The sequence below is a fragment of the Pseudarthrobacter sp. lyk4-40-TYG-27 genome (genome assembly GCF_030209295.1).
Classification (GTDB): Bacteria; Actinomycetota; Actinomycetes; order Actinomycetales; family Micrococcaceae; genus Arthrobacter.
In genome coordinates this window covers 57,672-173,014 of record NZ_JARVSH010000007.1, presented here as the reverse complement: position 1 = coordinate 173,014, position 115,343 = coordinate 57,672, and the positions used below count along the sequence as shown (strand labels likewise).

Annotated in this window: 95 protein-coding genes, 1 tRNA gene and 1 pseudogene (2 of these 97 cut by a window edge); 50 read left to right on the top strand and 47 right to left on the bottom strand. The window is 67.2% G+C overall.

Annotated elements, in window-relative coordinates; all coding sequences use genetic code 11:
- From QRM96_RS14925 to QRM96_RS14900, 6 genes are all read left to right on the top strand, one after another.
- Positions 1-114: the 3' end of a branched-chain amino acid ABC transporter substrate-binding protein gene (locus QRM96_RS14925; RefSeq protein WP_018761905.1), read on the top strand. 1,119 nt of this gene lie to the left of the window's left edge; the window shows 114 of its 1,233 coding nt (coding positions 1,120-1,233); its start codon lies beyond the left edge, outside the window; the stop codon is at positions 112-114.
- 153 nt (positions 115-267) lie between these two features.
- The gene (locus QRM96_RS14920; protein WP_018761904.1) at positions 268-1,275 is read left to right on the top strand and encodes a branched-chain amino acid ABC transporter permease; all 1,008 of its coding nucleotides are present in this window, start codon (positions 268-270) and stop codon (positions 1,273-1,275) included.
- Positions 1,272-2,516 (top strand): branched-chain amino acid ABC transporter permease, encoded by a 1,245-nt coding sequence (locus tag QRM96_RS14915; protein ID WP_018761903.1) that lies wholly within the window; start codon positions 1,272-1,274, stop codon positions 2,514-2,516. The genes QRM96_RS14920 and QRM96_RS14915 overlap by 4 nt, the downstream gene beginning before the upstream one ends.
- Positions 2,513-3,460, top strand: a complete 948-nt coding sequence (locus tag QRM96_RS14910) for an ABC transporter ATP-binding protein (RefSeq protein WP_285320106.1) — start codon at positions 2,513-2,515, stop codon at positions 3,458-3,460. The genes QRM96_RS14915 and QRM96_RS14910 overlap by 4 nt, the downstream gene beginning before the upstream one ends.
- Positions 3,447-4,160, top strand: a complete 714-nt coding sequence (locus QRM96_RS14905) for an ABC transporter ATP-binding protein (RefSeq protein ID WP_018761901.1) — start codon at positions 3,447-3,449, stop codon at positions 4,158-4,160. Before QRM96_RS14910 ends, QRM96_RS14905 begins: the two co-directional genes overlap by 14 nt.
- A 148-nt stretch (positions 4,161-4,308) precedes the next feature.
- A complete protein-coding gene (locus QRM96_RS14900; RefSeq protein WP_285320105.1) occupies positions 4,309-5,208 on the top strand; it encodes a Bax inhibitor-1/YccA family protein in 900 nt (299 codons plus the stop codon).
- Positions 5,209-5,317: 109 nt separating this feature from the next.
- Here QRM96_RS14900 and galK read toward each other — a convergent pair whose 3' ends face one another.
- Positions 5,318-6,499, bottom strand: coding sequence for a galactokinase (galK, locus tag QRM96_RS14895; protein WP_285320104.1), 1,182 nt, complete (start codon positions 6,497-6,499; stop codon positions 5,318-5,320).
- Positions 6,496-7,650 carry a galactose-1-phosphate uridylyltransferase gene (gene galT / locus QRM96_RS14890; RefSeq protein ID WP_285320103.1) on the bottom strand — a complete coding sequence of 385 codons (1,155 nt, stop codon included), beginning with the start codon at positions 7,648-7,650 and terminating at the stop codon, positions 6,496-6,498. Before galT ends, galK begins: the two co-directional genes overlap by 4 nt.
- Before the next feature lie 100 nt (positions 7,651-7,750).
- Here galT and QRM96_RS14885 point away from each other — a divergent pair, with 100 nt between their 5' ends.
- Genes QRM96_RS14885 through QRM96_RS14870 form a run of 4 tightly spaced genes read left to right on the top strand, consistent with a single transcriptional unit; the run spans position 7,751 to position 11,932 of the window.
- Positions 7,751-8,725, top strand: coding sequence for an aldose 1-epimerase family protein (locus QRM96_RS14885; protein WP_285320102.1), 975 nt, complete (start codon positions 7,751-7,753; stop codon positions 8,723-8,725).
- Positions 8,726-8,750: 25 nt separating this feature from the next.
- Positions 8,751-10,067: an AI-2E family transporter gene (locus tag QRM96_RS14880; protein WP_285320101.1), complete on the top strand. Its 1,317-nt coding sequence runs from the start codon at positions 8,751-8,753 to the stop codon at positions 10,065-10,067.
- A 3-nt stretch (positions 10,068-10,070) separates the two neighbouring features.
- A complete protein-coding gene (gene ilvA, locus QRM96_RS14875) occupies positions 10,071-11,309 on the top strand; it encodes a threonine ammonia-lyase (protein WP_018761895.1) in 1,239 nt (412 codons plus the stop codon).
- Positions 11,310-11,317: 8 nt separating this feature from the next.
- A complete protein-coding gene (locus tag QRM96_RS14870) occupies positions 11,318-11,932 on the top strand; it encodes a rhomboid family intramembrane serine protease (protein ID WP_018761894.1) in 615 nt (204 codons plus the stop codon).
- Positions 11,933-12,037: 105 nt separating this feature from the next.
- Here the strand turns inward: QRM96_RS14870 and greA are convergent, their stop codons facing one another.
- Both greA and QRM96_RS14860 read right to left on the bottom strand, forming a co-directional pair.
- Entirely contained in the window at positions 12,038-12,532 is a 495-nt protein-coding gene (greA, locus tag QRM96_RS14865) for a transcription elongation factor GreA (protein WP_018761893.1), read from the bottom strand.
- Positions 12,533-12,674: 142 nt separating this feature from the next.
- On the bottom strand, positions 12,675-13,142 hold the full coding sequence (locus tag QRM96_RS14860) for a DUF4307 domain-containing protein (RefSeq protein ID WP_285320100.1): 468 nt from the start codon (positions 13,140-13,142) through the stop codon (positions 12,675-12,677).
- Between the two features lie 128 nt (positions 13,143-13,270).
- Here QRM96_RS14860 and mca point away from each other — a divergent pair, with 128 nt between their 5' ends.
- Both mca and QRM96_RS14850 read left to right on the top strand, forming a co-directional pair.
- A complete protein-coding gene (mca, locus tag QRM96_RS14855; RefSeq protein ID WP_018761891.1) occupies positions 13,271-14,176 on the top strand; it encodes a mycothiol conjugate amidase Mca in 906 nt (301 codons plus the stop codon).
- 98 nt (positions 14,177-14,274) lie between these two features.
- Complete coding sequence (locus QRM96_RS14850; protein ID WP_109863465.1) at positions 14,275-14,604, top strand: hypothetical protein; 330 nt, start codon at positions 14,275-14,277, stop codon at positions 14,602-14,604.
- Positions 14,605-14,611: 7 nt separating this feature from the next.
- On the opposite strand, the gene trhA is transcribed toward QRM96_RS14850, so the two are convergent.
- Positions 14,612-15,355, bottom strand: a complete 744-nt coding sequence (gene trhA / locus QRM96_RS14845) for a PAQR family membrane homeostasis protein TrhA (RefSeq protein WP_018761889.1) — start codon at positions 15,353-15,355, stop codon at positions 14,612-14,614.
- A gap of 149 nt (positions 15,356-15,504) precedes the next feature.
- Here trhA and QRM96_RS14840 point away from each other — a divergent pair, with 149 nt between their 5' ends.
- Together QRM96_RS14840 and phoH2 are read left to right on the top strand one after the other, a co-directional pair.
- Complete coding sequence (locus tag QRM96_RS14840; protein ID WP_018761888.1) at positions 15,505-16,266, top strand: isoprenyl transferase; 762 nt, start codon at positions 15,505-15,507, stop codon at positions 16,264-16,266.
- Between the two features lie 239 nt (positions 16,267-16,505).
- The gene (gene phoH2, locus QRM96_RS14835) at positions 16,506-17,924 is read left to right on the top strand and encodes an RNA 5'-3' helicase PhoH2 (RefSeq protein ID WP_109863464.1); all 1,419 of its coding nucleotides are present in this window, start codon (positions 16,506-16,508) and stop codon (positions 17,922-17,924) included.
- Between the two features lie 201 nt (positions 17,925-18,125).
- On the opposite strand, the gene QRM96_RS14830 is transcribed toward phoH2, so the two are convergent.
- Together QRM96_RS14830 and QRM96_RS14825 are read right to left on the bottom strand one after the other, a co-directional pair.
- The gene (locus tag QRM96_RS14830; protein ID WP_285320099.1) at positions 18,126-18,773 is read right to left on the bottom strand and encodes a GNAT family N-acetyltransferase; all 648 of its coding nucleotides are present in this window, start codon (positions 18,771-18,773) and stop codon (positions 18,126-18,128) included.
- Between the two features lie 42 nt (positions 18,774-18,815).
- Complete coding sequence (locus QRM96_RS14825) at positions 18,816-19,610, bottom strand: hypothetical protein (RefSeq protein WP_285320098.1); 795 nt, start codon at positions 19,608-19,610, stop codon at positions 18,816-18,818.
- Between the two features lie 60 nt (positions 19,611-19,670).
- Between QRM96_RS14825 and QRM96_RS14820 the strand changes: the two genes are divergently transcribed.
- Positions 19,671-20,216 carry a prepilin peptidase gene (locus QRM96_RS14820; RefSeq protein ID WP_109863461.1) on the top strand — a complete coding sequence of 182 codons (546 nt, stop codon included), beginning with the start codon at positions 19,671-19,673 and terminating at the stop codon, positions 20,214-20,216.
- 44 nt (positions 20,217-20,260) lie between these two features.
- On the top strand, positions 20,261-20,731 hold the full coding sequence (locus QRM96_RS14815; protein ID WP_109863460.1) for an NUDIX hydrolase: 471 nt from the start codon (positions 20,261-20,263) through the stop codon (positions 20,729-20,731).
- A 77-nt stretch (positions 20,732-20,808) separates the two neighbouring features.
- On the opposite strand, the gene QRM96_RS14810 is transcribed toward QRM96_RS14815, so the two are convergent.
- From QRM96_RS14810 to QRM96_RS14790, 5 genes are all read right to left on the bottom strand, one after another.
- On the bottom strand, positions 20,809-22,494 hold the full coding sequence (locus tag QRM96_RS14810) for an MDR family MFS transporter (protein ID WP_285320097.1): 1,686 nt from the start codon (positions 22,492-22,494) through the stop codon (positions 20,809-20,811).
- Positions 22,491-23,162, bottom strand: coding sequence for a TetR/AcrR family transcriptional regulator (locus QRM96_RS14805; RefSeq protein WP_043424020.1), 672 nt, complete (start codon positions 23,160-23,162; stop codon positions 22,491-22,493). The genes QRM96_RS14810 and QRM96_RS14805 overlap by 4 nt, the downstream gene beginning before the upstream one ends.
- A gap of 129 nt (positions 23,163-23,291) precedes the next feature.
- Positions 23,292-24,719, bottom strand: a complete 1,428-nt coding sequence (locus tag QRM96_RS14800; protein WP_018761880.1) for a class II fumarate hydratase — start codon at positions 24,717-24,719, stop codon at positions 23,292-23,294.
- Positions 24,720-24,806: 87 nt separating this feature from the next.
- Positions 24,807-25,421 (bottom strand): carbonic anhydrase, encoded by a 615-nt coding sequence (locus QRM96_RS14795; protein ID WP_018761879.1) that lies wholly within the window; start codon positions 25,419-25,421, stop codon positions 24,807-24,809.
- 9 nt (positions 25,422-25,430) lie between these two features.
- Entirely contained in the window at positions 25,431-26,198 is a 768-nt protein-coding gene (locus QRM96_RS14790; protein WP_240617805.1) for a DUF4245 domain-containing protein, read from the bottom strand.
- A gap of 138 nt (positions 26,199-26,336) precedes the next feature.
- On the opposite strand from QRM96_RS14790, the gene glpX reads away from it, so the two are divergent.
- Positions 26,337-27,359 carry a class II fructose-bisphosphatase gene (gene glpX / locus QRM96_RS14785; RefSeq protein ID WP_018761877.1) on the top strand — a complete coding sequence of 341 codons (1,023 nt, stop codon included), beginning with the start codon at positions 26,337-26,339 and terminating at the stop codon, positions 27,357-27,359.
- 89 nt (positions 27,360-27,448) lie between these two features.
- Entirely contained in the window at positions 27,449-28,492 is a 1,044-nt protein-coding gene (locus tag QRM96_RS14780; RefSeq protein ID WP_109863456.1) for a lipid II:glycine glycyltransferase FemX, read from the top strand.
- On the opposite strand, the gene manA is transcribed toward QRM96_RS14780, so the two are convergent.
- The 4 genes from manA to QRM96_RS14760 are packed head-to-tail and all read right to left on the bottom strand — an operon-like array spanning position 28,489 to position 33,198.
- Entirely contained in the window at positions 28,489-29,733 is a 1,245-nt protein-coding gene (gene manA / locus QRM96_RS14775) for a mannose-6-phosphate isomerase, class I (protein ID WP_285320096.1), read from the bottom strand. The genes QRM96_RS14780 and manA overlap by 4 nt on opposite strands.
- A 33-nt stretch (positions 29,734-29,766) precedes the next feature.
- Complete coding sequence (locus QRM96_RS14770) at positions 29,767-31,410, bottom strand: LCP family protein (RefSeq protein WP_285320095.1); 1,644 nt, start codon at positions 31,408-31,410, stop codon at positions 29,767-29,769.
- A gap of 10 nt (positions 31,411-31,420) precedes the next feature.
- The gene (gene purE, locus QRM96_RS14765; RefSeq protein WP_018762930.1) at positions 31,421-32,005 is read right to left on the bottom strand and encodes a 5-(carboxyamino)imidazole ribonucleotide mutase; all 585 of its coding nucleotides are present in this window, start codon (positions 32,003-32,005) and stop codon (positions 31,421-31,423) included.
- Positions 32,002-33,198: a 5-(carboxyamino)imidazole ribonucleotide synthase gene (locus QRM96_RS14760; RefSeq protein WP_285320094.1), complete on the bottom strand. Its 1,197-nt coding sequence runs from the start codon at positions 33,196-33,198 to the stop codon at positions 32,002-32,004. The genes purE and QRM96_RS14760 overlap by 4 nt, the downstream gene beginning before the upstream one ends.
- 171 nt (positions 33,199-33,369) lie before the next feature.
- Between QRM96_RS14760 and QRM96_RS14755 the strand changes: the two genes are divergently transcribed.
- Positions 33,370-33,927, top strand: a complete 558-nt coding sequence (locus tag QRM96_RS14755) for a GtrA family protein (protein WP_018762932.1) — start codon at positions 33,370-33,372, stop codon at positions 33,925-33,927.
- A 12-nt stretch (positions 33,928-33,939) separates the two neighbouring features.
- On the opposite strand, the gene QRM96_RS14750 is transcribed toward QRM96_RS14755, so the two are convergent.
- A complete protein-coding gene (locus tag QRM96_RS14750) occupies positions 33,940-34,641 on the bottom strand; it encodes a TIGR03089 family protein (protein WP_018762933.1) in 702 nt (233 codons plus the stop codon).
- 390 nt (positions 34,642-35,031) lie between these two features.
- Here QRM96_RS14750 and QRM96_RS14745 point away from each other — a divergent pair, with 390 nt between their 5' ends.
- Genes QRM96_RS14745 through QRM96_RS14735 form a run of 3 tightly spaced genes read left to right on the top strand, consistent with a single transcriptional unit; the run spans position 35,032 to position 40,635 of the window.
- A complete protein-coding gene (locus QRM96_RS14745; protein ID WP_018762934.1) occupies positions 35,032-35,562 on the top strand; it encodes a WhiB family transcriptional regulator in 531 nt (176 codons plus the stop codon).
- Between the two features lie 29 nt (positions 35,563-35,591).
- On the top strand, positions 35,592-38,948 hold the full coding sequence (locus tag QRM96_RS14740; protein ID WP_018762935.1) for a glycosyltransferase: 3,357 nt from the start codon (positions 35,592-35,594) through the stop codon (positions 38,946-38,948).
- Positions 38,941-40,635, top strand: a complete 1,695-nt coding sequence (locus QRM96_RS14735; protein WP_285320093.1) for a DUF5719 family protein — start codon at positions 38,941-38,943, stop codon at positions 40,633-40,635. Before QRM96_RS14740 ends, QRM96_RS14735 begins: the two co-directional genes overlap by 8 nt.
- Positions 40,636-40,703: 68 nt before the next feature.
- On the opposite strand, the gene QRM96_RS14730 is transcribed toward QRM96_RS14735, so the two are convergent.
- Entirely contained in the window at positions 40,704-41,216 is a 513-nt protein-coding gene (locus QRM96_RS14730; protein ID WP_285320092.1) for a metallopeptidase family protein, read from the bottom strand.
- Between the two features lie 118 nt (positions 41,217-41,334).
- Between QRM96_RS14730 and QRM96_RS14725 the strand changes: the two genes are divergently transcribed.
- From QRM96_RS14725 to QRM96_RS14710, 4 genes are all read left to right on the top strand, one after another.
- On the top strand, positions 41,335-41,721 hold the full coding sequence (locus QRM96_RS14725; RefSeq protein WP_026264922.1) for a DUF3499 domain-containing protein: 387 nt from the start codon (positions 41,335-41,337) through the stop codon (positions 41,719-41,721).
- 79 nt (positions 41,722-41,800) lie between these two features.
- Positions 41,801-42,028, top strand: coding sequence for a Trm112 family protein (locus QRM96_RS14720; protein ID WP_026264923.1), 228 nt, complete (start codon positions 41,801-41,803; stop codon positions 42,026-42,028).
- A gap of 75 nt (positions 42,029-42,103) precedes the next feature.
- Positions 42,104-43,570 (top strand): adenosylhomocysteinase, encoded by a 1,467-nt coding sequence (gene ahcY, locus QRM96_RS14715; RefSeq protein WP_285320091.1) that lies wholly within the window; start codon positions 42,104-42,106, stop codon positions 43,568-43,570.
- A gap of 64 nt (positions 43,571-43,634) precedes the next feature.
- Positions 43,635-44,873, top strand: coding sequence for a L,D-transpeptidase (locus QRM96_RS14710; protein WP_285320090.1), 1,239 nt, complete (start codon positions 43,635-43,637; stop codon positions 44,871-44,873).
- A gap of 1 nt (position 44,874) precedes the next feature.
- On the opposite strand, the gene QRM96_RS14705 is transcribed toward QRM96_RS14710, so the two are convergent.
- Complete coding sequence (locus QRM96_RS14705) at positions 44,875-45,675, bottom strand: RDD family protein (protein WP_018762941.1); 801 nt, start codon at positions 45,673-45,675, stop codon at positions 44,875-44,877.
- Between the two features lie 87 nt (positions 45,676-45,762).
- On the opposite strand from QRM96_RS14705, the gene QRM96_RS14700 reads away from it, so the two are divergent.
- Positions 45,763-46,755, top strand: coding sequence for a stage II sporulation protein M (locus tag QRM96_RS14700; RefSeq protein ID WP_206073945.1), 993 nt, complete (start codon positions 45,763-45,765; stop codon positions 46,753-46,755).
- A 124-nt stretch (positions 46,756-46,879) separates the two neighbouring features.
- Entirely contained in the window at positions 46,880-47,992 is a 1,113-nt protein-coding gene (locus QRM96_RS14695; protein ID WP_285320089.1) for a TIGR01906 family membrane protein, read from the top strand.
- Here the strand turns inward: QRM96_RS14695 and QRM96_RS14690 are convergent.
- Both QRM96_RS14690 and QRM96_RS14685 read right to left on the bottom strand, forming a co-directional pair.
- Complete coding sequence (locus tag QRM96_RS14690) at positions 47,983-49,812, bottom strand: AMP-dependent synthetase/ligase (RefSeq protein WP_285320088.1); 1,830 nt, start codon at positions 49,810-49,812, stop codon at positions 47,983-47,985. The two genes, QRM96_RS14695 and QRM96_RS14690, sit on opposite strands and share 10 nt — an antisense overlap.
- Before the next feature lie 67 nt (positions 49,813-49,879).
- Positions 49,880-51,604, bottom strand: a complete 1,725-nt coding sequence (locus QRM96_RS14685) for a dolichyl-phosphate-mannose--protein mannosyltransferase (protein ID WP_285320087.1) — start codon at positions 51,602-51,604, stop codon at positions 49,880-49,882.
- A 45-nt stretch (positions 51,605-51,649) separates the two neighbouring features.
- On the opposite strand from QRM96_RS14685, the gene rsmI reads away from it, so the two are divergent.
- Together rsmI and QRM96_RS14675 are read left to right on the top strand one after the other, a co-directional pair.
- Positions 51,650-52,525, top strand: coding sequence for a 16S rRNA (cytidine(1402)-2'-O)-methyltransferase (rsmI, locus tag QRM96_RS14680; protein ID WP_018762946.1), 876 nt, complete (start codon positions 51,650-51,652; stop codon positions 52,523-52,525).
- A gap of 183 nt (positions 52,526-52,708) precedes the next feature.
- A complete protein-coding gene (locus QRM96_RS14675; protein WP_109863442.1) occupies positions 52,709-54,208 on the top strand; it encodes an NAD-dependent succinate-semialdehyde dehydrogenase in 1,500 nt (499 codons plus the stop codon).
- Positions 54,209-54,269: 61 nt separating this feature from the next.
- Here the strand turns inward: QRM96_RS14675 and QRM96_RS14670 are convergent, their stop codons facing one another.
- Genes QRM96_RS14670 through QRM96_RS14660 form a run of 3 tightly spaced genes read right to left on the bottom strand, consistent with a single transcriptional unit; the run spans position 54,270 to position 59,384 of the window.
- Complete coding sequence (locus QRM96_RS14670) at positions 54,270-56,813, bottom strand: transglutaminase TgpA family protein (protein ID WP_285320086.1); 2,544 nt, start codon at positions 56,811-56,813, stop codon at positions 54,270-54,272.
- The gene (locus tag QRM96_RS14665; protein WP_285320085.1) at positions 56,810-58,273 is read right to left on the bottom strand and encodes a DUF58 domain-containing protein; all 1,464 of its coding nucleotides are present in this window, start codon (positions 58,271-58,273) and stop codon (positions 56,810-56,812) included. The genes QRM96_RS14670 and QRM96_RS14665 overlap by 4 nt, the downstream gene beginning before the upstream one ends.
- Positions 58,274-58,283: 10 nt before the next feature.
- Positions 58,284-59,384, bottom strand: coding sequence for an AAA family ATPase (locus tag QRM96_RS14660; protein WP_018762950.1), 1,101 nt, complete (start codon positions 59,382-59,384; stop codon positions 58,284-58,286).
- 163 nt (positions 59,385-59,547) lie between these two features.
- Here QRM96_RS14660 and QRM96_RS14655 point away from each other — a divergent pair, with 163 nt between their 5' ends.
- From QRM96_RS14655 to QRM96_RS14635, 5 genes are all read left to right on the top strand, one after another.
- Positions 59,548-60,450 carry a TatD family hydrolase gene (locus QRM96_RS14655; RefSeq protein WP_285320084.1) on the top strand — a complete coding sequence of 301 codons (903 nt, stop codon included), beginning with the start codon at positions 59,548-59,550 and terminating at the stop codon, positions 60,448-60,450.
- Positions 60,451-60,731: 281 nt separating this feature from the next.
- Positions 60,732-61,898, top strand: coding sequence for a resuscitation-promoting factor (locus QRM96_RS14650; protein WP_018762952.1), 1,167 nt, complete (start codon positions 60,732-60,734; stop codon positions 61,896-61,898).
- A 109-nt stretch (positions 61,899-62,007) separates the two neighbouring features.
- Positions 62,008-62,880, top strand: a complete 873-nt coding sequence (rsmA, locus tag QRM96_RS14645) for a 16S rRNA (adenine(1518)-N(6)/adenine(1519)-N(6))-dimethyltransferase RsmA (protein WP_285320083.1) — start codon at positions 62,008-62,010, stop codon at positions 62,878-62,880.
- Complete coding sequence (locus tag QRM96_RS14640; protein ID WP_018762954.1) at positions 62,877-63,839, top strand: 4-(cytidine 5'-diphospho)-2-C-methyl-D-erythritol kinase; 963 nt, start codon at positions 62,877-62,879, stop codon at positions 63,837-63,839. Before rsmA ends, QRM96_RS14640 begins: the two co-directional genes overlap by 4 nt.
- Positions 63,840-63,874: 35 nt before the next feature.
- Complete coding sequence (locus QRM96_RS14635) at positions 63,875-65,707, top strand: ABC-F family ATP-binding cassette domain-containing protein (protein ID WP_285320082.1); 1,833 nt, start codon at positions 63,875-63,877, stop codon at positions 65,705-65,707.
- 70 nt (positions 65,708-65,777) lie between these two features.
- Here QRM96_RS14635 and QRM96_RS14630 read toward each other — a convergent pair whose 3' ends face one another.
- Entirely contained in the window at positions 65,778-66,404 is a 627-nt protein-coding gene (locus QRM96_RS14630; RefSeq protein ID WP_109863436.1) for a TetR/AcrR family transcriptional regulator, read from the bottom strand.
- A 134-nt stretch (positions 66,405-66,538) separates the two neighbouring features.
- On the opposite strand from QRM96_RS14630, the gene QRM96_RS14625 reads away from it, so the two are divergent.
- From QRM96_RS14625 to sufU, 9 genes are all read left to right on the top strand, one after another.
- Positions 66,539-66,610, top strand: a tRNA-Gln gene (locus QRM96_RS14625).
- Positions 66,611-66,713: 103 nt separating this feature from the next.
- Positions 66,714-68,192 carry a bifunctional UDP-N-acetylglucosamine diphosphorylase/glucosamine-1-phosphate N-acetyltransferase GlmU gene (gene glmU / locus QRM96_RS14620; RefSeq protein ID WP_285320081.1) on the top strand — a complete coding sequence of 493 codons (1,479 nt, stop codon included), beginning with the start codon at positions 66,714-66,716 and terminating at the stop codon, positions 68,190-68,192.
- A gap of 2 nt (positions 68,193-68,194) precedes the next feature.
- On the top strand, positions 68,195-69,175 hold the full coding sequence (locus tag QRM96_RS14615; RefSeq protein WP_018762958.1) for a ribose-phosphate diphosphokinase: 981 nt from the start codon (positions 68,195-68,197) through the stop codon (positions 69,173-69,175).
- A gap of 268 nt (positions 69,176-69,443) precedes the next feature.
- Positions 69,444-70,067, top strand: a complete 624-nt coding sequence (locus tag QRM96_RS14610; protein ID WP_018762959.1) for a 50S ribosomal protein L25/general stress protein Ctc — start codon at positions 69,444-69,446, stop codon at positions 70,065-70,067.
- Positions 70,068-70,170: 103 nt separating this feature from the next.
- Complete coding sequence (gene pth, locus QRM96_RS14605; RefSeq protein ID WP_018762960.1) at positions 70,171-70,776, top strand: aminoacyl-tRNA hydrolase; 606 nt, start codon at positions 70,171-70,173, stop codon at positions 70,774-70,776.
- Between the two features lie 109 nt (positions 70,777-70,885).
- Entirely contained in the window at positions 70,886-73,621 is a 2,736-nt protein-coding gene (locus QRM96_RS14600) for a helix-turn-helix transcriptional regulator (RefSeq protein ID WP_285320080.1), read from the top strand.
- Positions 73,608-76,265: a helix-turn-helix transcriptional regulator gene (locus tag QRM96_RS14595; protein ID WP_502934896.1), complete on the top strand. Its 2,658-nt coding sequence runs from the start codon at positions 73,608-73,610 to the stop codon at positions 76,263-76,265. The genes QRM96_RS14600 and QRM96_RS14595 overlap by 14 nt, the downstream gene beginning before the upstream one ends.
- 535 nt (positions 76,266-76,800) lie before the next feature.
- Positions 76,801-78,126, top strand: a complete 1,326-nt coding sequence (locus tag QRM96_RS14590; RefSeq protein WP_285320079.1) for a SufS family cysteine desulfurase — start codon at positions 76,801-76,803, stop codon at positions 78,124-78,126.
- 23 nt (positions 78,127-78,149) lie between these two features.
- Complete coding sequence (sufU, locus tag QRM96_RS14585) at positions 78,150-78,599, top strand: Fe-S cluster assembly sulfur transfer protein SufU (protein ID WP_018762964.1); 450 nt, start codon at positions 78,150-78,152, stop codon at positions 78,597-78,599.
- Between the two features lie 89 nt (positions 78,600-78,688).
- Here the strand turns inward: sufU and QRM96_RS14580 are convergent, their stop codons facing one another.
- Genes QRM96_RS14580 through QRM96_RS14570 form a run of 3 tightly spaced genes read right to left on the bottom strand, consistent with a single transcriptional unit; the run spans position 78,689 to position 80,961 of the window.
- On the bottom strand, positions 78,689-78,910 hold the full coding sequence (locus QRM96_RS14580) for an SCO4848 family membrane protein (protein WP_018762965.1): 222 nt from the start codon (positions 78,908-78,910) through the stop codon (positions 78,689-78,691).
- A 3-nt stretch (positions 78,911-78,913) separates the two neighbouring features.
- Positions 78,914-79,411, bottom strand: a complete 498-nt coding sequence (locus tag QRM96_RS14575) for a DUF2505 domain-containing protein (RefSeq protein ID WP_018762966.1) — start codon at positions 79,409-79,411, stop codon at positions 78,914-78,916.
- A gap of 44 nt (positions 79,412-79,455) precedes the next feature.
- Positions 79,456-80,961 carry an SDR family oxidoreductase gene (locus QRM96_RS14570; RefSeq protein ID WP_133832160.1) on the bottom strand — a complete coding sequence of 502 codons (1,506 nt, stop codon included), beginning with the start codon at positions 80,959-80,961 and terminating at the stop codon, positions 79,456-79,458.
- A gap of 213 nt (positions 80,962-81,174) precedes the next feature.
- Here QRM96_RS14570 and mfd point away from each other — a divergent pair, with 213 nt between their 5' ends.
- Entirely contained in the window at positions 81,175-84,870 is a 3,696-nt protein-coding gene (gene mfd, locus QRM96_RS14565; RefSeq protein WP_243835492.1) for a transcription-repair coupling factor, read from the top strand.
- A 3-nt stretch (positions 84,871-84,873) separates the two neighbouring features.
- The gene (locus QRM96_RS14560; protein ID WP_208294411.1) at positions 84,874-85,689 is read left to right on the top strand and encodes a metal-dependent hydrolase; all 816 of its coding nucleotides are present in this window, start codon (positions 84,874-84,876) and stop codon (positions 85,687-85,689) included.
- A gap of 78 nt (positions 85,690-85,767) precedes the next feature.
- Here QRM96_RS14560 and QRM96_RS14555 read toward each other — a convergent pair whose 3' ends face one another.
- The 6 genes from QRM96_RS14555 to nirB form a co-directional block, all read right to left on the bottom strand.
- Positions 85,768-86,031, bottom strand: a complete 264-nt coding sequence (locus QRM96_RS14555) for a hypothetical protein (RefSeq protein ID WP_018762970.1) — start codon at positions 86,029-86,031, stop codon at positions 85,768-85,770.
- 53 nt (positions 86,032-86,084) lie between these two features.
- A complete protein-coding gene (gene deoC / locus QRM96_RS14550; protein ID WP_285320078.1) occupies positions 86,085-86,804 on the bottom strand; it encodes a deoxyribose-phosphate aldolase in 720 nt (239 codons plus the stop codon).
- A gap of 133 nt (positions 86,805-86,937) precedes the next feature.
- A complete protein-coding gene (locus tag QRM96_RS14545) occupies positions 86,938-87,831 on the bottom strand; it encodes an FAD-dependent oxidoreductase (protein ID WP_285320077.1) in 894 nt (297 codons plus the stop codon).
- Positions 87,832-88,032: 201 nt separating this feature from the next.
- Positions 88,033-89,181 (bottom strand): uroporphyrinogen-III synthase, encoded by a 1,149-nt coding sequence (locus QRM96_RS14540; RefSeq protein ID WP_018762973.1) that lies wholly within the window; start codon positions 89,179-89,181, stop codon positions 88,033-88,035.
- A gap of 14 nt (positions 89,182-89,195) precedes the next feature.
- Complete coding sequence (cobA, locus tag QRM96_RS14535; protein ID WP_285320076.1) at positions 89,196-90,227, bottom strand: uroporphyrinogen-III C-methyltransferase; 1,032 nt, start codon at positions 90,225-90,227, stop codon at positions 89,196-89,198.
- A gap of 2 nt (positions 90,228-90,229) precedes the next feature.
- Entirely contained in the window at positions 90,230-92,872 is a 2,643-nt protein-coding gene (gene nirB / locus QRM96_RS14530) for a nitrite reductase large subunit NirB (protein WP_285320075.1), read from the bottom strand.
- A gap of 258 nt (positions 92,873-93,130) precedes the next feature.
- Here nirB and nirD point away from each other — a divergent pair, with 258 nt between their 5' ends.
- Positions 93,131-93,511: a nitrite reductase small subunit NirD gene (nirD, locus tag QRM96_RS14525; protein ID WP_133832166.1), complete on the top strand. Its 381-nt coding sequence runs from the start codon at positions 93,131-93,133 to the stop codon at positions 93,509-93,511.
- Positions 93,512-93,560: 49 nt separating this feature from the next.
- Here nirD and QRM96_RS14520 read toward each other — a convergent pair.
- Both QRM96_RS14520 and QRM96_RS14515 read right to left on the bottom strand, forming a co-directional pair.
- Positions 93,561-95,302 (bottom strand): annotated as a pseudogene (locus tag QRM96_RS14520) (phospho-sugar mutase).
- 58 nt (positions 95,303-95,360) lie between these two features.
- Positions 95,361-96,179: a purine-nucleoside phosphorylase gene (locus QRM96_RS14515; RefSeq protein WP_018762978.1), complete on the bottom strand. Its 819-nt coding sequence runs from the start codon at positions 96,177-96,179 to the stop codon at positions 95,361-95,363.
- 104 nt (positions 96,180-96,283) lie between these two features.
- Between QRM96_RS14515 and QRM96_RS14510 the strand changes: the two genes are divergently transcribed.
- Positions 96,284-97,699 (top strand): NAD(P)H-quinone dehydrogenase, encoded by a 1,416-nt coding sequence (locus QRM96_RS14510; RefSeq protein WP_026264929.1) that lies wholly within the window; start codon positions 96,284-96,286, stop codon positions 97,697-97,699.
- Between the two features lie 33 nt (positions 97,700-97,732).
- Here QRM96_RS14510 and QRM96_RS14505 read toward each other — a convergent pair whose 3' ends face one another.
- From QRM96_RS14505 to QRM96_RS14495, 3 genes are read right to left on the bottom strand one after another with little or no spacing between them, the layout of a single operon-like run.
- Entirely contained in the window at positions 97,733-99,286 is a 1,554-nt protein-coding gene (locus QRM96_RS14505) for an FAD-dependent oxidoreductase (RefSeq protein WP_285320074.1), read from the bottom strand.
- The gene (locus QRM96_RS14500) at positions 99,283-101,490 is read right to left on the bottom strand and encodes a molybdopterin oxidoreductase family protein (protein WP_285320073.1); all 2,208 of its coding nucleotides are present in this window, start codon (positions 101,488-101,490) and stop codon (positions 99,283-99,285) included. The genes QRM96_RS14505 and QRM96_RS14500 overlap by 4 nt, the downstream gene beginning before the upstream one ends.
- 1 nt (position 101,491) lies before the next feature.
- On the bottom strand, positions 101,492-102,967 hold the full coding sequence (locus QRM96_RS14495) for an MFS transporter (protein WP_285320072.1): 1,476 nt from the start codon (positions 102,965-102,967) through the stop codon (positions 101,492-101,494).
- 279 nt (positions 102,968-103,246) lie between these two features.
- Between QRM96_RS14495 and QRM96_RS14490 the strand changes: the two genes are divergently transcribed.
- Positions 103,247-104,656, top strand: coding sequence for an MFS transporter (locus tag QRM96_RS14490; RefSeq protein ID WP_285320071.1), 1,410 nt, complete (start codon positions 103,247-103,249; stop codon positions 104,654-104,656).
- A 56-nt stretch (positions 104,657-104,712) separates the two neighbouring features.
- Here QRM96_RS14490 and QRM96_RS14485 read toward each other — a convergent pair whose 3' ends face one another.
- The 6 genes from QRM96_RS14485 to QRM96_RS14460 all read right to left on the bottom strand — a co-directional run bounded on the left by QRM96_RS14485 (position 104,713) and on the right by QRM96_RS14460 (position 111,781).
- Positions 104,713-105,444: a glutamine amidotransferase gene (locus QRM96_RS14485; protein WP_285320070.1), complete on the bottom strand. Its 732-nt coding sequence runs from the start codon at positions 105,442-105,444 to the stop codon at positions 104,713-104,715.
- Positions 105,445-105,520: 76 nt separating this feature from the next.
- Complete coding sequence (locus tag QRM96_RS14480) at positions 105,521-105,958, bottom strand: YybH family protein (protein ID WP_018762985.1); 438 nt, start codon at positions 105,956-105,958, stop codon at positions 105,521-105,523.
- A 17-nt stretch (positions 105,959-105,975) separates the two neighbouring features.
- Positions 105,976-107,787, bottom strand: a complete 1,812-nt coding sequence (locus QRM96_RS14475; protein ID WP_285320069.1) for an acetyl/propionyl/methylcrotonyl-CoA carboxylase subunit alpha — start codon at positions 107,785-107,787, stop codon at positions 105,976-105,978.
- 129 nt (positions 107,788-107,916) lie between these two features.
- On the bottom strand, positions 107,917-108,561 hold the full coding sequence (locus QRM96_RS14470; RefSeq protein ID WP_018762987.1) for a Maf family protein: 645 nt from the start codon (positions 108,559-108,561) through the stop codon (positions 107,917-107,919).
- A gap of 9 nt (positions 108,562-108,570) precedes the next feature.
- On the bottom strand, positions 108,571-111,093 hold the full coding sequence (locus tag QRM96_RS14465; protein ID WP_285320068.1) for an MMPL family transporter: 2,523 nt from the start codon (positions 111,091-111,093) through the stop codon (positions 108,571-108,573).
- A gap of 16 nt (positions 111,094-111,109) precedes the next feature.
- Positions 111,110-111,781 (bottom strand): TetR/AcrR family transcriptional regulator, encoded by a 672-nt coding sequence (locus QRM96_RS14460; protein WP_285320067.1) that lies wholly within the window; start codon positions 111,779-111,781, stop codon positions 111,110-111,112.
- Positions 111,782-111,956: 175 nt separating this feature from the next.
- Here QRM96_RS14460 and QRM96_RS14455 point away from each other — a divergent pair, with 175 nt between their 5' ends.
- Positions 111,957-112,511, top strand: a complete 555-nt coding sequence (locus QRM96_RS14455) for a hypothetical protein (protein WP_285320066.1) — start codon at positions 111,957-111,959, stop codon at positions 112,509-112,511.
- 145 nt (positions 112,512-112,656) lie between these two features.
- On the opposite strand, the gene QRM96_RS14450 is transcribed toward QRM96_RS14455, so the two are convergent.
- Positions 112,657-114,096, bottom strand: coding sequence for a dicarboxylate/amino acid:cation symporter (locus tag QRM96_RS14450; protein WP_285320065.1), 1,440 nt, complete (start codon positions 114,094-114,096; stop codon positions 112,657-112,659).
- A gap of 305 nt (positions 114,097-114,401) precedes the next feature.
- Positions 114,402-115,343: the 3' portion of a DUF885 domain-containing protein gene (locus tag QRM96_RS14445; protein WP_285320064.1), read on the bottom strand. It continues 744 nt past the right edge of the window; the window shows 942 of its 1,686 coding nt (coding positions 745-1,686); its start codon lies beyond the right edge, outside the window; its stop codon occupies positions 114,402-114,404.

The window sequence follows — 115,343 nt, the reverse complement described above, 5'->3', positions numbered from 1 at the left end:
GGCTTCAGCAAGCACTACAAGTGGGATGCCAAGGGCGAGCTCCAGGCTCCGACCGTCTACGGCTACAAGGTGGAAAACGGGAAGATCGTTCCGATCGGGCCCATCGGGGAGTAGCAAACCGGCGGGAATCGGCTGTGGGGGCCAGCACTGCAGGCCCCCACAGCCTTTTCTTCGCTTGGCAACAAACCCAGGACCAAGCTACGTCACTAGACATAAGTCCCTCGGCCGGGCCCACAAGGCCCCGTGCAACTGGATCAGGATGTTCCCATGCTTCCCTCTCTCGTCCCACTGCTCCCGACTGAAAATGACTGGATCACTTTCGATATACCGTCCCTGGCCCAGAATTTCTGGAGTGCCACCTTTGACGGCCTGACGTTCGGCGCCATCTACGCGCTGGTCGCCCTTGGCTACACCCTCGTGTACGGCGTCCTGAACCTGATTAACTTCGCACACTCTGAAGTGTTCATCGTTGGCTGCTACGCCGTCTTCTTCACCCTGAGCAGCCTGGGCTTCGGCCCGTCCGTTCCCCGCCTCGACATCTGGGCCATCATCCTGAACCTGCTGCTGGCCTTGGTCCTTGCCATGCTGGCCTCCGCAGTCACGGCCTTCCTGCTTGAGCGCATTGCCTATAAACCGCTCCGGCAACGCAACGCCCCGCGCCTGGTCTTCCTGATCACCGCCATTGGCGCCTCGTTCACCATCCAGTACCTCATCTACCTGTGGCGCGGTCCCAGCCCCGAACTTGCGCTGACAATGTTCCGGCCCACCCCCATCTTTGATGTCTTCGGCACCATCGTCGATTCCCAGCAGCTGGTGATCATCATCGCGGCCGTCATCATGATGGTCGGCATCGACCGTTTCATCAGCAAGTCCCGCACCGGCCGCGGCATCAGGGCAGTCGCCCAGGACCCGGATACCGCGACGTTGATGGGTGTCAACAAAGAGCGCATCATTATTACTACCTTCATCATCGGGGGCCTGCTCGCAGGAGCCGCAGCATTGTTCTACGTCATGAAAATCCCCTCCGGTGTCCAGTACAGCGGCGGATTCGTCCTCGGCATCAAGGCCTTCGCCGCAGCCGTGCTCGGGGGCATCGGCAACGTCCGCGGCGCCCTGCTGGGTGGACTGCTGCTCGGCTTGATCGGCAACTACGGCCAGATCCTGCTCGGAAACTCGCAGTGGACCGACGTCGTGGCCTTCGTGGTGCTGGTGCTCGTGCTGCTGCTGCGGCCCGAAGGCATCCTGGGCACGTCCCTTGGAAGGAGCAAAGCATGAGCATGACGGATGGACCCACGCCGCTGCAGACGGCGGCCGCCGCACAGGCTGCTGAGGACCGGGAAGCCTCTTCCAAGGCGGCCGGCAGGAGCGATCTGCGCCAGCGCGGGAAACGCAAGTCCGGGTACTTCTCCGACCGGTGGCACGCCCTGTCGCGCCAGCAGCAGTGGGCATTCCTGGTCATCGTCGTTGTCCTGGCCTACCTGCTCCCGCTGCTCAACCCGCCCATCATCACCACCGAGCCGGGCAACAATTTCGCCCTGGCATGCTTCGATATGGCACGGTTTGCCCTCATCGCGGTAGGCCTCAACGTGGTGGTGGGATACGCAGGCCTGCTGGACCTTGGGTATGTCGCCTTCTTCGCCGTTGGCTCATACTGCGCGGCGATGCTGACCAGCCCCGATTCACCCTTCCTGCACATCCCTTACCTGTGGACCATTCCGGTGGCCATGGCCGTGACAATGTTCTTCGGCGTGGTGCTGGGTGTCCCCACCCTCCGGCTTCGGGGCGACTACCTGGCCATTGTGACGCTTGGATTTGGTGAGATCGTCCGCATCCTGGCCACGATCATTCCCGCCATGAAGGGCCAGGTCGGTTTCCAGAACGTCGGCCATCCGCCCGGTACCGAAGCTGACGGTACGCCCATCTTCTCCAACTCGAACGGTGTGCCCTGGTACTGGCTGACCCTGACCATCATCATCATCGTCACCCTCCTGGTGGGCAACCTGGAGCGCAGCCGGGTTGGCCGCGCCTGGATCGCCATCCGCGAGGATGAGGACGCAGCTGAAATCATGGGTGTTCCCACCTTCAAGTACAAGGTGTGGGCATTTGCCATCGGCGCCGCGATCGGCGGCCTTTCCGGCGCGCTTTTTGCCGGGCAGGTGGGGTTCGTCAATAACCAGAAGTTCGACGTCACCACCTCAATCCTGTTCCTCGCTGCCGTCGTGCTCGGCGGGGCCGGCAACAAGGTCGGCGCCATCCTGGGTGGGGCCCTGGTCAGCTACATTCCGTTGAGGTTCACGGCCATCGCCGAGTACAAATACCTGATCTTTGGCATCGCCCTGGTCCTGATCATGATCTTCCGCTCGCAGGGGCTGCTCCCGGCACGGCAGCGCCTGCTCGCCTATGGCCGGACAGCTTTCAATAAGGTCGCGGCCCGGGACACGCAAACCAAAGACACGGACAATCCAACAGCCGGCCCCGGGACCCGCACGGCCGGAGAGAGGGGAGCGGAGGCATGAGTTCCGAGGAACGGCAGGCCGGCTCCGGCAGCGTCGGGGAGCAGCCGGACAAGGGCAGCCCGGCAGTTGCAGCACCCGAAATGGACATCGAAGCCCTGGCCGAAGCCGGGGTGGACCAGGAACTGGCCGAGAAAGTGGCACCGGACCGCGATATCGCGGTTGCGGTGGGCGACAACATCGTGGAGGTCCAGAACCTCACGATCAAGTTCGGCGGCCTCGTGGCATTGGACAACGTCAGCTTCAACATCAAGCGCGGCGAGATCCTGGGGCTTATCGGTCCCAACGGCGCCGGCAAGACGACCTGCTTCAACGCCATGACCGGGGTCTACAAGCCCACCAGCGGGAAGGTGGTGTTGGAGGGCCAGGTCCTGAACGGCATCAAGCAGCATAAGATCACCCGTCTGGGCTTGTCCCGCACTTTCCAGAACATCCGGCTCTTCGGCGAAATGACGGCGTTGGAAAACGTGGTGGTGGGCCTGGACGCGCGGCACCGGACCAGCGTTGGCGGGGCCCTGCTGCGACTGCCCACCCACATCAAGGAGGAAAAGTCCGCCATCGAGCGCGGCATGGCACTGCTTGATTTCGTGGGCATCAGCAGCCACGCCCACGTCCTGTCCCGCCAGCTGCCTTACGGTTTCCAGCGCCGGCTGGAGATCGCCCGGGCACTGGCTACCGATCCGAAGGTACTCTGCCTCGACGAGCCGGCCGCCGGCTTCAACCCGGCCGAGAAAGAGGAGCTGATGGCGCTCATCCGCACCATCAGGGACGAGGGTTACACCGTACTGCTGATCGAGCACGACATGAAGCTCGTGATGGGTGTCACCGACCGGATCGTGGTGCTGGAGTTCGGGAAGAAGATCGCGGACGGACTGCCGCGCGAGATCCGCGAAGACCCGAGGGTCATTGCCGCCTACCTAGGAGAGCCCGAAGATGACGTTGCTTGAACTTGAGGACGTTTCCGTCCACTACGGCCGCATCCAGGCGCTGCGGAACATCTCCTTCACGGTGGAAGAAGGCGAAGTGGTGGCGCTGATCGGCGCCAACGGCGCCGGCAAGACCACCACCATGCGCACCATCTCCGGCCTGTTGAACTGCTCCGAGGGAAAGATCACCTTCGCGGGCCAGGACATCACCAAGATGAAGGCGCACATCCGGGTGGTGCACGGGATTTCGCAGGCGCCCGAGGGCCGTGGGATCTTCCCGGGCATGACGGTGATGGAAAACCTCGACATGGGCACCTTCGGGCGCAAGGACAGAAGCGGCGTATCCAAGGACCTGGACCGCGTCTTCGACTTGTTCCCGCGGCTGAAGGAACGCGAGAAGCAGTTCGGCGGAACCATGTCCGGGGGCGAGCAGCAGATGCTCGCCATCGGACGGGCCCTGATGTCCAACCCGAAGCTGCTCCTGCTGGACGAGCCGTCCATGGGGCTGGCACCGCAGTTCATCCGGCAGATCTTCAAGATCATCAAGGAGATCAACAACCAAGGCACCACCGTCCTGATGGTGGAGCAGAACGCCAACCAGGCCCTGGCGGGAGCGCACCGGGCCTTCGTCCTGGAGACCGGCGAGATCACGCACAGTGGCACCGGCAAGCAATTGCTGGAAGATCCCTCCATCAAAGAGGCCTACCTGGGCGTGGGATAGCTGCCCTGCGGGGCCCGGTTGTCCGGGAGGCAACGGTCACGGTTCGGTTGCAACCGGGCCCCGCGGGAACTTTCACCACGGCCTCCACGTGGGACTTGGTAGCGTAACAATCAGCTCATCACCCACACCCACATGGAGGAATTCCGCAATGGCACTTGGCGGCAACCCGATCTTCAACGGAAAGAGTTTCCGTGGCGCCACCCAGGCACCTTCTGTCCCGCAGGCTCCGTACGGTGCTCCTTACGGCCAGGCGCCGTACGGTCAGCAGCCGTACGGCCAGCCGTCCTACGGCCAGCAGGGGTGGAGCACCCAATCCCAGGGCATGACGGACGAACAACTCCAGCAGATGTACAACCAGCCGTCTGCCGGCCCCGCCGACACCGGCAGGATGACGTTCGACGACGTCATCATGAAGACCGCGGCCTGCCTCGGCGCCGTGCTGGTAGGCGCAGCCATCACGCTGACCGTTGGCCTGGGGCTGGCCTCCCTGCTGATGATTGTCGGAGCCCTGGGCGGTTTCGTGCTGGCCCTGGTCAACACGTTCAAGAAGCAGCCCTCGCCCGCACTCATCCTCGCCTATGCCGCCCTGGAAGGACTCTTCCTTGGCGGCCTGACCCGGATCCTGGACACGCAGTACCCAGGTGTGGGCCTGCAGGCAGTCGTCGGCACGCTTTCGGTCTTCGCCGTAACCCTCCTGCTGTTCAAGAGTGGCAAGGTGCGTGCAACACCCAAGGCCATGCGCTTCTTCATGATCGCACTCGGCGGCTACGCCCTGTTCTCCATCGTCAACCTTGTCATGATGATGACCGGCCTGACGCAGGAGCCCTTCGGCCTGCGCAGCGGCATGATCGGCGTCGTCATCGGCCTGCTGGCGATTGGGCTTGCCGCCTTCTCGCTGGTCATGGACTTCACCAGCATCGAGGCCGGAGTCCGCAGAGGCGCTCCGCAGCGCTTCTCCTGGACGGCGGCCTTCGGCCTCACCGTCACGCTGGTCTGGCTGTACGTGGAAATCATCCGCCTGCTGGCCATCCTGCGCGGCGACGACTAGGCACCGGCGGCAATTGCCGCCGTCGTCAGCAAAGGCCGTGGGCCCCACCAAACGGTGGGGCCCACGGCCTTTTGCGTCCGCAGCCCGTCAGGGCTGAGCGGTAGCCCGCCTAGGCAATACGCATGGCGCCGGCGGCAGGGGACACCGTGAAGATGTCCGGTGCCGTGAAGCCGGCCTCGGAGAAGGCCTTCGCGACGGCTGTCCGCACCCTCTGCTCCGCATCCACGGGGGTCAGGGCGATCGCTGCCCCGCCGAACCCGCCTCCGGTCATGCGGGCACCGATGGCCCCGTTCGCCCGTGACGTGTCCACGGCCAGGTCCAGCTCCGGGCACGAAATTTCAAAATCATCCCGCATGGAGGCGTGGCTGGCATCCAGCAGGGGTCCGATGGCAACCGGGCCGGCACCGTCCAGGAGTTCGACGGTCTGGAGCACCCTGTCGTTTTCAGTCACCACGTGCCGCACCCGCCTGAACGTCACCTCATCGAGCAGCCCGGCAGCCTCTTCAAGGTCACCCACCTGGACGTCCCGCAGCGCCTTGACCCCGAGGACCTCCGCCCCGAGCTCGCAGGACGCGCGCCGGGAGGCGTAGCCGCCGTCGGCATGGGAATGGGACACCTTGGTGTCGATGACCAGCAGCACCAGGCCGGCGGGTTCTGTCTCGAACGGAACCAGGGCGGCTTTCTGGTCCCGGCAGTCGAGGAACACCGCATGGCCCTTGGCGCCGCGCAGCGACGCGGACTGATCCATGATCCCCGTGGGCGCGCCCACGAAGTCGTTCTCCGCACGCTGCGTTGCCAGCACCATCTCCTCGGCCGTAAGCCCGGCGCCGGTGAGGTCGTTGAGTGCGGAGATCACGGCGCATTCGATGGCGTGCGACGACGACAGGCCGGCGCCCAGCGGCACCGTGGAGTCAAGGAGCAGGTCCAGGCCGGGGACGTCGATGCCGCGCTCCCGGAGGGCCCACATGACACCCAGGGGGTACTTGGTCCAGCCCTTGGCTGTTCCGGGCTGCAGGGACTCCAGCGAGGTGGTAACGACGCCTTGGTCACCGTACGTGGACAGCAGCCGCACGGTCCGGTCCGGGCGGACCGCGACGGCCACCCGGGCGGTGCGGTCGATGGCGAACGGAAGCACGAACCCTTCGTTATAGTCGGTGTGCTCGCCGATGAGGTTGACCCGGCCCGGCGCCTGCCACACGCCGTCTGCAGTGCCACCGAAAGCTTCGGCGAAGGGGACGGCGAGATCGACGGCGGAAACCTGGGCTGTGCCGGCCTGGTCCTGGCTGCTCACGCGGAAGCTCCTTCTGGTGCGGCCGCCACGGCGGACGGCTTTGTGGACGCCGGGACAGAGACACTGCGCAGGCGCTCCGCCACGCTTTCCGGCGTGGTGTCGTTGATGAACGCGCCCATCGCTGCCTCCGAGCCGGCGAGGTATTTCAGCTTATCCGCTGCCCTGCGCGGGGAGGTCAGCTGCAGGTTGAGGTAGCCGGCCGGGCGGAGGACATCATCCAGGGGAGCCTGGTGCCACGCGGAGATGTAGGGCGTGGGCGTGGGGTAGAGGGCATCCACCCGCTTGAGCAGGTCGAGGTACACCTCCGCCAGCTCGTCCTTCTCCTCCCCGTCCAAGGCGGCAAGGTCGGGAACGTGGCGATGCGGCACCAAGTGGATCTCCAGGGGCCACCGGGCGGCGAAGGGCACATAGGCGCTGAAATGCGTCCCCTCCACCACCATCCGGCTGCCGTCTTCGCGTTCTGCACGCAACAGGGAGCCGGTCAGGGTTTCGCTCCCGTCCTTGGCGTCGTAGTACTTCCGGGCGGCAGCGCCCAGGACGCCGGCGCGGGGTGTGACGTAAGGGTAGGCGTAGATCTGTCCGTGTGGGTGATGCAGCGTCACGCCGATATCGGCGCCCCGGTTCTCAAATGGGAACACCTGCTTGATGCCGGCCATGGCGCTGAGCGCAGCGGTGCGCTGTGCCCACGCCTCGATCACCGTGCGGGACCGTTCCCGGGTCAGTCCGCTGAACGAACCGGTGTGTTCAGGGGTGAAGGAGACAACCTCGCAGCGGCCGTAGGCGGGACCTTTCGTTCCCCATCCCGGATCCGCCGGAACGGGCCCCAACGCAGGGCCGAGGGACGGGAAGCGGTTCTCGAATACCACCACGTCGTAGTCGGAAGCCGGAATCTCTGACGCGTTCGAGTCAGTGGTGGGGCAAATGGGGCATTGGTCCGCCGGAGGCAGGTGTGTCCGTGACTGCCGGTGGGCAGCCACAGCCACCCATTCCCCGGTGAGGGCGTCGAACCGGATCTCGCCCGGTTCGCCCCTGGGCGGCAGCCCGCGATGGTCCGTGGTGAGTTCCGCGGTCCGGGGCGTGGTGCTGCCCGCATCGTCGAAGTACATCAGTTCCCGACCGTCGGAGAGCGTGGTGGTGGTCATCCCTGTCATGGCAAAAGTTTCTCATAAACGCTCAATAAAGAATAGTTAACAACAAAAAGTAACAGTGACGCTCATGCGGGTGCGGCGCCGCCCGTTGTACGGTAGGCCCATGACTGCCTCTTCCGAACCCGAAAACCAAGGTGCCGCGTCCCTCCCGTCCTGCGCGACCGGCCGCCAATACGAGCTGCGCCGCGGCGATGCCGCGGCCGTGGTCACCGCGCTGGCGGCAGGCCTGCGCTCGTACCACCGGGGCGGTGTCCTGCTCACGGAAACCTACGGCGATGACCAGATCGCTCCCGGCGCCACCGGGATTACGCTGGCGCCCTGGGCCAATCGGGTGGAGGACGGGACCTGGTTCCTGGACGGGAAGAAGCAACAGCTGGACATCACGGAAGTGTCCCGCAACAACGCCAGCCACGGACTCCTCCGGAACACCGGCTACTCCCTCGTGGGGAGGTCGGAACATTCGGTGGAACTTGAAGCCACCATCTTTCCGCAGCATGGGTACCCGTTCCTGGCCCGGCACCGGGTGCACTACCAGCTCACCGACGACTTGGGACTGCACGTCAGGCAGACGCTCATCAACGATTCCACGGCTCCGGCTCCCTTCGTCCTGGGCGCACACCCCTACCTGCGGGTCGGCGACACGCCGGTCGAGGACCTGAAGCTGACAGTCGCCGCCGAAACCCGGCTGGTGGCCGATGACCGCCTGATCCCGCGCAGCACGGCGCCGGTGGACGGAGATACCGACTTCCGCTCCGGCAGCGCGATTGCCAATCTCGCAGTGGATGTCGCCTTGACCGGCCTGCGCTACGACGAGGGCAGGGCGCGGCACACCCTGGCCGCCGCCGACGGCGCCGCGGTGTCGCTCTGGCAGGACGAAGCCTGCCGCTATGTCCACGTTTTCGTCAGCACCGAATACCCCGGCCGGACCCGCGCCGTGGCCGTGGAACCGATGACCGGACCAGCGAACGCATTCAACTCCGGAGAAGGCCTTCGCTGGCTGGCGCCGGGCGAATCCTTCAGCATCGAATGGGGGATCGACTATGTCCCGGCCCCGGCCGGGGCGTTGGTTTCCCATTAGCGCAAGGCTGCGGAAGTATTGGGTTATGACGCCACATGAGGACGCCGTAACCCAGGCAAACCAACCTTCTGCCACCACCGCCCCGCTGAGGGTGCTGACGGATCGTGAACTCGACAAGGACATTCCCTACGGCGTCCGCATTGCGGCGTCCTGGTCGTGGCGGCTGGGACTGATCCTGCTGATGGCAGGAACCCTCGTGTGGCTGCTGAGCAAGATCACGCTCCTGATCATTCCGATCATGGTGGCCGCGCTCCTTGCGGGACTCCTGAGTCCGGTCACGCACTGGTTGAAACGCCGGCGCCTGCCCGCCGGCCTCGCCGTGGCCGTGACGGTCCTGGGCTTTATCGGGGTCATCGCGGGTGCGCTGGCCCTGGTGGGCCGCCAGCTTGCGGTCGGGTTCGGAGAGCTCTGGTCACAGGCCCTCGAAGGCATACGGCAGGTCCAGGACTGGCTGTCCACGGGCCCCCTGCACCTCACGGACGCCCAGGTGGACCAGTACGTCAAGGACGCCAGTGACGCGCTGCAGAACAACAGCAGCAGCATCCTCAGTGGTGCGCTCTCCTTCGGCAGCACCGCCGGACACTTTGCGGCCGGGATGCTCCTGTCACTGTTCATCCTTATCTTCTTCCTGCTGGAAGGAGACCGGATCTGGGCTTTCCTGGTCAGGCTGCTGCCCCGAAAGGCGCGGGCAGCGACGTTCGGTGCAGGCCGCAAGGGCTGGGCGTCGATGGTCAGCTATGCGCGCATCCAGATGTTCGTCGCTGCCGTCGACGCGATCGGTATCGGCGTAGGCGCGGCCATAATCGGTGTCCCGCTGGCGCTTCCGCTCGGCGTGCTGGTCTTCCTCGGCTCCTTCATCCCGGTGGTGGGCGCCCTGGTGACGGGCGCCGTCGCCATCCTGCTCGCCTTGGTGGCCAACGGCCCGGTCAACGCGCTGGTCATGCTGGCCATCGTCCTGCTGGTCCAGCAACTCGAGGGCCACATCCTGCAACCCCTGGTCATGGGCAAGGCCGTCTCGCTGCACCCTGTGGCGGTAATCCTCAGCGTTGCGGCGGGCTCGTACCTCGCCGGAATCCCCGGGGCGCTCTTTTCGGTACCCATCCTGGCCGTAGCAAACTCGGCCGTTCGCTACATTGCCGCAAGAACGTGGGAACATGAACAAGTGCCGGTCATCGCCGGAAAGCCCATCACAGCAGGAGCGGGCGGGGACAACACCATCGAGGACGTTGAACCGCAGGCTGCATCCGATGCGGGGCTGGAGGCGGCCGGCGCAACAGCCGAAAACCGCGATGCCCGCACCGCCTCCCGAGAGGGCACCGGAGCCGAATCCAGAGGAGAGTAGTCCGTGAAGATCCTTGAAACCCTTCCCGTCACACTGGACGATGTCCTTGAGGCGCAGAAGCTGCTTGACGGGATTATTGCGCGCACCCCCGTGGAATCGTCCCGCGCGCTGGGCGGCATGGTGGGCGGTGACGTCTACTTCAAATGCGAAAACCTGCAACGGGCCGGGTCATTCAAGGTGCGCGGTGCCTACGTCCGCATGGCGCGGCTCTCCGCGGACGAGAAGAAGCGCGGCGTGGTGGCAGCGTCCGCCGGCAACCACGCCCAGGGTGTAGCCGTTGCCGCCAAGAGCCTGGGCATCAAGGCCCGCATCTACATGCCCCTGGGAGTGGCTCTGCCCAAGCTCGCCGCGACCCGCAGCCATGGCGCCGAAGTGATCCTGCATGGCCATAACGTTGACGAGGCGCTGGCCGAAGCACAGCGCTACAGCAATGAGACCGGAATGGTCTTCGTCCACCCGTTCGACAACGTGGACGTCGTGGCAGGGCAGGGGACCGTTGGCCTCGAAATCCTGGAGCAGGTGCCCACCGTCGACACCATACTTATGGGCGTGGGTGGCGGAGGGCTCCTTGCGGGGGTCGCCGTCGCCATCAAGGCCCGGGCCAGGGAACTCGGCCGCGAGATCCGCATCATCGGCGTCCAGGCGGAGAATGCCGCCGCCTACCCGCCCTCGCTGGCCGCCGATGCCCTGGTGCCACTGAAAAAGGTTTCCACCATGGCTGACGGCATCGCCGTGGGCCGCCCGGGGCAGTTGCCTTTCAGCATCATCCGCGAACTGGTCGATGACGTGGTCACCGTCAGCGAGGACTCCCTGGCCCGTGCCCTGATCTTCCTGCTGGAACGGGCCAAAATGGTGGTGGAGCCCGCAGGTGCGGTGGGCGTCGCGGCCCTGATGGACGGCAAGATCGAGAACCCGGGAACCACTGTGGCCGTCCTCTCCGGCGGCAACATCGATCCCATGCTGATGCTCAAGGTCATCCAGCGCGGCCTGTCCGCCGCCGGCCGCTACATGACCGTGCGAATGATGCTGGACGACCGTCCCGGCTCCCTGGCAACCATTGCGCGCATCATCGCCGAAAACGATGCGAACGTCACCGGCCTGGACCACACCCGCGTGGGTGGTTCCATCAGCATGGGCGACGTATCCATCACGGTGAACCTAGAGACCAAGGGCCACCAGCACGGTGAGCAGGTCCTCAGCGCACTCCGCGCTGAAGGTTTCCAGCCGATCGTGGTCCATTAGGACAGGGCATGGCCGGACCTGCTGGTAACGGACGCCGCCCCGGGCGCCAAACCCTGGCGTCGCGCGCGAAGGGCGGCCTGGCGGTGCTGGGCGGCTTCCTTGCCCTGCTGTTCGCCCTGGAGGTGGCCAACTCGCTGATGATGGGCGCGCTGGTCAGGACATTCGGGCTGCGGCCCAGGAGCGCCGACGGGCTGCTGGACATCTTCACCTTCCCGCTGCTGCACGCCAACCTGAACCACCTGCTCTCCAACAGTTTTCCACTGGTTATCTTCGGGTTCCTGGTGTTCCTGTCCGGGCTGCGCGTCTTCCTGACCGCGCTTGCCTTCAGCTGGCTGGGCAGCGGCCTGACCGTGTGGCTCATTGGCGACGGCGTTACCGTGGGGGCATCCGGCCTGGTCTTCGGGTTGTTCTCGTTCCTCCTGGTGCGAGGCTTCTTCAACCGGAGCTGGCGGCAGATCCTGCTCGCCGTGGTCCTGTTCATGGGCTACGGGAGCATCCTGTTGGGCGCCCTGCCGTTCGTTGCCGGTTACGTGAGCTGGCAAGCGCACCTGGGCGGTGCTGCCGGCGGTGTCGTGGCTGCGCTCCTGCTCCGGCCCCGCGTCCCGGCAACCGTGGGGCCCTGAGCAAAGCACCTGTGTGCGGGCAGGGTCGGCTTTAAAACACTGCGGCGGCCGTCCCCTGGGGGGACGGCCGCCGCAGTGTGCCGGCGTCGGCCAGGCCGGCGAAGGCTAGGCTGCGTAGGGCTTGGCGGAGAGGATCTCCACCTTGATGTCTTTGCCGTTCGGAGCGACGTAGCTGAGGGTGTCCCCTTCCTTGTGGCCCACGATGGCGGCACCCAGCGGCGACTTTTCGCTGAAGACATCCAGATCCGAGTCGCCGGCGATTTCACGGGAGCCCAGCAGGAACGTCTCTTCGTCCCCGGCGATTTTGGCCACCACGATCATGCCCGGTTCCACGATGCCGTCATCGGCAGGTGCTTCGCCCACGTGGGCATCCCGAAGCAGCACGGTCAGCTGGCGGATGCGGGCTTCAATCTTGCCCTGCTCTTCCTTGGCTGCGTGGTAACCGCCGTTTTCCTTGAGGTCGCCCTCTTGCCGCGCTGCTTCAATCTTCTGGACGATCTCCGCCCGGCCTGCGCCGGAAAGGTGGTCCAGCTCTGCCTTCAGGCGGTCAAAAGCTTCCTGGGTGAGCCAGGCTGCAGAAGCGCTGTTGGTGGTAGACACGGACTTCTCCTCTGGTGGTCCTACATGCAAAAGACCCCGCCATGGTGGCCACTTGTGGAGCAGCAACCAGCTCAGCGGGGTAAAGGTATCTATCCAGTGTAGTCAATCACTTGGAGATAACCCAACCTGGACGAGTCGCCGGTCACATCCCTTGTTGCGCCTGGCTGGGAATCCAGCAGCTGTCCACCAGGCCCGACACGGACTCCGACTCAGTGAGCACGGTGACGCGCTGGGCGACCGTCCTGCCGCCGTCGGCCGTTCCATCCGCCGCCGACGGCGGGATGTCAACCACCTTCCAGCCCACGACGGCGAACTTGGAATCCAGTGCCTTGACGGCGCACTTCACGGCGTTTCCGGGCTCGCGGGTGACCTGGAAGTCGACCTCGGCAACGGTGGAATCGGTGGTGCTGTAGCCGATGTCCTTGTACGTCACCCCGGACAGGGAATTCGATGTCGAAACCCATGCCAGGAACCCGATTCCGGCCGCGAGGGCGATGCCGATGCCGGTGCGGGTGGCCTTGGGAGTGAACCGGCGCTTTTTAGCACCATACCGATTGGCTAGGCTAGTGTCTGCGGGCGCGGGTTGGGCCGGCTGGTCCGGGGAAGTCACCAGACCAGTTTAGTGCCCTTTCCGCCGGCTCTCTGCGGCGGCCGTGGCCGCCGGTGGGGCACGACGCCCGCTTCAACATCCTTCGGCTGCCACAAGCCGCGAAACAAGAATAAGGAGCCGTCCTTTCCATGACAGCGTCCAGCAACTCCCAGGTGCCGCTCCGGCTGCTCGCAGTCCATGCCCACCCGGACGACGAATCCAGCAAGGGCGCTGCGACCATGGCCATGTACGCAGCCACGGGCGTGGATGTCATGGTGGCAACCTGCACGGACGGGTCGCGCGGCGACATCCAGAACCCGGCAGTCGAAGGCGAACCACACCCGAAGCGGGACATGGCCGGTGCCCGCAGGCTGGAAATGGCCAACGCAGCCTCCATCCTTGGCATCAAGCAGGCGTGGCTTGGATTTGTCGACTCCGGACTTCCCGAAGGCGATCCCCTTCCGCCGCTTCCGGCCGGTTCGTTCGCCACCTTGCCCCTGGAACGGGCTGCGGCGCCGCTGGTGCGGCTGGTCCGTTCGTTCAAACCGCACGTCATCCTCAGCTACGACGAAAACGGCGGCTACCCCCACCCTGACCACATCATGGCCCACCGTGTGGCTGTGGAAGCTTTCGAAGCCGCCGGCGATCCGGGACGCTACCCGGACGCGGGGGAGGCGTGGGAGCCGAGCAAGCTCTACTACGACCGCGCCTTCAGCCCCGAACGGTTCCGGGCACTGCACTTTGCGCTGGAAGAGGCGGGCCTCCAGTCCCCGTATGCCGAGCGTTTGGCCGCGTGGCTCGAATCCGACGCCGAGGGCCACACCCCGCCGCCGGCGCCGCACCCCACCACCACACAGATCGACTGCGGCGACTACTTCGAAGTTCGTGACGACGCCCTGCGCGCCCACCGGACGCAGGTGGACCCGCTGGGGTTCTTCTTCGCCGTCTCACCCGACATGCAGCGCCGGACCTGGCCCTGGGAGGACTACTCCCTGATCCATTCGAGGGTGCCGTCCGAGCTCCCGGAGAAGGACCTGTTCGCCGGGCTAAGATAGTCAGAGCAGGCTTTTTCTATCAAGCGTAGAAGTCGGGTGCGTCCCAGGCCCGTGCTGTCCGCCTCCTGCTGCATCCGTTCCACCAAAAGGTATCAATCGTGCATTCACTGCTCCTCCGCCTCGCCACCACGCCGACCCCGTTGCCCACTCCAACGCTTCGGGACGGGATCTCCGAGGACCAGGTGACCCCCGGCCTGCTGGGGTTCGTCATGACGGCTTTCTTCGTGGTGGCCACGGCCTTGCTGATCGTCGATATGGTGCGCCGGATCCGCCGGGTGCGCTACCGCGCCCAGGTGGAGGAAGAACGCATGGCGGCCGCAACCGCGGCAGACGTGGAGGCGGCTGACGCGCAGGACGGGCTCGACGACGGCCCGCGCCCGGCAGCGCCGGAGTCCAACGGAAACGGGCTCCAGCGGCCGGGGGAGTAAACCGGCGTCAGGCCAGGACGGCCAGTGCGATGGCAACGAAGTGCGCTGCGAAAGCCAGCACCGTCAGTGCATGGAACAGTTCGTGGAAGCCGAAGTGGTGGTAGCTGAAGTTTGGCTTCTTCAGGGCGTAGAAGACGGCGCCGGTGATGTAGAGAACTCCGCCCACGCAGATCAGGACCGCTGAAGCCGGGCTCGCCTGGAAGAACTGCGGCAGGTAGAACAGGGCGCCACAGCCCAGCGCGATGTAGATGGGCACGTACAGCCAGCGGGGCGCATCGGTCCACAACAGCCGGAACAGCACGCCAAGGATGGCACCGGACCAGATGACCCACAGGAGGATCACCGCCTGCGGGCGTTCCAGGAGCGTCCATGCCAGCGGCGTGTAGGTGCCGGCGATGACGAGCATGATGTTGGTGTGGTCCAGCCGCTTGAGGACCAGCTTGACCCGTGGGGACCAATTTCCGCGATGGTAGACGGCACTAACACCGAACAGCAGCACGCCGGTGGCCGCAAAGACGGCAGAGGTGATCCGCCGGTCCGCGGTAGGGGCCAGCACAACCAGGACGATGCCCGCGGCAAGCGCCAGCGGGGCGGTGACGGTGTGGATCCAACCCCGCCATTTCGGTTTGATCATCAGCAGTTCCGCCAGGCGGACGGCAGCATCATCCACTGCGTTGGGCCCGGGCCCGTCGCCGGGGTTGCTGCCCTCCGGCCCGGACGGCCGGGAACTGTGCGGAGCGTCGCTGTTCATTGGTCCAGAATAACTTACGCATCGGTAAGTTACTCGTTGGTAACTTAGCGTCGCATCCGCCTCCCGGACCCCGGCGCGTCCCGGAGCGCTGCTGGCGGTAGCCTAGGATGTGGATGTACGTACGGCAGGAAAGTCAGGTGAGTGGACGCGTGGAGTTGCCCGGGTTCCTCTATGGCTACTACGAACGCCGGCTGCTGAAGGATCTCCCGCGCGACCGGATTCCCCGCCACATTGGCGTCATGGTGGACGGCAACCGGCGCTGGGCCAAGCAGTTCAACGCCCCCACCAGCCAGGGCCACCAGGCGGGCGCGGACAAGATCCATGAGTTCCTCGGCTGGTGCCAGGAACTCGGCGTCAAGGTGGTCACGCTGTACATGCTGTCCACTGACAACATGAACCGGTCCAGCGAGGAGTTGGACCTCCTGATGGGCATCATCGCCAACACGCTGGACCGGCTCGATGACGACGCCAATATTTCCGTCCACGCGATGGGTGCCCCTGAACTGCTTCCGGACTACTTGGCTGAGCGGCTCAACAAGCTGACTGCGCGGACTCCGGTGCGGGAAAAGATCCACGTCAACGTCGCCGTCGGGTACGGAGGAAGGCGGGAAATTGTCGACGCCGTCCGCGAACTCCTGCACGACGCCGTCGCCAAGGGCATGGACATTTCCAAGCTCGCCGACGACCTGTGCGTCGATGACATCTCGCGCTTCCTCTACACCCGCGGCCAGCCTGACCCGGACCTGGTGATCAGGACATCGGGGGAGCAGCGGCTCTCCGGCTTCCTCATGTGGCAGAGCGCCTACAGCGAGTTCTATTTCTGCGAGGCCCTGTGGCCTGCCTTCCGAAAAGTCGATTTCCTCCGCGCCCTGCGTGACTACGCCGGCCGGCAGCGGCGCTTCGGCGCCTGACACCCCCGGTTCAGCACGAGTTAATCGATGCGCAACGGGAATCGCCGCGTAATGGTTGCGGAAACTTGGCCGGGTGGATTTACGTTATATCCATCAGCAGGCAAAACCGCCGGCTGATCGGGGAGGCCAATACATGGAGCGAAACATCGCACCGGTTGTATGGGAGGCCGGACCCGGCCTCGTGGCCGAGCCGCCTCACCAATAACAATTCCGGGCTGGTGCCCGGGGCTGGAGTCGATGTGGCTACTTCTGAACGACTGCCCGAGGTCCTGGCTGGACAGGGCGGAAAAGCTACCTCTCGCGCCGAGCGCGCTACTTTTGAAACCGGCGCAGCAACTGATGCTGCGGCCGGTTTCGCTGTCTCCGGAAGGGAAGCCGACATCCACACCTTCGTCATCGACACGTCAGTCCTGCTCTCGGACCCCCGGGCACTCCTGCGGTTCGCCGAGCATGAAGTCGTGGTGCCAATCGTTGTGATCACCGAACTTGAGGCAAAACGGCACGACCCCGAACTGGGCTACTTCGCCCGGAAGGCCCTGCGGCTCCTGGACGACCTCCGGGTCAAGCACGGCGGACTGAACCAGGCCATTCCCATTGGTGACGACGGCGGCACCCTGGTGGTGGAGCTCAACCACATTTCGGCGGAGGTACTGCCACTGGGCTTCCGCAGCGGTGACAACGACAGCCGGATCCTTGCCGTCGCCAAGAACCTGGCCAACGAGGGCCGCAACGTCACTGTGGTCTCCAAGGACCTCCCCATGCGGGTCAAAGCGTCCGCCATGGGCCTTACCGCCGACGAATACCGCAATGAGCTCGTCAAGGACTCAGGCTGGACCGGTGTCGCCGAAATCGAAGCCGACGAACAGGAGATCTCTACCCTGTACGGGCACGAACCCGTGTTCATCCCCGCCGCGGCGGAACTGCCCGTCAACACCGGACTGGTCCTGCTTTCCAACCGCGGCTCGGCCCTGGGCCGGGTGGGGGCGGACAAGCAGGTGCGCCTGGTCAAGGGCGATCGAGATGTCTTCGGCCTCCACGGCCGGTCCGCCGAGCAGCGGCTCGCCATCGACATGTTGATGGATCCGGGCGTCGGCATCGTGTCCATTGGCGGACGCGCCGGCACCGGAAAATCGGCGCTCGCCCTTTGTGCGGGCCTCGAAGCCGTACTCGAACGCCGCGAACACCGGAAGGTGATTGTGTTCCGGCCGCTCTACGCCGTGGGTGGCCAGGAACTTGGCTACCTGCCCGGTTCGGAATCCGAAAAGATGAACCCCTGGGCCCAGGCCGTCTTCGACACGCTCGGGGCCTTGGTCAGCCAGGAAGTGGTGGAGGAAGTCATGGACCGCGGCATGCTCGAGGTCATGCCGCTCACGCACATCCGCGGCCGCTCCCTGCACGACGCCTTCGTGATCGTGGACGAGGCGCAGTCGCTGGAGAAGAACGTGCTGCTGACGGTGATGAGCCGAATGGGCCAGAACTCCAAGATCGTCCTCACCCACGACGTCGCCCAGCGGGACAACCTCCGCGTCGGGCGCCACGACGGAATCGCCGCCGTTGTCGAAACCCTGAAGGGACACCCGCTCTTCGGCCACGTCACCCTCACCCGCTCAGAGCGCTCGCCCATCGCAGCGCTGGTGACAGAGCTGCTCGAAGGCTAGTACCTGAGTTGGCAAGGGGCCGTGGCCGGGTTCGCCGGGCCACGGCCCTTCGTGCCTTTCGGTGGCTGGGTACGTCCGCCCCAAGCCCTTCGCCGTCGCTTAGACACCTCCCGGCGCGGTGCTTCGGTCGCTGGGCGACCTGCGCAACGCTCTGGTCGGCGATGCGCTCCTACGCGAAGGACTTGGGCCGGTCTCGTGCAGTCAAGTCACCTTAAGGAACCTTGCCGCTGCTTCGTGGCCCTCCACCTTCAGCTTCCATTCGGGGCGATTGAAGGTTTCGGGGGTGAGGCGGACGTGCTGGAGCGTTTCGACCTTGGTACCCCAGGCCTTGCGGGTGATCCCGTTCAGTTCGTAGCCAAGGGAGCGCGAGACGCCCAGGGAGGCGTCGTTCCAGGATGCGGCCTCGGATTCGGCCACGTCGGCGCCCAGCCAGTCAAAGGCCCAGAGCACGACGGCGGCACGCATCTCCGTGCCCAGTCCGCGCCCTTGGACGGACTGCTGAAGCCAGGAGCCGGTGCTGACGGTCTTGAGGCTTGCGAAGTCCTTGGCACCAATGTCCTGGCAGCCGACAAAACGTCCCTCCTGCCAGATGCCAAGCAGCAACGTCCAGTTTTCCGGGGAGCATTCGGCCCTGCACCGCCAGTACCAGCGGGCCATGTTCGGGCCCAGTTCGTCGTCCGGAAGTTCCGTCCAGGGCATACTGAACGGGTTGCGGCCGGCCTCGTGGATGCCGCTGCGGGCCGCTGCCACGGCGGCGGGCACGTCCTGATCGGTGATGGGCCGGAGCTCAAGCCGGGGTGTGGCCAGCCGAAGGTCGAACAGGGGCCAGATGGAGCTCAGGGAGGTCATCCGCGAAGCCTAGCTGATCGTCATCGCCGGTACCTGTCACGCTCAGGCGGGGAGGTCCCAGGCGATGTGCCGCCGGACGTCCGTGAGGTTCATGGACTGGGCCAGGAACAGGTCATCAAGCATGTATTCGTCCACGGCAATGATGCGGATCCAATGCCCGTAATCACCGGTCCCCGGTTCCAGTGACCGGGTGGCGACGCAGACCCCGGTGCCCACGTCCACGCGGAGGCGCGTGCGCCCGGGAAGGCACAGCGGAGCAGCGGCATCCCCCGGGTGGTAGGCGGCGTTAGGGACCACCACCGCTTCCAGGGCGGCCCTGCCTTCGTGCTCGACATGGTGGATGTCCTTGATGTCCAGTGCGTTGCTGCCCGGGAATTCGATGGGAACCGGAGCGTTGCCGGCGAGCTCAACGGGGTCCAGGGCGGCCGAGAAGCGTCCGTTGCCGAAACCTGGTTCGCCGTACGCTGCCTCAGGCCTGCGGCGGACCTGTCCGGCGTCGTCATAGACGGGGGTGACCAGATGGGGCGGCAGGAGCCAGGACTTGCGGGTGGAGCTGACGTAGAAGTCACCACGGGAATCGTTGATTCCGGTGGTGCTGTGCAGCACCAGGCCATCCGGACTCTCCAGCCGGAGCGCCCCGGGCCGCCGCAGCCATGCCCGGACGAACGGCGCCCCCGGTCCGGGAGCTGCATCGAATGGCTGGTCCCAGTACTCGAACCTCAGGGACTGCCACTTCCAGGGGGATGACCGGCACAGGTTCCGGAACGCGGCAGCCGGATCCGCGGGTGTGCCAGGAGGGTCCGGAACCGTCCGGCGCCGGGACTCCCAGGTCGACATATCCACAGTTTACGCGGCGGCGCTACGGCCGGTACGGCCGGATCCAGTAGCATCCGAGGGGTGATCGGACGACTGGGCGACCTGTGGCAGTACACCCCCGTGGCCTTCTGGCTGGTGCTGGCCGCCTGCCTCTACTTTGTGGTGATGGCTGTGCGGCTCACCGTTATCGATGTCCGGCACCATCTCCTGCCCAACCGAATCGTGTTTCCCTCCTATGCCGTGGCAGGATTCCTTCTCCTGGCCGCAGCGGCGACGGGCTGGGGCGGGGCGGTGACGGCCGCGGGGGATCCGAACGGCAACCCCATCATGCCTGTTGTCAGGGTGCTGGCGGGGGCCGCGATCCTCTGGCTTTTCTACTTCGTCCTTCGCCTTGCCTATCCGCCCGGGATGGGATTCGGCGATGTGAAGCTGGCGGGCGTGCTGGGCATGTACCTTGGCTACCTCAGTTGGGGACATCTCTTCGCCGGCACCTTCCTCGCGTTCCTGCTCGGCGGCCTTTGGTCGCTGGCGCTCCTGGCGGCCCGCAGGGGAACGCTGAAGTCCGCCATCCCGTTTGGCCCGTTCATGCTTGCCGGGGCCGCGGCCGCCATGCTGCTGCCGGCTTAGGTTTACGGCCTTGGGACGTCTTTGGCCTTGGGTAGGCTGGCATTATGCCTGCACCTGAATACGTCCTGAAACTGCGCAAGAAGATCGGCAACGACCCCCTCTGGGTTCCCGGCGTACGGGGCGTGGTGGTCGATGACGGGGGCAGGATCCTGCTGGCCCAGCGGGCGGACAACCGGCAGTGGGCCCTGATCAGCGGGATGCTGGACCCGGGGGAGCAGCCTGCCCGGGGCCTGGTCCGGGAGATCTTTGAGGAAACGGCCGTGGTGGCGGAAGCCGAACGCGTGGTATCCGTGGGGGCGGTAGGTCCGGTGACCTACCCGAACGGCGACGTCTGCGAATTCCTCGACGTCGTGTTCTTGTGCCGCTACGTGTCCGGCGACGCCAGGGTGAACGATGACGAGTCCCTGGCGGTTGGCTGGTTCGGACTGGACGAGCTTCCCGAGCTCATGCCGGGCCACCTGACCAGCATCCGTCAGGCGCTGACGCCGGCAGGAGCCGTCTACTTCGAGCCGTAGGAGTGCCAAACCCTGTTGGTCTCAGGCGGCCCTGCGGGCCCCGGCCCGCCAGGGCTTCCCCGGGCCGCCGACGACGGTCAGCGGCCCGGGGAGACCAGCTCGCCGTCGTCGTCCTTGGCATGCTCGTCCACACCGGCCTCCGCAGCGCGGGCCGCGGAGCTGGCGGGCAGCCCGGCAGCGAGCCGTTCTGCTTCCTCCCCGCCGACTGCCTCGCCGCGTGCCACCATACCGGCGGTATCCGACAACGGGATCTGCTTGAGCGTCAGGGCCAGCAGCAGTGCCACGGCAATGAACGGCAGCAGATACCAGAACACGGGTGCCAGCGAATCCGCGTAGGCGTTCACGATGGCGTCGCGCAACTGTGAGGGAAGCTGGCTCAACGCCTGCGGGTCCAGCGTCCGGGTGGACTGCCCGGCTTGCTCGGCGGAGGCTCCCGCCCCCGTGAAGGCAGCGGTCAAGGCCTCGGAGAGGCGCGTGGTGAAGATGGACCCGAAGACGGCGACGCCCATGGCGGCGCCAACCTCGCGGAAGTAGTTGTTGGTGCTGGTGGCGGTGCCGATCTGGTCCGCAGGGACGGAGTTTTGGACCACCAGGACCACTACCTGCATGATCAGGCCCAGCCCGGCGCCGAACACGAACAGCTGGAGGCAGATGACCCAGATGGGGGTGCTGGCGGCAAGGGTGGTCATCCACAGGATGGCGGCCATGGTGAAGGCGGCACCCAGGATGGGGAACATCTTGTATTTGCCGGTCTTGGAGATCCGGATGCCTGAGTAGATGGACGTGCCCATGAGGCCGGCCATCATGGGCAGCATCAGCAGCCCGGATTCGGCGGCCGACGTGCCCGAGGACATCTGCAGGAACGTCGGGACGAAGGCGATGGCGGAGAACATGCCAAGGCCAAGGGTGAAGCCGATGGCTGTGGCGTTGATGAAGATCCGGTTCCGGAACAGGCTCAGCGGGATGATCGGATCCTCGGCGCGCCGCTCCACCAGCACGAACGCGGCGGCGGAGACCAGCAGGCCGGCGCCGAATGCCCAGGTGAGGGGTGAATCCCAGCCTTCGTCCTTCTTGCCGCCGAAGTCGGTGAAGAAGATCAGGCAGGTGGTGGCCGCGGAGAGCAGGACCACGCCCAGGATGTCGATCCGCTTGTCGGCCTTCTTGTTGGGCAGCGTCAGGGCGAACCAGGCGATGGCGAACGCGGCAACGCCCACCGGAATGTTGATGTAGAAGGCCCACTCCCAGGTGAGGTGGTCAACGAAGAAGCCGCCCAGCAGCGGGCCGGCCACGGCCGACAGGCCGAAGATGGCGCCCAGCGGGCCCATGTACTTGCCGCGCTCCTTGGCGGGCACGATGTCGGCGATGATGGCCTGGGACAGGATCATCAGGCCGCCGCCGCCCAGGCCCTGGATGGCGCGGAAGATGACGAAGCCCCAGAAATCCGTGGCCAGTGCGCAGCCCACGGACGCGAGGGTGAAGAGTGCGATGGCCACCAAAAACAGGTTGCGGCGGCCCAGGATGTCCCCGAATTTGCCGTAGATGGGCATGACGATGGTGGTGGCCAGCAGGTAGGCCGTGGTGATCCAGGCCTGGTGTTCCACGCCGCCCAGCTTGCCCACGATGGTGGGCATGGCGGTGGAAACGATGGTTTGGTCCAGGCTGGACAACAGCATTCCGGCGATCAGCGCGGAAAAGATGATCCAGATGCGTTTTTGCGTCAGCAGGAGTGGGCCTGTCGGCGCCTTGGTGGTGGCGGTACTCATGATTGTCCTTCTGCGGCGGTGGGGTCCGGAATGTCGAATGGCTGGGAGAAGAGCAGGCTGGCAGCGGAGATGTTCTCCAGGAGCAGGTCCCGGTACGGGCGTGTGTTGCCGTCGGAGAAATAGGCCATGCTGCTCTTGCGGGCGATGGTGCTCAGGAGGACCACGGCCATCTGCACCACCGGGTGGTCCGGGGCCACGCCTTCGCGCCGTGCCACGTCCTTGGCGAACTGGGCTTCCCGCTGCTCGGTGACGCCGATGATGCGGAGGATGAGCTGCGGTTCCTTGCGGACCACGCCTATCAGTTGCCGGGTATCTTCCTCGGACTCCGTCATGTCCTCGGCCAGGCGCAGGGAGAGCCGGACAAGGTCCCGGAAGAGGGTGGGTGAGATGGCACCGGCGGGTGAATCCGAACCGCCGGCCACGAATTCGTCGATGACCGCCGACGGCACGTCATCGTCCGCGTGGCCGATGATGGCGTCTTCCTTGGTGGGAAAGTAGTTGAAAAAAGTCCGGCGGGAGATATCCGCAGCCTCGCAGACTTCCTCCACGGTGTAACCGTTGAGCCCGTGTTCGGCGGTCATGCTGCGGGCAGCGGCGGTGATGGCGCGCCGGGTGGCGGCCCGTTTGCGTTCGCGGAGTCCGGGATCCGAAGTTGCACTGTTACTCACAAAGTAAAGTTTTGCACTAAGTGAAAACAAGTGCAAGTTTTTCTGGGAGTCGGCAGGGGCTTAAACGGACGACGGCGGCCGGCACCTTTCCTGCGAAAGGTGCCGGCCGCCGTCGGACGCTGCGGCGGGTTATGCCTTGTGCGCCGGAGCCGTCATGGTGGTGACGTCCAGGGCCTTGTCCAGGTCTGCCTCTGACACCTTGCCGTCGCCGTCGCCGACGAAGCCAAGCTGCTCGGTGGCCTGGCGGATGGTCAGGCCCTCCTTGACGGCGGTCTTGGCGATCTTGGCGGCGTTCTCGTAGCCGATGTACTTGTTCAGCGGGGTGACGATGGACGGGGAAGCCTCTGCGAGGAAGCGGGCGCGCTCCACGTTGGCGGTGATGCCGTCAATCATCTTGTCCGCCATGACCCGGCTGGTGTTGGCCAGCAGCCGGATGGACTCAAGCAGGTTGGCGGCCATGACCGGGATGCCCACGTTGAGTTCAAACGCGCCGTTGGTACCGGACCAGGCGATGGCGGTGTCGTTGCCGATGACCTGGGCTGCCACCATGATGGACGCCTCGCAGATGACCGGGTTGACCTTGCCCGGCATGATGGAGGAGCCTGGCTGCAGGTCCGGGATGGCAATTTCGCCGAGGCCGGTATTGGGGCCCGAGCCCATCCAGCGGAGGTCGTTGTTGATCTTCATGAAGGAGATGGCGATGTTGCGCAGCTGGCTGGAGGCTTCGATCAGGCCGTCGCGGTTTGCCTGTGCTTCGAAGTGGTCGCGCGCCTCGGTCAGCGGCAGGCCGGTGTCCGTGGCGAGCAGTTCGATGACGCGCTCCGGGAAGCCTGCGGGGGTGTTGATGCCGGTCCCCACGGCGGTACCGCCCAGCGGCACCTCGGCGACGCGGGGGAGCGAGGCGTTGATCCGCTCGATGCCGTAGCGCACCTGCGCGGCGTAGCCGCCGAACTCCTGGCCCAGGGTGACCGGGGTGGCGTCCATGAGGTGGGTGCGGCCGGACTTGACCACGTCCTTGAACTCAACGGCCTTGCGCTCCAGCGACTCGGCCAGGTAGCCCAGTGCGGGGATCAGGTCGTTGATCAGCGCGGAGGTGGCGGCGACGTGGACCGAGGTGGGAAACACGTCGTTGGAGGACTGTGAAGCGTTGACGTGGTCGTTCGGGTGGACCACCTTGTCACTGCCGGCAGCCTTCAGGGCGCGGGTGGCCAGCTCTGCCAGGACCTCGTTGGTGTTCATGTTCGAGGAGGTGCCGGAGCCGGTCTGGAAAACGTCGATGGGGAAGTCGCCGTCGTACTTGCCGGCGGCCACCTCGTCGGCAGCGTCTGCAATCGCCTTGGCCAGCTCGCCGTCGAGCACGCCCAGTTCTGCGTTGGCCTGGGCGGCAGCCTTCTTGACCCGGGCCAGCGCCTCAATGTGGGTGCGTTCCAGGGTCTTGCCGGAAATGGGGAAGTTCTCCACTGCCCGCTGCGTCTGCGCGCGGTACAGTGCGTTCACGGGGACGCGGACTTCGCCCATCGTGTCATGTTCAATGCGGAACTCTTCAGTGGAAGTCATGGGGCTAGCTTATGGCGATCAGGGGCCCCATCGAAAACCGTTAAGGGGGCCGCACGGAGGTCCCGTGCAGCCCCCTTGGCGGTGTGGCTACAGCTCGCCGATTCCGTAAACCAGATCAGCGCGGCCTTCCGCCAAGCGGTAGGAAAGGCCGACGACGGCGGTGCGGCCGCCCTCGATTGCGTCGGAAATCACACGGGAGCTGTCCGCCAGGCGCTGCGAGGTCTGCTTGACGTGCTCCACCACCATGTCGTTGACCTCGTGCTGGTCGTTGCGCAGCGAGGTCAGGACAGAGGGCGTGATGCGCTCGACGAGGTCGCGGATGAAGCCTGCCGGCATCTCGCCGGTTTCCACGGCGTCCTTGGTGGCTGTCACGGCGCCGCAGCTGTCGTGGCCGAGGATGACAATCAGGGGCACGTTGAGCACACCCACGCTGTACTCCAAGGAGCCCAGGACGGCGTCGTCGATCACTTGGCCGGCGGTGCGGACCACGAAGACGTCGCCCAGGCCGACGTCGAAGATGATTTCCGCCGCGAGCCGGGAGTCGGAGCAGCCGAAGATCACCGCGAACGGATTCTGCGTCTCCACCAGCGATGAGCGGCGGGATGCGTTCTGGTTCGGATGGGAGGACTCGCCGTTTACGAAACGTTCGTTGCCTTCGCGCAGGCGGCGCCAGGCCAGTGCAGGGGTCAGGTTAGTCGTCACGGCCCCACCTTACGGCGTGGGGGCCGCCGAGGGTGAAACTGTGACGGCCGGGCTGCTGTCCAGGGAGGTCACGACGGCGGCCGCCAGCGTGGAGAATTCGTCCAGTTGGGCGGCGCCGGAGAGGATGACGGTGCTGCCCCGGTAGTTCAGGATCATCGACTTTTCGCCCTTGCCGGTGTCACGCAGCTCCCAGTCCTGGCCGCCGGCGTTCCGGGTACCCGTCACGGGGGCGTTCTTGGTCTGCTGGAGGAGCCAGGTGGGGTTGGAACTCTTGGTCTGTACGAGGGCGATGAATGAGGTCTTGGGCGTCAGGTAGCCGACTTCCCACGTGGGCACGCCGCTGCCCGTCCCGGCCTCCCACCGCGCGTAGTTGGCGCGGAAGGCGTTGCCGGTATCCGGTGCGACGGGTGTGAATCCGGCCACATCCGCGGCGTTCCGGGCCACCGACGCGACGTCGATGTCCGGCCGGTAGCCGTCACTTTTCGGTTGCGGGTTCATGAGGACCACGGGCAGGAACGCGGCAATGCTGAGGACCAGGGCAATGATCATTCCGATCACCGAGGCGTTGGCCCGTTTGGCGGCCGCCGCCGGAATGACGGGCTTTACGGGGGTTTCCGCACCGGCCTTTGCTGCCTCGGGCCGGCCTTCGGGCTGTGCCTGGCCGGAATTGGGGCTGGTGGCTTCCTGCATGTCATTCACTTCTCTATAGTCGCCCATCCCGGAGCCGTAGTTCCATTCGGGGGTCAGCAGGCCGCGGAGGCGGATGTCCGGGCACATTGCGCCGCAGCGTCATGGGCCGCCCGCCGAGCGGCGCCGCGACTATGATCGGTACCAGAGGAATCACCGCTCTGCTGCACCGGCAAGCGGGTTCAATGATCGCCACTCGAAGAAGAGGTTCACGTGTCACCAGCGTCCATGACCCAGAAGTACTCCACGATTTCACCGTCCCTTGCGGTGGGCCACGACGAGCCGGACCGCAACCTTGCCCTTGAACTCGTCCGCGTCACCGAGGCCGCGGCCATTGCCGGCGGCCACTGGGTTGGCTTCGGCGACAAGAACACCGCTGACGGTGCGGCCGTCGATGCCATGCGCTCCTTCCTGCAGACGGTCCACTTCAACGGCGTTGTGGTCATCGGCGAAGGTGAAAAAGACGAAGCCCCCATGCTGTTCAACGGCGAACGCGTCGGCGACGGCACCGGCCCCGAGGTGGACGTGGCCGTGGACCCCATTGATGGAACACGGCTGACCGCCCTGGGCATCAACAATGCGCTGGCCGTCCTGGCCGTCGCCGAGCGGGGCTCAATGTTCGACCCCTCCGCCGTGTTCTACATGGAAAAGCTCGTCACCGGTCCCGAAGCGGCGGACATGGTTGACCTGCGCCTGCCGGTCAAGCAGAACCTGCACCTGATCGCCAAGGCCAAGGGCGTGAAGGTGAACCAGCTCAACGTCATGATCCTGGACCGGGACCGGCACCGCCCGCTGGTGGAGGAAATCCGCGAAGCCGGCGCGCGCACCAAGTTCATCATGGACGGCGACGTCGCCGGGGCCATCGCGGCGGCCCGCTCCGGCACTGGCGTGGACGCCCTGATGGGCATCGGCGGTACCCCTGAGGGCATCGTGGCCGCCTGCGCCATCAAGTCCCTCGGCGGCGTCATCCAGGGCCGCCTCTGGCCCACCAGCGACGAAGAGAAGCAGAAGGCCATCGACGCCGGCCACGACCTGGAGCGCGTGCTTTCCACCAATGACCTCGTCTCCAGCGACAACTGCTACTTCGCCGCGACGGGCATCACCGACGGAGACCTGCTCAAGGGCGTCCGCTACTCCAAGGACAAGGTCCTGACCCAGTCCATCGTGATGCGTTCAAAGTCGGGAACCATCCGCTTCGTGGACGGCGAGCACCAGGCCAGCAAATGGGAGGGCTACGCCCGCAAGAGCTGATCCGCATCCGGAAACGGATACCAGGGCCCCGGGGCGCCATGCGCGCTGCCGGGGCTTTGGCGTTAACGCCTTGGTATAGGGTTTAAGCCATGATTCCTGCCGTTGTGCCCTGTATTGACCGCGCCCTCTGGGACGAATATGTCGACCGGTTCCAGGGCCACCCTCAGCAGCTGTGGGGCTGGGGAGAGACCAAGGCGATGCACGGCTGGTCCGTGGACCGGGTCCTCGTCAAGGCCGGTGACGAAACCATTGGCTGTGCCCAGCTCCTGGTCCGGAAGCTGCCTGCACCCTTCCGCGCCCTGGTCTACATCCCGCGCGGTCCGATGTGCACCGTGGAGAATGCGCAGGAGGTGCTCAACCGGCTGGCCGAGCACGCAGCCCTTCGGCACCGCGGCGTTGCCCTCAGCATCGAACCCGACTGGGACCGCGGCTCTGCCTTCGCCGGTGCCGTCGCCGCAGCCGGCTTCCGGGAATCGGCCAACACCGTCCTGATCCCCAGGACACTGATCCTGGACCTCACCCGGTCAGACGATGAACTGATGGCGGAGATGTCCAAGTCAACGCGGGCCAACATCCGCAAGGCGATGCGCAGCGACGTGGAATTCCGCAAGGTCAAGAACGACTCCGAGCTGGAGCAGGTGCTAGCGATCTACCACGACACGGCGGAACGTGCCGGGTTCGGCATCCACGAGGACCAGTACTATCGCGACATCTTCCGGAACCTGGGGGACGCCTCGCCCATCGTCGCAGCCTTCGACGGCGAACAGATGCTTGCGTTCACGTGGCTTTCCCGCAGCGGCACCACCGCGTTCGAACTTTATGGCGGCGTGTCCGCCGAGGGCCAGAAGCAGCGCGTGAACTACGGGGTCAAGTGGGCGGCATTGCAGTTGATGCGGGAAGACGGCTGCAGCCGGTATGACTTCAACGGCCTCCTCAACGACGGCATCTCCGACTTCAAGAAGCAGTTCGCCAAGCATGAGGACATGCTCCTGGGGACCTGGGAAAAGCCGTTGTCGCCGTTCTACCCCGCGTACTCCACAGCCATGCCGCTGGCCCGCAAAGGCCTCCAGGCGGCCCGCCGGCTGGTCAAGGGCGCGGCGGGCCGGGCGCAGGGGCTGATGAAGCGGCGCTAGAGTCCGGTAGTCACGGCGAAGGCCAGGGCGGGCTCGCTGCTGCCTGCTGCCCGGTGGACGTTGACCGGGGCCTCGGCAGCGGCCACGAACGCGCTGGAACCGCGGGACAGTTCCAGGTCGCCCTTGGGTGAGTCCAGGTAGACGGCACCGGCCACCACTATGACCACGGCGGCGCCGGACTGGGCCAACGGGACGGGGCCGGAGTCCGGGCCCAACTCGATGCGCTGAAGCTGGAACTCCCCGAACGGCGGCCGGTACACCTCCTGGTCCATCATGGTCCTCCCGGCGTGCAGCATCGGAACGGCCACCGGGTGGAAGTCGATGGTCTTCAGGAGCTCCGGCACATCGATGTGCTTTGGGGTCAGGCCGCCGCGCAGGACGTTGTCCGAGGACGCCATGACCTCCACGCCGAGGCCATGGAGGTACGCGTGGACGTTTCCTGCCGGCAGGTAGACGGCCTCGCCGGGCTGCAGGGAGATCCTGTTCAACAGCAGCGAGATCAGGACTCCGGGATCGCCGGGGTACTTCTCATTGAGGCTGATGACGGTTCCGAGCTCGGCCTCGTACGGCGCCAGGGGAGCTCCTGAAAGCAATGCTGCCACCACCATGGCCGTAGCCTCGGCCACGGCCTGCCCGCCGGTGATGAGCCGTTCGAAGGCATCGTGCAGGCCGGCGCCTTCATCTTCCGCGGAGAGGTCGGACAAGAGGTCCTGCACCAGGACAGGGCACTCATCCGGTGACGGGAAGGTCCCGGCAACGTGGTCCAGGATCTTCCGGGTCTCGGCCGCCGGGCGGAACCCGCACAACGCCTCGAACGGCGTGAGGGCGAAGATCATTTCCGGCTTGTGGTTGTCGTCCTTGTAGTTCCGGTTGGCGGCATGGGGGTCGAGCCCTGCATCCTTTTCCCGCGCGAACCCGGCCCTTGCCTGCTCCAGGCTCGGATGGACCTGGAGGGACAGCGGCTGGGCTGCGGCCAGGATCTTGGCCAGGAAAGGCAGCCGCGGGCCAAATGCGGCCACTGATTCCGCACCGAGGAAATGCTCAGGGTCGGTGGCGATCAGGTCGTCGAGCGGGCGTCGTCCGCCGTCCTCGGAAATGTGGGCCACCGACGGCGAATCAGGGTGCGCGCCGATCCACAGTTCGGCCTCGGGCCGCCCGGATTCGGGGCGGCCGAGCAGCGAGGCGATCGCCGTCGTCGAGCCCCATGCGTAATCCCGAAGGACGTTCTCGATCTCGTACAAGGATGTTCCGTTTCCCTAGGTGTGATGGGACGGCTACAGTGCGGCGCACTGGCCGTTGGTGGCCACGAGGTTGCGGATGGCCTGCTCGTTGCCCTGGCGCTTGAAATCGTCCAGCATCTGCTCCGTGATCGGCTCGCCGTCGGGGGTGGTGGTCACCGGTGTGAAGTCCGACGGCGCCGTGGACTCCTGCGGCAGTCCTCCGGTCATGGCCCGGGAAAGCCCGGCCGGTCCTGCCGCCTGGACGTGCCCGGCACCGGCTGCCGGTGCGTTGATCGTGTCGTCGGACGCCCCTGTTGCCTGGGCTCCTGACGCCGACGCCAGCAGCTGGTCCACACGGTCGTGGATCTGGTCGAAATCGGGGTTGGTGGAGAATGCGGGGTCGAAGTCCGGCGGCCCGATGGTGAGCCGCTTGACTTCCTTGCCCTTGGCCTTGATGGCCAGGTCCACAAAACTGCCCAGCTGGGTGGAGGAAATGTTGGACTCCACCACCTTGGTGCCGGCGTTGGCAATGTCCTCGAATTTGGACAGCAGGGTGGCCGGGTCCAGCTGCTTGAGCATGGCCTGCTGCACGCACTGTTGGCGGGCGATGCGGGCGTAGTCGTCCACGAACTCGCGTGACCGCCCGTACCAGAGGGCGTGGTAGCCGTCCAGGGTGTTGTCGCCGGCCGGTATCCAGCCCAAGGGCATGCCGTGGATGCCGTTGGCTTCATCGATGGTTTCACCGCTGATGGGCACCCAGCCGCCCGCCTTGATCCTGATGCCGCCCATGGCATCGATCAATTTGGAAAAGCCGTCCATGTCCACCAGGACGTAGGCCTGGATGTCCATGCCAAGCGTGCCGGATACGGCCTCCAGGGTGGCCTGCGCCCCAGGGTCCGCCACGCCCGGGTAGAGATTGGCGTGCTCGTTGGTGACCTCGGTGTTGATGGCGTTGATCAGGCATTCGTCCCCGCAGTCGTAGCCGTCGGGGTAGATGGCGCGCATGGGCGAGTTCGCGCTGAACTGGGCATTTTGGAAGTTCCGGGGGATGGAAATGATGGCTGTCTGGCCGGTCTTGGCGTCAACGCTCAGCACGGAAAGGCTGTCGGGGCGGCGACCGGTGCGGTCGTCTCCGGCGTCGCCGCCCATCATCAGGAAGTTGTACCTGCCGTCCACTGGCTCAATGGCGGGCCCGGACGAGAAAATGCTGCCGATCGCATTACGGCCCACGTTCAGAAGGTAGGCGGCATAGCCCAGGGACCCGCTGCCAAGGACCAAGGCCAGCACCAGGGCGATCCCGACAGCGGGGCGGGCCTGCGGTGCCAGCAGGACCGGGCGGATGATTCGCAGGGTGTTGACGAACAGCAGGGCCCAGCCAACAGCCAGGGCCGTCAGCAGGATCACCAGGACCAGTGACGTGACGGGGTTGGTGAACACGTTGATCACCAGCGTCCGGTCCAGCAGGAGGAGGACCACTGCCAGGGCCAGGAGCGCCCAGACACAGAGCGTGGTGCGCAGCGCGATCCTGCCCAGCTTCCGGTCGCCGGCCAGGAGCTGAGCGCTTCCCGGTACCAGCAGCGTCAGGAGGACCAACACGAAGGCCCGTTTGGTGCGGATTGCCGGGGAAGCGCCGGCCGGGTAACGGACCGGATCAGTCAAAATCGCCCCGGTGCCCGACTGCTGCGTGCTGCTGGCCATTCCCGCCGCCCTAACGGCTGCCCCGAAGTGAGCCGGACACGTCAGGGAAGACTTCGCTGACTTTCTGCCGCAGGTTGGCGCCCTTGCGCGAGGCGACGGCGTTGAGGTCGGCAGCGAAATCCAGGAGGTCGGCGCGCAGTGACGCAGCGAGTTCGTCCGTACCGGAGGCAAGCATCCGCACGGCCAGGAGGCCCGCATTGCGTGCACCGCCGATGGATACCGTTGCCACCGGCACACCCGCGGGCATCTGGACGATGGACAGCAGGGAGTCCATGCCGTCAAGGGTCTTGAGCGGGACGGGGACGCCGATGACCGGCAGGGGAGTAACGCTGGCCAGCATGCCCGGCAGGTGCGCGGCGCCGCCGGCCCCGGCGATGATGACGCGCAGCCCCCGCTCGTGAGCCGTCTGGCCGTAGCGGATCATCTCGGTCGGCATCCGGTGGGCGGAGACGACGTCAGCTTCGAACGGGATGCCGAATTCGGCGAGGGCCTCGGCCGCCGCCTCCATGACGGGCCAGTCCGAGTCGGAGCCCATGACCAGGCCCACCAGGGGGCTGGCACCGGGACCGGCGGCTGGGGTGGCTTCGGCGCTCATGCGTTCTCCTCGAAGATAGGGGATGGTTCCTCGGCGCCGGCACGTCCATCACGGATGATGGCCGCCACCGCCGTTGCCCGGCGCCTGACCGAGTCAACGTCCGTCGTCGAACTTCCCACCAGGTTGACATGGCCGATCTTACGTCCGGGCCGCACGGATTTGCCGTAGCAATGGACCTTGGCGGCCGGCTCGCTGGCCAGGGCCATCGGGTAGGCGGAGAAGAGGTCCTGGTTTTCCCCGCCCAGGAAATTCTTCATCACGGTGACGGGGGCCAATGCGTCGGTGGCGCCGAGTGGAAGGTTGAGGACGGCGCGCAGATGCTGTTCGAACTGGCTGGTGATGGAGCCATCCTGGGTCCAGTGGCCGGTGTTGTGTGGCCGCATGGCCAGTTCGTTGACCAGGAAGCCGGCGCCCGAGCCCGGCGTCTCGAAAAGTTCAACAGCAAGGACGCCGGTGACGTTGAGCTCCGCTGCGATACGCAATGCGGCGTCCTCGGCGGCTGCGGCCACCTCCAGCGGGATGTCCAGCGCGGGTGCGATCACCTCGTCACAGACACCATCCACCTGGATGGTGTGGACCACCGGCCAGGCCCGGGCTTCGCCATCAGGTGTCCGCGCCACCAGGGCGGACAGTTCGCGGGTGAACTCCACCTTCGCTTCGGCCAGCAAGGGGCTCATGGCGGCGAACCATTCGGCGGCGCCGGCAGCTTCCTCTGCGGAGGCAATAATCCGGACGCCCTTGCCGTCGTAGCCTCCGCGCGGCATTTTCAGCACCACGGGCCAGCCCGTTTCCTCGCCGAAGCTGACCAGGTCTGCGACATTGGCCACTGACGCCCAGGCGGGGTTGGGCAGTTCCAACCGGTCGATGGCTGCGCGCATGACCAGTTTGTCCTGTGCATGGACCAGGGCGTCCGGTCCGGGCTGGACATTGACCCCCGCTTCCTGGAGCGCCCTGAGGTGCGCCGTGGGAACGTGCTCGTGGTCAAACGTCATCACGTCCAGGCCCCGGGAAAATTCCAGGAGGGTCTGCAGGTCCGTGTAATCGCCCACCGGCGTGGCCGGTACGGCAGAGACCGCGGAAACGTCCTCGCCTTCGGCGAGGACACGGAGTTCGAAGCCGAGTGCTGTAGCGGCAGGGGCCATCATTCGCGCAAGCTGGCCGCCGCCAACTACACCTATTACTGGAAAAGTCACGTATGCCAGCCTACCGAAGACGCACCGTATCGCGCTTTTACGGCCCGGCGGGAGCGTGACATTTTCTGCTGCGGGCCGGCAGCGGGGGCAGTCCGGGGCCAGTCCAAAGCTTTGGGGGCTAAAATGGGTCCTTGGCCGAGTGGCCCACAGTTCGGACGGCCATGGAGGGTCATGTTTAGCGCACTTGCAGATCGTATCCGGGGGCTTGCCTCGCTCTTCTGGCGGGAAGTGGCCAAATTCGGGGCCGTGGGCGGTGTGGCATTCGTCATCGACAACGGGCTGACGTACTACCTGATGCACGGCCCGATGTCGGACAGCGAAGCGAAGGCGCGCTTCGTGGGCGCCACCGTGGCCACGGTCTTCTCGTGGATCGCAAACCGTTTCTGGACTTTCCGGCACCGGCGCCAGGCCAATGTTCTTCGCGAGTTCGTCATGTTCGTCATCATCAATGGCATCGGGATCGGGATCTCCACCGGATTCACCGCGCTGGCCAAGTACGGGATGGGTATCGACGACAAGAACCTGCTCTTCCTGGCAGGGGTCGCGGGCATCCTCGTCGCCACTGTTGTCCGGTTCTTCGCGTACCGCTTCCTGGTGTTCAACCAGGAGCTGGACCAAGAGCCGGAGTTCTCGCACGACCACGAACTCATCGAAGCGCACCCGCACCGGGAGTCCGCGCGCGCCGAACGTCCCGCTTCCGCCCCTGTCGACGGTGGCCCGAAGGCCTAGGACCCGCGCCTGCTAGCTGCCGTGGATGCGTTCGTCGGCCAGCAGTTTGTCCGTGAGTTCAACATCCGGGTGGGTCAGGACCACGGAGCCGCCGTGCTGCCAGGCGCCCAGCGCGTTGGACAGCGCTGACTCGAGGCCGTTGCCCGCTGGAATGTGGAGGCGGACGCCCTCCCCATGGGATGCACCAAAGTCCGTGAGCAGGTCCTTGTGCTCCACCGGGCGCCCGTCGCCCGTCACGAGCGCGCGGGCTGAGGGATCAGGATCCGTGTGCGGCATGAACACGTCCGCGTGGGACCGTACCTCTGCCGCGTAGTCGATGCAGCCACCCGGAAGTTCCCCTGGCCAGCGCATGGCGAGGGCGGGCAGCGCGACGGCGATCACGGCGCCGTGCCCGATTGTCGCCTCACCAGGGGCGGCTGTCACCGTAAAGTCCACCGGTCCGCCGTCGAACACTGCTTCCAGGCCAAGCTGCCAGCCGGCCAGCGCCCAGACCAAGGCCTTCCAGTGCGCCGGCAGCGCAAGTCCGAGGCGCATGCCCGGCTCCGCGTCGAGCTCGTCCTGAAGCAGGTTGCTGGTCTTGGCCACCCAGTTGTCCAGGACCCGGCCCGACAATTCAACCCGTTCCGAATCCGGCCCGTACCAGGTCAGGCGCGGTGCCGTGGAGTTGCCGGAACGGAGGTTGCCCATCAGGGTGATGGCGGGGATCGATGTCATGGCTTCATCCTGCCATCCTGGCATCCCCTGGTCACCAGCAGCTGGACGCTGCGTCCCCAGTCCGCCGGCAGGAGTGATGTTTATCACGTGGCCTACTAAGGGTGCTTGCTATTTTGGCACTTAGCGGGTATTTTCCCCGTCGTGGCGCTGTTTTTGCGGCTTTCACGGCCGGAATATGCTGCTTCCGGCCCGCGCCACGCCGAAGCCGGCAAAAAACCCGGGCGTGGCGTGCGCAAAGTTCTTAGGTTTCACTGTCTATTATCCCGGCTACGGCTTGACTCACCCTAGTTACACGCGTGTAATTAGGTATCTAAAGCAATTGCGTAAATACCGGCACACAACCGAGTGTCCACGTATCAAGGCAGTGGCTGCAACGTCAGGAGGGTCGCCGTGGGGCAAGCAGAGCGTATCCAGGAAGATGCCGTCGTAGCCGGCCAGGCAACGGCAAAGTACCGTGCGCGGGGGGTGCCAAGCGATTGGTACGTTGACCCCGCCGATCCTGATGCTGCGGAACGGTACAAAAGGAACTCCGGCAGTGTCCTCGAGGATCAGGCCACGGCGTTCCTCGCGGCGCACGAGGCCCTGCTGGACGGCGCGGAACCGGAGGACGACCTGGATCCGCCCATGGAGTTGGCCGCCGGCGGAAGCGTGCAACCGGTGTGGATCGGACTGCCGCTCCAACAGGACTTCGATGACGAAGGCGAACTGGGCTGGCAGACTGACGCTTTGTGCGCCCAGACTGACCCGGAGGCGTTCTTCCCGGAAAAGGGCGGTTCCACCCGCGACGCCAAGAAGGTGTGCGGCGCCTGCAACGTACGGTCGCAATGCCTGGAGTACGCGCTGGCCAACGACGAACGGTTCGGCATCTGGGGAGGCCTTTCCGAGCGTGAGCGCCGGCGGCTTAGGAAGCGAGCGATCTAATTCTTCAGGATGTCCATGTCACTGCCGTTGTGGTCGCCCACAACGGCAGTGCCTATCTGCCCACAACCCTGTCAGCCCTGGCTGGCCAGACCCGGCCTGTCGACCGTGCCATCGGCGTTGATGCCGGTTCTGCCGACGACTCCCACAGCCTGCTTCGGGAATCCCTGGGCGACGCCAGCGTCCTGGCCTACCCCCGGACCAAGGGCGGTATGGGTGCGGCCATCTCCGCAGGCCTCGCCGGTTTGGTTCCTAAAGCCGGGTCGGGCGGCGACAGGACGGAATGGATCTGGCTGCTGCACGACGACGCGGCCCCGGCCCCGGATGCCCTCGCTGAACTCCTCGGCGCCGTGGAGCGTGCGCCTTCCGTGACCGTGGCCGGCTGCAAGCAGCTCGACTGGCACTCGCCGCGCCGGCTGATCGACGTCGGGCTTTCCACCAGCCGGTGGGCTGAGCGGCTCACCCTGATCGACGCCGATGAGCTGGACCAAGGCCAGTACGACGGCCGCACCGACACTTTCGCCGTCAATTCCGCGGGCATGCTGGTCCGCCGGGACGTTTGGGAGCAACTGGGCGGTTTCGATCCCGCCCTGCCTGGCAGCGGCGACGACGTTGACTTCTGCTGGCGGAACCGGCTGGCCGGCCACCGCGTCGTGGTAGTCCCCGCGGCCCGCATGTTCCACGTCGCGCACCGGCCCCACGCGTTGGGCAACCCCGCAGCAGCCCGCAAGGCACAGGTACACCTGCGGCTCAAGCACAGCCCCCTCTGGATGGTGCCGGTCCACGGCCTTGGAGCGTTGCTGGGCAGCCTCTTCAAACTAGTCCTGAGCATCGTGGTCAAGGATCCCGGCCACGGCATTTCACAGCTCCTGGCCACCTGTGCGGCCCTGGGCCGTCCACGGTCGGTGGCAAAAGCCCGAAGGGCGGCCAAACGGACCCGGCGGATCCGACGCTCGGTGATCCGCAAGCTGCAAACACCACGCCGTGAAGTGTGGAGCCACCGCCGGTCCCTGATGGAGGCGCTGGGATCGGACGGATCCGGCGCTGACCACCTGGTGCAGGATCCGCTCGCCCACCAGCCCACCGGTGACGCCGCTGATGACTTCGCCGCCCTCGCCACCGCCAAGAGGGGATGGGTGGGCAACGGCGCCCTCGCTGCCGTCATCATTGCGTCAATCGCCTCGCTCCTCGCCCTCACCGGATTGTTCCGGGCCAATGCCATCACCGGCGGCGGCCTGATCCCGGTATCGGCGGGTTTGGGCGACATCTGGCACAACGCCTCCGGCTGGTGGATCAGCCTGGGAGCCGGACTTCCCGGCCATGGCGACCCCTTTGACTATGTGCTGTGGATTATCGGTGTCCTGGGTGGCGGCGATGCCAACCCGGCCATGGCGTGGCTCCTCCTCCTGGGCGCCCCGCTCTCCGGCCTTACCGCCTGGTTTGCGGCAGGCGGCCTGACGGCCCGGCGCCGGCTCCGGCTCGCAGCCGCCATTTTCTGGGCGGCTGCCCCGGCACTGCAGGTTGCCCTCAACCAAGGCCGCGCCGGCGCACTCATAGCGCACATGATGATTCCGCTGGTGGTCCTGGGCCTGCTGCGGGCTACTGGTTCAGCCGTGGGCCATGGCAGCTTCAGCCTGGAATCCCCCGCTGATGCACGTCCGGCCGACCAAGCGCCTGCCAAACCCGGCGTCAACGGCATGCCATCCTGGACTGCCTCCGCCGCAGCCGGCCTGGCGCTGGCCGTCACGACGGCCTCCGCCCCTTCCCTGCTTGTCCCGGCCGTTGTGCTCATAGTCCTCTGCGGCGTCCTGTTGGGCCGGCGGGGGAGGACCGTGTGGTGGGCCCTGCTGCCCAGTGCGGCCCTGTTCGTGCCGTTCGGCCTTTCCACCATCGACCGGCCGCGCGCACTCCTGGCCGACCCCGGACTCCCGCTTGGCTTCGATGCCGCGCCTCTGTGGCAGCAAATTATCGGACAGCCCCTGGCGTTTGACCCTGCGGGCGGGCTGCAGGGGCTTGGACTGTTCTCCGGCGGACCGGTGCCGTGGGCGCTGCTGATGGCACTCCTGATCTCGGTCCCGGTCGTGGCCCTGGCCATCGTTGGCCTCTTCGTCGCGGGACGCCCGGTCCGGGCCGTTCGCTGGTTCTGGATCGTGGCACTGGTGTCACTGGCCAGCGGATGGCTGACCAGCCACGTGGCCACGGGCATCAACGCCGAGTCCCTGGTAACCCCCTTCCCGGGACCGGCGGTTTCGGCTGCCTCCTTCGCCCTGCTGTCCGCGGCAATCCTGGGCGCCGGCCAGGTCATGTCTGCCGTTGACCGCAGATCCGCTGCCGGGTCCAAGGCCACCACTGCGGCACGCGCCGGGCTGGCAGTGGGCCTGGTGATGCTTCTGGCCGGACCTTTGGCCGGGATGGCTGCGTGGTCCGCCCAAAACCTCCTGCGTCCGGCCGCCGCCCCCGCGCCTGCAGCACCGGCCGGCACTCCCGGCCCATCCGGCTCCGGGACCGACCGAGCACTGGGCTCCGCCCGGCTGGTGGAGGCCGCGAACGCACGGTCCCTGCCTGCTACGGCGATCGACCGCGGTACCGGACCCGAACAGACCCGCACCCTGATCATCAGCACCAATGAGGACGGCACCTATAAGGCTTCCCTGATGCGGGGGGCCGGTACCACCCTGGACAACCTCTCGGCCATTGCCTCCGCCCGCACCATCATCGGCGCCCCGGGCGCGGAAGAGGTCCGCGACGACGACGACGTCACCGGCTCCGTCCGCCGTGTCGTCGCCACGCTGGTTGCCGGCCAGGGAGTGGATCCCCGTGCCGACCTCGAACAACTGGGCGTCGGCTTCGTGGTGCTGCGGGCCGCAGACACGGCAGCCCAACTGACGGCCAGCCGCATGGATGCCGTACCCGGCCTGGTGGCAGTGGGTCAGACGGACGTCGGCTGGCTCTGGCGCATCAGCCCATCGAACCAGGCGGTCCTGCAGGCCGCGGACGTCGCCCACCGCGTCCGTATCGTGGATCCGCGCGGTGCCACCACAACCTCCGTCCCCTCCAACAAGGACGGCGTTGACGCCGCCGTCCCAACCGGTCCGGAGGGCCGCCTGGTGGTGCTTGCCGAGCGGGCGGACCCGGGCTGGAGCGCCTGGCTCGACGGCCGCAAGCTGACCTCCACCACGTCCGGCTGGGCCCAGGCCTTCACCCTTCCGGCCTCGGCCGGCCAGCTCACGGTCCGCTACGACAACCCGTGGGCTTTCTGGGCCGCTGCAGGCCAAATCACGGTGATCGGCCTGACCGTCATCCTCGCTGTCCCGATGCCGACGCAACGGCCGCGGACCGGCCTCTCACGCGACGAGGGCTCCCTGCGTAAGGAACACCAAAATGCATGAGCACACCCCGCCGGCGGATTCCGGGGCTCCCGCGCCGGTCCAGGCACCGGCTCCAGTCCACAGCGAAAACGGTGGTAACGCCAAACGGACCGGCCGCGGTTCCACCCGGGTGCCTCGCGTCAGCGGGCGGGCAGCGGCGGTAGCCGGAGCAGCCGCAGGGGTGCTCATCCTCGCGGGTGGTGGAGCCGTAGTGGCTGCGGGGTCGCTGGTGCAGGGGCCGGCATCGAGCCGTGTCCTTCCGGTGGTGCGGGCAGCTGTTCCGGCAGGAGCCAGTGTTGGCGTGTGCCCGGGCCCGGCGAGGCTGCTGGAGGGTACGGGCACAGGCACCGACGCCCAGTTCCGGCCGGAGTCGGCCACCGCCGCAACCAAGGTCACCGCGGCCGTGCTGGGCGCCGGCGGCGTTCTGCCTGCGAGCCGCCTGACCCGCCTGGACGGGACGGCCGTCGTTGAGATCGCCAAGGACGCCGGGAAGCCTCCGGCGGCCGGCGCACCACAGGAGCTCCTCGCCGGAGTGGTGGCGGACCGGGCCGCAGACCAGGTCAACGTCCTCAGCGCCAACGCCGTGGCCAACCAGAACGCGTCCGCGGCCGGTGCCATGAAATACACCGCCACCGACGGCGACTTGCAGGGGAGTGCGGCAGCCACCTGCGGGCAACCTTCCAACGACCAGTGGCTGGGAGGTGCCAGCACCACAGTGGGCCGCACTTCCGTCCTGGCATTGACCAACGCTTCCAGCACCCCTGCCACGGTAAGCCTGGAACTGTACGGTGGCGCAGGGCAGATCCAGGCGCCGGGCAGCCGAGGCCTGCTGGTGGCTCCCGGCACCACCCGCAGCGTCGTCCTTGCCGGCCTGGCCCCCAACGTTCCCCAGCTCAGCGTGCGCGTACGCAGCGCCGGCGGACCCGTGGCCGCCTCGATCCAGCAAAGCGTCCTGCGCGGCCTGACCCCGGGCGGCGTGGACTTCATTGCGCCCGGGGCGGCACCGGCCGTCCGCCAGGTCGTGCCAGGAGTGGATATCCAGGATCCTGCCGGGCTTGCCGCGCTGACGTCCCGCAACGGTTACGGGGATGCCGCCCCGGCGCTCCAACTGACGGTTCCGGGCGCTTCGGACGCCGTGGTGGAGATCAAGCTGTATGGACGGGACGGCCAAACCGCGCTCCCAGCCGGCGGAGTGGTCACCGCAAAGGCCGGCAACGTCACGGAAGTGTCCCTGGCCGGGGTTCCGGCGGGCCAGTACACCATTGCCGCCTCATCGGACGTTTCCTTCGTGGCGGCCGCCCGAATGAGCCGCGGCCTTCAAGCCGGGCAACCCTCGGATGTGGCGTGGGCGGGATCCGCCGTGCGGCTGGGCAGCCAGCATGTTGTTCCCGTCCCCAAGGGCGGCTTGCGCCAGCTGGTGTTCGGGGCCCTGGACACGCGGGCCACCATTACCTACGCGCCAATCACCGCCGATGGCAAGGTCAGGCCGGCCGCCACCGCGGACATCGCCGGCGGAACCACCGCCACCATTACCGTTCCGGACCAGGCTGACGGTGCCGACGTCGTCGGGTATGTGGTGTCGGCGTCGGGGGATGCCGCCTACGGTTCCGTGCTGTTGGGCCAGGACGGTCGCAACGACGTCTCAACCCTGGCTTTCCTGCCGGCTGCCGCCGGACAGGAAACCGTCCCGGTTACCCTGGGCTACTAGGATTCCTGACAGCCGGCACGCCCGGTCAAGACCCGGGGTCTGCCGCGCGGCAGCCCCGGGTGGCGGGCTCAGTAGCGGCGGCGGTAGACCGGGTCCAGGGTCTCCGGGGCTACGCCGAGCATCTCCGCGGTGTGCTCCACCACGACGTCGTGGACCAGGTCCTGGAGCTCCTCCACGCTGGAGCAGGCGTTCTCAACAACGCGGCGGTACACCGTAATCATGGGCCCCTCGGCACCAGCGGCGGGCGTATAGGCCCCCATGGGGGCAGTGCTGCCCTTGGCGGCCAACTGTTCGAGGTCCGGCGGGATTTCGTCGACGCCGAACCGGACGCCGTCAAGGGTCTTGCCCCAAATGTCATGGAGCCGCTGCGCTGAGTCCAGGACCAGATCGTCGAAGCGGTCGCCGCGGGTCCGGTAGCCGGGGTGGGTGGGGAGCATTACTTCGCCGCGCAGGCCGCGTCCGTGGCGGTTCCGGCGCCGCCGCAGGAAGCTCCTGCCGGTGGTTTTCACGCCCGGCGCAGCCGAGGCGTCCGGGTCAGCCAACCGGACCGAAAAACCTGATTCATGGTTCGATGACTGCATATACCGACTCTAAACCCGGGGGCGGATTTACGCGATATATTCCCCGGGCGGCCCGTCCGCGTCGGGGACCGCAGCCAATGCACGGCTTTCGAGGGATATAAGGGTAGTCTGTGATGTCGTGGGAGCTATCCGTCAATGTTCAAGGTCCGCCTGCCGCCAGTCGGCGGTAGCCACCCTGACGTACGTCTATGCGGACTCCACGGCCGTCCTCGGTCCACTGGCCACCTACGCCGAGCCGCACTGCTACGACCTCTGTGAACAGCATGCGGGCTCGTTGACCGTTCCGCGCGGTTGGGAAGTTTTGCGGCTGGCTATGCCGTCCACCCCACAGCAGCCCGGCCCGGACGACCTCCTGGCACTCGCCAACGCCGTCCGTGATGCCGCGGCGCGCCCGTCGGAGCCACAGCCGCCCACCCAGCGAGGGCACCATTCCGCCCTCGAAGCGCCGGCCGGAACCGAAGGAACCCGGCGGGGGCACCTGCGCGTCCTTCGGGAACCTTCCTGACCTGGATCTGGCGGTAGGCTGGTTGCTGCACATCTTTTCCGCTACCGGCGCGAGCGCGCCCGCCAGGGAGCAAGAACACATGCCAAAGATCAGTCCCGAGCTGTTGTCCGTCCTGCGCTGCCCCGTGACCGGCTCGCCCTTGGTCCAGGAAGGCGAAGAACTGGTGGCCACCACGGCAGATGAAGCAGGCGTCAAGAACCGGTACGCCATCGAAGACGGTATTCCGTTGCTCCTTCCGCCGGAACTGCTGGCGGCAGCGGCAACGGCGGGCTCGGACCAGCACGATCCTGCCGCGGCAGGGCAATAAGATCCACCTGCACCAGCCCGCACCGAGAAACAGCAGAACGGGGACCAGGACCCCGCCTCAAGCAAAGGACCATTCATGACTTTTGAGTACAAAGTTGCCGATATCTCCCTGGCGGAAGCCGGGCGGCACCAGATCCGCCTGGCGGAGCACGAAATGCCCGGCCTGATGTCCCTGCGCGAAGAATTCGGGTCAACGCAGCCGCTCAGGGGCGCCCGGATCGCAGGCTCCCTGCACATGACGGTGCAGACCGCGGTGCTGATCGAAACCCTCACCGCGCTGGGCGCCGAGGTCCGCTGGGCCTCCTGCAACATCTTCTCCACCCAGGACGAGGCCGCAGCGGCAGTTGTCGTGGGCAAGGGAACCGTCGAGGATCCGCAGGGCGTGCCCGTTTTCGCCTGGAAGGGCGAGACCCTCGAAGAATACTGGTGGACAGCCGAACAGATCCTCACCTGGCCCGGTGCCGAGTCCAACCCCGAACTGGGTCCCAACATGATCCTGGATGACGGCGGCGACGCCACCATGCTGGTCCACAAGGGTGTCGAGTTCGAGGCCGCGGGCAACGTCCCCTCCGCCGACCCCGAAGATTCCGAGGAGTACGGTATCTTCCTCGAGGTGCTCCGCCGCTCCCTCGCCGCGGACCCGCAGAAGTGGACCCGCACGGCGGCCACCATCAAGGGTGTCAGCGAAGAGACCACCACCGGTGTCCACCGCCTGTACCAGCTCGCGGACCAGGGCAAGCTGCTGTTCCCGGCCATCAACGTCAATGACTCCGTCACCAAGAGCAAGTTCGATAACAAGTACGGCATCCGACACTCCCTGCCCGACGGCATCAACCGTGCCACCGACGTGCTCATGGGCGGCAAGGTCGCCGTCGTCTGCGGGTACGGCGACGTCGGCAAGGGTGCCGCAGAGGCCCTCCGCGGCCAAGGCTCACGGGTGATCGTCACCGAGATCGATCCCATCTGCGCGCTTCAGGCAGCCATGGACGGCTACCAGGTGGCCAAGCTGGAATCAGTCCTGGCACAGGGCGACATCTTCATCACCACCACGGGCAACAAGGATGTCATCATGGCCGAGCACATGGCGGGCATGAAGAACAAGGCCATCGTGGGCAACATCGGCCACTTCGACAACGAAATCGACATTGCCGGCCTTGCCCGCGTTCCCGGCGTGAAGAAGGTTGAGATCAAGCCGCAGGTCCATGAGTGGGTCTTCGACGCCGGCAGCGACGCCGAGCGCTCCATCATCGTGCTGTCCGAGGGCCGGCTCCTCAACCTGGGCAACGCCACGGGCCACCCGTCCTTCGTGATGAGCAACTCGTTCGCGAACCAGACCATCGCGCAGATCGAGCTGTGGACCAAGAAGGACCAGGACGAGTACGGAAACAAGGTGTACGTCCTGCCCAAGGTCCTGGACGAAAAGGTCGCCCGCCTGCACCTGGACGCTCTGGGCGTGGAGCTCACCGAGCTGACCAAGGACCAGGCTGAATACCTGGACATCGACGCGGCCGGCCCCTACAAGCCTGAGCACTATCGTTACTGACACGTGAGGGCCCGGGCGCAGCAACGCGCCCGGGCCGTTATTTTCTGCACGTAGGATCGACACTATGGAGCCTGAGGAAAAGCCCCGCCGCCGGGGGAGCGTAAAGAAGATTCTCGCCGTAGCAGCCGTCTGTGTCCTGGCTGCCGTGGGCGGGGTTTTCGCCGCCGTCGCACCGGGCCTTGCTGGGAGTCCGCTCGAATCTGAAGCCTCCTCAGCACTGCGGACGTCGCCCGGAATCGCTTCCCCCATCGTGCCCCCGGTGACCCTGGATGCATCGCCGGCCAACGGCGCAAAGCAGGTCAACCCAGCGGCGCCGGTTTCCCTGAAAGTGGCCAACGGGACCATCCAGCGCGTCACCCTTACCAGTACTGCCGGGAAAATCGTCGAAGGCAGCATCGACCCCAACGGGACGGCATGGTCCGCCTCCGGCCCCCTGGAGTTCAACACGGACTACAGCTACACGTACGTGGTCAAGGACTCGGCCGGACGCGAAACCAGCACCACCCAGGCCTTCAACACAGTGTCCAGCTCGCATGAGGCAGATGCCGCCATCTACCCGCTCAACGGCATGAAGGTGGGCGTCGGGCAGCCCTTGCAGATCATCTTCAGCGAGCCGGTAGTCAACCGCGACGCCGTCGAAAAGGCCATCAAGGTCACCACCACTGCAGGCCAGAGTGGTGCGTTCCACTGGTACAGCGACACCATGGTCCGGTACCGGCCGGAAAACTTCTGGGCAGCCAATTCCACCATCACCATGGACATGCAGCTCTTTGGTGTCGACCTGGGCAACGGCCAGATCGCGAACTTCAACAAGAAGGTCAACGTCTCGATCGGAGACAAGAAGGTGGCGGTCGCGGATGCCACCGCGCACACGTTCACGCTCAGCGTCAACGACCAGCCGGTCAAGACGCTGCCGGTCAGCATGGGGGACAAACGGTTCCCTTCGGCCAAGGGATACGCGGTGCTGATGGAGAAGAACAGGTTTGACCATTTCCGGGCCTCGACCATCGGGCTGAAACCCGGTGACCCCGCCTACTACGGTGAAGCCGACGTCGAATACACCATCCGCCTCACCCTGAGCGGCGCCTACATCCACCAGGCGCTCGAATCCGCCTACCCCTACATCGGGAACACCAACGTCTCCCACGGCTGCATCGGATTCCTGCCCGATGGCGCAGCCTGGGTGTTCGACAACATGGGAACCGGAGACGTGGTCCAGATCATCAACACCGAGGGCGACTACGCGGCCAACACTGACGGCTACGGCGACTGGAACATCCCGTGGAACGAGTACGCCAACTGAGTCAGCCGTTGAACGGCAGCCGCTGGAGCCGTTGACCCACCGAGGAATTTCGGCGGCGCGATTCAGAAAGCCTGGTGAACTCCCGGTTCCGGCGCTCGGCGACGACGGCGGCCAGGAAGTGGTCAGGGCCGGTCCCCGGGGGCGGTGCGGGGGATACGTGCGACGACAGTTCGGAGGCGATCGCCGCGGCCATCTGCGCCCTGGACTGCGGCGCCATCCGGCCGGCCTGGCGAATGAACTGCGCCGCCCTGCGGGCCGTGGCGTCCGGAATCCGGCCGATGTCCGCGGCCGCTGCCCAGGGCTGCAGGTGCGGCGGCACGAACACGCGGATTGCTGCGTCGGCAGGCACCCGGCTGCGGACCGCGTAGGTGCCGGCCAACATATCGCCCAGGCGGCGGGATTTGTCGTTGAAGAGCGCCACCGCGCATGCCAGGCCGCCGAACGTCAGGTAGATTTCGAGGAATCCCGTCAGTCCCCGGATCAGCGCGTGCCGGAACCTGATACTGCCGCCGTCCTCGCGGACAACCCGGAGGCCGGTGGCTAACTTGCCCAGCGACCTGCCCCGGCTCAGGGTCTCGACCCCCACCGGGACGACGACGAGGCAGAACACCGCGGCGGTCAGGGCCAGCGCACGCGCGGCGGCCTCATCCAGGTCCCTGCCGGCGGCGGCCAGGCCAAACATGAATCCCACCAGCAGGACCACATGGAAGACGACATCGATGACCAGGCCCAGAGCGCGGGCGGCGAAGGTGGCCGGCCGAAGTTCGAGGACGACTGCTTCGCCGGTGATGATTGGACTCACTGCGTCCCTGCCCTTCGCAGCTGGTGATGCGGACGACCGCATGGGTGCGGACGGTCAAAGTCTAATGCCGGGCGCTAGGCTGTAGCCGTGGATATGGACGCCTTCTCCGCCGTGAACGCGGACAAGTGGTCGCGGCTGAAGGAGCTCGCTGCCAAACGCAGGCTCACGGGTGCCGAGGCCGACGAACTGCTGGCCCTGTACCAATCCGTGTCCGGGCACCTGTCACTGGTTCGTTCCATTGCACCCGAGAGTGCATTGTCGGCCTCGCTCTCCGCCACGCTCGCCTCGGCCAGGACCCGCTTCACCGGTGCCCGGTCCAACGCGATGGCAGACCTTGCGAGGTTCTTCGTGGCGGCCCTGCCGGCTGCGCTGTATCGGCTGAGGTGGCTCACGATGGCCTGCGGGGCAGTCTTCGTCCTCGTCGCTGCCGCCTACGCGGCGTGGATCGGAACGTCCCCGGATGCCCTCCGTGCGGTGGCATCCGAATCCGCCGCCGCGCAGTATGTCGACCAGGACTTCATCAACTATTACTCGGAAAATCCGGCAGCATCCTTCGCCGGGGCCGTGTGGACCAACAACGCCTGGATCTGCGCCCAGGCGGTGGCCCTCGGAATTACCGGCGTCTGGGTGCCGATGATCCTGTTCAACAACGCACAGGGCGTGGGAATTGCGGCCGGGATCTTCGCATCTGCCGGCAAATCCGATGTTTTCTTCAGCTACATCCTGCCGCACGGCCTGATGGAGCTCACCGCCGTCTTTGTGGCATCCGCTGCCGGCCTGCGCATCTTTTGGGCAATGGTCTCACCGGGTCCGCGGACCAGGAGCCGCGCCGTGGCGGAAGAGGGCAGGTCGCTGGTTACGGTGGCCCTGGGGTTGGTCCTGGTGCTGTTCGTCTCGGGCCTCGTGGAAGGTTTCGTGACGCCCAGCCCGCTGCCGGCTTGGGCCAGGATTGGCATCGGCGCGGCGGTTCTTGCAGCGTACTGGCTTTATGTCCTGGTGTGGGGCCGTCGGGCCTACCTGGCAGGGGAACGCGGCGACCTTCGCAGCGAAGACGCGGGCTATACGGAAATCGCTGCCTGAATCGTTGTAATCCAGACGGGGTGGTTCCTCGCCCAGCCGAAGTTCCGGACGGTAGGCTCGAGGGCAGAATGAATCGCGCCGGCAGACTTGGACCGGTGCGGAACCTGACGGAAGTGACGCTGCTGTGAACGACGAAACACCGGCCCGCGCCAAAAGCGAAGCGCCGCAGCCGGAACCGATCCTGGACACCTCCGGGGATTCCGACGAGCCCGCGTTTTCCTGGCTGACACCTGCCGGTGGTAAGACTTCCGGCCGGGAAGACGCTGTACAGGAAACCAAAGCACCGCAGGCGGACAGCAGGGCGGGCCGCCGGGCGGCGGAATCCGCCGTCGGCTCCTCCGGCACGGGATCTTCGGCCGACGGGTCCTCGCAGGCGGCGGCCGGGACATCCGTTAAGGAGCCGCGCGGCTCAGCCGGCCCGGTCTTCAAGGAACCGCTTCCCACCTCCGCCCTGCACGTCCGGCCGCCCGAGGAAGAAGTGGAGCGCCGCAACGCCCAGCGCGAAAGCGCCGCGAACGCCAAGCCGGTTGCCCCCCGCGTCATGCAGGTCCTGCTGGCCGTCATCTACCCCTTCATCCTCCTCATCCTGGCCGTCCGGGCAGTGACCAGCCCGCTCTTCCTCTGGGTGGAATACAACCGTCCCGGTTTCCCCGGCGACGGATACGGCTTCAGCACTGACGACAGGATGACCTACGGCTCCTACGCCGTTGACTACCTGAGTAACTGGGCCGGCCCGCGGTACCTGGGAGACCTGGTGCAGCGCGGCGGCGAAAAGCTCTTCAAGGACGGCGAGGTCAGCCACATGGCTGACGTCAAGACGGTCATCCTCTCCACCTTCGGCGCCGGCACCGCGCTGCTCATCCTCGCCCTGATCGCCCTCGTGTACCTGCGCAGGCGCAGCACCGGCGGAATCCGGCGCGCCCTCTTCGCCGGTTCGATCATTACCCTCGTCCTGATCCTGGGCCTGGGCACGCTGGCAGCCTTGGGCTGGCAGCAGTTCTTCACCGAATTCCACCGGATCTTCTTTGCCGACGGGTCCTGGACCTTCAGCCTGGATGACACCCTGATCCGGCTGTTCCCGAGCCAGTTCTGGATCGACGCCGGCATCGGCATCGGCGGCATGGTGCTCCTGGCATCCATCATCACGCTGGTGCTCACCTGGCCCACGCGTCGCCGGCGCGGTATTGTCCGGGAGGACACGGACGCCGAGGAGCCGGTGCCGGCGGATCAGCCGTAAATCCTGGCGATCTCCGCCTCATACTGCTGGACCACGGCGGCCCGCTTGAGTTTCAGTGATGGCGTCAGGTGTCCTGACTCCACCGTGAACTCGGTGTTGAGAAGCGTAAAGGTGCGCACTGACTCGGCTTTGGACACCAGCTGGTTGGCCAGGTCCACCGCTTCCTGGACGGCGGCGAGGACCTGGGGATCGCTGGTTGCCTCGCTGAGGGGGAGCGGCGGGAGGCCACGCTCCTCCCGCCAGTTGGCCACGCCTTCCGGGTCAAGGGTAAGCAAAGCGGACACGAACGGCTTCCCGTCTCCCACCAGCACCGCATGCCCCACCAGCTGATGGGTCCGGATCTTCTCTTCCAGCGGCCCAGGCGCCACATTCTTGCCGCCCGCGGTGACCAGCAGGTCCTTCTTCCGGCCGGTGACGGTGAGGAAACCGTCCTTATCCAGCACACCAAGGTCCCCGGTCCGGAAGAAACCATCCACGAACGCCTCCGCGTTCGCGGCCGGGTTTGCGTGATAGCCACGGAACACGCCAATTCCCTTGACCAGGATCTCTCCGTCTTCGGCCACCCGGATGGTGGTACCCGGAACGGGGATCCCCACCGTTCCCACCTTGGTGCGGGTCGGCGTGTTGGCCGTGCACGGTGCCGTGGTTTCGGTCAGCCCGTAGCCTTCCAGGACGGGAATGCCCACGCCCCGGAAGAAGTGTGCGTCCTCCAAAGCCAGGGGACTGGCCCCCGACACCGTGTATCCCACCTCGCCGCCCAGCGCCTGCCGCAGCCGGGGATAGACCAGCCGGTCAAACAGTCCGTGCCGCACGCGGTTGAGCAGGCCAGGGCCCGGTCCCTCGCCCCGGTTCTGCCGGTCTTGCTCCTTTGAGTATTCGATTGCTGCCGCCGAGGCCGCGTCGAACAGCCGGCCCTTGCCCGCAACCGCGGCCTTATGGGCCGCCGTTGCCCGGACCTTCTCGAAGATCCGCGGCACCACCAGAAGGAACGTCGGCCGGAACGAACCCAAGTCCTCCAGCAGCTGCGCCGCGCCCGGGGTGTGCCCCAGGGTTGCCCCTGCGGTGAGGCACACCACCTGCACAGCCCGAGCCAGCACATGGGCCAACGGAAGGAACATCAGTGTGCGAGGCTGGCCTTGCTGCAGGATTTCCGGCAGGAAAGAGACGATGTTCTTGGCCACCAGCGCGAAGTTCCCATGCGTGATCTCACATCCTTTGGGCTTGCCGGTGGTGCCCGACGTGTACACCAGGGACGCGAGATCGGCCAGGCCGGCATGGCTGCGCTGCCTTTCCAGCTCGGTGTCGCTGACGCCGGCACCGGCCGCGGCAAGGCTGGCAAGGTCCGGGGCCTCGCCGTCGTAATCCATCCGCACCACGTTGACCAGGCGGTCCCTGAGGACGTCGGAACCTGCCAGGACTCCGGCCACGAGCTGCACCGTCGCACGGTCGCCGGCGAACACGCGGCGGACCCCTGCGTCCTGGATGATCCACTCCACCTGGCTGGCGGATGACGTTTCGTAGATCGGCACCGTAACGCCGCCGGCGAACCAGATGGCGAAGTCCACCAGGGTCCACTCGTAGGAGGTGCGGGCCATTACCGCCACCGTGTCGCCGGGTTCAAGGCCGCCGGCGATGAGCCCCTTGGCCAGCGCGCTGACGTCCTGGAGGAACTTCTGCGCGGAAACGTCCACCCAACCGTTTGGGCCCTTGCGCCGGTACAGCGCGTGGGCGGGGTTTGCGGCATGCTGCTCCAGCAGCAGGTCAGTCACGTTGCTGTTGGCATCAAGCTCAACCAGCAGTTCCGTGCTCGCTTCTCTCACAGCAGGTCTCCGTTTCCGCTGCCACGCCGCGGCGGCGGCTCCAACAGGTCTCTAGTGCCATCCTGCCCTAGATCCAGGACGGCATCCACATCCGGACTTTCCAGTCGACATAGGGGATGACCTCGGCGGTCCAGATCGGGTAGAAGAACGCCGACAGCAGGATTGCGGCGGCCAGGTAGAGCGCCACCAGGTACAGGCCCGAGCGCCGCCGCCAGGGCGGGTCCGTGGCGCGGCCCAGCACCAAGCCCAGGCAATACACCAGGGCAAGGATCAGGAACGGCTCAAAGGACACCGCGTAGAAGTAGAACATGGTGCGCTCGGGGTACATGAACCACGGCAGGTATCCGGCTGCCACGCCCGCCAGTACTGCGCCCGCGCGCCAGTCTCGGCGGCCCGCCCACCAGAACAGCAGGACCACCAGCGAGATGGCCGCCGCCCACCAGATCAGGGGGTTGCCCACAGACAGGATGGCCGAGGTGCATTTTTCCACAGCGCAGCCCGGGGTGCCCTGTGGCGGGGATTCATAGAAGAACGACGTCGGCCGTCCCATCACCAGCCAGCTCCAGGGACTCGCCTGGTACGGGTGCTCGGAGCTCAGGCCCTGATGGAACTTGTACGCTTCGAGGTGGTAGTGGATGAGGGACCTGACGGAGTCCGGGAGCCAGCCCCATTCGGTGGAAGGGTTGCTCTCGGCCCAATGGCGGAAGTAGGCGTTGTCCGAGAGGAACCAGCCCGTCCACGTGGCCGAGTAGACGATGCCGGCAACGGGTACCAACGCGCCGAAGGCCGGAATGCCGTCCCGGATGACACCGCCACTGATCCAGCCGCGGATGCCCGCGACCCGGCGTGCGTTCAGGTCCCACAGCACCGTGAGGATGCCGAACCCTGCGAGGAAGAAGAGGCCGGACCACTTGGTGCCCACTGCCAGGCCAAGGCAGATCCCGGCGGCGATCCGCCACCAGCGGACGCCAAGCCATGGCCCGGCCAGCAGTGCCCCGCCCGGCGGCTGTCCGCCGTGCGCGGCAGCAATCCGCGCCAGCCGGGCCGCCAGCCGGCGGCGCCCGTCGTCCCGGTCCATGAGCAGGGCGCCGAATGCTGCAAGGATCCAGAACGCCAGGAAGACGTCCAGCAGCGATGTGCGGGACATGACAAGGTGGTGGCCGTCGACGGCGAGGAGCAGTCCGGCCGCGCCCGCCAGCGGAAGCGAACGGAACAGTTTCAAGGCGATCAGCGAGACGAGCAACACCGTGAGGGTTCCCGTGAGCGCCGCGGCGAAGCGCCAGCCGAACGGATTCTCCGGCCCGAAGAGCCACATACCTGCCGCGATCATCCACTTGCCCACCGGCGGGTGCACCACGTATTCGGGCGTATTCAGCAGGACGTCCGGATTGCCGGTATTGAACGAGTCGTTGGCTTTGTCCGGCCAGCTGCGCTCATAGCCGCTGATGAGGTAGGAGTAGGCGTCCTTGACGTAGTAGGTCTCGTCGAAGACCAGCTTGTGCGGTACCTCGAGCCGCACGAACCGGAGGACCCCGCCGATGAGCGCCGTCAGGACCGGAACCAGGATGAACCACAGTCGCAGGGACGCCGGGTGGTCCCGCCAGGATGCGTGTGCGCCCAGGAGCCGTGCCGTCAGGGCCTGGACGGTGAACGCCTCCTCCGGCCGGCTGACCCACCGAAGGGCGTGTTCCCCGCGCTCCGTAGCAGTTACCGCGGCTGCGGCCGGGGAGGGCGGCGGGGTGGGTTCACCGGCGCCGGCCGGCCGCGTCGAGGTCTGCGTCACGAGCCCCATGCTACCTTTTGCGGCTGGAAGACCCGGCAGCAGTAGGCTTGACGGGTGGACCCGAACCCCAGCCCCCTTCCTGATCCAGGCCCGTCAACGACGGGACGGATCGTCCTTGCCGCCACCCCGATCGGGAATACCGGTGATGCCTCTGCCCGGCTCGTGGAACTGCTGGGTACCGCCGACATCGTGGCGGCAGAGGACACCCGGCGCTTGCACCGCCTGGTCCAGAGCCTGGGCGTGGAAGTGTCCGGCCGCGTCATCAGCTACCACGAACACAATGAGGCGACCAGGACGGCAGAGCTCCTTGACCAGGTGCGGGCCGGCAGCACGCTGGTCATGGTGACCGACGCAGGCATGCCGGCCGTCTCGGACCCCGGCTTCCGGCTGGTGGAGGGCGCCATCGCGGCCGGGCTTCCAGTCACCGCCGTCCCGGGTCCCTCCGCGGTCCTCACGGCACTGGCCCTGTCCGGCCTGCCCACGGACAGGTTCTGCTTTGAAGGTTTCCTCCCACGTAAGGCCGGCGAACGCGCGTCGCGCCTGGCCGACCTTGCCGCGGAACGCCGCACCATGGTGTTCTTCGAAGCTCCGCACCGCCTCGAATCCATGCTCCGGGCGCTGCGCGAACGGTTCGGTCCGGACCGGCCCATCGCGGTGTGCCGGGAACTGACCAAGACGTACGAGGAAGTGATCCGGGGAACCACCGGCGAACTGCTCCAGTGGGCCGAAGAGAACGAGGTCCGCGGCGAGATCGCCGTTGTCCTCGGCGGGGCTCCGGAACAGGCGGCGGGCAAGCCGGAGGACCATGTGGCCGCCGTCAACGAGCTGGTGGCCCAAGGCATCAGGTTGAAGGAAGCGGTTGCCGCCGTGGCCGAGGACGTCCGGGTCAGCAAGCGCGAGCTCTACTCGGCAGTGCTCGCCGCCCGGTAGCAGCCTCTCCCGGCATGCCTTCGAATCTGTGCAGATGCACAGCGTGGGGCTGATGTGGCAGTGCGCAACGGCGTAGACCGGGGGAGGGGCCCGCAGTAGTCTGGCTGTTAATCAGCCCAATGATCCCGGTCACTCCGGCCGCGGCGCGGGGCTGCCAGAAACCCTACTGACGAGGGAGTCATCGTGACTGTCACTGCACAGCCGGCCGTTACCGCCGAGCGCGAAACCCGGCTTTTGGCCTCTGTTCCCACCGGGCTGCTTATCAACGGTGAGTGGCGCGACGCCGCCTCAGGCAAGACGTTCGACGTAGAGGATCCCGCCACCGGCAAGGTGCTGCTGAGCATTGCCGACGCCGGCGCGGACGATGCCGCTGCGGCCTTGGACGCTGCCGCTGCGGCCCAGGAATCCTGGGCCAAGGTGCCCCCGCGTGAACGCGGTGAAATCCTCCGCCGCGCTTTCGAGCTGGTCACCGAACGGGCCGAGGACTTTGCGCTGCTGATGACCCTGGAGATGGGCAAGCCGCTGGCAGAAGCCCGCGGTGAAGTCACCTACGGAGCCGAATTCCTGCGCTGGTTCTCCGAAGAAGCCGTCCGGGCCTTCGGCCGGTACTCGGTCTCCCCTGACGGCAAGTCCCGGCTGCTGGTGACCAAGAAGCCGGTAGGCCCCTGCCTGCTGATCACTCCGTGGAACTTCCCGCTGGCCATGGCCACCCGCAAGATCGCCCCGGCGGTGGCCGCAGGCTGCACCATGGTGCTGAAGTCCGCCAACCTGACGCCGCTGACGTCCCAGCTGTTCGCCGCCGTCATGCAGGAGGCCGGCCTGCCCGCCGGGGTCCTGAACCTCATCCCCACCTCCACGGCCGGAGAGACCACTGGGGCCCTGATCAAGGACTCCCGACTGCGTAAGCTCTCCTTCACCGGTTCCACCGAGGTGGGCCGCCGGCTGCTCTCCGACGCCTCCGGAACTGTGCTGCGCACCTCCATGGAACTGGGTGGGAACGCCCCGTTCCTGGTTTTCGAGGACGCGGACCTGGACGCGGCCGTTACCGGTGCGATGCTGGCAAAGCTGCGCAACATGGGTGAGGCCTGCACCGCAGCCAACCGGTTCATCGTGCACGAATCCGTGGCCGCCGAATTCGCCGAGAAGTTCGCGGCGAAGATGAAGGACATGACCACCGCCCGCGGCACCGAACCCGAGTCCAAGGTGGGCCCGCTGATCGATGCCAAGAGCCGGGACAAGGTCCACGAACTGGTCTCCGACGCCGTCGCCTCCGGCGCCAAGGCGGTGCTGGGCGGGGCACCGGTCGAGGGCCCGGGCTACTTCTACCAGCCCACCATCCTGTCCGGCGTCTCCGAAGGCACCCGTATCCTCTCGGAGGAGATCTTCGGGCCCGTCGCCCCGATCATCACCTTCTCCACCGAGGACGAGGCCGTGCGGCTGGCCAACAACACCGAGTACGGGCTGGTGGCCTACGTCTTCACCAAGGACCTCAACCGCGGCCTCCGGATGGGTGAGCGGCTCGAGACGGGCATGCTCGGCTTGAACGCCGGCGTGATCTCCAACGCTGCCGCACCGTTCGGCGGCGTCAAGCAGTCCGGCCTGGGACGCGAAGGCGGACTCGAAGGCATCGAGGAGTACCTCTACACCCAGTACATCGGCATCGCCGACCCCTACGCGGGATAGCTTCGGCGGTTCCAATGACGCACGTGCCGGCCGGGATCCTTCCCGGCCGGCACTTTTGCGTTCAGCCCCTGCCCCGCCCGCGAACGCCGTCGTCCGCCGCTGCTTCCCGACGCCCCGCCACCGGTGCCCCGGACGTTGCGGCGGCACGGCTCTTTCGGGAATGGGCGGCCGCACGGGCGGCTTTCCGGATGCCGCTGCCGGCTGCCCGGAACGGCAAGCCCAGCAGCAGGCCCAAGCGGCGGATGACGGACGGCGGAAGCCACTCCGCCCGCAGGCGGCGCGGCAGGGTGGCGTTCTGCCGGAGGGAGTCCACGAGCGCGGTGACCCCGGCCTGGATGTCCTGGCCGGCAGGGTGACCCCGCAGGCTGGTTGCCGGGGAGCTGTTGTCCGGCCGGCCATACCGGTGGTGCTCGAAGGCGGATGTCAGGAACGCCACGGCCTGGTGCGCTTCATGGTCCAACCCGCCGGGTTCACCCAGCAGTGTTTGCCGGAACCTGGCGGAATACGCCCGTGGAGTCTCGCTGGGTGCGGCTCGAACGCCGTAATCGGTGCCAAGGTCCGTCAGCTCGTTCCACGCCAACGGGACGGCCTGGCCCGGGGACCTCGGATTCAACCGGCGCGTCCTGGTCCCGGAACGGACCAGGTGCGGCGCGGCTGCCAGGAGCAAGGCGCCCAGCACGCCTGCGGTCCCGAGGAGCCACGGCAACACGCCGGCCGAACCGCCCTCGCCACCGCCCGTCCCGCCGGGGAGCGGCAAGGCCGTGGCGCTCGGGGTAGCGGAGGGCGCCGGGGCAGCGTCAGGGACGAGGCCGTCATTGTTGCCCAGGGTATCCGGGACGGCGGGCACCGGCGCGTCGGTGGCGTAGTCCGGGACCACGCCCCGCGACGGCGTAGGTTCGAACGGCACCCAGCCCAGGCCCTGGAAGTACAGCTCGGGCCACGCGTGGGCGTCACGGGCGTCCGCTTCGTATTCCGGGAGCGCACCCTGCCCGGCCACGGTTATGGTCGCCCCGGTCAACCGGCCCGGGGCATATCCCACGGCAATCCTGCTGGGGATTCCTTCCAGCCGCGCCATCACGGCCATGGCGGAGGCGTAGTGGATGCAGTATCCGCTCTTTTGCTGCAGGAAATCCGCCAGGACAGAGAGCCCGTTCCCGTCATAGCCGCCCTGGACCGGGGACTGGAGGGAATAGGTGAACTCGGACGAGCGCAGGTATCTCTGGAGGGCCATCGCTTTCTGGTACGGCGTCCCTGCAGTGCCGGCCACCGTCTTGGCGGTGGCCTTGACGATGTCCGGGACATTTCCCGGAATCCGGCTGAAATCGTCAGGGATTCCCCGGACGGGGCCGGACGCCTGGGCGAGGAGCGCGGCCGAAAGCTTTGGCTCGGTCGACGTCACGACGTACTCCTGTCGCCGGGTGGTGGTGTCGGTGCCCTTGATGCTGAGGGTGGCGGGGTCCCAGGTCCACTCGCCGCCGAGGCCCCGGATGGTTTCGGGCGCATATGGGACCGGCAGGTAGGGACTGGTGAAGGAACCGGTGTCGACGGCGGTGACCAGGCGCACCTGCTCGTCCGCGAGGACTGCGTAACCGGGATCGATCCGCCCGTCCAGCGGGACCCGGGACGCGGTGCGGTCATCCGGACCCCACGAGTCGCCGTCGAAATTGTCCACGGTGACAGAACGCAGGTAGAGCGGCGTGGGGGAATTCGTGGCATAGGTGATCCGACCGCTCCCGTCCGGTGCGCGCAGGCTGCTGCCCAGCGTGATCATCGGGTTCAGGCCGGTGGCGCCGCCCCACGGGTTGAGCCTGGACCCCTGCGGGAACGTGCCTTGGTCGAAACCGGGAATCGCCAGGGGCAGCAGCAGGGTGGCCACCATGGCCGCGGCTCCGGTCAGGGCTGCCCGCCTTGCCAAGCCGGGGCTGCGGGGCGCGCCGGACTGGAGCTGTCCGTCCGGGGCAAACCGCTGGCTGCAGGCCAGGATCAGCAGGTACCCGGCCGCCGTGGCAGCGAAGCTCCACACGCCCACGCTCTGGGGCTTGATCATGGCGGGAACCACCAGCAGCGCCAGCAGGCCCACCCCTGAGGCGGCGGGCATGCGGAGGGGCACGGCCAGGGCGTCGACCAGGATGACGGCGAGGCCCAGCACCGCACAGACCACCATCACGATTCCGGCGTTGGGAGCCACCGGCGCTGTCTCCGACAGGACGGTTTCGCTGGCCCGCCGCATCAACCGGTCAAGGTCGGGGAGCGTGGCGCCGGTCGGAATAACCCACAGGAAACTTGAGCCGCGGAAGAACGTCAGCGTGAGGACGGCAGCCAGTGAGATGAATCCGCCTGCCGTGACCAGGAGGGGCTGGGCTCGGACCGAACGCAGGGCCGCCAGGGCCACGCTGACCGTCAGCACGGTGGTCAGGACGGGCCAGAACCAGTTCCAGCCCCGAAGGACGCCGTTTAGAGACAAGGCCGCCCCGCAGACAGCCACCGAAATCGCCAACGCCATGGCCCACGGATAAGCGCCGGCCTGGGGACGCCGGGCCGGCGGTTCGGGCTGGTTGCGGGCTTCATTCCCGATGCCTGAAGGCCGGGCTGGTGCCATTGTCATGTGGCTACTCCTGCTCCACGGCGGACCTCGGACGCCGGGGCCACGGGCACGGCAGGGTCCTCGTCGAACTGTCCCCAGGCCGCCGCCAGAGCGGTACGCGGCGTCACGGCGGCAGCGCGCCAGCCGTTCTGCCGCAGCACGTCCAACACGCCGTGGAAGTCAGCCGGCTTGTCCACGGCCAGGAGGGCGAATGCGTTGGTTCCGTAGGCTGCGGCCGGTGCCAACGCCGTCGCCTCCTCGGCACTGATCCTTCCCAGCACGGCGATCAACGGTCCGCGCATCCTGTGTGCGCCCAGTTTGTCCATCAGGTGGTCGTCAAAGGCCGGTGGCTCCTGGTCCGCGCCCGGGGGCTGCCCTCCGCCGGCGGCCCGGCGCCGGCTGCTCCGGCCCTGGGCGTCCCGGGCCGCAGTGTCCCGCCGAGTGTGGGATGGCCCGGACAGATGGACCGCGGCGAGGCTCTCGGCTATGGACTGCAGCCCGGAGGTGCCACTGAACTCGTCGGCCCCAGGTTCCGGGGACGACGGTGAATGCAGGAAAGCCGGGTTGCCGCCGGCATCGAGGATCCGGAGGCTGTAGTTGCGTTCCGCCAAGTGGGCGCTGACGGACATGGCGGCGACGACCGACCATTCGAATGTCTCGCTGGTGGCCAGTCCGTGCCCGTGTCGCCCCGGCAGCCCTGGCATCGTCATCCCGGAGGGGCCGCCGAAGGCAGCGGAACGGTGATCCAGGATGATGGTGGCTTCCGGCGTGGTGACGGATTCCTCCTGGCGGACCATGAGCTCGCCGTGCCTCGCCGTGGCGGCCCAGTGGACCCGGCGCATGGGATCCCCGTGCCGGTATTCGCGGGTCATGACGTCGTCGTCGCTCGGATTTGCGCGGGTGCGCGTGGCGGTGACGCCGTCGTTGCCCCGCGCTCCGTCCAGCGCCGTGGCAGGCAGCACGACGGCGGCCGGCGTCACGGTGAGGATGTCGCCGCCGTCGATGGCCTGGCGGTGCAGCGACAGTCCGAACGGGTCGGTGAACTCCGCCGTGACCGGCCCGATCCGGAACAAGCCGCGGTAGCCGGACGTCAAGTGGTATTTGTAGCGGCTGGTGCCGCCAGTTGCGGAACGGGAAGGAAACCGGAAAGCCGGCGCCTGGCCGAAGTGCGGGGGCAGGCGCTCCTCCATGATCACCTGGCCGGTTCCCGGGCCCGTCCTGCCCACCGCCAAATGGACGATGGTTGGCGCGGATGTTTCCACGGGTGAGGGATTGAACTCGCGGTACACCCGGAATTTCGGTTTCACCAGCCGGATTCCTGCCAGGGACACCAGCGGCAGCACCAACAGCAGCAGCGCCAGCGTTAACAGGTCCCGGCGCCCCATGACCTGCGCGGCGGCCAGTGCGAACGCCCCGGCGGCAAGCATGCCCCAGCCACGCCTGGTGAACAGGTGCCGGGGAAGCTTGTCCAGGAACGCCATGGTCCGCCCCCTAGCGGTTCCTGCCGCCGGCCGCCGCCGCGGGCCGCGTCGCCTGGCCCGGGGGCGCCTGCGGAACGGGCAGGCGCGAGAGGATTCCCTGCAGGACGCTGTGCGGGTTTTCGCCAGCGCCGGCAGCCTTGCGCTCAACGATGATCCGGTGTGCCAGCACGGCCTCGGCGACGCCTGCGACATCGTCCGGCAGGACAAAATCCCTTCCGTCCAACGCAGCCGTGGCTTTGGCCGCACGCAGCAGCTGGAGCATGGAACGGGGGCTCGCCCCCAAGCGGAGCAGCGGACTTTCCCGGGTGGCGCGGCCCAGTGACACCGTGTATTCCTTCACGGCTTCAGACACGAAGACCTGCTGGACGGTGGTGGTCATCGCCGCCACGTCAGATGCCGTCACCACCGGGCTGACGGCGGCCAGCGGCGATACCGCCTGGTGGGTCTCAAGCATTTCGATCTCGGCTTCCTTGTCCGGATAGCCCATGGAGATCCTGGCCATGAAGCGGTCCCGCTGGGCCTCGGGCAGCGGGTACGTCCCTTCCATCTCGATGGGATTCTGGGTGGCCACCACCATGAAGGGTTCATCAAGCTTGTACGTGTTGCCGTCCACCGTCACCTGGTGCTCCTCCATGCATTCCAGCAGGGCGGACTGGGTCTTGGCGGAGGCGCGGTTGATTTCATCGCCGATCACGATGTTCGCGAATACGGCGCCGGGCCGGAATTCAAAGAGCCGGGAGGCCTGGTTGTAAATGGACACCCCGGTGACGTCCGAGGGCAGCAGGTCGGGGGTGAACTGGATGCGGTTGACGGTGCAGTCGATGGTCCGGGCGAGGGTCTTGGCGAGGAGGGTTTTTCCGACGCCGGGCACGTCCTCCAGCAGCAGGTGGCCCTGTGCGAGCAGGACAGTCAGCGCCAGCTTGGCGGCATCCGATTTGCCGTCGATCACCGTGTTGACGGTGGTAAGGATGCGTTGGGCCGCTTCATGGAACGACTCCGGGTCCATGGCGGCGGCCCGGTGCCCGTTCAGCCGGCTGACGGCATCCGCGACGCCGGCCAGGTTGAGGTTCGGTGCGCTCCCATTGTTGGCAGTGCGTCGGTGGGGTTCCATCGGCAACCTTTCAGCCCGGGTTTCACCTGGACGGGACAGCAAGCCTGCCTTCGCCCGTCGGTGGGCGTGCGCGTGTGTTCGTTCCAGACTACTAACACAACTGCCGTGCCTGACAGAGAGTTCCGGCAAATATGCCACCGCTTTCGGCGGATAGGCTGGGTGGATGTGCAATCCGCTGACTCCCGCCGCCTACCGGGCACCTGACACAGGCCCCTTGGACCCGGAAGCTCCGCCCCGCAAGCAGTATCCGCCCGCGCCTGAACCGTTGCCTGTACCCGTGATGGACAACCACACCCACCTGGACTTTCCTGATGGAACGGCGCCGGTAGGAATCAAGGCCGCGCTCGACGCCGCAGCGGCCGTGGGGGTCCAGGGAGCGGTCCAGGTGGGCTGCGACCTGGCGTCGTCGCGGTTCACGGTGGAAGCCGTGGACCAGGACCACCGTCTCCTGGGCGCCGTGGCCCTCCATCCCAACGATGCTCCGCACTATGCCGCCAGGGGCGAACTTGAGGCGGCCCTGGCAGAGATCGAACGCCTCGCGGCGCATCCGCGGATCCGCGCGATCGGCGAGACGGGGCTGGACTTCTACCGCACGGAAGGCGAAGGACTGCGTCACCAGGAGCACTCGTTCCGGCGCCACATCGACATCGCCAAGCGCCTGGACCTCACCCTCCAAATCCACGACCGGGACGCACACGGCGACGTGGTGCGGGTGCTGAGGGAGGAAGGCGCCCCGGAGAGGGTGGTGTTCCACTGCTTCTCCGGCGACGAGGAGCTTGCCAGGACCTGCAACGACCAGGGCTGGTGGATGTCCTTCGCCGGGACCCTGACCTTCAAGAACGCCGCGAATCTTCGGGCCGCGCTCGCCGCCGCCGACCGCCAACTCATCATGGTGGAAACAGATGCGCCGTTCCTGACCCCGCATCCGCACCGGGGGCGGCCAAATGCCAGCTACATGGTCCCGTACACGGTCCGGGCCATGGCAGAATTGACAGGCTCCGACCTCGCCGGGCTGTGCAACACCATCAGTGAAAATACCGTGCGGGCATACGGATCCTGGACCTGAAATTCCACCCCGTCCCGTGATCCTGGGCAATACCTGGTATGCAAAAATGTTGGTCGCTTTATAACGCTACGGTTACAGTGGACAACTATTAGCCGGGGTCGGGGAAGGCCAACGGATAATTTCGCTCCATTCGCAGCCGCTCCGGGCACGTCAGTTCCCGGGCCATGCCGCTGCGCGGAGTGTGGCGGTGCATCGATGCCCGGACGGTCTATTTGAGGTTGTTCCGGGCATTCCCTTGCGCGATTCCCCGTGCCCGGATGGACCTAGAGTTACGGGCAATCGTGATCAAGTTCTTCACAACGGACGGCAAGTTCAGCTATATCAAGGTTGGCGCCCAACTTCTGGTGCTCTGCGGCCTCGTCGCGGGCCTCGTGGCTTTCGTGGGCAATAACAAAACAATCACGCTCAACGTGGACGGCAAAGCCTCGTCCGTGCAGTCCTTTGGTGGAACAGTGGCGCAGGTGGTCAAGAGTGCCAACCTGGACCTCAAGCCCGGCGACCGCGTATCGCCGTCCTTGGATTCATCCGTGCAAAACGGCACCGTCATCAACGTCAACCAGGCCAAAGAGGTCAAGGTCAGCCTTGACGGGGCCGAAAAGACCGTCAACACCACCGCCCAGGACGTGGAAGGCCTCGTCAGCGAGCTCGGCGTTGCCAGCGCATCGGCCGTCTCGGCGCCCAAGGATGCCACGCTCGCACTGGCCGGCTCCTACGTCTCCATCTCCACACCCAAGACCGTCAGCATCGTGGCCGATGGCAAGGTGAACACCGCCACCACCACTGCCGCAACCGTAGGCAAGGTCCTTGAGGATTCCGGTGTCACCCTCGGCGCCAGCGACCGCTCCTCCCAGCCGGCCAACGCCAACGTGGTGAACAACATGGTCATCAAGGTCTCCCGGGTGGACACCAGCAAGACTGCCGTTACCAGCGAAGACGTGCCCTTCGACACGGTCACCGCCGAGAGCGCCGACATGCTCAAGGGTGACAAGCAGGTGACCCAGGCCGGGGCGGCCGGAAAGATCGAGCGCACCTTCAAGCTGGTCCTCGTTGACGGCCGGGAAGCGTCGCGCACCCTCGTGTCCGAGAACGTGGCGGTGCAGCCCGTAACCGAAAAGGTCACCGTGGGCACCAAGGCCAAGCCCGCCGTCCAGGCGGCGCCCGCGGCAGCAGCCGCCAACACCGGGGCAGCGGCGCCGGCCATGATGAACGAAGCCATGTGGGACAAGATCGCCCAGTGTGAATCCAGCGGAAACTGGAGCATCAACAGCGGCAACGGCTACTACGGCGGCCTCCAGTTCGACATCCGCACCTGGATCGGAGCAGGCGGCGGCGCGTACGCCCCGAACGCCAGCCTCGCCACCAAGGCGCAGCAAATCGACATCGCCAACCGCGTCTACGCCCAGCGCGGGCTCTCACCGTGGGGTTGCGGCTGGGCAGCCAGCAGCTGATTCAGCGGACGAACACGACGCCCACAGCGTGGCCGGGCCCGGATATCCGGGCCCGGCCACTGCCGTTAAGCCGACAGGGCGGAGCTGCCGCGCGGGATAGGATACCTAGGTGACTGAACCCATCCCTGCCGTGCCCGCACCGTTGTTCGGTGCCTCCGACATCCGCCGGCTGGCAGAGGAAATCGGGATCAGGCCGACTAAAACCTTGGGCCAGAACTTCGTTATCGACGGCAACACCATCCGGCGGATCGTCTCCGCCGCCGGAGTGGGGCCGGATGAAACCGTCCTCGAGGTCGGCCCGGGCCTCGGCTCCCTGACCTTGGGGCTGCTCGATGCGGCGGCGGCCGTTGTCGCCGTCGAAATCGACCCCGTCCTGGCCGCGAAGCTTCCGGAAACCGTCAAGGAATGGCGCCCTGCCGCCGCCAACGCGTTCCACCTGGTCAACGACGACGCCATGAAAGTCACCGAACTGCCGGTCCAACCCACCGCATTGGTGGCCAACCTGCCCTACAACGTGGCGGTTCCGGTGGTACTGCACCTGCTGCAGCATTTCCCAAGCCTGCGGCACGGGCTGGTGATGGTGCAGGACGAAGTAGCGGACCGGCTGGCCGCGGGCCCGGGGTCCAAGACCTACGGGGTGCCGTCGGTCAAGGCGGCGTGGTACAGCCAGATGCGCAAGGCAGGCGTCATCGGCATGAACGTCTTTTGGCCCGCCCCCAAAATCCACTCCGGCCTGGTGGCCTTCACCCGCCGCGAGCCGCCGGCCACCACTGCCACCCGTGAGCAAGTGTTTGCCGTGGTGGACGCCGCGTTCGCGCAGCGCCGCAAGACGCTGCGGGCAGCCCTCGCCGGCTGGGCAGGCGGAGCGCCGGAAGCGGAGCGCTGCCTCGTGGCTGCCGGCGTGGACCCCACTGCCCGTGGCGAGGTCATCGATATCCAAGCCTTCGCCAGGATCGCCGAAGCCAAGGAAGCACGGTTGTGAATGCCCCGGCAGGACGCTTCGCGGCCAGGACGGTCCGGGTCAAAGCACCCGGCAAGGTCAACGTATCCCTGGCGGTGGGCCCGCTCCGCCGGGACGGCTACCACTCCGTTGCCAGCGTCTACCTCGCGGTATCCCTCTACGAGGAAGTTGCCGCCACCAGCACCGCGACGCCGGGAATCACGCTCAGCCTCAGCCCCGAAAGCACCCTGGACCTCGACGCCGTCGACATTCCCCTGGACAGCAACAACCTGGCCTACAAGGCAGCCGCCATCATGGCTGACGTCTCCGAGCACGCCACCGGCGTACACCTGGAAATCACCAAACGCGTCCCGGTCGCCGGCGGCATGGGCGGCGGGTCAGCCGACGCCGCCGCCACGCTCCTGGCCTGCGACGCCCTGTGGAACAGCGGACTTTCCCGCGAAGAATTGGCCCACCTTGCCGCGGAACTGGGCGCGGACGTGCCCTTCTCGCTGCTTGGCGGCACCGCCGTGGGCCTTGGCCTGGGCGACAAACTGTCCCCGGCCCTGGCCAAGGCCCAAACCCACTGGGTGCTGGTGGCGGCAGACTACGGACTGTCCACCCCGGAGGTGTACCGCACCCTGGACAGGCTGCGGGACGCCGAAGGCATCACCGCGGACGAGCCCACCGGCGTCGACCCGCACATTTTAACGGCCCTGCGCAGCGGCGACGCCGAATCCCTGAGCCGTGTCCTGGTCAACGACCTGCAGCGTGCCGCCATCTCCTTGGCCCCTGCATTGCGCGATACGCTGGGTATCGGCGAATCCCACGGCGCGATCGCTGGGATCGTTTCAGGTTCCGGCCCCACCGTGGCCTTGCTCGCCGACGATCCCGTGGCGGCCGAAGCACTGGCCGAGGACCTGCGGCACCAGGGACTGGCGGCCCTTCACGTGCACGGCCCCGTCCACGGCGCGCGCATCATCTCCGACACACATCTCTAGACCCCTTATATTTCGGCAGCAGAAAGCAGTTCCTTTTGGCACACCTTCTTGGCGGCGAGAACCTCACAGTTTCCTACGCGACCCGCACCGTCCTGGACGGCATCACCCTGGGCCTTGAGGAAGGCGACCGGATCGGCATGGTGGGCCGGAACGGCGACGGCAAATCCACCCTGATGCGCCTGCTGGCACTGCGTTCCACGCCCGACTCCGGCCGCGTCACCAAGCGTGGCGACGTCAACGTGGGGTACCTGGACCAAAGCGACGTGCTCGACGGCGACCTGACCGTCGGCGCCGCGATCGTGGGCGACCAGGCGGATTACGAATGGGCGCGCAACCCGCAAATCCGCGAGATCATGGGCGGGCTGGTGTCCGACGTCGACTGGCATGCCAACGTGCACGCCCTCTCCGGCGGCCAGAAGCGGCGGGTGGCCCTGGCAAAGCTCCTGATCGAGGACCACGACGTCATCATGCTCGACGAGCCCACCAACCACCTCGATGTCGAAGGAGTTGCCTGGCTTGCCCGGCACCTGAAGACCCGCTGGCGGGCCAACCAGGGCGCCTTCCTGGTGGTCACCCACGACCGCTGGTTCCTCGATGAAGTCTGCAACAAGACCTGGGAAGTGCACGACGGCATCGTGGACCCCTTCGAAGGTGGATACGCGGCGTACGTCCTGGCCCGTGCCGAGCGTGACCGGATGGCCTCCGTGGTCGAAGGCAAGCGCCAGCAGCTGGTCAAGAAGGAACTGGCCTGGCTTCGCCGCGGCGCCCCGGCCCGGACCTCGAAACCGAAGTTCCGGATCGAGGCCGCCAACGCCCTGATCGCCGATGTCCCCGAGCCCCGCGACTACATGGCGTTGAACAAAATGGCCACTGCCCGCCAGGGCAAGGACGTCCTGGACCTGGAAAACATCTCCCTGAACTTCCGCGGCGGCGACGATGGCCGCAAGCTGTTCGACAACATCACCCTGCGCCTGGCCCCGGGAGAGCGGCTGGGGCTGGTGGGTGTCAACGGCGCCGGCAAGACCACCCTTCTGAAGCTGCTCAACGGCGAGATCACGCCCGACGCCGGGAAGCTGAAGCGGGGGAAGACCGTGGTCACCGCGGTTCTCACGCAGGAGGTCAAGGAGCTCGACGACGTCGCGGACTTGCGCGTCATCGAGGTGATCGAGCGGGAAAAGCGTTCCTTCAACGTGGGGGGCAAGGAGTTCACCGCCGGGCAACTGGTGGAGCAGCTCGGGTTCACCAACCAGAAGCAGTGGACCCCGGTCAAGGACCTCTCCGGCGGCGAACGGCGGCGGCTGCAGTTGCTGAGGCTGCTGGTGGGGGAGCCCAACGTCCTGATGCTCGACGAGCCCACAAACGACCTTGATACCGACACCCTCGCCGCCGTGGAGGACGTCCTGGACGGCTGGCCCGGCACGCTGGTGGTGGTCAGCCACGACCGCTACCTGCTCGAGCGCGTTACCGACCACCAGATGGCCCTCCTGGGCGACGGCAAGCTCCGCGGCCTGCCCGGCGGCGTGGACCAGTACCTTGAGCTGCGGGAGGCCGCCCTCGCCGGCTCCACGGTGTCCGGCGGCGGCAACCCCGTCACCAGCGCGGGCCAGGGCCCCGCGGCCCCAGCCACCGGCACAGGCCCCTCCGAGGCGGAGAAGCGGGAGGCCCGCAAGGCCCTCAACCGGATCGAACGGCAAATCAAGAAGCTCGATCAAGAGGAAAAGAAGCTTCACGACCTGATGCTGAAGACCACCGAGGCCGGCGATTTCGACAAGCTCGCGGACCAGAACAAACAGCTCAAGAACCTCACGGACGAAAAGGACGCCCTGGAAATGGAATGGCTGGAGGCGTCGGAGCTCCTGGGGGACTGACAAAGGCGACGCGGGCAAGAGCGGAGGGCCCCTGCGCCGCGTAAGTGACCACGGCGAAGGCGGCCTGGGCTTACGCCTCAGACTGCAGTTCGGGGTCCTTCTTCAGGCCGGTGAGGCCGTTCCAGGCGAGGTTGACCAGGTGTGCAGCGACGGTTTGCTTGTCGGGCTGGCGGCTGTCCTGCCACCACTGGCCGGTCATGGCCACCATGCCAACCAGCATCTGGGCGTACATGGCGCCATCCTCGCCGCTGAAGCCGCGGCGCGAGAATTCGTCGGAGAGGATGTGTTCCACGCGGGCGGTGACCTGGGAGAGCAGGGTGGAGAAGGCGCCCTCGGGCTGGGACGGGGGAGCGTCGCGCATGAGGATCCGGAAGCCCTCGGTGCGCTCCTCGATGTAGGTCAGCAGGGCCAGGGCGGCGCGTTCGACGAGGACCCGGGGTTTGGCTTCCTCGGTGAGGGCGCTATTGATGGCGTCCAGCAGGATGTGGAACTCGCACTCCACCACCTGCGTGTACAACCCTTCCTTGGATCCGAAGTGCTCGTAGATGACCGGCTTGGACACACCCGCGCTGGCGGCGATCTCCTCAATGGTGGTCCCGTCGAGCCCCCGGACGGCAAAAAGCGCCCGGCCGACGTCGATCAACTGGCTACGCCGCTGCAGGCCGGTCATCCGCATCCGCGGCAGGTTGTTGCTCACAATCCCATCATGCCCCACCGGCCACGGGCCCGATTCCGCCCGGCAGGCAGGGGAGAACCGGCCGGTGTCGCGCGGTGCCCCGAACCCATGGCAAAATAGGGACTTGTGCCCGGGCCTTGAGTCCTCCGGCACGGTCCGCTCTGGTGTAACGGCAGCACCCCGGCCTTTGGAGCCGTGGAGTATAGGTTCGAATCCTATGGGCGGAACTGCTGTGCGAGGAGCGTTCAGTAGGATGGCACCCGGTGCCGGGCGGACATGGACGCCGGACACCCCAATGCGCCAGCACAACCTAGCAAGGAGAGCCCGTACGTGATCCCCGAGAATGCCGGCCCGGCCGCTGTCATCGTTCTGGCAGCAGGCGCCGGTACCCGGATGAAGTCGCGTACACCCAAGATCCTCCACGAAATCGGCGGCCTCTCCCTGGTGGGCCACGCCCTCCGGGCGGCCCGCAGCATCAACCCGCAGCGGCTCGCCATCGTGGTGCGCCACGAACGTGACCTGGTTGCCGGGCATGTATCGGCACTGGATCCCGACGCCGTCATCGTGGACCAGGACGACGTGCCGGGCACCGGCCGCGCCGTGGAAGCCGCCCTCGAGGCACTCCACGCGGAACAAGGCCTGGCCGGTACCGTTGTGGTCACCTACGGCGATGTTCCGCTGCTCTCCGGGGAACTCCTGGGCGAACTCGTGGCCACCCACGAGCGTGACGGCAACGCGGTCACCGTCCTCACCGCCGTCCTCGACGACGCCACCGGCTACGGCCGCATCCTCCGGGGGGAGGACGGTTCCGTCACGGGCATCCGCGAGCACAGGGATTCATCCGAGGCCGAGCGGCTGATCCGCGAGGTCAACTCCGGTATCTACGCCTTCGACGCAGCCATGCTCCGGGACGCCCTTGGCAAGGTCACCACCGACAACGCCCAGGGCGAGAAATACCTCACCGACGTCCTGTCCCTGGCGCGTGCCGCCGGCGGCCGGGTTGCCGCCGTCGTCACCGCCGACCGCTGGCAGGTGGAAGGCGCGAACGACCGCGTCCAACTGGCCGCCCTCGGCGCCGAACTGAACCGCCGCACCGTCGAGGGATGGATGCGCGCAGGCGTCACCGTGGTGGACCCGGCCACTACGTGGATCGACGCATCGGTCACCCTGGACGAGGACGTCCGGCTGCTGCCCAACACCCAACTGCACGGCGCCACCACCGTGGCCCGGGACGCCGTCGTCGGCCCCGACACCACGCTGACCGACGTCACGGTGGGCGAGGGCGCAACGGTGGTCCGCACCCACGGTTCCGGCTCGGTGATCGGGCCGCGCGCCGCCGTCGGCCCCTTCACCTACCTGCGGCCAGGCACCGTGCTCGGTGAAAAGGGCAAGATCGGTGCGTTCTACGAAACCAAGAACGTCACCATCGGCCGCGGCTCCAAGCTGTCCCACCTGGGCTACGCAGGCGACGCCGAAATCGGCGAAGACACCAACATCGGCTGTGGAAACATCACGGCAAACTACGACGGCGAGAAGAAGCACCGCACGGTGATCGGCTCGGGCGTGCGTACCGGCTCCAACACGGTCTTTGTTGCCCCGGTCACCGTGGGGGACGGTGCCTACAGCGGCGCCGGCGCGGTGATCCGCAAGGACGTACCCGCAGGCGCGCTCGCACTAAGCGTCGCTGCCCAGCGCAACGCCGAAGGCTGGGTCCCCGCGAACCGTCCGGGAACCCGCTCCGCCGAACTGGCCCAGGCGGCCACCCAGAACTCCTCCAGTACCCCGGCATCTACAGAAGAGGGCAAGTAAGAATGAGCGAAATTACGGCGCACGGCGAAAAGAAGCTGGTGCTCGCCACCGGGCGGGCCCATCCGGAGCTGGCCCGGGAAATCGCCAAGGAACTCGGCACTGACCTGCTGCCCGTCGATGCCTACGACTTCGCCAACGGCGAAATCTACGTCCGCGCCGGTGAAAGCGTCCGCGGCACCGATGCCTTCGTGATCCAGGCCCACCCGGCACCGCTGAACAACCACCTGATGGAACAGCTGATCATGATCGATTCGCTGAAGCGGGCTTCCGCCAAGCGCATCACCGTGGTTTCCCCGTTCTACCCCTATGCGCGGCAGGACAAGAAGGGCCGCGGCCGCGAGCCCATCTCCGCCCGCCTGGTGGCAGACCTCTACAAGACTGCCGGCGCGGACCGCATCATGAGCGTTGACCTGCACACCTCCCAGATCCAGGGCTTCTTCGACGGTCCGGTGGACCACTTGATGGCCATCCCGCTGCTGGCCGACTACATCCGCACCCGGGTGGACGCCGAAAACATCACCGTTGTCTCCCCTGACACCGGCCGCGTCCGCGTGGCCGAACAGTGGGCCGAACGCCTGGGCGGGGCACCCCTCGCCTTCGTGCACAAGAGCCGGGACCTCACAGTCCCCAACCAGGCTGTCTCCAAGACGGTGGTGGGCCAGATCGAGGGCCGGACCTGCGTGCTGATCGATGACATGATCGACACCGGCGGAACCATCTCCGGAGCCGTCACCGTGCTGAAGAACGCCGGGGCCAAGGACGTCATCATCGCGGCCACGCACGCCGTATTCTCCGAGCCGGCCGCCCGCCGCCTCTCCGAATCCGGTGCCCGCGAAGTGGTGGTCACCAACACCCTGCCGCTGACCGCCTCGCAGCGGTTCCCGCAGCTGACGGTGCTGTCCATCGCGCCGTTGATCGCCCGTGCCATCCGCGAAGTGTTCGACGACGGTTCGGTCACCAGCCTCTTCGACGGCAAGGCGTAGCGGCTGGTTGCCTGTCGAAACCCGGGATTGCGGTTTCGGCAGGCAACCACCGCCGCCTCACCGTTTTCAATATTCGGCTCCGGCGCTGGTAGGCTTGACCCCGATACCTTGGCGAGGGAGAGCAAAGTCTCCGTTATCGACTGGGTCTGCTTGTCCCTTGATGAGAGGGACTGCCTTCTTGAAGGGCCGCCTACCGGCCGCCCGGCGTTGAAGGTCACACCAGACCTCCGCCCTTGCTGAACACCGTTTCATCTTCAAGGAGATTTCCATGTCTGAGCAGAAGCTCGCAGCAGAACTGCGCACCGAATTCGGCAAGGGCTACGCCCGCCGCGCACGGATGGCCAACCTGATCCCGGCCGTCATCTACGGCCACGGCGCAGAGCCCATCCACGTCACCCTCCCGGCCAAGGCCACCACCCTGGCTGTCCGCACCCCCAACGCCCTGCTGTCCCTGGACATCAACGGCGAAGGCCACCTGGCCCTGGTCAAGGACATCCAGCGTGATCCCGTAAAGCAGATCATCGAGCACATCGACCTCCTGACCGTCCGCAAGGGCGAGAAGGTCACCGTCGACGTTCCCGTGCACGTTGAGGGCGAATCCGCTCCCGGCACCGTCCACAACCTGGAACTGACGGTCGTGTCCCTCGAAGCCGAGGCCACCCACCTGCCCGAGTCCGTCGTCGTGAGCATCGAAGGCCGCGGCGCCGGCGAGCACATCCACGGCTCCGACCTGGTCCTGCCCAAGGGCACCGTCCTGCTGACCGACGCCGAGGCACTGGTCGTCAACATCTCCGAGGCCGTTGAAATCGCCGAGGAAGAGGAAACCGAAGGTGCGTCCGAGGGCGCCGCCGAGGAAGCTTCCGAGGCAGCCGAAGAAGCAGCCGCAGAGTAAGCACTCCGCACTCCCTGACAGTGGCCGGACCCCGCACGGGGCCGGCCACTGTCGTGTCCGCACAGCGCCGTTCCCGCCCCAACCGCCCCCATAGGATTGATCCATGACTGATACCTGGCTGATCGTCGGCCTCGGCAACCCCGGGGCGCAGTACCAAGGCAACAGGCACAACATTGGCCAGATGGTCCTCGATGAACTCGCCTCCCGGATGGGCGCGGGCTTCAAGGCCCACAAAGCCAGGGCCCAGGTCGTGGAGGGCCGCTTGGGAATCGGGGGCCCGCGGGTAGTCCTGGCCAAACCGATGACGTACATGAACGTCTCCGGCGGGCCCGTGTCTGCCCTCGCCAACTTCTACGGGATCGCCGCCGACCACGTGGTGGCCGTCCACGATGAGATCGACATCCCCTTCAACACGGTGAAACTCAAGCTCGGCGGCGGCGAAGGCGGCCACAACGGCCTGCGCGACATTTCCAAAGCACTCGACACCAAGGACTACCTGCGCGTCCGGGTGGGAGTTGGCCGGCCGCCCGGGCGGATGGATACGGCAGACTACGTCCTGCGCGACTTCGGCACCGCGGAACGGAAGGAACTGCCCTTCCTGCTCGACGACGCAGCGGACGCCGTTGAGTCCTTGCTCCGGGAAGGACTCACTGCCACGCAGCAGAAATTCCACCCCGCCAAGTCCGGATCACGCCAAGCAGAATCGTAAAAGTTCCCTTGTGCCCTGTTTCCTTGTCAGTGGCAAGGGGTACTCTTCTTCCTATGCGGGGGAGCAATGGGGCTACATCCCGCTATTGCAGGATGTAGGGGACAAGTTCATGTCAATCGAGCCACTCAGCTGGGGACGTGGGTCAACACCTCAGGGTGATGGGCTGGCCACGGGATCCTCCGCAGTGCCGGAGGGCCGGCAATGGTCCGTGCCGGCACGAAGTGCCAACCTTGACGCCGTCCGCACAGCGTTGACAAGCGAAAACTCCTTCGGAGCGGTCATCACAGGCGCCCGCGGGGTGGGGAAGTCCTCCCTGGCCAGGGCGGCAGTCGCCGACTTGGGCCCGGACATCTGGTCGCTGCAGCTCCGGAGCGCACCCTCGGGCTCCAATACCCCGTATGGCTGCCTCTCCTTCCTCCTGGCCCGGTTGCCGCAGGCCTACATGGGTTCACCCACTGCCATCCTGCGCGGGATCACCTCCCTGATCCGCAGCGATGCGGCGGGCAGGCCCTGCATCATCACGCTGGACACCTCCGGCACTGTCGACGACATGAGTGCCGGCGTGCTGTTGAACGTGTTGCTGACCGGCACGGCAAGGATCATCGCCGTCGCTCCCAAAGCCAGTGACCTGCCGGCGGATTTCCACTGGCTCCTGACGGACCGCAAGCTCACCGAAGTCAGGCTCAGCAACCTCAACGAATTGCAGACCCGGCAGGTCCTGCTGTCCCTGCTGGGGCACCGCGTCGCATCGTCCCTGGTCACCACCTACCACCAGATGGTGGGCGGCAACCCCCTGCTGCTCAAAGCCCTGGTTACCGAGCAACAGCTTTCCGGGAACCTCGTGCTGTCCGAATCCGTCTGGACGCTCCGGGACAAGGTGGTGCTCGACGGCGCCGCGAGCCTGGATGACATCGTCAGGTCGCGCTGGACAAGGGAAACACCGGAGACCCGCGAAGTCATTGAAATGTTGTCCTGCGCCCGCCGGGTGGAACTGTCCCGGCTGACTGCCATCTATGGCGCCGACGTCGTGGCGGACATGGAGGACGCCGGGCTGCTCGAGATCGACGACTCCGAGTACCGCTGGGTGTCGCTGCGGGAGAAGTACATTGGCGACGTCGTCAGGACCTGGCTGAGCATTTCCCGGCGGCGGGAGCTCCGCTCCGTGCTGCTGGGCGGCGAGGAGCCCGACCCCGCGGCCATGACCGTCGATGAACTGATGTCGTTCGCCGCGTGGACCCATGAATGCGAGGCGGAACTCAGCCCGGCACTGGCGCTTGCGGCCGCCCAGGCCGCCGTCCAGCTCTTCGACCCCCGGTTCGCGTTGACCTATGCGGAGATGATCCAGCGGACGGATGCCGTGTGGGCATCCGCGCAGCGGCAAAAGGCCGCCGCGTACCTGCAGCTGGACATGGCGGTCCAGGCCCTGGCCGCCCTTGAGGACATTACCCAACCTGAACTTGAGGCCCTCGACCTCGAAGAGTACGCCCAGGTGGTGGCCGCCAAGGCGCGGGTCATGCTCTGCCTTCCGGAACGGTCCGGCTCGGTCGGGGAGCTCTTCGCCTCGGCCCGCGAACGCCTGGCCACTGCGGGAGACCACCAGGACTGGCCTGCTCCTGCCGCGGTGGCGGCCAACCGCATTTCGCTAAGCGAATTCGAGTACCAGGCGCACGCGGGAAGGTACGCCGCCATGATTCCCGCCCTTGAGCGGGCCGTTGACCCAGCCGCCAACCCTGACACCGGCTACCGGCTCCAGTGCGCCATCATCCTGATGAGCGCCCTGGCCATGACGGGCCGGGAGATGGATGCCCTGGGCCTCGTGCGCCAGATCGGTGGCCAACTCAGCGATGCCTCGCACATTGTGGGCCTGCGGGAACGGTACACGCGGGAGGCCTACTTCGTTCTTTTGATGGCCGGCCAGTGGCGGCGCTGCATTGACCTCATGGCCCCGTTCAGCGCCGGCCAGCCCTTCCGGCTTCCTTACCGCAGCGCGGCCACGGAAATCGCTGCCGGAATAGCTTTCGCGTTTTCCGGTCGGGGCGAAGCTGCCCTGGAACCCCTGATTTCTGCCGCAGCGCAGCTGGAGCTGCAACCGGTCCAGGGTGCGCTGCGCACCGCGTACGCGGCCACGGCCCTGGCCTACGCCCAGACCGGAAACGCCGCGCTGTCACGCAAGTACCTGACGAAAGTCCAGCGGATGCCCGGCAGGTCAGGGTTTGCCGTGGAGAGCATCATCGAGTTCTGCACACTCGTGGCCGGACGGTGGCTGGGCGACTCCGACGCCGTCACCAGCCTCAAGCAGGGGGCCCGCGCGAACGCAGAAGCGGGCCGGTATGCCATGGCCGGGATCTACCTGCTGGCGGCAACGGTGAACGGCAGCGATGCCGACTTCCGCTTCCTGGAGGAGATCGCGGGCCACCGGCAAGGCCCGCTGGCCGAAGTATCCCGGCTGATCGCCGTGGGAAGCCGGACAAAGGACGCCAAGGCGCTGCTCGCCGGCGGCGAACTCGCGGCCACCCTGGAACTCGACGCCGTCGAAGCCCGCTGCATGGCACTGGCGGTGGACTTTGCGCGCCAGGACGGGGATGCCCTGTCGGCCCGGACCGCGCAGGCACGGCTGGACATCCTGGCCGCCACGGTAGCCAACCTCCCCATCGTGCCCAGCAGCGGCAGCCCGCTGTTGACCAGCCGTGAGCGGCAGATTGCACGAATGGCCGGCAGGGGTGCCTCAAACCGTGACATCGCCCTGGAAATGGGTGTCTCAGTCCGCACCGTCGAAGGCCACCTGTACCAGGTGTTCACCAAGCTGGGCGTAACTTCAAGGGGTGATCTGACTGGACTCGTCTAATGGCCACAAACCCACATCTGCCCATCGGCTCCTGACCGGACGGCGGGAGCCCGTGGACCGGATCTGCAACCTGGTGCGCAATGGCACCAGCCATGCGGTCTTCGTCATGGCAGGCCCGGGGATTGGAAAATCGGCGGTGACCGACGCCGTCACCGAACGGCTCGCCGGGCACCTGAACGTGGTGCGCATCCATGCCAGTTCCGCGCTCTCCGGGGTGCCCTTCGGGGTCCTGACCCCCTATACCGGGGAACTCACGGCTGAGGAGTCGGTCTCGCCGGTGGCCGTGTTGCGGTCAATGTGGTCCTACTTTGAAAAGCTGAAAGCCGGTAACGGCTCGGCAGTCCTGCTCGCGGTGGACGACGCACATCACCTGGACGAGGCCTCGGCAGGGGTACTGGCTGAGCTGATTTCGGCGGGCTGGGCAACCGTGCTGGCGGCCGCGCGGCCCCGGCCCGGCCTTCCGCAGCCGCTGGAGCAGCTCTGGTACGACGGCCTTGCCGAGCGCGTCGATCTTCGGCCCCTGAACCGCGAGCAGATAGAGGAAGTCCTGGCCCACGTCCTGGACGGGACCGTTCCGGCTGCCACGGTGGACGCCATGTGGAGCGCTTCGAGCGGAAATCCACGGATCCTTGACGCCTTGCTGCATGACTCCGCGGAAGCCGGGGTACTGGCCAAACGCAACGGCATCTGGATCCTGCTCGGGGACCTTCCTGCCGACGGGCCCCGGCTGGCAGCGGTGGTTGCCAAAGACCACCTGCGCCGCGGACCCGAGGAACAGGAAGCCCTGAAGCTTATTGCCCTGGCCGGCCCGGTGGGCCGCAAGGTCATCGAAGACATCAGTGGGGCAGCGGTGGTCCGGTCCCTGCTGGACCAGCAGATGATCGTGGAGACCCCCGGCGTTCCCGCGGAACTTTACCTCTGGAACGCGCTCTTCGCCGGCGCCATCAGGAACACGGTATCGGTCTCCCGGAGCCTCCAGCTCTTGGAGAAGGTCAAGGCACACCAGGACCCCGGATTGCTGCAGGGGGAAGGCCGGCTCCGTTCGGTGGAATGGGCGCTGGAGTGTGGCCTCCGGGTCGGCGACGACGAGTTGCTGGCCGCCGCCAAAGTGGCGTTGCTCGCGTACCGCAACCACAGCGCGCGGTCCATCGCGGCCAAGATCCGCAACCCCGCCTTGATCCCCTTGGCCCAGGCGGTCCAGGCCCGGGCCCTGTATAACGAGGGCTCCTACCAGGAAGCAGCGGCCCTCCTGGACGAGTGCTGGCTCCCGCTGGCCGGGGACCCGCAAGGGCCGGCAGCCCTGGTGCTCCGGGTTTCGGCACACCAGGCCAATGGCCGGCTGCTGGCAGATGTAGCGGAGGACGTGGAGCGGGCCATCGCCCAATTCGGCCAGGATGGCAGCTGGCAGGCGGAGCTTCTGCAAGTGCTGCAGCTTGGGGCCGAGGTCAACGTCCAGGCACTTGGCGAGGAAGTCGACAGGATCAGGAAACGCGGCGCAGCGGGCTCCGGGGGAGAGCCGCTGCGTGCCCTGGCTGAGGCGCTCCTGGCCCATGCCCTGGCCGCTGCAGGGCGTCCCGTCCAGGGCTTGGATGCTGCCATGATGGCGGCGTCGGAGCTTCCTCCGCTCGAAGGCAGCCTGTTCTTCTTCCCTGAGTTCGTGCTGGGACGGCTGGTCTCCAACTACCTGGCCATGGGCGAATGGGAATCGGCCGAGCGGGAACTGAACGGCTACGCGGCAGGCCACGGCGCCAGTGCGGCCATTTTCGACGGGAGCCTGAACGTACTCCGCGGCTACTCCCTGCTTCGCCAGGGCCGGATGGAGCGGGCCTACCAGGTCCTGCTGCCCGCCGTGGAAGCCCTGAGGCTCAACGATCCGTTGCAGCTGTACCGGTTCGGTACAGCGCTGGGCTATTACGTGGCGGCCCGTCTCGGGGATGCTGAACAGGCAAGACGGCTGGAACAGGATCACAAGGACGCCTTCGCCGGCGGCCCCGCACATGACCTCCTGGCCGAGGCGTACGTGGCAGCGGGGGCAGAGTACACCGCCCGTGACGGCAAGGGGCTGGCTGCGTTGCAGACGCTCATGACGACGCCGGAGGCAGCCGCAAGGGCCGGCAACCTCCTCGAAGTCCTGGCCATGTGCTGGGACCTCGGGGACCCCTCGGTGATCCCCATGGTCCAGACGGTTGCCCGCGGCGTGGAAGGCCGCTGGGCGGAGGCGCTGCTGACCCTGGCCACGGCGTGGGAAAACGCCGACGGCGACACCCTGATGGCAACGGCTGCCTCGCTGGAGGAAGCAGCCTTTGTCAACCTGGCCCGGGAGGCTTATGCCCGTGCCAGCACGGTGCTGGAACAGGCAGGCGAACGCCGCCGGTCCCGGCAGGCGGTGGCCCAACGGGAAAAGTGCGACCACGAACTCGGCGAGCGCTTCCGCGAGGGACGCTTCATCGCCGCCGCACCCGCGGTCCACCTCACCCGCCGGGAGCAGGACATCGTCGAACTTGCCGTCCAGGGACTGACCGACCGGGAGATCGCCCAGCGCCTGATGGTGTCGGTGCGCACGGTGGAAGGGCACCTGTACCGTACTTACGTCAAGCTTGGCGTCCGCAGCCGCGATGAGCTGGAGACGGCCCTGCCCAAGTAGTCCCGGCCGCCCTTCCCCGGTACCTGCCCGCGACGGCCGCCGTCGGCCGCCCCCTCGCCGTTGGTGCCCTGCGGCGCCGTTTCCACGCGCCGTACGTCACCGCGCCGCGGGTGCCCTGTGACCGCCGTTCCGCTCGCGGCGGAACCACACCCCGGCCGCAGCATGCGCCTGTGCATGACTACCTGGCCGCGGCCCGGTAGTGCACCCCCGAGGATTCGAGTACACCCTACTCGTGTACGGGAGAGCGCTACCGGATTTACTTAAGGAGGCAAAGCAAAGCGGCCGGCTGGAAGCCGCGGAGCAGCCGATCAGGACATTGAGGCCCCTCATATTTCCGGTCCCCACGGACCGGGCACAGACGGGGCCGGCGACGTCAGAGTCTTCTGAGACCGAGACTCTCCCCCCAGCCGTCGCCGGCCCTCTGCTCCCTCGGCCGAAGCCCGGGGCAGCGGTGGCGGCAGCCCCTCCGGGCGGCCGCCACAGCCGTGTTGTGGGACAATTGGGTGTCAAACATTGGCAGCCCAAGGAGTTCGTTTTGGCCGTAGTATCAACGCCAGCCACGCTGGAACGTGCCCTGCCGGCCATGGACAACGCGGAAGTGCTGCGCATCCGCAACGACTTCCCCGTGCTGAACCAGCTGGTCAACGGCCAGCCGCTGGTCTACCTTGACTCCGGCGCCACCTCGCAGAACCCGGTCAGCGTCATCGAAGCCGAACAGGAGTTCTACGAACAGCGCAATGCTGCCGTGCACCGCGGCGCACACCATCTTGCGGTGGAGGCCACCGAAGTCTTTGAGGATGCCCGGCAAACCATCGCCGACTTCATCGGGGCCGGCTATGAAGAGACCATCTGGACCTCGAACGCCACTGAGGGGCTGAACCTCATCAGCTACGCCCTGTCCAACGCCGCCCTTTGGGCTGCCCAAGGCCGCGGCGATCGCGGCCTGCGGGAACTGGCGCTGGGGCCCGGCGACGAGATCGTGGTGACGGAGATGGAGCACCACGCCAACCTTATTCCGTGGCAGGAGCTGGCTTTCCGTACCGGGGCGACGCTCCGGCATATTCCCATCGATGACGACGGCAGCCTGCGCATGGACGCTGCGGCCTCAGTCATCGGACCCCGGACAAAGGTCCTGGCCTTCACCCATGCCTCCAACGTGCTGGGCATCATCAACCCGGTGCAGGAATTGACGGCCCTGGGCCGCGCCGCCGGCGCCCTCGTGGTCCTGGACGCCTGCCAGTCCGCCCCGCACCTGCCCTTGAACGTCAAGAAACTGGACGTGGACTTCGCGGTCCTCTCGGGCCACAAAATGCTCGCCCCCACGGGCATCGGCGTGCTGTACGGACGGCAGGAACTGCTGGACATCCTGCCGCCGTTCCTGACCGGCGGATCCATGATCACCACCGTCACCATGGAGCGGGCAGAGTACCTGCCGGCACCACAACGCTTCGAAGCCGGTACCCAGCGCATCTCCCAGGCCGTGGCATTGGCCGCCGCGGCCAACTACCTCACCGAGACCGGGCTGGACCGGATCCACGCCTGGGAGTCCGAACTCGGCCAGCGCATGGTGGTGGGCCTTGAGGCCATTCCCGGTGTCAGGGTCCTTGGCCCGGCCGCAGGCAGGGAGCGGATCGGCCTTGCCGCGTTCGACGTCGAAGGCGTCCACGCCCACGACGTCGGGCAATTCCTGGACTCCCGCGGGATCGCCGTGCGCGTCGGGCACCACTGCGCCCAGCCGCTGCACCGGCGGCTGGGACTGACCGCCACCACCCGCGCCAGCGTCTACCTGTACAACACCACCGACGACGTGGACCGCTTCCTTGAAGCCGTGGCCGGCGTCAGAGCCTACTTCCGCGCCTAGCGGAGAACACGAAGGGTGACACCATGAGCCTCGACCAGTTGTACCAGCAGATCATCCTGGACCATTCCAAGGCCCGCCACGGCAGCGGGCTGGCCGCCACCGATGCCCCGGCCGGCGCGGCAACAGGCCAGTCCCACCAGCTCAACCCGGTATGCGGAGACGAAGTCACCCTGCGGCTGGCGGTGCAGGACGGCAAGGTGGTCCAGGTGGCGTGGGACGGAGCCGGTTGCTCCATTTCCATGGCCTCGGCGTCGGTTCTCTCCGAACTCGCCGACGGCATGACCGTTGCCGAACTGCACCAGGTGATCGAGAGCTTCCGCGAGGTGCTCCGCTCACGCGGCAAGGTCCAGGCCGATCCCGAACTGCTGGGGGACGCCGCTGCCTTCGAGGGGGTTGCCCGCTACGCGGCCCGGGTCAAGTGCGCCATGATCTCCTGGGTGGCGGCGGAGGACGCGCTCAACCAGGCGGCATAACCGCAGGGAACAGAACAGCCCGGGCCTTCCTCGTTCTGGAGGAAGGCCCGGGCTGTGTCATGCCGGAGCCGTGCTGCCGCGCGGAAGGGTCAGCCCAGCAGTCCCAGGACGCCGATGACTGCGGTGGCGAGTCCCAGCACCATGGAGATGCTGACCAGCACCACGTGCACGGTCAGGAATTTGGTGGCCTTGCCGGCAGTGTCGCGGGCACGGGGATCGTTCATGACCCGGCGCAGGAACTGCGGCCAGACCACCAGCGACCAGACGCCGGCGACAATCAGGACCAGCGCAGCGAAAACGGGCAGCTCCATGGACTAGTGGCTTTCCAGCCAGGCCTGCGCCTGCGTGGCCTGCAGGTTCAACGCCTTGGCCACCATGGGCTCGGCGGCATCGGCGATCTTGCCGCCCAGGAACGGAACGGAGGACTTCACGGCGCCCTCAAGCTCCACCCGGGTTCCACCGGCGTCGGCCACCAGCCGCTGCACGGCCGTGACATCCACCGGGGCGCCGGCGATCTTCAGCGAGATGTTGCTCTGGCGGGAGCCATCAGCGGCGGGGGCGTCCCAGTTTTCCACCTGGGTCACTTTGAGGTGCTCACCGACAAACTTGCGGGCAATCTCGGGCAGCCGGGTGGTGGGCAACGTCCGCACCGACGTGGCGCTGAACGCCCCGGCGGTGTCGCCGTCGACCTTGAAGGACTCCAGTTCGCCGCCCACCAGCCGGCTGACGTGGCGCTGGAAATCCTCGTTCACCAGCACAGCGGCAACGCTGTCAACGGAGTGCGGAAGGGTGGTGGTTGCGCTCAGCGCCATGGGTCCTCCTGGGACGTCGGGAAAGGATTTACGCCTCCAACATCCTACGGGGTCACCTCTGCGCGCTCCGCATCGGCCAGTTTTTGGGCTGCCGCGGTGATGTTCCGGGCCATGGCCGGGAAGATCAGGCTGTGGAAGGGAAGTACGGCCAGCCAGTAGAGCCGTCCGCTCAAACCCTTCGGGAAGAAAATGGCCCGCTGCCGGTACCGGCTGCCTCCGCCGTCCGGCTCCACGGAGAGCTCCAGCCAGGCACGGCCGGGCGCGCGCATTTCTGCCCGCAGCCGGAGCAGCCTGCCGCGGTCGATCCGCTCCACCCGCCACCAGTCCACCACCTCGCCCGCCGCCAGCGAGTGCGGGTGCCGGCGGCCCCGCAGCAGCCCGGCGCCGCCGGTTAACTTGTCCAGCCAGCCCCGCACCTGCCAGGCCAAGGGCAGCGAGTACCAGCCGTTGCGGCCGCCGATCCCCTCGATGATGGTCCAGACGTGCGCCGGGTCCACGTCTCCGTGGAACGTCCGTTCGTCGATGTAGACCTTGTGCCCGGCCCACTCGGGGTCGCTGGGCAGCGGGTCTGAATCCGCGCCGGCGTTCGCCCACGTGGTCTCCACCTGGCCGTCCCGTTCCTTGCCCAGCGCCAAGGCCACCGCGGTGCGGTAGGGCGTGAGGCCGCCGTCGGGCTGCGGAATGAACTGGTCGATGTCGTGCTCGTTGGACACGGCGTCATGTTGCAACGACTGGACCAGGGGGACCGCCATGGACCATGGGATGGGGGTTGTCAGGGCCACCCACATGCCGGCCAGCTTGGGCGCCGGCACAGGCAGCGCCAACACCACCCGGTAAGGCAGGCCGGCCACGGCTGAATACTCCTGCATCATCTTGGCGTAGGTCAGCACCTGCCGGCAGCCGATGTCGAAGGTCCGGTTGATGGGACCCTCCAGCGACGCCGCAGCCACCAGGTAATAGAGCACATCGCGGACGGCGATGGCTTCGATCCGGTTGCGCACCCAGCTTGGTGCGGGCATGAGGGGCAGAGTCTCGGACAGGTGCCGGATCATTTCGAAGGAAGCGGAGCCGGAACCGATCACCACGCCTGCCTGGTACACGATCGAATCCACCGGGCTGTCCAGGAAGACCTTGCCCACGGCCTCGCGTGAGCGCATGTGGGTGGACAGCTCCACCCCCTTCGGGTGCAGGCCGCCCAGGTAGACAATCCGGTGGACGCCCGCCGCCGTGGCAGCATCCGCCGCCGTCCGGGCCATCGCCTTTTCCTTCGCCTCAAAACCGGCCCCTGCCGCCATGGAGTGCACCAGGTAGTAGAAGACGTCGACGCCGGCAAGGGCTGCGCGGAGGGCGTCGCCGTCGTCAAGGCTGCTTTCCACCACGTCCACCTCGGTGCGCCAGGGCACACCGGCGATCTTGTCGGGGGAGCGGACCAGGACTTTGACCGTATGGCCCGCTTCCAGCAGCCGTGGCACGAGCCGGCCGCCGATGTACCCGGTGGCACCGGTGACAAGGACGGTCTTTGATGTAGGCCGGGCAGTCATTTCGCTCATACTGGCTCCTGTTCGTCCCTTGTGGTTCGGAGCGGCGGCTTGTCCGGACGGCTGCTCCGACGCCGAATGCGATGGCACTGCCAGCCTAGGCCCGCAATCGCGGGACTGCCATGTCGGTCCCGCGCGGTAGGCTGGAAGTTCCCCGGGATTCGCAGCGAATTTCGGGTTTTCGCGTTGCCTGCGATTTTGATGAACAGCACAGGAGCTACTGCCATGAGTCTTTCCGGCCAGTCCGCCGCCGGCACGTCCAGCACCGGCAAAACCCGCGCCGGCACGTCCGGCGCGGTCCCCACGCTGGATGGCCTGCGCCGTGCCTTGGAGCCGGACCGGACATTCGGCCGGGTCCGGGCCGAGGCCGCACGGGGCTTCGAGGTCCGTGGACAGGATTACCAGATCAGCGCCCCTGCGGGCTTGAGGCCCGTGCTGCTGGCGGAGATGGCAGACGGCCTGGCAGCAGCGGCGGACAGCGGTGAACCGGGCGTTGTGCTTGCCGTGACCGCCACGGGCAGGGAAGCCGAGGACCTCGCCGCGGCCCTGCGCGCGTACCTGCCGGCGGACACCGTGGCCGAGTTCCCCAGCTGGGAGACCCTTCCGCACGAGCGGCTCTCGCCGCGCTCGGATACCGTGGGCCGCCGGCTCTCGGTCCTTCGCCGCCTGGCCCATCCGGAAAGTTCGACGACGGCCCGGCTGCGCGTCGTCGTCGCGCCCGTCCGCGCCGTGGTCCAGCCGGTGGTGGCCGGCCTGGGAGACCTGGTTCCGGTCACGTTGAAAGTGGGCCAGGAGGTCCCGTTTTCCGATGTGGTGAAGAGCCTCGCGGACGCTGCCTACGCCCGCGTGGACATGGTGACGCACCGCGGCGAATTCGCCGTCCGAGGTGGCATCATCGACGTCTTCCCGCCCACCGAGGACCACCCCATCCGGGTGGAGTTCTTCGGGGACGAAGTGGACCAGATGCGCTGGTTCGCCGTTGCCGACCAGCGATCGCTGTCCGCCCCGGGCATCCACCACCCCGCGGAACTGCATGCGCCCCCATGCCGCGAAATCCTCATCACGCCGTCCGTGATGTCCCGCGCCGCCACGCTGAAGGCCCAGCTGCCGGCCGCGGCGGACATGCTCGAAAAGATCGCCGGCGGCATCGCCGTGGAAGGCATGGAATCCCTGGCCCCGGTGCTGGTGGACGCGATGGTGCCGTTCGTGGACCAGCTGCCCGCCGATTCCATCGCGGTGGTCATCGAACCCGAGAAGGTGCGCACCCGCGCCCACGACCTCGCCGCCACCAACGAGGAGTTCCTTGAGGCGGCCTGGTCCACGGCATCGGACGGCGGGACGGCGCCCCTGGACCTCAGCTCCCAGGCCAGCGCGGCGCTGCATTCGGCGAGCTTCCGGTCGCTGGCTGAAACCCGCGGCTCAGCCCTGGCGCACGGGGTCTCCTGGTGGTCCATTACCTCCCTGGCGCAGGACGCGGAGCTGCTTCCGGAGATCGACGTACTGAACCTGCATGCCCGCGAACCCCGCGGCTACCAGGGCGATGTGGCGGAAATGATGGAGTTCATCGGCTCGCACGTCCGCGACCAGTGGCGCATCGTGGTGGCTACCGAAGGTCCCGGCCCGGCCCAGCGCCTGGCCGAGCTCTTCCATGACGCCGACATTCCGTGCGCCCGGGTGGACAGCCTGGACCACGAACCCCAGGCGGGCATCATCGAAGTGACCACCGCCGCCGTCGGCCGCGGGTTTGTCCTTGACGGGCTCAAACTGGGCCTGCTGACGGAGGCCGACCTCCTGGGCCGGACCTCCGCCGGGTCAACCAAGGACATGCGGCGGATGCCCTCCAAGCGGCGCAATGCCGTCGACCCGCTGCAGCTCGTGGCCGGGGACCACGTGGTGCACGAACAGCACGGCATCGGCCGGTTCGTGGAACTGATCCAGCGGAAGGTGGCCGGCGGCGGTGACGGCGTGCGCGAGTACCTGGTGCTGGAGTACGCGCCGGCCAAGCGCGGGGCGCCCGGCGACCGCTTGTTCGTCCCCACGGACCAGCTCGACCAGGTGACCCGGTACGTGGGCGGTGACGCTCCCGTCCTGAGCAAGATGGGCGGCGCCGACTGGGCCAGCACCAAGTCCAAGGCCCGGAAGGCCGTCAAGGAAATCGCCGGTGAACTGATCCGGCTCTACTCGGCCCGGATGGCCTCCCGCGGGCACGCGTTCGCCCCGGATACGCCCTGGCAGCGGGAACTGGAGGAGGCCTTCCCATACGTCGAGACCCCGGACCAGCTCACCACTATCAACGAGGTCAAGGCGGACATGGAACGGGAGATCCCCATGGACCGCCTGGTCTCCGGCGACGTCGGCTACGGCAAGACCGAGATCGCGGTGCGGGCGGCGTTCAAGGCCGTCCAGGACGGCAAACAGGTGGCTGTGCTGGTGCCCACCACCCTGCTCGCGCAGCAGCACTATGAGACGTTCACCGAACGGTTCTCCGGCTTCCCGCTGCGGGTCAAGCCGCTGTCCCGGTTCCAGGCTGCCAAGGAGGCCAAGGAGACGGCTGAGGGCGTGAAGAACGGCACGGTGGACGTAGTGATCGGCACGCACCGGCTGCTCTCCAAGGATTTCGAATTCAAGGACCTGGGCCTGGTGATCGTGGACGAGGAGCAGCGGTTCGGCGTCGAGCACAAGGAAGCGCTGAAGAAGATGCGCACCAACGTGGACGTCCTGGCCATGAGCGCCACCCCGATTCCGCGAACCCTGGAGATGTCCCTGACCGGCATCCGGGAAACCTCCACCCTGGCCACCCCGCCGGAGGAACGGCACCCGGTGCTGACCTATGTGGGCCCGTACACGGACAAGCAGACCTCCGCCGCGATCCGCCGCGAACTGATGCGCGAGGGACAGGTGTTCTTCGTCCACAACCGGGTCTCCACGATTGAACGCACCGCCGCGAAGATCCGCGAACTGGTGCCGGAGGCGCGCGTGGAGGTGGCGCACGGCAAGATGTCCGAGAGCCGGCTGGAGCAGATCATCGTGGACTTCTGGGAGAAGCGGTTCGATGTCCTGGTCTGCACCACCATCATCGAGACAGGGCTGGACATCTCCAATGCCAACACGCTGATCGTCGATGGCGCGGACAAGTACGGCCTGTCCCAGCTGCATCAGCTTCGCGGCCGGGTGGGCCGTGGCAGGGAGCGCGCCTACGCCTACTTCCTCTACCCCTCGGAAAAGCCGCTGGGCGAGGTGGCCCTGGAGCGGCTCAAAGCTGTGGCCGCGCACAACGAACTGGGCGCCGGCATGCAGCTGGCCATGAAGGACCTGGAGATCCGTGGCGCCGGCAACCTGCTGGGCGGTGAACAGTCCGGGCACATCCAGGGGGTGGGCTTCGACCTGTACATCCGCCTGGTGGGCGAGGCCGTGGCGGACTTCCGCGGCGAAGCCGAAGAGAAGGCTGCGGAGATGAAGATCGAACTGCCGGTCAACGCGCACCTGCCGCACGACTACGTCCCCGGCGAGCGGCTGCGCCTGGAGGCCTACCGGAAGCTCGCCTCCGCGGTCACCAACGAGGCCATCGACGAGGTCATGGCGGAACTCGTGGACCGTTACGGCGAACTGCCGCTCCCGGCGCAGAACCTCGTGGCCGTGGCCAGGTTCCGGGTGGGTGCACGCGAGGCCGGCCTGACCGACGTCGCGCTGCAGGGCAACTTCATCAAGTTTTCCCCGGCCACCCTGCCGGAATCCAAGGTGATGCGACTGAACCGCATGTACCCGGGCGCCCAATCCAAGCCCGCCCTGGACGCCGTCCTCATCCCCAAACCGAAAACCGCACGGATCGGCGGCCGGGACCTGCAGGACGCCGAGATCCTCGACTGGGCCAACGGCGTGATCCGGAACATCTTCTCCGATGCTCCCCTGACCGTCGGTTAGGGGATGATGGGAGGACACCACGCCGCGTCGGGAGCAGCGGCGTGGGTTGCTGTTGCGTCCACGGGACCGTACACACTGGGCTGGTATCCGCTGGATCCCACCGGCATCCTCATCGGCGGGATGGCGACGGCGGGCACGGCCCTGGTGTGCGACTGGGACCACCGCTCCAGCACGGTGGCGCACTCGCTCCCGCCGCTGTCCAATGTGATCGCGCGTGGCATCGAGAACGCCAGCGGCGGCCACCGGCAGGGCACGCATTCCATCGTGGGCGCCGCCCTGTTCGTGTTCCTGGCCGGCCTGGCATCTCAGGTCCATATGGACACCCCCTGGGGCCGCCTGTCCGTCGGCGCCGGGCTGCTGTGCATGTTCCTGATCAACATCGCGGCCAAGGCGCTGAAACTCTTTCCCAAGAGTGGATTCATCTCGAACTGGATTTTCGCCCTGGCGATGGCCGGCCTGGTCACGTTCTTCGCGCCGGACCAATGGACCTGGCTGCCCACCTCGATGCTGATCGGAGTGGTGGTCCATATTGTCGGCGACCTGGTCACCACCGGGGGAGTGCCGCTGCTGTGGCCGCTGGTCATCAGGCCACCCCGGCTGCTGCGCCGGCTGCCCCTGCTGCGGAACGTCTGGCGCCCCAACGGCGCCCTCTCGGTGCCCCTGCTGGGACGGGCGGGATCCAAGCGGGAGTGGCTGGTGCTGATCCCGGTCAGCGCCTACGCCATGGTGGGCATGTCCATGGCCGGCTGGGCCATCGCGAGGGACCACTGGGGCCCGGTGGCCGCCGCTGCGGGGGCTTGGATCAGGCTGTGGTTCTAGCAGCAGGAAGGCCTCGGGCAGCAGACAGCAAAGGACCCCGGACGGCGTGTCCGGGGTCCTTTGCTGTCTGCGTGGGGATCAGTGCTCGCCTGCGGAGTCAGACCGTCCGAGGATGGTCTGCGGGATCCAGAACGCCAGGGCGAACAGGACCAGGCACACCGCCATCGGCCAGGGGTTGTCCAGGCTGAGGAAGGACAGGGAGTAGATGGCGCCCAGGAACAGGGCGAAGCTGACCACGAAAAGGACAGCGCTGGTGGCCGTGTTGTTCTCGTTCTGCGGGGTGCGGACCATGTCCTGGTTAGACGTCGTGTCCCGGCTGGACGCGTTGATCTTGCTGGACATGTGTTCCTCCTCGGCCCCGCGGGGCTTGGTCTGTGGCGGCCGTCCGGTCCCGGTCAGTAAGCGGCTGAACCCTGTTCACCCTTGACGATGGCAATCCCGGAGCTGGCGCCGATTCGTGTTGCACCTGCAGTAATCATAGCCTGAGCGTCGGCCAGGGACCGTACACCGCCGGAGGCCTTGACCCCCACGTTCGGGCCCACTGCCTTGCGCATCAGCGCCACGTCTTCAACGGTGGCGCCGCCACCGTTGAAGCCTGTGGACGTCTTGACGAAGTCCGCGCCGGCCTCCACTGCCGCCTGGCACGCCAGGACCTTTTGTTCGTCGGTCAGGAGCGCGGTTTCGATGATGACCTTCAGGATGGCACCACCGGCGTGCACGGTCTCGGCCACGGCGGCGATGTCATCGGCCAGGGCGCCCTTGTCGCCTGCCCGGGCAGCGGCGATGTTGATCACCATATCCACCTCGTCAGCGCCGTCCAGTACCGCGCCACGGGCCTCGAAGGACTTCACGTCCGTGGGGGTCGCCCCCAGCGGAAAGCCGACCACGGAGCAGGTGAGGACCCCTGAGCCCTTCAGCGCGGTGGTGACGGTCTTGACCCAGACAGGGTTGACGCAGACCGACTTGAACCCGTACTCGGCGGCCTCGGCGCAGACTTTCAGCACCTCGGCTTCCGAGGCTTCGGGCTTGAGCAGCGTGTGGTCGATGTAGGAGGCGATGTTCCCGTCACCGGCCGGTGTGGCGGTGCCTGCGTGAACGGTGGCTTCATTGCTCATGGATGGTCCTCTCGAGGGGCTTCGTGGGCCCGGCGCGTCGGTGACTCGTTGCTGAAACCATCTTGTCACAGCGCGCCGGGGCCGCACCGGCAGCCCGGTGGCGGACGCCGCGGGACAACCCCGGCCGGGCCGGTCAGGCGGCCACCTGCAGTGCCGGCACGGGGGCGGCGGACGGAACTGCGGTGGCAACGGCGGTCAGCAACTGGGTGGCGCAGGCCCCCGCCGCGGACGCGGCCGCCACCAGCAGGCCCAGCCGCACGCCGTCGAACGCCGCAGCATCACCGATGGCCCAAATGCCGGGGACCGACGTGCGGAAGTCGCGGCTGATCACGATGCCGCCGCCGGCGGCCGTCCGCACCCCGGCCGTGGCGGCGAGGCTGTCACGGGAGACCCGTTCCTCGGCCAGGACCACCAGGTCTCCGGTCATGCTGCTGCCGTCCTCGAAGACGACGGCGGAGGAGGCCAGGCCGGAAGCGGATCCGCCCGGAACAACGGAAGGAACGACGGCGGCGGGCCGGGCCGTTGTGCGGATGGGCCGCACGCCTTTGGCCCGGAGGACGGCTTCGGCTTGTCCGGCGGCCGCGCCGGTGCCGACAAGGATGCCGACGGGCCTGCGTCCCAGTTCACGGGTGACTTCCTGGACGCCTTCGGCGATGCGCGGGGCGTCGTCGATGGTGGAGTAGCTCAGGCACTGGGCGGCGCCGTCCACGGGGCTGGCAGCGGGGGCGGAGCCGGTGGCGATGACCAGCTGGTCGTAGGCGAACTCCATGCCGTCGGCGGTGGCCACGGTGCGGTTGGCGGCGTCGATGTGGCTTGCGGGCTGGCCGAAGCGCACGGAAACCTGGGGCAGCATGGCCAGTTCCAGCAGTTCGGCGGGAGTGTCGTCCCGGTTGCTCAGTACGGTAATGCTTCCGGTGAAACGGGCGCGGTCCAGCTGCGCAACCAGGGCTTGGGCGGCCGGTCCGGCCCCGGCGATGACGATGCGGGTTGCCTCGGAGGTGGACGGGGAGGGTGCCGGAGCGGACATGTGCTGGCCCTTTCGCTGGTGGCCGTTAACCGGCCGGAACTTCGTGATGCACCCCAGCGTAGGGGCCTGCTTTTTCGGTTGTGTTACCCGTCCATTGCTGTTTCGGAGGGTGCTGTTCGCCAGTATTTACCGGCCGGTAACAGAACCCGTGACGCACCTCTCATCCGGGAGCCGGCGGACACATTCGGCCGCCCCCGGACCTCAAACGCGGATCCGGTAGCCCCGCTTCACCACGGTTTCGATGAGCTTGCCGTCCGGCAGCGACGACCGCAGCCGGCTCACGGTCATGTCCAGCGCGTGGACGGAACCACGGAGCTCCAGCAGGTCCGAAAGGGACTCGCGGGACAGGACCGCGCCCCCGGCACCGAGCAGCGCCCGCAGGAGCAGCAGCGGGGCGGGGGCCAGTTCCACCTGCCGGCCATCGATGCGAAGGCTGCGGCCCCGGAGCTCGATGTTTCCGGAGCGGGTGTCGAGCCGCCGGACGTGGTTCAATGCCAGGTGCTCGCACACCAGGCGGATGAGGGCTCCCATCCGGAACCGTTCCGGGATCAGCGGGGTCACCCCGGCGTCCAGCAGGGGCTGCGCCGTGACGGGACCCACCACCGCGGTAGTGACATTCAGTTTCAGGCTCTCCACCAGCTGCTTGTACAGGCCCATCTCGTGGGCCGTGCTCCACATCGCGTCCACCGCGGGGGCACTGGTGAACGTGAGGACATCCAGGTTTCCGTTGCAGGCAGCCTCGATCAGCCGCGGCAGCTTGTCCTCGCCGTCGGGCTTGACCCAGCGGTAGGGCGTCACCGTCAGGACCGTGGCGCCGGACATCCGGAGCCGTTCGATCTGGCGGACGTCGGTGTAGCCGTGCAGCTGCATGGCGACGGTCTTGCCCCGGACGCCTTCGGTGAGCAGCATGTCCACCAGCGTGGCAGTGGTTTCGTCGCTGCTGATCCCGACGTCGGCGAGGCCGGCCGCACGCACGGCCCCGCGGGCCTTGGGTCCCCGGACGAACATCCGGCAGCTTCCCAGCGTTTCCAGCAGTTCGTCGCCGATTCCGAAGGAGTCAGCGGCCTCGCACCACCGGCGCATGCCGTAGGCGGTGGTGGCGATGCACAGGTCCGGTTTGGCGGCGATGATGGCCCTGGTGTCTTCGATCAGGCGCATGTCCTCCTGGACGGGGGCGATCTTCAGCGCCGGAGCATGCAGCACTTCGGCACCCCGTCGCTCCAGGGCCTCGATCAGGTCGCGTGACCGCCGGTCCGAGGTGACGCCGATGCGGAACCCCTCAAGCGGCGATTCCGCGGCATCTGTTGTTTCTTCAGCCTGCGTGGGTTCGGCCGGTGCAAGTGCAGTCATGGGGGTCAATCCTTTCATGATCCCAGCAGCGAGGCCGCCAGCATGTCCAGGTCGGCGGCGGCTCCGGCGTGCTGCCGGTTGGCTTCGGCCACCCGGACCACCTCACCGATCACCAGTACTGCGGGATTGCTGCAGCCGGCAGCGGCGGAGGTGATGGTGCCCAGGTTTGCGATGGTGGTGCGCTGGCCCGGCCGGTAGCCGCGTTCCACCACGGCCATGGGCATGTCCGGGCGCATTCCGGCGCGGCGCAAGCCCGCTGCCAGCTGGTGCAGGGTGCCAATGCCCATGAGCACCACGATGGTCCCGCCCAGGCCGGCCAGGTGGTGGTGCTCCTTCTCAGTCAGCGGCGCGTGTCCGGAGACCACGGTGAACATGTGGCTGACCTCGCGGTGGGTGACCGGGATGCCTGCCGCGGCCGGGACCGAGATGGCGCTGGTAACGCCGGAGATGACGTGCACTTTGACACCGGCGGCCACGCACGCGGCAACTTCCTCCCCGCCCCGGCCGAAGACGTAGGGGTCCCCGCCCTTGAGGCGCACCACGTTGTTGCCGGCCAGGGCGCTTTCGACCATCAGTTTTTCAATGTCCGACTGGCTGACTTTGTGGTGGCCCGGTTTCTTTCCGACGTCCACCAGCTCCGCGGAGGTCAGCAGCGGCAGCTCCTGGTACGGGGCCAGCCGGTCGTAGAAGACGACGTCGGCGTCCCGGAGCGCCTTGACGGCAGCCACGGTGAGCAGGTCGCCCGTGCCGGGGCCGCCGCCCACCAGGGTGACGTGGCCGGCCGGGCCGGCGGCGGGCTCGGCAGCGACCGGGATGCCGGCGTTCCGGCAGCGGTCAAGGAAAGCGCCCCAGCCGTTCTGTCCGTCCTCGACGGCGGCGACCAGGAACAGCCGCTCCGGTACGTGGACGAGCCGCGCCTCTGCGGGGCTTCCAACGCGGTGGACGACGGCGCCCGCGGCTTCGTACCGCCGCACCGCCTGCCGCGCGGCATCCGGGGCGCCGGCCACCAGGACGTTCCGGCCGGTGAGGTCGATACAGAGCTGCATGGCTATGCCTCGTTTCCAGGGGTTTCCGTGGTGGCGGAGCGGACCGGGATGGAAGCGCCGATCAGGACCTTGGTTTTTTCCTCCGGGGTGGCGGGGCGCATCTGGCCGCGCTCGTCCGGGACGAAGGTGATGGAGTCGTCCTTCTGGTCGGGAGCGTTGACGAAGGAGCGGAACCGGCGGAGGCGTTCGGGGTCCTTGAGGGTGTCTGCCCATTCATCCACATACGTGTCCACGTGCTTGGCCATGGCGGCTTCGAGTTCGTTGGCGATGCCCAGGGTGTCCTTGACCACCACGTCCTCAACGTGCTTGATGCCGCCGTCGAGCTCTTCCTGCCAGCGGGCCGTGCGCTGCAGGCGGTCCGCCGTGCGGATGTAGTACATGAAGTAGCGGTCGATGTACTTGATCAGGGTTTCGTCGTCCAGGTCCTTGGCCAGCAGCTGGGCGTGGGCCGGGGTGGCTCCGCCGTTGCCGCCGACGTACAGGTTCCAGCCGTCGGCGGTGGCGATCACGCCCACGTCCTTGCCGCGTGCTTCGGCACACTCACGGGCGCAGCCGGAGACGCCCATCTTCAGCTTGTGCGGGCTGCGCAGGCCGCGGTAGCGCAGCTCCAGCTGGATGGCCATGGCCACCGAGTCCTGGACACCGAACCGGCACCAGGTGGACCCGACGCACGACTTCACCGTGCGCAGGCTCTTGCCGTACGCCTGGCCGGACTCGAAGCCGGCGTCCACCAGTTCCTTCCAGATCTCCGGCAGCTGCTCCAGCCGGGCACCGAACATGTCGATCCGCTGGCCGCCGGTGATCTTGGTGTACAGGCCGTACTTTTCGGCGACGGCGGCGATCACGCCGAGCTTCCTGGGGGTGATCTCCCCGCCGGCGATGCGGGGGACCACCGAGTAGGTGCCATCCTTTTGCATGTTGGCCAGGGCGCGGTCGTTGGTGTCCTGCAGGGTGCCGCGGCCGGCGTCCAGCACGTAGGCGCTGTTCTGGCTGGCAAGGATGTTGGCGATGGTGGGTTTGCAGATGTCGCAGCCGGCCCCGGTGCCGTACTTGGCCATGATCTCCTCGAAGGAGGTCAGTCCCAGGACGCGGATGGCGTCGAAAAGTTCCTGGCGGGACAGTTCGATGTGCTCGCACAGGGCCTTGGAGACCTCGACGCCGGACTTGGTGAGTTCGGTTTCCAGCAGCTTCTTCAGCATGGGCACGCACGAACCGCACTGGGTGCCGGCACGGGTGCAGCCCTTCAGTTCGCCCAGTTCCTGGACCGGGGCGTTGCCGTCGCAGGCGCCGCAGCCGTTGACGGCGTCGCGGATGGTACCTGCCGTGACGTTGTTGCAGGAGCACAGGGTGGCGTCGTCCGGGAGCTCGGTTTCGGGAGCTTCGCCGCCGCCGGCCGCGGTCAGGAACGCGCCGGGCTCTGCGGGGAGTTCACGGCCCAGGAGAGGCCGCAGGCTCATGTAGGGAGAGGCATCGCCGACGAAGATGCCGCCCAGGAGGGTCTTGGCGTCGTCCGTGGTGACGATCTTCTGGTAGACGCCGCGGGCGGGGTCCGCGTAGACGATTTCGAGGGCGTGCTCGGTGCGGGCAAAAGCGTCACCGAAGCTGGCCACGTCCACGCCGGAGAGTTTCAGCTTGGTGGCGGTGTCGAAGCCGGGGAACGTGGCGTCGCCGCCGTGCAGCCGGTCGGCGACGATCTCGGCCATGGTGTTGGCGGGCGCCACCAGGCCAAGGCACATGCCCCCGAAGTTGGCTACCTCGCCAATGGCCCAGATGCCGGGGACTTCGGTGGCGCAGTAGTCGTTGATGACCACGCCGCCGCGCGGGCCCAGGCTGAAAAGCTGCTCTTCGCCGTCGGCGGCTCGGAAGAGTTCGTCACGGGGCTTGACGCCGACCGCGACGATGACCAGGTCGGCCGGGATGATCCTGTTGTCGGCCATCAGCACTCCGGTGACCTGGCCGTCGTCGTCCGCCAAAATCTCCGAAGGGAAGACGCCGCCGTGGACCTCGAAGCCCTTGGCTTCGATCAGGCGGCCCAAGGCCTGGCCCGCGCCCTCGTCCAGCTGGGTGTTCATGAGCCAGGGGGCGCCGTTGATGACCACCGGGGTGGCGCCAAGCTGTTCCGTGCCGGCTGCGGATTCCAGTCCCAGGAGCCCGCCGCCAATGGTGACCGCGTTGATCTTGCGGCCGAGTTTCGCGGTGAGGTCGGCGACGGCCTTGTTGATGGCCCACACGTCCTCCAGCGTCCGGTAGACGTGGGCGTGCCCGGCGCCGGGGATGGGCAGGCGGACGGCGTCCGAGCCCGTGGCCACGACCAGTTCGTCATATTCGTAGGTGTTGCCGGCGGCCGTCTCCACGGTCTTGGCCTCAGCGTTGACCTTCACGACGCGCTCGCCGGTCTTCAGGGTCAAGGAGCCGTGCTCCCACATGGAGGTCGTTCCCAGCGTCAGGTCCACACCGGTGTCCGTGAGGGCCTTCGAGAGGGCCACGCGGTCGTAGGGGAGGTGGGCTTCCTCGGTGAGGACCGTGACATCCCAGCCGTCGAGGCCGCGGGCATGCATGGCGTCCGCGAAACGGTGGGCCGCAGGGCCGCCGCCGGCGACGACGATGCGGCGCGGAGTCTCGGTGCTTGAAGTCTGTTCGGTCACTGTGGGCCTTTCGCATGGGCCGCAGACGGTGCTCTGCAGCTTGTGCTCCCAGCCTAGGGAGGGGCAGTTTCGCCTCAGTTTCCCTTTTGTTTCGTCAACTTAACTTCTGCATCACGAGCGCATTTCCGGCCGCGTGAGGTCTCTTTTACCCGCCGGACACATTCACCGCACCCCTTTGAAACACCCGGAACCTAGCGTTGGACACGGCATCACAAGCAGCCGCTTGCAGGGATGACAGGCACAGGAGAGGAGCCGGACATGACGGCAACACTGGAACTTGGGGCGCTCGCCGCCGAATCAGACACCGCCGGATCCGGGACCGGTTGGCACCGTGTCTGCGCGGTGGAGGACCTTGAGCCCGCCTGGGGCGAGGCAGCGCTGCTTGCCGGCCGCCAGGTGGCGCTGTTCCGCACCGGTCCACGCGAAGTCTTCGCCGTGGCGCATGAGGACCCGGCCACCGGAGCCCACGTCATGGCCCGCGGCATCCTGGGTTCCAAGGGCACGCGCCCCACGATCGCGTCGCCGCTGCATAAAGAGGTCTACGACCTCGAGACCGGTGAATGCTTCACCACTCCGGGCCTGCGCCTGGCCGCCTTCAACACCCGGATCACCGACGGGTTCGTCGAGGTGGAACTCTAGGACTTCCCGCACACAGGAAAGGGGCGCCAGGCGGCGCCCCTTTCCGCGGTTAAAGTCCCAGTGCCTCGCTGACGTCGTGCAGGACCTCGTCCAGGGAGGCACGCGCCGCCTGGCGCGCCTCCGGCAGTTCGGCGGCGGATCCCACGTGGTGGATCACTTCGAGGTAGCACTTGAGCTTGGGCTCCGTGCCGCTGGGCCGGATGATCACGCGGGTCAGGTCCCTGGTGATGTACAGCAGGCCCTCCGTGGGCGGCAGCTGGCCGCTTCCCTCTGCCAGGTCGGTGAAGACTTCCACCGCGGACTGCCCGAACGATTCCGGCGGCGAAACCCTCAACCGGTTCATCATGGCGTCCAGGAGGCCCAGGTCTGCGACCCGGATGTTCAGCTGGTCGCTGGCGTGCAGGCCGTGCTGGAGGTACAGCTCATCGAGGGTGTCGAAGACGGTCTTGCCGGCGGCCTTGGCGGCGGCAGCAAGTTCGGCGATCAGCACGGCGGCGGAAATGCCGTCCTTGTCCTTCACCAGGTCCGGCGCGACGCAATAACCCAGCGCTTCCTCATAGCCGTAGGTGAGGCCGGGAACCCGGGAGATCCATTTGAACCCGGTCAGGGTTACTTCATGGGCGAAGCCCGCGGCAGCGGCGACGCGCGCCAGCAGGCGGGAGGACACGATCGAGTTGGCAAAGACACCCTGGTGGTCCGCTTCGGTGCCGGCGTCCGCGAGCCGGGCGGCGATGTGGGCCCCCAGGAGGGCGCCGACTTCGTCTCCGCGGAGCATCCGCCAGGCGCCGGTGTCCGGGTCCTTGGCGGCGACGGCAGCCCTGTCGGCGTCGGGATCGTTTGCGATGACCAGGTCGGCGTCGAGCCGTTCGGCCGCTTCGAGGGCGAGGTCGAGTGCCCCGGGTTCTTCCGGGTTGGGGAAGCTGACGGTGGGGAATTCGGGGTCCGGTTCGGCCTGTTCGGCCACCATGGTGACATCCGTGAAACCTGCCGCGTTCGGACCTCCAGTGCCGTCCCGCCACCCACGCCGTGCAGCGGGGTCAGGACGATCCGCAGGTCGCGGGCGGGGAAGCGGTCCGGCATGGCCAATGCAGCAATCGCCCGCTGGTAGTCGGCGGCCAGCGAGCCGTCCAGCACGGTCCACCCGCCGGCCGCCAGTTCGATGGAGCCGACGGGGCCCACGGCGCTGATCCGCGCGGCGATGCGGGCGTCGTAGGGGGCCACGATCTGGGCGCCGTCGCCGTCGGCGGACACTGCGTGTCGGCCCAGGTAGACCTTGTACCCGTTGTCCTGCGGCGGGTTGTGGCTGGCGGTGACCATGACGCCGCCGTCGCATTCCAGGGCGCGGACGGCGTAGGCCAGCAGGGGAGTGGGGAGGGCTGCCGGGAGCAGGAAAGTCTCGATGCCGGCAGCGGTGAAGATGGCGGCCGTTTCGGCCGCGAAGACATCCGAGTTGTGCCGGGCGTCATAGCCGACGACGGCGCGCGGCCGGGTGCCGGACGCAGCTTCGGCCACGGCGTCCACCAGGAAGGCCGCCAGTCCGGCTGCGGCGCGGCGGACCACCACCCGGTTCATCCGGTTCGGCCCGGGTCCGAGGGCGGCGCGCAGGCCCGCCGTGCCAAACTGCAGCGTGCCGCGGAAGCTGTCTTCCAGCTCCTGCCGTGCCGCGGGGTCGCCCTCTTCAACGAGCCCCACGAGCCCAAGCAGCGATGCTTGTGTTGCGGGATCCGGATCCAGGGCGGCCCATTCCCGGGCCTCGGCAAGCAGGCGAAGTTCGGCATCGGAAGACGTCATGGGCCTAACGCTATCGTCATTGCAGGTCCGTTGCCCGCACCCCGGCGGTCAGGGGCGTTCAGAGCCGGGCGATGATGTCAGCCAGCAACCGGGAGATGCGCGGGCCCGCGGCCTGGCCGGATTCGATGACTTCCTGGTGGCTGAGCGGCTGGGGGCTGATGCCCGCTGCCAGGTTGGTGACCAGGGAGATGCCGAACACTTCCATTCCGGCGTGGCGGCCGGCAATGGCCTCCAGTGCCGTCGACATGCCGATCAGGTCCGCCCCGATCCGCTTGGCGTACTGCACTTCAGCCGGGGTTTCGTAGTGCGGGCCGGGGAACTGGGCGTAGATGCCCTCGTCCAGGGTGGGATCCACCTCGCGGGCCAGTCCACGGATGCGCGGTGAGTACAGGTCCGTCAGGTCCACGAACGTGGCGCCCTCCAGCGGGGACGCAGCGGTGAGGTTGATGTGGTCGCTGATCAGTACGGGGGTGCCGGGCGTCCAGGCCTCGTTGAGTCCGCCGCAGCCGTTGGTGAGGACCAGGGTCTTGCACCCGGCGGCCGCAGCGGCCCGGATCCCGTGCACCACTGCCCGGACGCCCCTGCCTTCGTAGTAGTGGGTCCGCGCACCCAGGACCAGGGCGCGTTTTCCGTCTTTGGCCAGTACGGACCGGATGGTTCCCACATGGCCTTCCACGGCGGGGGCATGGAAGCCGGGGACCTCCTCCGCGGAGAGGGTGGCGGTGGTCTCGCCGATCAGGTCGGCGGCCTCGCCCCAGCCGGAACCGAGGACCAGGGCGACGTCGTGGCGGTCCACCCCGGTCTCCTCGGCGATGTAGTCAGCGGCGGCCCGGGCGGCGGCAAACGGGTCAGTGTTCAGGAAGTCTGTTGTACTCACCAGTACAAGTTATCCTGCCGCCACTGTTGCCCTCATCACGGCCGGCCCGGAAAACGCCCTGTTTTCTTGGTGGTCAGGCCGGAGATGGGCGAGAATGGATGACTGTGACTACGCATCCAGATTTCAGTTCCCCCCGAATCGCGATCCTGGGAGGCGGTCCCGGCGGATACGAGGCGGCCATGGTCGCCGCCTCGCTGGGGGCAACGGTCACCATCATCGAACGTGCCGGGCTCGGCGGCTCCGCGGTGCTGACCGACGTCGTTCCCTCCAAAACCCTCATCGCCACGGCAGACCTCATGGCCCGGGTGGCCGAGGCGGGCGAGCTCGGCGTGAAATTCGACGTCGACGGCGGCGATTTCGTGCCGGTGATGCACGCTGACCTTAAGCACATCAATGACCGCCTCCTCACCCTGGCCCGCACCCAGTCCCATGACATCCGCGAGGGCCTGGAGAAGGTGGGTGTGCGGATCATTGCCGGGTCCGGCCGCCTCGTGGATAACCACACCATCGAGGTCCTGACCGCTGACGGCACCGAGACGGTGGAAGCCGACACCATCCTGCTGGCTGTTGGCGCGCACCCCCGCGAACTGGAAACTGCCCGCCCGGACGGTGAGCGGATCCTCAACTGGACCCAGATCTACGACCTTGACGAACTTCCCGAGGAACTGATCGTCGTCGGCTCCGGCGTGACGGGTGCCGAATTCGCCTCCGCCTACAACGGCTTGGGATCCAAGGTCACCCTGGTCTCCAGCCGCGACCGCGTGCTGCCGGGCTCCGACGTCGACGCCGCGGTGGTACTGGAAGAAGTCTTCGAGCGCCGTGGGGTCCGGGTCCTGTCCCGCTCCCGCGCCCAGTCCGTGGAGCGTACGGACGACGGCGTCGTGGTGACCCTCGCCGATGGCTCCACCGTGACCGGCAGCCACTGCCTGCTCTGCCTGGGCTCCATCCCCAACACCGCCGGACTGGGCCTTGAAGAAGCCGGTGTGGCCGTCAGCGACAGCGGCCACATCAAGGTTGACGGGGTATCCCGCACCACGGCCCCGAACATCTACGCCGCCGGCGACTGCACCGGCGTCCTGCCGCTGGCCTCCGTGGCCGCCATGCAGGGCCGCATCGCTGTGGCGCACTTCATGGGCGACGGCGTGACCCCGCTCAAGCTCCACCAGGTGGCGTCGAACATCTTCACGTCCCCGGAAATCGCCAACGTGGGAGTGTCCGAGGCGGAGATCGAGTCCGGCAAATACCAGGCGGACATCATCAAGCTTTCGCTGCGCAGCAACGCCCGCGCCAAGATGCGCAACGCCAAGGACGGCTTCGTGAAGATCTTTGCCCGGAAGGGCTCCGGAACCGTCATCGGCGGCGTGGTGGTGGGGCCCAACGCGTCCGAGCTGATCTTCCCGATCGCCATCGCGGTCAAGCAGAAGCTGCACGTGGACGACCTCGCCAGCACCTTCACCGTGTACCCGTCGCTGACCGGCTCCATCTCCGAGGCCGCCCGCCGCCTGCACGTCCACATGTAGGGCAAGGCCGGGGCCCCGTGTGGCCTTGCGGGGTTAGGGGAGGGCCGGGGAGGAATGCTTCTCGATAAGCCCCTTGATGTCCTCGTGGCAGCCGCCGCAGCCGGTGCCTGCCCGGGTGGCCTTGGACACGTCCGCCACCGTTGAGCAGCCGCCCTCCACAGCGCCCTGGATCGCCGCTCCGCTGACACCGGCGCACCGGCAGACGGTGCCTGCGGGGTCGGCGGCGCCGGGGACCAGGTCCGGCCCGTCCAGGCGCAGGAGCAGGGAACGGTCGGCGGGCAGTTCGGCGCCGCGTTCAAAAAGGCCCACCAGTTCGGCCGCGGTCCGCGGCATTCCCACTGACACCAGGCCCTCCAGGACGCCGCCGCGGGTGGTCATCTTGACGTAGCGGCCGTGCTCCGGATCGGCCCACTGGGCGATTTGCAGGCGCGGCCTGCCGTTGACGGCACCTGCGGTGAGCGCTTCTTCGTCCCAGGGGTCGGCGCCGTTGTTCCCGGCCACCGCCATGTTCAGGCCGCGGGCCTTCAACACCACGACGGCGGGTTGTTCCGGCGGCAGGGCCGGCAGCAGGTCCGCCTCGGCAGCGGTCCCTTCGGCCAGCAGGGTGAGGTAGCCGCCCAACCATTCGGCTTGGCGCCAGCCGGGGCCTACCAGCCCGGACGGGCCCATGGCGTTCCTGCATGCGGCGCAGCCCGGATCCGGGCAGCGAACCTCTGCGCAGTCGCCGATGGCGAAGATGTGCGGTTCGTGGTGCGCCCGCAGCCGGTGGTCCACCAGGATCCCGGTGCCGGTGGACAGTCCGCAGCCTTCGGCCAGTTCGGTTCGGGGACGGACCCCGCACGAGATGACCAGGAGGTCGCCGTCGATCGCGGACCCGTCGTCGAGCAGCAACGCCGAGAAGCCGCCGTCGGGCGCGTTGTGCTCAACGCCGGTGGAGCGGGCGTTGCCTGCCACCCTCACGCCGCACCGGCGCAGTCCGGCGGCCAGGACGGCGCCGCCGCCGCGGTCGATGTTGCGGCCCAGGGGGTGCGGCCCGTTGTGGACCACGGTGACCGTAGCCCCTTCTTCCGCGGCCGCGAGTGCCGTCTCCAGCCCGAGGACGCCGCCGCCCAGGACCACCACCCGTTTGCCGCCGTCCACCGCCTGGCGGAGCACGTCCGCGTCGCGGAGGTCGCGCAAGGCCGTGACCCCGGCGGGAAGCACGGGGGAGGCGGGATCGGGGTTGATTCCGGTGAGGTTGGGGATGACGGGCCGTGATCCGGTGGCAAATACCAGCCTGTCGTAGTGCACGGCGGTTCGGTCGGAAAGCAGGACTTGCTGCCGCGCCCGGTCCACCCGCTTGACCCGCACGCCCAGGCGGACGTCCACTCCCTCGGCTGCCAGGTCGGCGGCGTCGGCGAGGGCCAGGGCGCCGGCGGTGGTGCGGCCGACGCCGAGGTCCGCCACCAGGACGCGGTTGTAGGCGGCCTCGGACTCCTCACCCACTACGGTGAGCCGGGCGTGCCCGCCGCGGACGGCGGGCAGGAGCTCGTCCACCAGCCTGGCGGCCACGGGGCCGAATCCCACGATCACAATCTGCTCGCTCATGAGGCCTCCGTCTTTTGCAGCATGCGGGCGGAATCGGGGGCGGCCACGGGCCGGATCCACACGGTGTTGAACTTGAATTCAGGCATCCCGGAGATGGGGTCGGTGGCGGCTTCGGTCAGCCGGTTGGCGCTTTCGAATCCCGGGAAGTGGAAGGAGAGGAAGACCGTTTCGGGTCGGATGGCGCTGGTGAGTTCCGCCCGGCACACCACCTCGCCGCGTGCGTTGGCCACGGAGACCAGCGAGCCGGCGGTGATGCCGAGTGCCTCGGCGGCCGCAGGGTGGAGCTGGGCCTTCGCTTCCGGCTGGGCGGCGAGAAGTTCCTGGACCCGCCGGGTCTGCGCGCCGGACTGGTAGTGCTCCAGGAGGCGCCCGGTGATGAGGGTCATTTCCTTGGCGCCGGCCGCCGCGTTTGCGCCGGGGTCCGCAGTGGAGGGGCGACGGCGGCGTGGAACCACCGGGACCATGACCGCCTTGCCGCCGGGGTGCGCGAAGCCGTCCCGGAAGAGCCGCGGCGTGCCGGTGCTGCCGGCCGGGTAGGGCCAGTAGGCGGCTTCGCCCCGGTCCAGCATGGCGTAGTCGATGCCGGAGTAGTCGGCAAGGCCGCCTGCGGAGGCAAGCCGCAGTTCCTCGAAGACTGTCTCGGGGTCCTCGCTGTAGGTGGAGGGGGCGTCCAACCGCTCAGCCAGCCGGGCCATGATCCACAGTTCGCTGCGGGCACCGGCGGGCGGGGAGATGGCGCGGCGCCGGCGCAGGACGCGACCTTCCAGGTTGGTCAGGGTGCCTTCCTCCTCGGCCCACTGGAGGACCGGAAGGATGAGGTCGGCCTCCGCAGCGGTCTCCGACATGAAGAAGTCGCACACCACCAGGAAGTCCAGGCTGCGCAGGCCCTTGATGACAGTGTTGGCGTCGGGGGCGGCCACGGCGATGTTGGAAGCGTGTACGAAAAGGCACCGTACGCCGTCGGGCTGTCCCAGCGACTTCAGCAACTGGACGGCGGGCAGGCCGGGCCCGGGGATCAGCGCTTCGGGCACGCCCCAGACAGCGGCGACGTGGGCCCGGGCAGCAGGGTCGGTGATCTTCCGGTAGCCGGGGAGCTGGTCCGCCTTCTGGCCGTGCTCGCGGCCGCCCTGGCCGTTGCCCTGGCCGGTGAGGGTTCCGTAGCCGCTGCGGGCAGAGCCCGGCAGGCCCAGCAGGAGGCTGAGGTTGATGGCGGCCGTCGCGGTGTCGGTGCCGTCCACATGCTGTTCCACGCCGCGGCCGGTCAGGATGTAGCTGCCGCCTGCCTGCGCCCCGGCGGCCAGCCTGCGGGCGGTTTCCCGGATCAGGTCCGCGGGCACGCCGGTGAGGGATTGCACGCGCTCGGGCCAGAAGGCGTTGACGCTGCGGGCTACGGCGTCGTAGCCCGTGGTGCGCTCCCGCAGGTATACAGTGTCCGCCAGGCCTTCGTGGATGACCACGTGGGAGAGCCCGAGCAGCAGGGCCAGGTCAGTGCCCGGCAGTGGCTGGAGATGGATGCCGCCGCCGTCGGCTGTGAAGGCTGCCGTGGCGGAGCGGCGCGGATCCACCACGATCAGTCCGCCGGCATTGCGGGCACCCTGCAGGTGCTGGACGAACGGCGGCATGGTCTCGGCGACGTTCGAACCCAGCATGAGGATGGTGCCGGCGGCATCCAGGGCCTCGAGCGGGAAGGGCAGGCCGCGGTCCACGCCGAAGGCGCGCATGCCGGCGGCCGCTGCCGAGGACATGCAGAACCTGCCGTTGTAGTCGATCCGGGAGGTCCCCAGTGCCAGCCGGGCGAACTTGCCCAGCTGGTAGGCCTTCTCGTTGGTGAGTCCGCCGCCCCCGAAAACACCTATGGAGTCGGCCCCGTGGCGGGCGCGGGCGTCCCGGACTGCCGAGGCGGCCAGGTCCAGGGCCTGGTCCCAGCCGATCGGCCGGTGGACGCCGTCGGGACCCTTCAGGAGCGGCTCGGTGATCCTGCCCGCGTGGTTCAGGAGCGTGGGGGAGGTCCACCCCTTGCGGCAGAGTCCGCCGCGGTTGGTGGGGAAGTCCCGGCCGGCAACTTCCAGGGCTGTCGCGGGGTTGAGGGCAGGCACGGGGCCTGGCCCCGGCTGTGCAGCCGGGGCCAGGCCCGCGGGGGACGTGAGCGTCATGGCGCACTGCAGGGCGCAGTAGGGGCAGTGCGTGTCGGCGCTTTTGGTCATGTTAGACGTGCCCCATCGCGTTCCGGCCGGCGTTGCGGATGTAGCAGGTCCAGCAGACCACCAGCATGAGGACATACGCGCCGACGAATCCGTAGAAGGCCGGAGTGTAGGAGCCGCTGGCGGTGCTGGAGGCATTCAGCACCTGGGGGATCACGAAGCCCCCGTAGGCTCCGATCGCGGAGATCAGTCCGAGGGCCGAGGACGCCAGGCGCTGGGTGGCCACCGGGTTGGCACCGTTGCGGGCAGCCCGGCTGGAGGTGGCGAAGATGACCGGGATCATCCGGTAGGTGGCGCCGTTGCCGAAGCCGCTGGCGGTGAACAGCATCAGGAAAAGGACCAGGAAGAGCAGGAAGTTCTTCAGCGGGAGGGTCCAAATCATGGTCAGCGTGATCACGGCCATGGAGGCGAAGGCGGCAACGGTCATCCGGGCGCCGCCCATCCGGTCCGCCATGCGTCCGCCGTACGGGCGGGCCAGCGAACCCACCAGGGGGCCCAGGAAGGCCAGGGACAGGGCCACGGTCCCCACTCCGATGGAGGAGAACGCGGGGAAGTAGTCCTTGATGAGCTTGGGGAACACGCCGGCGAAGCCGATGAAGGAGCCGAAGGTGCCGATGTACAGCAGGGCCATGATCCACAGGTGCGGTTCCTTCAGCGCCGCGACCGAGCCGGCCACGTCGCCCTTGGCGCTGGTGAGGTTGTTCATGTACTTGAAGGCGCCGAATGCTGCCAGCAGGATGAACGGGACCCACATCCACCCGGCCATAGGCAGGTTGACGGTGCCGGCAGCGAGGAGGGTGATGACGATCGGGACGGCAAGCTGTGCGACGGCGGCGCCCAGGTTTCCGCCGGCGGCGTTCAGGCCCAGCGCCCAGCCCTTTTCCCTCGCCGGGTAGAAGAACGTGATGTTGGCCATGGAGCTGGCGAAATTGCCGCCGCCGAAGCCGGCGAGGGCGGCCACCAGGAGCATGACGCCGAACGGCGTGTCCGGGTTGGAGACACACAGAGCCAGTCCGGTGGAGGGGATCAGGAGCAGCAGTGCGGAGACGATGGTCCAGTTCCGTCCGCCGAAGCGGGGGACCATGAACGTGTAGGGAATGCGGAGGGTGGCGCCCACGAGGCTGGGCATCGAGATGAGCCAGAAGATTTCCGAGGTGGAGAAGGTGAAGCCGGCGGCGGGAAGCTGGACCACCACGATGGACCACAGCTGCCATACCACGAAGCCGAGGAACTCGGCGAAGATGGACCAGTTCAGGTTGCGGCGGGCGATGGCGCGGCCGGCGGTTTCCCACTGCTCCTTGTTCTCGGCATCCCAGTTGGCGATCCAGCGGCCGGGGCGGAATTCAAGGGCAGGGGCGTCTGTGGTGCGGGTACGGCCGGGCTGTGCGCTGGCGGATGCGGCAACGGCTGCCGGTCCAGTGGCCTCTTCGAGGTCAAGGGTATTTCCGGCGCCGGCATCAACGGTGCGGTCAACAGTCACGGGTTACCTCCTTCAGGGGATGTTGTTCCTCCAAGGTAGGGACGGCTCGTTTCGCGGACGGACGATGTTTGTTAACGCGCTGTGACTTTTGCCTATCCGGGCCTGTACGCCGGCGTGAGGCCCGGCGTGGAGGCCCGCATGGTGAGACGTACAACACGTGTCCGCATGATGGACGATTCGTCCATTGACTGGACGCAGCGAAGTAAGATCGAACTCTAATTATTCGAGCCGGGAGGCGGCCCCGCCTGTGCCCGGCCGGTCTCACGAAAGCGCTTACCTATGTCATCCCCCGATACCACCACGGTGCCCGGTTCGCACCAGCCGGTGAACTCCCGCGGCCGCGTCATCGTGGCGAGCCTGATCGGCACCACCGTGGAGTTCTACGACTTCTACGTCTACGCCACTGCCGCCGTGCTCGTCTTCCCGAAGCTCTTCTTCCCGGGCCAGAACGAGACCACCCAGCTGCTGAGCTCCTTCGCCGTCTTTGGCGTGGCGTTCGTCGCACGTCCACTTGGCTCCATCGTGTTCGGCCACTTCGGTGACAAGTTTGGCCGCAAGGGAACCCTTGTGGCGTCATTGCTCACCATGGGCATTGCGACCTTCCTGATCGGTTGCCTCCCCACCGCCCTGGTACCGGGCTGGGAATTCTGGGCACCGGCCCTGCTCGTCATCATGCGCTTTGCCCAAGGCCTGGCCCTGGGCGGCGAATGGAGCGGCGCGGCCCTGCTGGCCACGGAAAACGCGCCCGCCAACAAGCGCGCCATCTACGGCACCTTCCCGCAACTGGGCGCCCCCATTGGCTTCATCATCGCCAACGTCATCTTCCTCGTGGCCAGCTACACGCTCTCGCCGGAGGCCTTCGCGGCCTGGGGCTGGCGCGTACCGTTCCTGCTCAGCGCCGTCATGGTCATCCTGGGCCTGTACGTCCGGCTCAAGCTGATCGAAACCCCCGCCTTTACCAAGGTGGTGCAATCCAACGAAGTGGCGAAACTTCCGCTGGGCCGCGTCTTCAAGACCGGCTGGCGCCAGCTGATCCTGGGCACCTTCATCATGCTGGCCACCTACGTGCTCTTCTACCTGATGACCACGTTCACCCTCACCTACGGCACCAAGCCCACGCTGGCCGGTGCGCAGGCGGCCGCCGAAAAGGCCGGAAAGCCCATGACGGAGGCGGCCGCTGCCGCGTTCGTCCCCGGCCTGGGGTACACCCGCAACGACTTCCTCTGGATGCTGATCGCCGGCGTCGTCTTCTTCGGCATCTTCACCCTGGTCTCCGGCCCGCTCGCCGAGAAGTACGGCCGCCGCAAGATGCTGATGGCCGTCACCGCCGGCATCTTCGTGTTCGGCCTGCTGTTCGTACCGCTGTTCAGCGGCGGGTTCGTGGGCACCATGGGCCTGTTGATCCTTGGTTTCTCCCTGATGGGCCTGACCTTCGGGCCCATGGGGGCGCTGCTGCCGGAACTGTTCCCCACGAACGTCCGCTACACCGGCTCTGCCATCAGCTACAACTTCTCCAGCATCCTGGGCGCAGCCGTGGCGCCGTTCATCGCCGTCGCGCTGTGGGAAGCGGCCAAGGGCAGCCCCGTCCTGGTCGGCGTGTACCTGACGTCCATGGCCGTGCTGACCCTGATCGCGCTGTTCCTCACCCGCGAAACCCGCGACCTTGACTACGAGAACAACGTGGCCTGATTCTCCAACGCCACAATGCCCGGCGAGGCCATCCGGCCCGCCGGGCATTTTCATGCTCAGCGGGCGTAGCGTGCCACGAAGTTCTTCAGGACGGTCATGGGCTCGGTCACGGTGGACCGGCGTGCCGCCGCCATCAGTTCGCCGGCGGATTCCGGCGGGAAGTACCCGGCGTGCCGGTAGATATCGATCCGGGTCACCAGCCCCTCCGCGTCCAGTTCGGGGTGGAACTGGGTGGCGTAGAGGTTTGCCTTGATGCGGAACATGTGGACCGGGCAGGTGGCGGAGCGCGCCAGCAGGACGGCGTGCGCCGGCAGCGACCTGACAGCCTCCTTGTGGCCGGTGAAGCCCGTAAACGTCCGGGGCAGCCCCTGCAGGAGGGGATCCTGCAGCCCCGCCTCCGTCAGTTCGATCTCCACCGCTCCCAGCGGTTCCCCGTAGGTCCGGTCGATCACCGCGCCCTGGTGCGTGCCCAGGGTTCCCACCCCGTAGCAGGCACCCAGGAACGGAAAGTCGAGCGACACGAGCTGGTCCAGGAGGCCCGAAAGTTCCCGTTCCACCCGGTGCTGCACCGCGCTCTTGTTCCCGGGCGGATCGCTGGAGGTGAACGGGCTGCCGCCGACGATCACCCCGGAGTACCGCGAAAGGTCAAGTGCGGGCAGCGGTGCGGCCTCCAGCCGGACCCGGTGAAGTTCGCGCTCTTCCAGTCCGCCGTACCGCAGGTAGGCCGCATATTCGTCGTCGGCGGCGGCATCCTCGGCCCGGGATGCGAGAAGCAGGAAAGGCAGCATCTGCTAAGTCTGCCTGCTGGCGGCGCGCCCTGCCAGCACCCGGACCGTCCCGACGGCGAACCGGTGCGGCGGCAGGTCAGGCGGCGGGCTGGGTCAGGGAGCGCCGGGACTGGGGCCGGGCGGCGGGGTCCGCGTGCCGGTGCACCAGCTTCCAGTAGCCTTCCTCGCGGCGGAAGATGCTGGTGACGCGCAGGGCAAATTCCTCCGTGGCGGACGCGGCGTCCAGCCGCGCCCGGAAGTGCTCGGTTTCCACCAGGTAGGCGGTGTCGCGGGCGGTGTAGGAGGTGACAGTGTCGAAGCCCAGCATCTCGCCGTCGCGGAACTGCCGGGCCGCCTGGTCAAGGCGGGCCTCCACCTGGGCCCAGCCGCGGGCGATGCCGCCGAACGGGTTGGCCAGGGTGACATCGTCCTGCCGGGAGTACAGGTCCTTGATCGGGGCCGGGTTGCCCCGGGTGATTTCGGGAACCGCCTGGTGGTAGCGGTCCACTTCTTCCTGGAAGCTTGGTGCGAGCATGTCCGGCGCAGCGCTTTCTAGTCTTCGATCGTGGCGATGACCGCGCCGGCGGACACGGTTTCGCCCGCCGTTGCCGTCAGTCCCGTGATGGTGCCGGAACGGTGCGCCGTCAGCGGCTGTTCCATCTTCATGGCCTCCAGGACCACCACCAGGTCGCCCTCGGACACCACGTCACCGTGCGAAACGGCGACCTTCACGATGGTTCCCTGCATCGGGGAAGTGAGGGCATTGCCCGTGGCTGCGGCGGGACCTGCTGACCGTGAGCGCTTCTTGGACTTGCCGGGCTTGCCGGCGGCTGCGGCGGTGCCGGGGACGCCGAGGGATGCGGGGAGCACCACTTCCAGGCGCTTGCCGCCCACCTCGACGACGACGCGCTGGCGTTCGCCGGCCTCCGACTCTTCTTCCGCGGTGCCGCTGGGTGTCCAGGCGGGGATGTCGTTGACGAAGGCGGTCTCGATCCAGCGGGTGTGGACCTTGAACGGGCCCTCCGCGGGGGCGAAGTCGGGGTTGCTGACCACGGCGAGATCAAACGGGATGACGGTGGGAATGCCCTCGACCACCATTTCCTCCAGGGCACGCCGGGAGCGCTGCAGTGCCTGGGTGCGGGTGGCGCCGGTGACGATTAGCTTGGAGAGCATCGAATCGAAGTTGCCGCTGATGACATCGCCCTGCTCCACGCCGGAATCGATCCGCACGCCGGGCCCGGTGGGGTTCTTGAGGGCACTGATGGTGCCGGGGGAGGGCAGGAAGTTGCGGCCCGGGTCCTCGCCGGTGATGCGGAATTCAAAGGAGTGGCCGCGGACCTCGGGGTCGCCGTAGCCGAGTTCCTCGCCGCGGGCCAGCCGGAACTGTTCGCGGACCAGGTCGATTCCGGTGACTTCCTCGGAGACGCAGTGCTCCACCTGGAGGCGGGTGTTGACCTCAAGGAAGGAAATGGTGCCGTCCTGGCCCACCAGGAACTCGCAGGTCCCCGCGCCCAGGTAACCGGCTTCCTTCAGGATGGCCTTGGAGGATTCGTAGAGCCGCTGGTTCTGTTCCGGGGTGAGGAACGGGGCGGGCGCCTCTTCGACCAGTTTCTGGTTGCGGCGCTGCAGGGAGCAGTCGCGGGTCGAGACCACCACAACGTTGCCGTGTGCGTCGGCGAGGCATTGGGTCTCCACGTGCCGGGGAGCGTCCAGGAAGCGCTCGATGAAGCACTCGCCGCGGCCGAAGGCGGCGGTGGCTTCGCGGACGGCGGACTCGAAGAGTTCGGGGATTTCCTCGCGGGTGCGGGCCACCTTGATGCCGCGTCCACCGCCGCCGAAAGCCGCCTTGATGGCCACGGGCAGGCCGAACTTGTCCACGAATTCCAGGATTTCCTCGGCGGATTCCACGGGGTCGGCGGTGCCGGGGACCTGCGGGGCGCCGACCTTCTCGGCGATGTGGCGGGCCTGGACCTTGTCGCCCAGGGCGGAGATGGCCTCGGGGGAGGGGCCGATCCAGGTGATGCCGGCGGCGATGACCTTGGCGGCGAAGTCGGCGTTCTCGGCCAGGAACCCATAGCCGGGGTGGATGGCGTCGGCGCCGGACTGGCGGGCGGCGTCAAGAATCTTGTCCATCACCAGGTACGACTCGGCGGCCGTGGTGCCACCCAGGGCATAGGCCTCGTCGGCGAGTTTGACGTGCAGGGCGTCCCGGTCGGGGTCGGCGTAGACGGCCACCGAGGCGATGCCTTCGTCCCGGGCCGCACGGATGATGCGGACGGCGATTTCCCCGCGGTTGGCGATCAGCACCTTGGTGAGGGTCGTCGACTGCGTGGGACCTGCGGACTGCTCCAAATTTGCTGACAAGGCGTCTCCTTCTTTCCTTCAGGGAGCCTAGCGCGGTTTTGAGGGTTCCGCCGATATTACTTGCGGAATCCGCGTGTAAACCAGGCTTCCTTTGTAGGGAAGCTACAAGGCGTCCCGAAAATGGAGGACTTACCGCGCGGGCCAGAGATCCGTGATGCGCACATTGGCGGCGGCCAGGAGGCCACGGAGGGTGGAGACGGACAGGCCGACGACGGCGTGCGGGTCGCCGTCGACCTTCCGGATGAAGGCCCCACCCAGGCCGTCGATGGTGAACGAACCGGCGCAGTGCAGCGGCTCGCCGGTGGCGATGTAGGCGTCGATTTCCGCCGGCTCCATGTCCATGAAGGTGACCTCGGCAGAGGCGACCGCCCCGAGCGTGGCGCCCGAACCGCGGCCGCCCGGGCCGTCGTCGTCCGTGTCCCTGCAGTCCACCAGCCAGTGTCCCGTGTGCAGCACCCCCGCGCTGCCGCTCATCCGGAGCATCCGGTCCCGCGCGACGTCGGCCGTGTAGGGCTTGCCGTGCGCCTCGCCGTCGAACTCGAAGACCGAATCGCAGCCCAGTACCAGGGCACCCTCCGCTTCCGGCAGGGACGCCACGGCCTCGGCCTTGGCCCTGGCGAGCAGCAGCGCGGTGTCATGCGGGTCGGTGACGCCGTACCGCTCCTGGACGGCTTCCTCGTCGACGTCGGACACCAGGACCGTGTGCCGGATGCCGGCCTCGGCCAGGAGCTTGGTGCGGGCGGGGGACTGGGACGCGAGAATCAGGTGGTGCACGGTTCCAGCCTAGTGGACCAGTTCGCCCGGGGTGGGGGCGGCCTGCCCGCGGTTGAGCTTGGCCCCTTCGACGTCCACGTCCGGCAGGATCCGGTCCAGCCAGCGCGGCAGCCACCAGGACTTGGCGCCCAGCAGATACATCACGGCCGGGACAATGGTCATGCGGACCACGAAGGCGTCGAACAGGACGCCGAAGGCCATGGCAAAGCCCAGCGGCCGGACCATGGTGAGGTGGCTGAAGATGAAGCCGGAGAACACGCTGACCATGATGATCGCGGCGGCCGTCACCACGGCGGCTGCGTGCCGGAAGCCCACCCGGACAGCTTCCTTGGCCTCGGAGCCGTGCATGTACGCCTCACGCATCCCGGAGGCGATGAACACTTGGTAGTCCATGGCCAGACCGAACAACACGCCGATCAGGATGATGGGCAGGAAGCTGAGCACGGCTCCCGGGTTGGCGACGTCGAACACGCCACCCAGCCAGCCCCACTGGTACACCGCCACCACCGCGCCGAAGGCCGCGGACAGGGACAGCAGGAAGCCGCCGGTGGCCAGCAGCGGGACAACGATGGAGCGGAAGACCAGCAACAGCAGGACCAGGGAAAGCCCGACGACGATCGCCAGGTAGGGCGGCAGGGCGGCACCGAGCTTGGTGGAGACATCCACGTTGCCGGCCGTCTGCCCGGTCAGGCCCATGGCCACGCCGTAGTCCGACTGGATTTCGCCGTTGAGTCCGCGCAGTTCGGCGACCACCTTGACGGTGCTGGCGCTGGCGGGGCCTTCCTTGGGAATGACCTGGAACCCGGCGGTCCGGCGGTCATCGCTGAGGGCCACCGGCACTGCGGCCACCACGTTGTCCACGGCGCGGAGCTTGTCCGCGATGTCGTACTGCAGCTTTTGTGCCTGGGCCGCGTCGAGATTCGCCGGGAACTCGCCCACCGCCACGATCGGACCTGTCACGCCCTCGCCGAAGCTGCGCGCCGTCAGGTCGTAGGCCTGGTAGGCCTCCGAGTCGACGGGCTCGGAGCCGCCGTCCGGCAGGGCCAGTTGCAGTTGGGTTGCCGGCAGCGCCAGGGTGCCGAGTACCAGGACGCCGGCCACCAGTGCCACCCACGGGTGCCGGGTGACGAGTCCGCCCCAGCCGCGGGTGCTGCGCTGGCGGTCGGTGGCGAGGTCCGCGGCTTCATGGCCCGGCTCGGCGTTGTGCGCCTCGGCCTTGGCCCACGCCCGCCGGGAGATGATGCGGCGGCCGATCAGGGACAGCATGGCGGGGGTCAGCGTGATGGCCACGAGCACGGCCACGGCTACGGTCCCTGCTGCGGCAAGGCCCATGACGGTGAGGAACGGCAGCCCGGGGACCACCAGGGCGGCCAGGGCGATGATCACGGTGAGGCCGGCGAAGACCACCGCGTTGCCCGAGGTGCCGTTGGCCCGGGCCACCGATTCCTCGGCGTCCATCCCGGCGAGGAGCTGGGTCCGGTGCCGATTGACGATGAACAGCGAGTAGTCGATGCCGACGGCGAGGCCGAGCATGAGGGCCAGCATGGGGGAGATGGAGCTCATGTCGAACAGGCCGGAGAGTGCGAAGGTGATGCCGACGCCCACGCCGACGCCCATGATGGCCATCAGCAGCGGCAGGCCGGCGGCGATCAGGGTGCCCAGCATGAGGATCAGGACCAGCGCGGCGACGGCGATGCCCACGATCTCCGCCGTGCCGAACAGCGCCGAGATGTCCTCGGTGATCTCCTTGCTGGCCAAAGCCGTGACGCCTGCTGAGGACGTTTCATGGGCGGTGTCCTGGACCTGTTTCCGGACTGCCGGGGAGAGCCCGTTGATGGAGGTGTTGAACTGGACCTGGGCGACGGCGGCCTGGTTGTCTTCCGAGACGAAGCGGATGGCGGACGCCGCCTGCGCCTGGCGTTTGCCGAGCTCCAGCTTGGCCTTGCTGTCCTCGAGTTCCCGGGTTCCGGCGTCGAGCTTGGCCTGGCCTGCCGCCAGTGCCGCCTTCTGCTGGCCCAGTTGCGCGTCGATCGCCGCAGCCGGTGCCCCGGCGGCCGTGAGCTGCTGCTCGGCCGCGGCCAGCTGGGCCTTGCCTGCCTCCAGCTGGGCCCGCGAGGAGTCCAGCTGCGCTTGCCCGGCGGCCAACTGCTGTTCACCGTCGGTGATCGCCTTGGCCGCCTGGTCCACTTGGGCCTGGGTGGCGAACGGGTCAACCGTGCCGCGGACTTCGGGCAGGGCCTGGAGCTTCTTCAGCGCGTCCGTGACGGCTGCGCGGCCCTGGTCCGTGAAGCCGCCGGGCGGGGCTTCGAACACGATCGTGGCGCTGCCGCCGGAAGCCGACGGCAGGTCCTGCTTGAGCTTATCTGCGATCCGCTGGGTCTCTGTTCCCGGGATCTGGAAGTTGTTGGACAGCGTGCCGTGGAACGCTGCGGCCGAGCCGCCAACGGCCACCAGCACGGCGAGCCACAAGGAGATGACAAGCCAGCGCCGGCGGTAGGAGAACTTGCCAAGGCGGTAGAGGAGGAGTGCCATGCGGGAACCGATCTGATCAGGAGGAGCGGACAGCGGAAGGTGAAGCAGGGGGAGCGAAGCCTGTGCCCAGCAGGGCAATCGAATCAATTAACAGTTGGCGCAGCTCGGTCAGGGACCCTGTTGTGAGGTCGGGGCCGCGCCGGCTGAACCAGACCTCCATGGCAGCTTTGCCGCAGGAGATGATGGAGCCGGCCAAGGCATGGACATAGAGTTCGTCCTGCCCGCCCGGGGTGCCGGCGAGGCGCTCGCGGGCGACGGCGAAGACCTGCGCCCGGCAGTGGTCCCATGCCTCCAGTTCGGAGTGGGCCATCAGCGGGCTTTGCTGGGTCAAGGTAAACAGTTCCGCCAACGGGGCGACGGCCTCGGGATCGGCCAGGGCCGACAGGGCTGCCTGGGCCGACTCGAGCATGGGCTCCTCTGCCGGGCGGAGCCGGAACTGTTGGATGGCAGTGTCCAGGAAGCCGTGCACGACGGACGCCAGCGCGGCGTCGGTGCTGCTGAAGTAGTTGAAGAAGGTGCGGCGCGAGATCCCGGCGGCGTCGGCAATATCCTCCACTGTGAAGTTTCCCGGACCTTTTGCGCGCAGCAGTTCCAGGGCGGCGTCCGTGATGGCCTGCCTGGTGGCTGCCTTGTTCAGTTCCCGCCGTGATGGGGGTGCCTGCTGGTCGTGGGGGGAGGCGTTTGGCACAGGATTACACTACGTGCAACTTTGCACTACATGCAAATATTTTTCACGTGCATTCACAGGAGATCGAAAGGTTCCCAACAGCCTTTCCTGAAGCTCGCGGTGGATGCTTGGTGTGTCTCAGTGAGAGAGGCATAAACCTACAGCCGTCGCAGGACGGCGAATCAGGAGACGAAAGATGTCACGTACCAAGAAGATGACCCTGGGCCTGTCAGCGGCTGCGCTGGTCCTCGGCGCCGGGATCGGGGTGGCCGGCATGGCCTCCGCAACCACCACGACGCCCGCGCCCAGCGCTAGCTCAAGCGCCCCGGCTGACTCAAGTAATGGCGGGGCCCCCGACGGCATGGGCCGGCATGGTGGCCGTGGCGGACACGGCGAGGACCGGGCTGCTGCGCTGGCCGCGAAGCTCGGCGTGGACCAAACCAAAGTCCAGGACGCGCTGAAGGCCTTCCGCGATGCCAACAAGCCCACTGCCCCTGCTGAGGGACAGAAGCCGGACCCGGCCGCCAGGGAAGCGGCGCTGGCGAAGTCGCTGGCCGGCGCGTTGGGCATCGACGAAGCGAAGGTGACGGCGGCCCTCCAGGAGATCCGCAGCGATGAGCAGTCTGAGCACGCTGCTGAGCTCAAGACCCGCCTGGACAAGGCTGTGACGGACGGGAAGCTGACGCAGGCTGAAGCCGATGCCGTGACCAAGGCGGTCCAGAATGGTGTGATCGGTGGCGGCGGGCGCTGACTGATTCCTCCGGTCGGGCGGGCCTGCGTTTCCCTTGGCCGGTGGACGCCCCGGGCAGCAGGAAGCCCTTAACAGCATGAAGCCCTTAACGGCATGAAGTCCCCCGGGAAGTTTTCCCGCGGGACTTCATGCTGTGCGGCTGCCCTTACGCCTTGGCGTCCTGCAGTTCGCGCGGTGCCGTGTCGGCAGTGGTGCCGTCGGTGGGCTCACCTGCTGCGGTTTCGTTGTCGTCCACGAACGGGGTGCCGTTGCGCGGTGCGTTGTACAGCGACTCGTCGAGGATGCCCTGGCGCTTGGCCACGATGGTGGGAACCAGCGCCTGGCCCGCCACGTTCACCGCGGTCCGGCCCATGTCCAGGATGGGGTCGATGGCGAGGAGGAGTCCGACGCCGGCCAGCGGGAGTCCCAGCGTGGAGAGCGTCAGCGTGAGCATCACCACGGCGCCGGTGGTGCCTGCGGTCGCTGCGGAACCCAGCACGGAGACCAGGGCAATCAGCACGTACTGGCTGAAGTCCAGGTGGATGCCGAAGAACTGGGCCACGAAGATCGCGGAAACGGCCGGGTAGATGGCGGCGCAGCCGTCCATCTTGGTGGTGGCGCCCAGCGGCACTGCGAAGGAAGCGTAGGCCCGGGGGACGCCCAGGCTGCGTTCCGTGACGCGCTGGGTCAGCGGCAGGGTACCCACCGAGGAGCGGGACACGAAGGCCAGCTGGACGGCCGGCCATACACCGGAGAAGTACTGCTTGATGGACAGGCCGTGGCTGCGGACCAGGATGGGGTAGACCACGAACAGGACCAGGGCCAGGCCCACGTAGATCGCGACGGCGAATTTGCCCAGGGAACCGATGGTGTCCCAGCCGTAGACTGCGACGGCGTTGCCGATCAGGCCGATGGTGCCAAGCGGGGCGATGCGGATGATCCACCACAGCACCTTCTGGATGACGGCAAGGGCCGAAGCGTTCAGGTTCAGGAAGGGTTCAGCGGCCTTGCCCACCTTGAGGGCCGCAACGCCCACGGCGATCGCGATCACCAGGATTTGGAGGACATTGAAGCTGACCGACGTGGTGACTGCGCCGGAGTCGGCAACCGTGGAGCTGGCGCCGAGGCCGAGGAAGTTCTTCGGGAAGAGGCCCACGAGGAATGCCCACCAGTCACCGGATTTGCCGGTGTATTTGGCTTCCTCGGTGATGCCGGTGTTGGCGCCGGGCTGCAGCAGCACGCCCAGGCCGATTCCGATCAGCACGGCGATCAGGGACGTGATGGCGAACCACAGGAGCGTGTTCCATGCCAGCCTTGCCGCGTTGGATACCTGGCGCAGGTTGGAGATGGAGCTGACGACGGCGGTGAAGATCAGCGGAACCACGGCGGTCTGCAGCAGCGAGACGTAGCTCGAGCCGATGGTCTGCAGCGTGGCGCCGAGGGCGTTCGGGTTGGTCTTGGTGCTGCCGGTGTACTTGGCGAGCAGGCCGAGGCCCAAGCCCACGATGAGGGCGGCGATGATCTGGAAGCCGAAGGAGGAAGCCCACTTGGGCAACTGGAATCCGGTCTTCCCCGCGGAGGATGGGGTGCTTGTCTGAGTGGTCACCAGAACAAGCTAGACCTGCACCGCATACCACGTCGAAAGAATATTGAGAAATATTACGCGGCAACAATTGTGCTATGCGCTGGAAACACCCGTGAACACAAGGCAGGCAGCGGTATTTGTTACTTATTCCCACGATGGGTGTGCTTAATGTCTCCCGCGGAGGCAGCAAGGGCCCATCCGGCAGCGCGCTCCCCACCGGCCCCTAACCTCGCAAGCTCGGCCAGGGAACCCTGCCGGCGTGGGCCCAGCCGCGAGGAACGAGCAGCGCGCAGAGGATGGGCCCCTTGGGGCCGCGCAGTTCAGGGTCAAGACAAGAGCGCCCGGCGGAGGGTGTCCAGTCCTACGGAGCCGATGTTGAGGGCCTTGGTGTGGAACTCCTTCAGGTCGAACCCGGGACGGGCTTCGAGCTCGGCGCGGATTTGTTCCCAAAGCCGCTGGCCCACCTTGTAGGAGGGTGCCTGGCCGGGCCAGCCAAGGTAGCGGGTGAACTCGAAGTTGAGCTGGCCCTCACTGATGGGGAGGTTTTCCTTAAGGAAGCCGTAACCCGTCTCTGCTGTCCAGGTACCGGATCCCCAGCGCCCGGGCATGTCCAGTTCGAGGTGGACGCCGATGTCGAAGACGACGCGGGCGGCCCGCATGCGCTGCATGTCCAGCATTCCCAGGTGGTCGCCGGGATCGGTGAGGTACCCCAGCTCCTGCATCAGTTTCTCCGCGTAGAGGGCCCAGCCTTCCCCGTGGCCCGAGGTCCAGCAGACGTTGCGCCGCCATTTGTTGAGCAGTTCGCGGCGGTAGGTGGCAGTGGCTACCTGGAGGTGGTGGCCGGGGACGCCCTCGTGGTAGACGGTGGTGGTCTCGGCCCAGGTGGTGAAGGTGTCCTCGCCGGCCGGGACGGACCACCACATGCGGCCGGGCCGGCTGAAGTCATCTGACGGGCCGGTGTAGTAGATGCCGCCCTCGTCCGTGGGGGCGATCCGGCATTCGAGGGTCTTCATGGCCTCGGGGATGTCGAAGTGGACGCCGGCGAGCCCGGCCATGGCCTTGTCCGAAAGATCCTGCATCCAGGCCTGCAGGGCATCGGTCCCCTTGAGCTGCCGGGCGGGATCGTTGTTGAGGATTTCCTTGGCCTCCGCGATGGTGGCACCGGGCTTGATGCTGTCGGCGACGCGCTCCTGTTCGGCGATGAGGCGCTCCAGTTCCTGGACGCCCCAGGCGTAGGTTTCTTCCAGGTCCACTTCGGCGCCGAGGAA

What these genes read in the sequence shown, in the direction of transcription:
- QRM96_RS14920 (WP_018761904.1), top strand. Translation starts at nt 268, where the DNA reads ATGCTTCCCTCTCTCGTCCCACTGCTCCCGACTGAAAATGACTGGATC.
- QRM96_RS14915 (WP_018761903.1), top strand. Translation starts at nt 1,272, where the DNA reads ATGAGCATGACGGATGGACCCACGCCGCTGCAGACGGCGGCCGCCGCA.
- QRM96_RS14910 (WP_285320106.1), top strand. Translation starts at nt 2,513, where the DNA reads ATGAGTTCCGAGGAACGGCAGGCCGGCTCCGGCAGCGTCGGGGAGCAG.
- QRM96_RS14905 (WP_018761901.1), top strand. Translation starts at nt 3,447, where the DNA reads ATGACGTTGCTTGAACTTGAGGACGTTTCCGTCCACTACGGCCGCATC.
- QRM96_RS14900 (WP_285320105.1), top strand. Translation starts at nt 4,309, where the DNA reads ATGGCACTTGGCGGCAACCCGATCTTCAACGGAAAGAGTTTCCGTGGC.
- galT (WP_285320103.1), bottom strand. Translation starts at nt 7,650, where the DNA reads ATGACAGGGATGACCACCACCACGCTCTCCGACGGTCGGGAACTGATG.
- QRM96_RS14885 (WP_285320102.1), top strand. Translation starts at nt 7,751, where the DNA reads ATGACTGCCTCTTCCGAACCCGAAAACCAAGGTGCCGCGTCCCTCCCG.
- QRM96_RS14880 (WP_285320101.1), top strand. Translation starts at nt 8,751, where the DNA reads ATGACGCCACATGAGGACGCCGTAACCCAGGCAAACCAACCTTCTGCC.
- QRM96_RS14870 (WP_018761894.1), top strand. Translation starts at nt 11,318, where the DNA reads ATGGCCGGACCTGCTGGTAACGGACGCCGCCCCGGGCGCCAAACCCTG.
- mca (WP_018761891.1), top strand. Translation starts at nt 13,271, where the DNA reads ATGACAGCGTCCAGCAACTCCCAGGTGCCGCTCCGGCTGCTCGCAGTC.
- trhA (WP_018761889.1), bottom strand. Translation starts at nt 15,355, where the DNA reads ATGAACAGCGACGCTCCGCACAGTTCCCGGCCGTCCGGGCCGGAGGGC.
- QRM96_RS14830 (WP_285320099.1), bottom strand. Translation starts at nt 18,773, where the DNA reads ATGACCTCCCTGAGCTCCATCTGGCCCCTGTTCGACCTTCGGCTGGCC.
- QRM96_RS14825 (WP_285320098.1), bottom strand. Translation starts at nt 19,610, where the DNA reads ATGTCGACCTGGGAGTCCCGGCGCCGGACGGTTCCGGACCCTCCTGGC.
- QRM96_RS14815 (WP_109863460.1), top strand. Translation starts at nt 20,261, where the DNA reads ATGCCTGCACCTGAATACGTCCTGAAACTGCGCAAGAAGATCGGCAAC.
- QRM96_RS14810 (WP_285320097.1), bottom strand. Translation starts at nt 22,494, where the DNA reads ATGAGTACCGCCACCACCAAGGCGCCGACAGGCCCACTCCTGCTGACG.
- QRM96_RS14800 (WP_018761880.1), bottom strand. Translation starts at nt 24,719, where the DNA reads ATGACTTCCACTGAAGAGTTCCGCATTGAACATGACACGATGGGCGAA.
- QRM96_RS14790 (WP_240617805.1), bottom strand. Translation starts at nt 26,198, where the DNA reads ATGTGCCCGGACATCCGCCTCCGCGGCCTGCTGACCCCCGAATGGAAC.
- glpX (WP_018761877.1), top strand. Translation starts at nt 26,337, where the DNA reads ATGACCCAGAAGTACTCCACGATTTCACCGTCCCTTGCGGTGGGCCAC.
- QRM96_RS14780 (WP_109863456.1), top strand. Translation starts at nt 27,449, where the DNA reads ATGATTCCTGCCGTTGTGCCCTGTATTGACCGCGCCCTCTGGGACGAA.
- QRM96_RS14770 (WP_285320095.1), bottom strand. Translation starts at nt 31,410, where the DNA reads ATGGCCAGCAGCACGCAGCAGTCGGGCACCGGGGCGATTTTGACTGAT.
- purE (WP_018762930.1), bottom strand. Translation starts at nt 32,005, where the DNA reads ATGAGCGCCGAAGCCACCCCAGCCGCCGGTCCCGGTGCCAGCCCCCTG.
- QRM96_RS14755 (WP_018762932.1), top strand. Translation starts at nt 33,370, where the DNA reads ATGTTTAGCGCACTTGCAGATCGTATCCGGGGGCTTGCCTCGCTCTTC.
- QRM96_RS14750 (WP_018762933.1), bottom strand. Translation starts at nt 34,641, where the DNA reads ATGACATCGATCCCCGCCATCACCCTGATGGGCAACCTCCGTTCCGGC.
- QRM96_RS14735 (WP_285320093.1), top strand. Translation starts at nt 38,941, where the DNA reads ATGCATGAGCACACCCCGCCGGCGGATTCCGGGGCTCCCGCGCCGGTC.
- QRM96_RS14730 (WP_285320092.1), bottom strand. Translation starts at nt 41,216, where the DNA reads ATGCAGTCATCGAACCATGAATCAGGTTTTTCGGTCCGGTTGGCTGAC.
- QRM96_RS14720 (WP_026264923.1), top strand. Translation starts at nt 41,801, where the DNA reads ATGCCAAAGATCAGTCCCGAGCTGTTGTCCGTCCTGCGCTGCCCCGTG.
- ahcY (WP_285320091.1), top strand. Translation starts at nt 42,104, where the DNA reads ATGACTTTTGAGTACAAAGTTGCCGATATCTCCCTGGCGGAAGCCGGG.
- QRM96_RS14710 (WP_285320090.1), top strand. Translation starts at nt 43,635, where the DNA reads ATGGAGCCTGAGGAAAAGCCCCGCCGCCGGGGGAGCGTAAAGAAGATT.
- QRM96_RS14685 (WP_285320087.1), bottom strand. Translation starts at nt 51,604, where the DNA reads ATGGGGCTCGTGACGCAGACCTCGACGCGGCCGGCCGGCGCCGGTGAA.
- QRM96_RS14670 (WP_285320086.1), bottom strand. Translation starts at nt 56,813, where the DNA reads ATGACAATGGCACCAGCCCGGCCTTCAGGCATCGGGAATGAAGCCCGC.
- QRM96_RS14665 (WP_285320085.1), bottom strand. Translation starts at nt 58,273, where the DNA reads ATGGCGTTCCTGGACAAGCTTCCCCGGCACCTGTTCACCAGGCGTGGC.
- QRM96_RS14660 (WP_018762950.1), bottom strand. Translation starts at nt 59,384, where the DNA reads ATGGAACCCCACCGACGCACTGCCAACAATGGGAGCGCACCGAACCTC.
- QRM96_RS14655 (WP_285320084.1), top strand. Translation starts at nt 59,548, where the DNA reads ATGTGCAATCCGCTGACTCCCGCCGCCTACCGGGCACCTGACACAGGC.
- QRM96_RS14615 (WP_018762958.1), top strand. Translation starts at nt 68,195, where the DNA reads ATGAGCGAAATTACGGCGCACGGCGAAAAGAAGCTGGTGCTCGCCACC.
- QRM96_RS14610 (WP_018762959.1), top strand. Translation starts at nt 69,444, where the DNA reads ATGTCTGAGCAGAAGCTCGCAGCAGAACTGCGCACCGAATTCGGCAAG.
- pth (WP_018762960.1), top strand. Translation starts at nt 70,171, where the DNA reads ATGACTGATACCTGGCTGATCGTCGGCCTCGGCAACCCCGGGGCGCAG.
- QRM96_RS14600 (WP_285320080.1), top strand. Translation starts at nt 70,886, where the DNA reads ATGTCAATCGAGCCACTCAGCTGGGGACGTGGGTCAACACCTCAGGGT.
- sufU (WP_018762964.1), top strand. Translation starts at nt 78,150, where the DNA reads ATGAGCCTCGACCAGTTGTACCAGCAGATCATCCTGGACCATTCCAAG.
- QRM96_RS14580 (WP_018762965.1), bottom strand. Translation starts at nt 78,910, where the DNA reads ATGGAGCTGCCCGTTTTCGCTGCGCTGGTCCTGATTGTCGCCGGCGTC.
- QRM96_RS14575 (WP_018762966.1), bottom strand. Translation starts at nt 79,411, where the DNA reads ATGGCGCTGAGCGCAACCACCACCCTTCCGCACTCCGTTGACAGCGTT.
- QRM96_RS14570 (WP_133832160.1), bottom strand. Translation starts at nt 80,961, where the DNA reads ATGAGCGAAATGACTGCCCGGCCTACATCAAAGACCGTCCTTGTCACC.
- mfd (WP_243835492.1), top strand. Translation starts at nt 81,175, where the DNA reads ATGAGTCTTTCCGGCCAGTCCGCCGCCGGCACGTCCAGCACCGGCAAA.
- QRM96_RS14560 (WP_208294411.1), top strand. Translation starts at nt 84,874, where the DNA reads ATGATGGGAGGACACCACGCCGCGTCGGGAGCAGCGGCGTGGGTTGCT.
- QRM96_RS14555 (WP_018762970.1), bottom strand. Translation starts at nt 86,031, where the DNA reads ATGTCCAGCAAGATCAACGCGTCCAGCCGGGACACGACGTCTAACCAG.
- deoC (WP_285320078.1), bottom strand. Translation starts at nt 86,804, where the DNA reads ATGAGCAATGAAGCCACCGTTCACGCAGGCACCGCCACACCGGCCGGT.
- QRM96_RS14545 (WP_285320077.1), bottom strand. Translation starts at nt 87,831, where the DNA reads ATGTCCGCTCCGGCACCCTCCCCGTCCACCTCCGAGGCAACCCGCATC.
- QRM96_RS14540 (WP_018762973.1), bottom strand. Translation starts at nt 89,181, where the DNA reads ATGACTGCACTTGCACCGGCCGAACCCACGCAGGCTGAAGAAACAACA.
- cobA (WP_285320076.1), bottom strand. Translation starts at nt 90,227, where the DNA reads ATGCAGCTCTGTATCGACCTCACCGGCCGGAACGTCCTGGTGGCCGGC.
- nirD (WP_133832166.1), top strand. Translation starts at nt 93,131, where the DNA reads ATGACGGCAACACTGGAACTTGGGGCGCTCGCCGCCGAATCAGACACC.
- QRM96_RS14505 (WP_285320074.1), bottom strand. Translation starts at nt 99,286, where the DNA reads ATGAGCGAGCAGATTGTGATCGTGGGATTCGGCCCCGTGGCCGCCAGG.
- QRM96_RS14500 (WP_285320073.1), bottom strand. Translation starts at nt 101,490, where the DNA reads ATGACCAAAAGCGCCGACACGCACTGCCCCTACTGCGCCCTGCAGTGC.
- QRM96_RS14490 (WP_285320071.1), top strand. Translation starts at nt 103,247, where the DNA reads ATGTCATCCCCCGATACCACCACGGTGCCCGGTTCGCACCAGCCGGTG.
- QRM96_RS14485 (WP_285320070.1), bottom strand. Translation starts at nt 105,444, where the DNA reads ATGCTGCCTTTCCTGCTTCTCGCATCCCGGGCCGAGGATGCCGCCGCC.
- QRM96_RS14480 (WP_018762985.1), bottom strand. Translation starts at nt 105,958, where the DNA reads ATGCTCGCACCAAGCTTCCAGGAAGAAGTGGACCGCTACCACCAGGCG.
- QRM96_RS14465 (WP_285320068.1), bottom strand. Translation starts at nt 111,093, where the DNA reads ATGGCACTCCTCCTCTACCGCCTTGGCAAGTTCTCCTACCGCCGGCGC.
- QRM96_RS14455 (WP_285320066.1), top strand. Translation starts at nt 111,957, where the DNA reads ATGTCACGTACCAAGAAGATGACCCTGGGCCTGTCAGCGGCTGCGCTG.